116 protein-coding genes and 1 tRNA gene (2 of these 117 running past the window's edge) are annotated in these 115,343 nt (G+C 52.3%); 34 read left to right on the forward strand and 83 right to left on the reverse strand.

Features of this window, described 5'->3' with window-relative positions; all coding sequences use genetic code 11:
* A protein-coding gene (locus AUQ43_RS12175) for an NnrU family protein (protein WP_062956532.1) crosses the window boundary here: on the reverse strand, positions 1-488 show its 5' portion. The gene continues 175 nt to the left of window position 1, outside the view; the window shows 488 of its 663 coding nt (coding positions 1-488); it begins with the start codon at positions 486-488; the stop codon falls past the left edge of the window.
* A gap of 199 nt (positions 489-687) precedes the next feature.
* On the opposite strand from AUQ43_RS12175, the gene AUQ43_RS12180 reads away from it, so the two are divergent.
* Positions 688-1,128, forward strand: coding sequence for a GcrA family cell cycle regulator (locus AUQ43_RS12180; RefSeq protein ID WP_062956533.1), 441 nt, complete (start codon positions 688-690; stop codon positions 1,126-1,128).
* A gap of 92 nt (positions 1,129-1,220) precedes the next feature.
* Here the strand turns inward: AUQ43_RS12180 and AUQ43_RS12185 are convergent, their stop codons facing one another.
* Together AUQ43_RS12185 and AUQ43_RS12190 are read right to left on the reverse strand one after the other, a co-directional pair.
* Positions 1,221-3,182 (reverse strand): bifunctional 2',3'-cyclic-nucleotide 2'-phosphodiesterase/3'-nucleotidase, encoded by a 1,962-nt coding sequence (locus AUQ43_RS12185; protein WP_062956534.1) that lies wholly within the window; start codon positions 3,180-3,182, stop codon positions 1,221-1,223.
* A 153-nt stretch (positions 3,183-3,335) separates the two neighbouring features.
* Positions 3,336-4,604: an MFS transporter gene (locus AUQ43_RS12190; RefSeq protein ID WP_114129786.1), complete on the reverse strand. Its 1,269-nt coding sequence runs from the start codon at positions 4,602-4,604 to the stop codon at positions 3,336-3,338.
* A 155-nt stretch (positions 4,605-4,759) separates the two neighbouring features.
* Between AUQ43_RS12190 and AUQ43_RS12195 the strand changes: the two genes are divergently transcribed.
* The gene (locus AUQ43_RS12195) at positions 4,760-5,560 is read left to right on the forward strand and encodes a helix-turn-helix domain-containing protein (RefSeq protein WP_084272090.1); all 801 of its coding nucleotides are present in this window, start codon (positions 4,760-4,762) and stop codon (positions 5,558-5,560) included.
* Positions 5,561-5,585: 25 nt separating this feature from the next.
* Here the strand turns inward: AUQ43_RS12195 and AUQ43_RS12200 are convergent, their stop codons facing one another.
* Both AUQ43_RS12200 and AUQ43_RS12205 read right to left on the reverse strand, forming a co-directional pair.
* Positions 5,586-6,062 (reverse strand): hypothetical protein, encoded by a 477-nt coding sequence (locus tag AUQ43_RS12200; protein WP_062956535.1) that lies wholly within the window; start codon positions 6,060-6,062, stop codon positions 5,586-5,588.
* Positions 6,063-6,431: 369 nt separating this feature from the next.
* Complete coding sequence (locus AUQ43_RS12205; protein WP_062956536.1) at positions 6,432-6,914, reverse strand: hypothetical protein; 483 nt, start codon at positions 6,912-6,914, stop codon at positions 6,432-6,434.
* Positions 6,915-7,327: 413 nt separating this feature from the next.
* On the opposite strand from AUQ43_RS12205, the gene AUQ43_RS12210 reads away from it, so the two are divergent.
* Positions 7,328-8,371 carry a helix-turn-helix domain-containing protein gene (locus AUQ43_RS12210; protein WP_181838525.1) on the forward strand — a complete coding sequence of 348 codons (1,044 nt, stop codon included), beginning with the start codon at positions 7,328-7,330 and terminating at the stop codon, positions 8,369-8,371.
* Between the two features lie 134 nt (positions 8,372-8,505).
* Complete coding sequence (locus AUQ43_RS12215) at positions 8,506-9,447, forward strand: DMT family transporter (protein WP_062956538.1); 942 nt, start codon at positions 8,506-8,508, stop codon at positions 9,445-9,447.
* Positions 9,448-9,473: 26 nt separating this feature from the next.
* Here the strand turns inward: AUQ43_RS12215 and AUQ43_RS12220 are convergent, their stop codons facing one another.
* On the reverse strand, positions 9,474-10,367 hold the full coding sequence (locus tag AUQ43_RS12220) for a ketopantoate reductase family protein (RefSeq protein ID WP_062956539.1): 894 nt from the start codon (positions 10,365-10,367) through the stop codon (positions 9,474-9,476).
* Positions 10,368-10,564: 197 nt separating this feature from the next.
* Between AUQ43_RS12220 and AUQ43_RS12225 the strand changes: the two genes are divergently transcribed.
* The gene (locus AUQ43_RS12225; protein ID WP_249742023.1) at positions 10,565-11,323 is read left to right on the forward strand and encodes a nicotinamidase; all 759 of its coding nucleotides are present in this window, start codon (positions 10,565-10,567) and stop codon (positions 11,321-11,323) included.
* Positions 11,324-11,398: 75 nt separating this feature from the next.
* On the opposite strand, the gene AUQ43_RS12230 is transcribed toward AUQ43_RS12225, so the two are convergent.
* The 7 genes from AUQ43_RS12230 to AUQ43_RS12260 all read right to left on the reverse strand — a co-directional run bounded on the left by AUQ43_RS12230 (position 11,399) and on the right by AUQ43_RS12260 (position 19,093).
* Complete coding sequence (locus AUQ43_RS12230; protein WP_062956540.1) at positions 11,399-12,331, reverse strand: nitrilase-related carbon-nitrogen hydrolase; 933 nt, start codon at positions 12,329-12,331, stop codon at positions 11,399-11,401.
* Positions 12,332-12,431: 100 nt separating this feature from the next.
* Positions 12,432-13,472: an extracellular solute-binding protein gene (locus AUQ43_RS12235; protein WP_062956541.1), complete on the reverse strand. Its 1,041-nt coding sequence runs from the start codon at positions 13,470-13,472 to the stop codon at positions 12,432-12,434.
* 88 nt (positions 13,473-13,560) lie between these two features.
* Positions 13,561-14,355 (reverse strand): ABC transporter permease, encoded by a 795-nt coding sequence (locus AUQ43_RS12240; protein WP_062956542.1) that lies wholly within the window; start codon positions 14,353-14,355, stop codon positions 13,561-13,563.
* The gene (locus AUQ43_RS12245) at positions 14,352-15,242 is read right to left on the reverse strand and encodes an ABC transporter permease (RefSeq protein ID WP_062956543.1); all 891 of its coding nucleotides are present in this window, start codon (positions 15,240-15,242) and stop codon (positions 14,352-14,354) included. Before AUQ43_RS12245 ends, AUQ43_RS12240 begins: the two co-directional genes overlap by 4 nt.
* Positions 15,243-15,244: 2 nt before the next feature.
* Positions 15,245-16,339, reverse strand: coding sequence for an ABC transporter ATP-binding protein (locus AUQ43_RS12250; RefSeq protein ID WP_062956544.1), 1,095 nt, complete (start codon positions 16,337-16,339; stop codon positions 15,245-15,247).
* 248 nt (positions 16,340-16,587) lie between these two features.
* Complete coding sequence (locus tag AUQ43_RS12255) at positions 16,588-17,811, reverse strand: CaiB/BaiF CoA-transferase family protein (protein ID WP_062956545.1); 1,224 nt, start codon at positions 17,809-17,811, stop codon at positions 16,588-16,590.
* A gap of 91 nt (positions 17,812-17,902) precedes the next feature.
* Complete coding sequence (locus AUQ43_RS12260) at positions 17,903-19,093, reverse strand: acyl-CoA dehydrogenase (protein WP_062956546.1); 1,191 nt, start codon at positions 19,091-19,093, stop codon at positions 17,903-17,905.
* 200 nt (positions 19,094-19,293) lie between these two features.
* Here AUQ43_RS12260 and gcvA point away from each other — a divergent pair, with 200 nt between their 5' ends.
* Positions 19,294-20,211, forward strand: coding sequence for a transcriptional regulator GcvA (gene gcvA, locus AUQ43_RS12265; protein WP_062956547.1), 918 nt, complete (start codon positions 19,294-19,296; stop codon positions 20,209-20,211).
* Between the two features lie 15 nt (positions 20,212-20,226).
* On the opposite strand, the gene AUQ43_RS12270 is transcribed toward gcvA, so the two are convergent.
* The 3 genes from AUQ43_RS12270 to AUQ43_RS12280 form a co-directional block, all read right to left on the reverse strand.
* On the reverse strand, positions 20,227-21,678 hold the full coding sequence (locus AUQ43_RS12270) for a hypothetical protein (protein WP_062956548.1): 1,452 nt from the start codon (positions 21,676-21,678) through the stop codon (positions 20,227-20,229).
* Positions 21,675-22,841 carry a hypothetical protein gene (locus tag AUQ43_RS12275; protein WP_232310669.1) on the reverse strand — a complete coding sequence of 389 codons (1,167 nt, stop codon included), beginning with the start codon at positions 22,839-22,841 and terminating at the stop codon, positions 21,675-21,677. Before AUQ43_RS12275 ends, AUQ43_RS12270 begins: the two co-directional genes overlap by 4 nt.
* 243 nt (positions 22,842-23,084) lie before the next feature.
* On the reverse strand, positions 23,085-24,221 hold the full coding sequence (locus tag AUQ43_RS12280; protein ID WP_062956549.1) for a homogentisate 1,2-dioxygenase: 1,137 nt from the start codon (positions 24,219-24,221) through the stop codon (positions 23,085-23,087).
* A gap of 401 nt (positions 24,222-24,622) precedes the next feature.
* On the opposite strand from AUQ43_RS12280, the gene AUQ43_RS12285 reads away from it, so the two are divergent.
* A complete protein-coding gene (locus AUQ43_RS12285; protein WP_062956550.1) occupies positions 24,623-25,876 on the forward strand; it encodes a tyrosine-type recombinase/integrase in 1,254 nt (417 codons plus the stop codon).
* On the opposite strand, the gene AUQ43_RS12290 is transcribed toward AUQ43_RS12285, so the two are convergent.
* The gene (locus tag AUQ43_RS12290; RefSeq protein ID WP_147250429.1) at positions 25,873-26,373 is read right to left on the reverse strand and encodes a hypothetical protein; all 501 of its coding nucleotides are present in this window, start codon (positions 26,371-26,373) and stop codon (positions 25,873-25,875) included. The genes AUQ43_RS12285 and AUQ43_RS12290 overlap by 4 nt on opposite strands.
* Before the next feature lie 772 nt (positions 26,374-27,145).
* On the opposite strand from AUQ43_RS12290, the gene AUQ43_RS12295 reads away from it, so the two are divergent.
* On the forward strand, positions 27,146-27,409 hold the full coding sequence (locus tag AUQ43_RS12295) for a hypothetical protein (protein WP_062956552.1): 264 nt from the start codon (positions 27,146-27,148) through the stop codon (positions 27,407-27,409).
* Positions 27,410-27,440: 31 nt separating this feature from the next.
* The gene (locus AUQ43_RS12300; protein WP_084272093.1) at positions 27,441-28,202 is read left to right on the forward strand and encodes a nucleotidyl transferase AbiEii/AbiGii toxin family protein; all 762 of its coding nucleotides are present in this window, start codon (positions 27,441-27,443) and stop codon (positions 28,200-28,202) included.
* Between the two features lie 83 nt (positions 28,203-28,285).
* Here AUQ43_RS12300 and AUQ43_RS12305 read toward each other — a convergent pair whose 3' ends face one another.
* From AUQ43_RS12305 to AUQ43_RS12340, 7 genes are all read right to left on the reverse strand, one after another.
* Positions 28,286-28,498 carry a hypothetical protein gene (locus AUQ43_RS12305; RefSeq protein ID WP_062956554.1) on the reverse strand — a complete coding sequence of 71 codons (213 nt, stop codon included), beginning with the start codon at positions 28,496-28,498 and terminating at the stop codon, positions 28,286-28,288.
* A 682-nt stretch (positions 28,499-29,180) separates the two neighbouring features.
* A complete protein-coding gene (locus AUQ43_RS12315; protein ID WP_062956556.1) occupies positions 29,181-30,155 on the reverse strand; it encodes an ExeA family protein in 975 nt (324 codons plus the stop codon).
* A 12-nt stretch (positions 30,156-30,167) separates the two neighbouring features.
* Positions 30,168-31,784, reverse strand: a complete 1,617-nt coding sequence (locus AUQ43_RS12320; RefSeq protein ID WP_082923407.1) for a DDE-type integrase/transposase/recombinase — start codon at positions 31,782-31,784, stop codon at positions 30,168-30,170.
* Between the two features lie 10 nt (positions 31,785-31,794).
* Positions 31,795-32,382 carry a recombinase family protein gene (locus AUQ43_RS12325; protein WP_062956558.1) on the reverse strand — a complete coding sequence of 196 codons (588 nt, stop codon included), beginning with the start codon at positions 32,380-32,382 and terminating at the stop codon, positions 31,795-31,797.
* Positions 32,383-32,580: 198 nt separating this feature from the next.
* Positions 32,581-33,549, reverse strand: a complete 969-nt coding sequence (locus AUQ43_RS12330) for an arsenic resistance protein (protein WP_062956559.1) — start codon at positions 33,547-33,549, stop codon at positions 32,581-32,583.
* Between the two features lie 107 nt (positions 33,550-33,656).
* The gene (locus AUQ43_RS12335) at positions 33,657-34,100 is read right to left on the reverse strand and encodes a hypothetical protein (protein WP_062956560.1); all 444 of its coding nucleotides are present in this window, start codon (positions 34,098-34,100) and stop codon (positions 33,657-33,659) included.
* The gene (locus tag AUQ43_RS12340; RefSeq protein WP_062956561.1) at positions 34,097-34,369 is read right to left on the reverse strand and encodes a hypothetical protein; all 273 of its coding nucleotides are present in this window, start codon (positions 34,367-34,369) and stop codon (positions 34,097-34,099) included. Before AUQ43_RS12340 ends, AUQ43_RS12335 begins: the two co-directional genes overlap by 4 nt.
* Positions 34,370-34,460: 91 nt before the next feature.
* On the opposite strand from AUQ43_RS12340, the gene AUQ43_RS12345 reads away from it, so the two are divergent.
* A complete protein-coding gene (locus tag AUQ43_RS12345) occupies positions 34,461-34,901 on the forward strand; it encodes a helix-turn-helix domain-containing protein (protein ID WP_082923384.1) in 441 nt (146 codons plus the stop codon).
* A 99-nt stretch (positions 34,902-35,000) separates the two neighbouring features.
* On the opposite strand, the gene merA is transcribed toward AUQ43_RS12345, so the two are convergent.
* The 4 genes from merA to AUQ43_RS12365 are packed head-to-tail and all read right to left on the reverse strand — an operon-like array spanning position 35,001 to position 37,409.
* Complete coding sequence (gene merA, locus AUQ43_RS12350) at positions 35,001-36,422, reverse strand: mercury(II) reductase (RefSeq protein WP_062956563.1); 1,422 nt, start codon at positions 36,420-36,422, stop codon at positions 35,001-35,003.
* 1 nt (position 36,423) lies between these two features.
* Entirely contained in the window at positions 36,424-36,675 is a 252-nt protein-coding gene (gene merF / locus AUQ43_RS12355) for a mercury resistance system transport protein MerF (protein ID WP_062956564.1), read from the reverse strand.
* 3 nt (positions 36,676-36,678) lie between these two features.
* Positions 36,679-37,008, reverse strand: coding sequence for a heavy-metal-associated domain-containing protein (locus AUQ43_RS12360; RefSeq protein ID WP_062956565.1), 330 nt, complete (start codon positions 37,006-37,008; stop codon positions 36,679-36,681).
* Positions 37,009-37,019: 11 nt separating this feature from the next.
* Complete coding sequence (locus AUQ43_RS12365) at positions 37,020-37,409, reverse strand: mercuric transporter MerT family protein (RefSeq protein WP_062956566.1); 390 nt, start codon at positions 37,407-37,409, stop codon at positions 37,020-37,022.
* A gap of 117 nt (positions 37,410-37,526) precedes the next feature.
* Here AUQ43_RS12365 and AUQ43_RS12370 point away from each other — a divergent pair, with 117 nt between their 5' ends.
* A complete protein-coding gene (locus AUQ43_RS12370; RefSeq protein WP_369813470.1) occupies positions 37,527-37,901 on the forward strand; it encodes a helix-turn-helix domain-containing protein in 375 nt (124 codons plus the stop codon).
* A gap of 293 nt (positions 37,902-38,194) precedes the next feature.
* Here the strand turns inward: AUQ43_RS12370 and cadR are convergent, their stop codons facing one another.
* On the reverse strand, positions 38,195-38,602 hold the full coding sequence (gene cadR, locus AUQ43_RS20125) for a Cd(II)/Pb(II)-responsive transcriptional regulator (RefSeq protein ID WP_063093925.1): 408 nt from the start codon (positions 38,600-38,602) through the stop codon (positions 38,195-38,197).
* 80 nt (positions 38,603-38,682) lie between these two features.
* On the opposite strand from cadR, the gene AUQ43_RS12375 reads away from it, so the two are divergent.
* Positions 38,683-39,579 carry a cation transporter gene (locus tag AUQ43_RS12375; protein ID WP_062956568.1) on the forward strand — a complete coding sequence of 299 codons (897 nt, stop codon included), beginning with the start codon at positions 38,683-38,685 and terminating at the stop codon, positions 39,577-39,579.
* A 317-nt stretch (positions 39,580-39,896) separates the two neighbouring features.
* Here AUQ43_RS12375 and AUQ43_RS12380 read toward each other — a convergent pair whose 3' ends face one another.
* From AUQ43_RS12380 to mntR, 15 genes are all read right to left on the reverse strand, one after another.
* Positions 39,897-40,106: a hypothetical protein gene (locus AUQ43_RS12380; RefSeq protein WP_062956569.1), complete on the reverse strand. Its 210-nt coding sequence runs from the start codon at positions 40,104-40,106 to the stop codon at positions 39,897-39,899.
* Positions 40,107-40,232: 126 nt separating this feature from the next.
* Positions 40,233-42,689 carry a heavy metal translocating P-type ATPase gene (locus AUQ43_RS12385; RefSeq protein ID WP_062956570.1) on the reverse strand — a complete coding sequence of 819 codons (2,457 nt, stop codon included), beginning with the start codon at positions 42,687-42,689 and terminating at the stop codon, positions 40,233-40,235.
* A gap of 188 nt (positions 42,690-42,877) precedes the next feature.
* A complete protein-coding gene (locus tag AUQ43_RS12390; RefSeq protein ID WP_062956571.1) occupies positions 42,878-43,618 on the reverse strand; it encodes a cytochrome c biogenesis CcdA family protein in 741 nt (246 codons plus the stop codon).
* An 84-nt stretch (positions 43,619-43,702) separates the two neighbouring features.
* Positions 43,703-44,350, reverse strand: coding sequence for a hypothetical protein (locus AUQ43_RS12395; RefSeq protein ID WP_062956572.1), 648 nt, complete (start codon positions 44,348-44,350; stop codon positions 43,703-43,705).
* A complete protein-coding gene (locus AUQ43_RS12400; protein WP_062956573.1) occupies positions 44,347-44,796 on the reverse strand; it encodes a copper chaperone PCu(A)C in 450 nt (149 codons plus the stop codon). Before AUQ43_RS12400 ends, AUQ43_RS12395 begins: the two co-directional genes overlap by 4 nt.
* Entirely contained in the window at positions 44,793-45,443 is a 651-nt protein-coding gene (locus tag AUQ43_RS12405) for an SCO family protein (RefSeq protein WP_062956574.1), read from the reverse strand. The genes AUQ43_RS12400 and AUQ43_RS12405 overlap by 4 nt, the downstream gene beginning before the upstream one ends.
* Before the next feature lie 62 nt (positions 45,444-45,505).
* A complete protein-coding gene (locus AUQ43_RS12410) occupies positions 45,506-45,766 on the reverse strand; it encodes a hypothetical protein (RefSeq protein WP_062959163.1) in 261 nt (86 codons plus the stop codon).
* Entirely contained in the window at positions 45,759-46,175 is a 417-nt protein-coding gene (locus AUQ43_RS20445; protein ID WP_197482551.1) for a hypothetical protein, read from the reverse strand. Before AUQ43_RS20445 ends, AUQ43_RS12410 begins: the two co-directional genes overlap by 8 nt.
* A 13-nt stretch (positions 46,176-46,188) precedes the next feature.
* On the reverse strand, positions 46,189-46,791 hold the full coding sequence (locus AUQ43_RS12415; RefSeq protein ID WP_062956576.1) for a TlpA disulfide reductase family protein: 603 nt from the start codon (positions 46,789-46,791) through the stop codon (positions 46,189-46,191).
* A complete protein-coding gene (locus AUQ43_RS12420; RefSeq protein WP_062956577.1) occupies positions 46,788-47,393 on the reverse strand; it encodes a DsbE family thiol:disulfide interchange protein in 606 nt (201 codons plus the stop codon). The genes AUQ43_RS12415 and AUQ43_RS12420 overlap by 4 nt, the downstream gene beginning before the upstream one ends.
* Positions 47,390-47,875 (reverse strand): cytochrome c, encoded by a 486-nt coding sequence (locus AUQ43_RS12425; RefSeq protein WP_062956578.1) that lies wholly within the window; start codon positions 47,873-47,875, stop codon positions 47,390-47,392. Before AUQ43_RS12425 ends, AUQ43_RS12420 begins: the two co-directional genes overlap by 4 nt.
* Positions 47,872-48,009, reverse strand: a complete 138-nt coding sequence (locus AUQ43_RS20310; RefSeq protein WP_156518939.1) for a hypothetical protein — start codon at positions 48,007-48,009, stop codon at positions 47,872-47,874. Before AUQ43_RS20310 ends, AUQ43_RS12425 begins: the two co-directional genes overlap by 4 nt.
* A gap of 13 nt (positions 48,010-48,022) precedes the next feature.
* Positions 48,023-48,511, reverse strand: coding sequence for a DUF411 domain-containing protein (locus AUQ43_RS12430; RefSeq protein ID WP_196871077.1), 489 nt, complete (start codon positions 48,509-48,511; stop codon positions 48,023-48,025).
* 14 nt (positions 48,512-48,525) lie between these two features.
* Positions 48,526-49,467, reverse strand: a complete 942-nt coding sequence (locus AUQ43_RS12435) for a hypothetical protein (protein ID WP_197482552.1) — start codon at positions 49,465-49,467, stop codon at positions 48,526-48,528.
* 915 nt (positions 49,468-50,382) lie between these two features.
* Positions 50,383-50,838 carry a manganese-binding transcriptional regulator MntR gene (mntR, locus tag AUQ43_RS12445; RefSeq protein WP_062956581.1) on the reverse strand — a complete coding sequence of 152 codons (456 nt, stop codon included), beginning with the start codon at positions 50,836-50,838 and terminating at the stop codon, positions 50,383-50,385.
* A 179-nt stretch (positions 50,839-51,017) separates the two neighbouring features.
* Between mntR and AUQ43_RS12450 the strand changes: the two genes are divergently transcribed.
* Together AUQ43_RS12450 and AUQ43_RS12455 are read left to right on the forward strand one after the other, a co-directional pair.
* Positions 51,018-52,157, forward strand: a complete 1,140-nt coding sequence (locus AUQ43_RS12450) for a multicopper oxidase domain-containing protein (protein WP_114129784.1) — start codon at positions 51,018-51,020, stop codon at positions 52,155-52,157.
* On the forward strand, positions 52,154-53,362 hold the full coding sequence (locus AUQ43_RS12455; protein ID WP_062956583.1) for a ZIP family metal transporter: 1,209 nt from the start codon (positions 52,154-52,156) through the stop codon (positions 53,360-53,362). Before AUQ43_RS12450 ends, AUQ43_RS12455 begins: the two co-directional genes overlap by 4 nt.
* 229 nt (positions 53,363-53,591) lie before the next feature.
* On the opposite strand, the gene AUQ43_RS20690 is transcribed toward AUQ43_RS12455, so the two are convergent.
* From AUQ43_RS20690 to AUQ43_RS12505, 9 genes are all read right to left on the reverse strand, one after another.
* Positions 53,592-54,349, reverse strand: a protein-coding gene (locus tag AUQ43_RS20690; protein ID WP_369813471.1) for an IS5 family transposase whose coding sequence is annotated in 2 segments (ribosomal slippage) — positions 53,592-54,013 and positions 54,013-54,349 — 759 coding nt in all. Because the reading frame shifts where the segments join, the coding sequence is not laid out codon by codon here.
* A 421-nt stretch (positions 54,350-54,770) separates the two neighbouring features.
* On the reverse strand, positions 54,771-55,526 hold the full coding sequence (locus AUQ43_RS12470) for a ZIP family metal transporter (RefSeq protein ID WP_197482553.1): 756 nt from the start codon (positions 55,524-55,526) through the stop codon (positions 54,771-54,773).
* A 349-nt stretch (positions 55,527-55,875) separates the two neighbouring features.
* Positions 55,876-56,439 (reverse strand): SCO family protein, encoded by a 564-nt coding sequence (locus AUQ43_RS12475; protein WP_231959657.1) that lies wholly within the window; start codon positions 56,437-56,439, stop codon positions 55,876-55,878.
* Positions 56,440-56,536: 97 nt separating this feature from the next.
* Positions 56,537-57,055, reverse strand: coding sequence for a signal peptidase II (gene lspA, locus AUQ43_RS12480; protein WP_158586145.1), 519 nt, complete (start codon positions 57,053-57,055; stop codon positions 56,537-56,539).
* Between the two features lie 4 nt (positions 57,056-57,059).
* The gene (locus AUQ43_RS12485) at positions 57,060-58,409 is read right to left on the reverse strand and encodes a M23 family metallopeptidase (protein WP_062956588.1); all 1,350 of its coding nucleotides are present in this window, start codon (positions 58,407-58,409) and stop codon (positions 57,060-57,062) included.
* Positions 58,406-58,873: a copper chaperone PCu(A)C gene (locus AUQ43_RS12490; RefSeq protein WP_062957281.1), complete on the reverse strand. Its 468-nt coding sequence runs from the start codon at positions 58,871-58,873 to the stop codon at positions 58,406-58,408. Before AUQ43_RS12490 ends, AUQ43_RS12485 begins: the two co-directional genes overlap by 4 nt.
* A gap of 8 nt (positions 58,874-58,881) precedes the next feature.
* Entirely contained in the window at positions 58,882-59,484 is a 603-nt protein-coding gene (locus AUQ43_RS12495; RefSeq protein ID WP_062956589.1) for an SCO family protein, read from the reverse strand.
* Complete coding sequence (locus tag AUQ43_RS12500) at positions 59,481-60,128, reverse strand: thioredoxin domain-containing protein (protein WP_062956590.1); 648 nt, start codon at positions 60,126-60,128, stop codon at positions 59,481-59,483. The genes AUQ43_RS12495 and AUQ43_RS12500 overlap by 4 nt, the downstream gene beginning before the upstream one ends.
* Positions 60,125-60,553, reverse strand: a complete 429-nt coding sequence (locus AUQ43_RS12505; RefSeq protein WP_062956591.1) for a disulfide bond formation protein B — start codon at positions 60,551-60,553, stop codon at positions 60,125-60,127. The genes AUQ43_RS12500 and AUQ43_RS12505 overlap by 4 nt, the downstream gene beginning before the upstream one ends.
* A gap of 350 nt (positions 60,554-60,903) precedes the next feature.
* On the opposite strand from AUQ43_RS12505, the gene AUQ43_RS12510 reads away from it, so the two are divergent.
* Complete coding sequence (locus AUQ43_RS12510; RefSeq protein WP_062957282.1) at positions 60,904-61,335, forward strand: helix-turn-helix domain-containing protein; 432 nt, start codon at positions 60,904-60,906, stop codon at positions 61,333-61,335.
* Positions 61,336-61,971: 636 nt separating this feature from the next.
* On the opposite strand, the gene AUQ43_RS12520 is transcribed toward AUQ43_RS12510, so the two are convergent.
* A complete protein-coding gene (locus AUQ43_RS12520) occupies positions 61,972-62,382 on the reverse strand; it encodes an MbcA/ParS/Xre antitoxin family protein (protein ID WP_062956593.1) in 411 nt (136 codons plus the stop codon).
* Between the two features lie 762 nt (positions 62,383-63,144).
* On the opposite strand from AUQ43_RS12520, the gene AUQ43_RS12525 reads away from it, so the two are divergent.
* Positions 63,145-63,447, forward strand: coding sequence for a hypothetical protein (locus AUQ43_RS12525; protein ID WP_147250428.1), 303 nt, complete (start codon positions 63,145-63,147; stop codon positions 63,445-63,447).
* Between the two features lie 83 nt (positions 63,448-63,530).
* Here AUQ43_RS12525 and AUQ43_RS12530 read toward each other — a convergent pair whose 3' ends face one another.
* From AUQ43_RS12530 to AUQ43_RS12585, 13 genes are all read right to left on the reverse strand, one after another.
* Positions 63,531-63,785, reverse strand: a complete 255-nt coding sequence (locus AUQ43_RS12530; RefSeq protein WP_062956595.1) for a Txe/YoeB family addiction module toxin — start codon at positions 63,783-63,785, stop codon at positions 63,531-63,533.
* On the reverse strand, positions 63,782-64,036 hold the full coding sequence (locus AUQ43_RS12535) for a type II toxin-antitoxin system Phd/YefM family antitoxin (RefSeq protein WP_114129782.1): 255 nt from the start codon (positions 64,034-64,036) through the stop codon (positions 63,782-63,784). The genes AUQ43_RS12530 and AUQ43_RS12535 overlap by 4 nt, the downstream gene beginning before the upstream one ends.
* Positions 64,037-65,039: 1,003 nt before the next feature.
* A complete protein-coding gene (locus tag AUQ43_RS12540; protein WP_062956596.1) occupies positions 65,040-65,378 on the reverse strand; it encodes a hypothetical protein in 339 nt (112 codons plus the stop codon).
* A 98-nt stretch (positions 65,379-65,476) separates the two neighbouring features.
* A complete protein-coding gene (locus tag AUQ43_RS12545) occupies positions 65,477-65,731 on the reverse strand; it encodes a hypothetical protein (RefSeq protein WP_062956597.1) in 255 nt (84 codons plus the stop codon).
* Positions 65,732-65,780: 49 nt separating this feature from the next.
* A complete protein-coding gene (locus tag AUQ43_RS12550) occupies positions 65,781-66,704 on the reverse strand; it encodes a hypothetical protein (protein WP_062956598.1) in 924 nt (307 codons plus the stop codon).
* A gap of 278 nt (positions 66,705-66,982) precedes the next feature.
* On the reverse strand, positions 66,983-71,320 hold the full coding sequence (locus AUQ43_RS12555) for an NACHT domain-containing NTPase (RefSeq protein WP_062956599.1): 4,338 nt from the start codon (positions 71,318-71,320) through the stop codon (positions 66,983-66,985).
* A 271-nt stretch (positions 71,321-71,591) separates the two neighbouring features.
* A complete protein-coding gene (locus tag AUQ43_RS12560; RefSeq protein ID WP_062956600.1) occupies positions 71,592-71,951 on the reverse strand; it encodes a hypothetical protein in 360 nt (119 codons plus the stop codon).
* A gap of 471 nt (positions 71,952-72,422) precedes the next feature.
* Positions 72,423-76,460, reverse strand: a complete 4,038-nt coding sequence (locus tag AUQ43_RS12565; RefSeq protein ID WP_114129780.1) for a helix-turn-helix transcriptional regulator — start codon at positions 76,458-76,460, stop codon at positions 72,423-72,425.
* Positions 76,461-76,652: 192 nt separating this feature from the next.
* A complete protein-coding gene (locus AUQ43_RS20315) occupies positions 76,653-76,850 on the reverse strand; it encodes a hypothetical protein (protein WP_147250427.1) in 198 nt (65 codons plus the stop codon).
* A gap of 58 nt (positions 76,851-76,908) precedes the next feature.
* The gene (locus AUQ43_RS12570; RefSeq protein ID WP_062956602.1) at positions 76,909-80,337 is read right to left on the reverse strand and encodes a YhaN family protein; all 3,429 of its coding nucleotides are present in this window, start codon (positions 80,335-80,337) and stop codon (positions 76,909-76,911) included.
* Entirely contained in the window at positions 80,337-81,566 is a 1,230-nt protein-coding gene (locus AUQ43_RS12575; protein ID WP_084272094.1) for a DNA repair exonuclease, read from the reverse strand. The genes AUQ43_RS12570 and AUQ43_RS12575 overlap by 1 nt, the downstream gene beginning before the upstream one ends.
* 60 nt (positions 81,567-81,626) lie before the next feature.
* Positions 81,627-84,185, reverse strand: a complete 2,559-nt coding sequence (locus AUQ43_RS12580; RefSeq protein WP_062956603.1) for an AAA family ATPase — start codon at positions 84,183-84,185, stop codon at positions 81,627-81,629.
* 225 nt (positions 84,186-84,410) lie between these two features.
* Positions 84,411-85,019: a recombinase family protein gene (locus AUQ43_RS12585; protein ID WP_062956604.1), complete on the reverse strand. Its 609-nt coding sequence runs from the start codon at positions 85,017-85,019 to the stop codon at positions 84,411-84,413.
* 141 nt (positions 85,020-85,160) lie between these two features.
* On the opposite strand from AUQ43_RS12585, the gene AUQ43_RS12590 reads away from it, so the two are divergent.
* The 9 genes from AUQ43_RS12590 (at position 85,161) to AUQ43_RS20325 (ending at position 92,266) form a co-directional block, all read left to right on the forward strand.
* The gene (locus AUQ43_RS12590; protein ID WP_062956605.1) at positions 85,161-86,387 is read left to right on the forward strand and encodes a hypothetical protein; all 1,227 of its coding nucleotides are present in this window, start codon (positions 85,161-85,163) and stop codon (positions 86,385-86,387) included.
* A 188-nt stretch (positions 86,388-86,575) separates the two neighbouring features.
* Positions 86,576-87,214, forward strand: a complete 639-nt coding sequence (locus AUQ43_RS12595; protein WP_062956606.1) for a hypothetical protein — start codon at positions 86,576-86,578, stop codon at positions 87,212-87,214.
* A 185-nt stretch (positions 87,215-87,399) separates the two neighbouring features.
* Complete coding sequence (locus tag AUQ43_RS12600) at positions 87,400-87,732, forward strand: helix-turn-helix transcriptional regulator (RefSeq protein ID WP_114129778.1); 333 nt, start codon at positions 87,400-87,402, stop codon at positions 87,730-87,732.
* The gene (locus AUQ43_RS12605) at positions 87,722-89,044 is read left to right on the forward strand and encodes a type II toxin-antitoxin system HipA family toxin (protein WP_062957286.1); all 1,323 of its coding nucleotides are present in this window, start codon (positions 87,722-87,724) and stop codon (positions 89,042-89,044) included. The genes AUQ43_RS12600 and AUQ43_RS12605 overlap by 11 nt, the downstream gene beginning before the upstream one ends.
* Positions 89,044-89,274, forward strand: a complete 231-nt coding sequence (locus tag AUQ43_RS12610; RefSeq protein ID WP_062956607.1) for a TIGR02391 family protein — start codon at positions 89,044-89,046, stop codon at positions 89,272-89,274. Before AUQ43_RS12605 ends, AUQ43_RS12610 begins: the two co-directional genes overlap by 1 nt.
* A gap of 125 nt (positions 89,275-89,399) precedes the next feature.
* Positions 89,400-89,570, forward strand: coding sequence for a hypothetical protein (locus AUQ43_RS12615; protein ID WP_157088458.1), 171 nt, complete (start codon positions 89,400-89,402; stop codon positions 89,568-89,570).
* Positions 89,571-89,995: 425 nt separating this feature from the next.
* Positions 89,996-90,394 carry a hypothetical protein gene (locus AUQ43_RS20320; RefSeq protein ID WP_147250426.1) on the forward strand — a complete coding sequence of 133 codons (399 nt, stop codon included), beginning with the start codon at positions 89,996-89,998 and terminating at the stop codon, positions 90,392-90,394.
* 144 nt (positions 90,395-90,538) lie between these two features.
* Positions 90,539-91,483 (forward strand): hypothetical protein, encoded by a 945-nt coding sequence (locus AUQ43_RS12625; RefSeq protein ID WP_062956610.1) that lies wholly within the window; start codon positions 90,539-90,541, stop codon positions 91,481-91,483.
* Between the two features lie 534 nt (positions 91,484-92,017).
* Positions 92,018-92,266: a hypothetical protein gene (locus AUQ43_RS20325; protein ID WP_147250425.1), complete on the forward strand. Its 249-nt coding sequence runs from the start codon at positions 92,018-92,020 to the stop codon at positions 92,264-92,266.
* 74 nt (positions 92,267-92,340) lie between these two features.
* Here the strand turns inward: AUQ43_RS20325 and AUQ43_RS12630 are convergent.
* The 4 genes from AUQ43_RS12630 to AUQ43_RS12645 all read right to left on the reverse strand — a co-directional run bounded on the left by AUQ43_RS12630 (position 92,341) and on the right by AUQ43_RS12645 (position 94,996).
* A tRNA-Arg gene (locus tag AUQ43_RS12630) sits at positions 92,341-92,417 on the reverse strand.
* Between the two features lie 159 nt (positions 92,418-92,576).
* Positions 92,577-93,101, reverse strand: a complete 525-nt coding sequence (locus AUQ43_RS12635; RefSeq protein WP_062956611.1) for an acyloxyacyl hydrolase — start codon at positions 93,099-93,101, stop codon at positions 92,577-92,579.
* Between the two features lie 87 nt (positions 93,102-93,188).
* Positions 93,189-94,145: a prolyl aminopeptidase gene (gene pip, locus AUQ43_RS12640; RefSeq protein ID WP_062957287.1), complete on the reverse strand. Its 957-nt coding sequence runs from the start codon at positions 94,143-94,145 to the stop codon at positions 93,189-93,191.
* Between the two features lie 119 nt (positions 94,146-94,264).
* Positions 94,265-94,996: a hypothetical protein gene (locus AUQ43_RS12645; RefSeq protein WP_147250424.1), complete on the reverse strand. Its 732-nt coding sequence runs from the start codon at positions 94,994-94,996 to the stop codon at positions 94,265-94,267.
* A 265-nt stretch (positions 94,997-95,261) separates the two neighbouring features.
* On the opposite strand from AUQ43_RS12645, the gene AUQ43_RS12650 reads away from it, so the two are divergent.
* The gene (locus AUQ43_RS12650) at positions 95,262-96,740 is read left to right on the forward strand and encodes a M48 family metalloprotease (protein WP_062956613.1); all 1,479 of its coding nucleotides are present in this window, start codon (positions 95,262-95,264) and stop codon (positions 96,738-96,740) included.
* Between the two features lie 100 nt (positions 96,741-96,840).
* Here the strand turns inward: AUQ43_RS12650 and AUQ43_RS12655 are convergent, their stop codons facing one another.
* From AUQ43_RS12655 to fdxA, 3 genes are all read right to left on the reverse strand, one after another.
* Positions 96,841-97,644: a hypothetical protein gene (locus AUQ43_RS12655; RefSeq protein WP_062956614.1), complete on the reverse strand. Its 804-nt coding sequence runs from the start codon at positions 97,642-97,644 to the stop codon at positions 96,841-96,843.
* Positions 97,645-97,737: 93 nt separating this feature from the next.
* Entirely contained in the window at positions 97,738-98,238 is a 501-nt protein-coding gene (locus AUQ43_RS12660; RefSeq protein WP_062956615.1) for a CarD family transcriptional regulator, read from the reverse strand.
* Between the two features lie 310 nt (positions 98,239-98,548).
* Positions 98,549-98,884, reverse strand: a complete 336-nt coding sequence (gene fdxA, locus AUQ43_RS12665) for a ferredoxin FdxA (RefSeq protein ID WP_062956616.1) — start codon at positions 98,882-98,884, stop codon at positions 98,549-98,551.
* A gap of 375 nt (positions 98,885-99,259) precedes the next feature.
* Between fdxA and AUQ43_RS12670 the strand changes: the two genes are divergently transcribed.
* Genes AUQ43_RS12670 through AUQ43_RS12690 form a run of 5 tightly spaced genes read left to right on the forward strand, consistent with a single transcriptional unit; the run spans position 99,260 to position 104,795 of the window.
* Positions 99,260-101,686, forward strand: a complete 2,427-nt coding sequence (locus tag AUQ43_RS12670; protein WP_062956617.1) for a bifunctional diguanylate cyclase/phosphodiesterase — start codon at positions 99,260-99,262, stop codon at positions 101,684-101,686.
* A 60-nt stretch (positions 101,687-101,746) separates the two neighbouring features.
* Positions 101,747-102,121 carry a response regulator transcription factor gene (locus tag AUQ43_RS12675; protein WP_062956618.1) on the forward strand — a complete coding sequence of 125 codons (375 nt, stop codon included), beginning with the start codon at positions 101,747-101,749 and terminating at the stop codon, positions 102,119-102,121.
* Positions 102,118-102,741 (forward strand): chemotaxis protein CheC, encoded by a 624-nt coding sequence (locus tag AUQ43_RS12680; protein WP_062956619.1) that lies wholly within the window; start codon positions 102,118-102,120, stop codon positions 102,739-102,741. The genes AUQ43_RS12675 and AUQ43_RS12680 overlap by 4 nt, the downstream gene beginning before the upstream one ends.
* 12 nt (positions 102,742-102,753) lie before the next feature.
* Positions 102,754-104,373, forward strand: a complete 1,620-nt coding sequence (locus AUQ43_RS12685) for an ATP-binding protein (RefSeq protein WP_062956620.1) — start codon at positions 102,754-102,756, stop codon at positions 104,371-104,373.
* A gap of 38 nt (positions 104,374-104,411) precedes the next feature.
* A complete protein-coding gene (locus AUQ43_RS12690) occupies positions 104,412-104,795 on the forward strand; it encodes a MerR family DNA-binding transcriptional regulator (protein ID WP_062956621.1) in 384 nt (127 codons plus the stop codon).
* A 21-nt stretch (positions 104,796-104,816) separates the two neighbouring features.
* On the opposite strand, the gene AUQ43_RS12695 is transcribed toward AUQ43_RS12690, so the two are convergent.
* Positions 104,817-105,221 carry a YbaN family protein gene (locus AUQ43_RS12695; RefSeq protein WP_062956622.1) on the reverse strand — a complete coding sequence of 135 codons (405 nt, stop codon included), beginning with the start codon at positions 105,219-105,221 and terminating at the stop codon, positions 104,817-104,819.
* A 148-nt stretch (positions 105,222-105,369) separates the two neighbouring features.
* Here AUQ43_RS12695 and arfB point away from each other — a divergent pair, with 148 nt between their 5' ends.
* The gene (arfB, locus tag AUQ43_RS12700) at positions 105,370-105,786 is read left to right on the forward strand and encodes an alternative ribosome rescue aminoacyl-tRNA hydrolase ArfB (RefSeq protein WP_062956623.1); all 417 of its coding nucleotides are present in this window, start codon (positions 105,370-105,372) and stop codon (positions 105,784-105,786) included.
* Positions 105,787-105,849: 63 nt separating this feature from the next.
* Positions 105,850-106,632 (forward strand): acyl-[acyl-carrier-protein] thioesterase, encoded by a 783-nt coding sequence (locus AUQ43_RS12705; protein ID WP_062956624.1) that lies wholly within the window; start codon positions 105,850-105,852, stop codon positions 106,630-106,632.
* Between the two features lie 11 nt (positions 106,633-106,643).
* On the opposite strand, the gene AUQ43_RS12710 is transcribed toward AUQ43_RS12705, so the two are convergent.
* From AUQ43_RS12710 to AUQ43_RS12745, 8 genes are all read right to left on the reverse strand, one after another.
* Positions 106,644-107,267, reverse strand: a complete 624-nt coding sequence (locus tag AUQ43_RS12710; protein ID WP_062956625.1) for a ribonuclease HII — start codon at positions 107,265-107,267, stop codon at positions 106,644-106,646.
* Between the two features lie 134 nt (positions 107,268-107,401).
* Positions 107,402-107,806: a Na+/H+ antiporter subunit G gene (locus AUQ43_RS12715; RefSeq protein ID WP_062956626.1), complete on the reverse strand. Its 405-nt coding sequence runs from the start codon at positions 107,804-107,806 to the stop codon at positions 107,402-107,404.
* A 12-nt stretch (positions 107,807-107,818) separates the two neighbouring features.
* Positions 107,819-108,088, reverse strand: coding sequence for a K+/H+ antiporter subunit F (locus tag AUQ43_RS12720; RefSeq protein WP_062956627.1), 270 nt, complete (start codon positions 108,086-108,088; stop codon positions 107,819-107,821).
* A complete protein-coding gene (locus AUQ43_RS12725) occupies positions 108,085-108,576 on the reverse strand; it encodes a Na+/H+ antiporter subunit E (RefSeq protein WP_062956628.1) in 492 nt (163 codons plus the stop codon). The genes AUQ43_RS12720 and AUQ43_RS12725 overlap by 4 nt, the downstream gene beginning before the upstream one ends.
* 18 nt (positions 108,577-108,594) lie before the next feature.
* A complete protein-coding gene (locus AUQ43_RS12730) occupies positions 108,595-110,127 on the reverse strand; it encodes a monovalent cation/H+ antiporter subunit D (protein ID WP_062956629.1) in 1,533 nt (510 codons plus the stop codon).
* A complete protein-coding gene (locus AUQ43_RS12735) occupies positions 110,127-110,483 on the reverse strand; it encodes a Na+/H+ antiporter subunit C (RefSeq protein ID WP_062956630.1) in 357 nt (118 codons plus the stop codon). The genes AUQ43_RS12730 and AUQ43_RS12735 overlap by 1 nt, the downstream gene beginning before the upstream one ends.
* 1 nt (position 110,484) lies before the next feature.
* Positions 110,485-113,358 carry a monovalent cation/H+ antiporter subunit A gene (locus AUQ43_RS12740; protein ID WP_062956631.1) on the reverse strand — a complete coding sequence of 958 codons (2,874 nt, stop codon included), beginning with the start codon at positions 113,356-113,358 and terminating at the stop codon, positions 110,485-110,487.
* A gap of 182 nt (positions 113,359-113,540) precedes the next feature.
* Positions 113,541-114,746 carry an MFS transporter gene (locus tag AUQ43_RS12745; RefSeq protein WP_084272095.1) on the reverse strand — a complete coding sequence of 402 codons (1,206 nt, stop codon included), beginning with the start codon at positions 114,744-114,746 and terminating at the stop codon, positions 113,541-113,543.
* 132 nt (positions 114,747-114,878) lie between these two features.
* On the opposite strand from AUQ43_RS12745, the gene AUQ43_RS12750 reads away from it, so the two are divergent.
* Positions 114,879-115,343: the beginning of a permease gene (locus AUQ43_RS12750; RefSeq protein WP_062956633.1), read on the forward strand. Its footprint extends 798 nt past the window's final position; 465 of the gene's 1,263 nt are visible here — the first part of the coding sequence; the start codon lies at positions 114,879-114,881; its stop codon lies beyond the right edge, outside the window.

Genomic DNA, 115,343 nt, shown 5'->3' on the forward strand with positions numbered 1-115,343 from the left:
GCGACGGCCCTCAGACGGATTTTCTCCATACGCCAGAACCCGATCAGGGCAAACGCAGCACTGCCGCCAAAGAACAGCACGGCAACCAGATCCCCATTCGCAATCATGTGCCCGATCCCCCAGATGATCATGCCCAGCAACAAGGGATGGCGGCAAAAACGGTTGATCCCGGGTCTGGCCGGGTCAAATCCGGTTTTTCGTCCGATTGACAACGGACAGGGTTGAAGAATGGCGCTGGCCCACAAAATACAGGCAGGCAGCATTACAATGACAAGAAGCTGCGCTTGCCAGGGTTGATACCCCCAAAGGAAAAACGACTCCGCGACGAGAACTTCGTGAAGCACCCAACCAAACAGGAAAAGCGACAAGACCGAAAAGCCAAAGATATAGGTACGATATCCGACCCACCGAACAAGCCTTTCGCGCAGGATGCCCGGAATAATGTGCCCCGCAAGAAAAACCGCTACGGCCACGAAAAACCAGGTCAAAACACGATCCCCTCTTTACAATACGGCCTCAACATGCAAATTGCCCTGTTCGCGCGCTCGGAGCAGGATGCGAATCTCCAAGGCCCTTGCGTTACGCGATATTAGGGGATACCTCTGTACCCCTGTTTGACATAGAACAACAAGCCCTTGCCCACGGATACTCCGACGGGCAGTTAAAGATATACGGAATATACTCGAAATGAGCTGGACGCCGGAAAAGATTGAATTGCTGACCTCGCTCTGGAATCAGGGCTGGACCACGGCACGTATCGGAGAGGAACTCGGCGTTGGCAAGAATGCCGTCGTCGGCAAGGCACATCGCCTTGGGCTGCCCAAACGCCCGTCCCCGATCCAGCGCCGTGCCGAGGAAGCAGAACAGAAAAAGGCACCGGCCCCAAAACAGCAGACCAAAGGCATTTCGATCTTTGATCTGGGCCCGGGCATGTGCCGCTGGCCGTTTGGTGATCCGGGTGATGATGACTTCCATTTCTGTGGCAAAAAAATCGTGCCTAGCAAACCGTATTGCGATGAGCATTGCGCGCAGGCCTATCTGAACGGCAAAAACCCGCGCGAAGATAATCCGCCTGCACAACAGGGGGGCCCGAACCAAAAGGGTCCTCAGGCCGCAGCAAAGAAATAAGTCCGGTCCCGGTTTCAAACCATTCGGACAAAATCCAAAAGCCGCCCTTTCATCAGGGCGGCCTTTGTTTGCTTTGGGTTTATCTGGCTGCCTTACTTGCTTTGCAGGACGTATTTCGCGAAGCCATCGGCATCTTCACCCACAAAGCTGATATTGGCCGGGGCATTGGCAGCACCGGATGCCTTGGGGCTGGTGACAAAGGTAACCTTTGACGCCTCGCCGATCGGGGCAAAGGTCCAGTTGCCATCAGCCTTGGGATCAATTGCCTTTTCCGTCAGGATGTAATTGGCCAGCACCGTACGGTTTTCGTCCGGGGCTTCGACAATGATGGTCGATCCATCAAGTGCCGGGAAATTCCCGCCACCGCCAGCACGGTAATTGTTGGTCGCAACAATGAATTGTTGATCTGCCGTGACCGCTTTGCCTTCGAATTGCAGATTGATGATCCGGTGACTTTCCGGGTTCACGACCTCGCCCGCCTTGTTATAGCGCGCAGGCTTGGTGACATCGATCTGATAGGTCACGCCATCAATCACATCAAAATTGTAGGTCGGAAAGTCGGGATTGATCAGCATCTGCTCTTCACTGCTGGTCGGATCAATCTGATTGAACTGCCCTGCCGACATTTCGAGCCATTCGCGCACCTGATCACCATCTAGCAACACGGCACGGACCGTGTTCGGATAAATGTAAAGATCAGCAACGTTCTTGAGCGCGATCTTGCCTTCGGGAATGTCAGTGAAATAGTCCGGGCCACCGCGCCCGCCGGCCTTGAACGGTGCACCGGCCGACAGGATCGGGATGCCGTCATATTCCGATCCATTCAGGATCTTCTCAAGATACCATTTCTGCGCGTTGGTTACGATCTGGATTGACGGGTCATCAGCCACCAGCGCAAAGAAGCTGTTGATCGGGGCAGATGTCGTCCCCACACCCTCGCGCATATAGGCAATGGTGGCTTCGTGCTCTTGCTTGACCGCTGCGACAATCTCGGGATCGGCTTCGACCAGCGGGGTTACCGTGCGGCCTTCGCGCTGATAAATTGCACGGGCTTCGGACAGGCTGTCGACCACGCTCCATTCACCGGAATCAGACACATTCAGCGTCAGGTCAATCACACCCAGATGGCTACCCCAAAAGCCCGGCATGACGGCAGCCACACCATTAATGGTGCCCTTGGCAAGGTCGACACCTTCGAGGTCAGAAAAGGCGTCAGACGGGAACACCGTATGCGCATGCCCAAACAGGATCGCATCAATACCGTCCACCTTTGACAGATAATAGGTGGCGTTTTCTTCCATGCCGGTGCGCGCCATGGTCGAAAGGCCGGAATGCGGAACGGCAATGACAATATCCGCGCCCTTTTCGCGCATCTCCGGGACATACCTTTCGGCCATCTCGACGATATCCTTGGAAATCACCTGACCTTCAAGATTGGCCTTGTCCCATTGCATGATTTGTGGCGGCACGAACCCGATCACGCCGACTTTGGCCTTGTGAACGTTGCCATCCTTGTCGGTAAATTCACGATCAAGGATCACGTACGGGTCGAAATAGGGTTTGTCATTCTCGGCATTGCCATCGCCATCATCGACAAAGACGTTGGCGCTGACATAAGGGAAATTTGCCCCTGCGATCGAGTTGTCGAGGAACTCCAGCCCATAATTGAATTCGTGGTTGCCGATATTGGCAGCATCGTAATCAAGCAAATTCATCGCCTTGAAAACCGGATGGATTTCACCCTTTTTCAGGCCGCGTTCCTTGGCCATGTAATCGCCAAGCGGATTGCCCTGAATGAGGTCGCCATTATCGATGAAGACAACATTTTCCGCCTCGCCGCGCGCCGTTTTCAGCAGGGTTGCAACCTTTGCCAGCCCGACCGTGTCAGACTCTCCGTCGCGGTAATAATCATAATTGACCAAATGCGTGTGAATATCGGTGGTCTCAAGAATGCGCAGCGATACGGTGCTATCGGCCAGTGCCGTGCCGCTTGCCAGTGCAAATGCCAGTGAAACTCCGGTAACCCGGATCATGTTTTTGTAAGTAAATGCCATTAATTCGTATCCCTGCTGATGCGTGAAACCATCAAACTTTAATCCCGTTCAAGTGGCGGGGTTTTGAAGATTTTGCGAAAAAGCCACGGCAAACACAAACAGAAACGCCTGCCACACAGGACAGGCGTTTACGTTCTTGAATACATATGCCAGTCAAGCAGGCTGCACTGCGGTTGACTTGTAACCGCGCAAAACCTCGTTCCCCGGTTCAGGGTCATGCGGCACATTCAGCGCCAGAACCAGCGACACGAACGCCATGCCAGCCCCCGCAAGGAACACCGCCCCCGGCGAAATCAGCCATAGCAATCCAAATGCTGCCGGAATAAAGACCGCCGCAATATGGTTGATGGTAAAGCTGACACCTGCAGTCGAAGAAATATCCGCCGGGTCGGCAATCTTCTGGAAATAGGTCTTGATGGCAATCGCCAGGGCAAAGAACAAATGGTCGATCACATACAGACCACCGGCCAGAATGTGGTTTTCGACAAAGGCGTAGGATACGAAAACAATGAACAGACCCACATATTCAAAGACCAAAGCACGTCGTTCGCCCCATTTGCCGATCATCTTGCCGATCTTTGGCGCGAGGAACATGTTGATCACGTGGTTTAGCAGATAAAGCAGCGTAATGGTTGCCGCGTCATATCCGAACTTTTCGACCATCAGAAAACCGGCAAAGACGGTAAAGATCTGACGACGTGCGCCGCTCATGAAGGTCAGGGCATAGTAAAGCCAATAACGTTTGCGCAGGATCAGCTTCTTGGTTTGCGGATGGGCATCGGAAAATTTCGGGAAAGCCCCCCAGACAAACAGGGCTGCAAGGACCGTCAATGCCCCGCCGAACAGATAGACATAGCGATATTCAACGGCAAAGACTTCGAGCATCACCCAGACCATGCCAAACATCACCAGCGACGAAATCGACTTCGCCGAGAGCTGCCGCCCCATGACCATGGCAGTTCGATCCTTGCGCACCCATTGCAGGGACAAGGCCTGCTGCATGGTTTCAAAGTAGTGAAAACCAATCGACATCAAGACTGTCGTGCAATAAAGCCCGATCACCGTCGGGAAATAGCCAGAAATCGCAACACCAATGCCAAGGACCAGCAATGACAGCACGGCAAATGTCTGTTCACGCAAAACCAGCAGGACAAAAATAGCGGTAAAGGCTAGGAAACCCGGGATTTCACGAAGCGATTGCAGGATGCCAATCTCGCGCCCGGTGAAATCGGCCATTTCGACCGAAAAGTTGTTCAAAAGCGCCATCCATGTCGAAAACGACAGTGGCATGGCAGCCGCCATCACGATCAGCAGGACTTCTGGATTGCGCCAGCCTTTATAAACCGGTGCTGCGGGCGCGTCGGTGGTATCGCCAAGTGGGGCTGCATGGTTGCTGGCTTCCGGGATGATTTCCTTGGACATTTCTTCTCCTGGGACATGACCGCATGGGTGGCGCACGTCACGTCGCGTTTTGTGAGCTTTGGAATGCGACCAAGTTAAACCTGTCCGATGCGTCTGTCTTACGGTAATCTGACAATATATATCGCAATAAAGACAGTTTTGAGCTTCACCACACCATGGTTCATATCCTCAATACCTTTGACGGACGCCCGGAACACCACAACAAGGTGCCCCGCCCACGCGAATTGCCGCGCGCGGTTTATGTCAGGGTAAGCGATATGCCCGCTGGCTATCATGTTGCCGCACACAGCCATGACTGGAACCAGCTTCTATATGCGATTGAAGGAACGATGACCGTGGTGACAGAGGCGGGCATGTGGGTTGTCCCACCACAACGCGCGGTATGGGTTCCACCCCATACCCAGCATGCCGTGACCTGCACGGGCTTTACGCGTGCGCGCCACCTTTATATCGGTCGGGACGTCGCCGCAAACCTGCCTGATCGCTGCATGGTACTGGAAGTCAGCCCGCTTTTGCGTGAACTCATTCGGGCGGCCACAGAAATTCCGGTCGAATATGATGAAAACGGTGAAGAAGGCCGCCTGATCCGTGTGTTGCTTGATCAGATCAAGGCCCCCGATCAGGACAAGCTTTATCTGCCAGCGCCCAAGGATGCCCGACTGGCCCGCATTTGCGATCATCTGCAAGGCGATCCGGCCGACAACCGCACACTTGAAGATTGGGCAAAGATTTGCGGCGCATCCAGCCGCACTCTGGCACGCCTTTTCCAACGCGAAACAGGCATGCCGTTTCGTGAATGGCGGCAAAAGCTTCGCTTGCTGCATGCGCTTGAAAAACTTGCCAATGACCGGCCCGTCACGGAAATCGCCCTTGATCTGGGGTACGAAACCCCGTCAGCTTTCATCGCGATGTTTCGCAAGGCAACAGGCCGAACGCCAGGCGGCTATTTCCGTTAAGGCTGGATTTCTTGGGGTTCGGAATCTAGTTTTTGTATCTCGTCACGGGCGATTGTGGCGGCAGAATCTCGTGATCAGGTTCAAGGTAGGTTCCGTAGCGCTCTGTTACATTGAAGTGATCAGGCCGGGGGTTCTGCCCGGTCGCACACATATTGTGGAGCTGGACCATCAATTCTGACGACCAACCGCTTTGTCGGTATGGCGAAGTTTGGTCATTCTGACCGGAAGACTTTTCATTGCAGAGACGATCAAGGCGTCTATCAGCTGTCGGTGCAATTGCCCCGTCATGACGCCTGACACGGAGCCCTTCTATAAAGGCCATCATCTCCATTACAGACTTCAGCATTCTGAAACTGTCTTCGAAGGTTCGCGTTACCGCGACTGAAGCTTCGTCAATATAATCGGAAAACACCGCGTCAATTGCCGCTTCAGAAGGCTCATCATCATCATCGGCGTCAGTTTCGACCAGATACTTCCATGCCTGATGATTAGGTTCATTCACGCGACGCCCGGGAAGAATGTGGCTATTCGGTCCCCAATCACGGCCCTTACTGCGACAATGGACTTCTCCCTTCCGGCGTGCCGGATGTGGTGCACAAGACATCATATCTAACCCCAGAGAAAAACATTAAGCTTCACTGATATTCATGCCCTTACATGAACGCAGATCTTCCCACTCTGTGAACGGACATGTGTTTTATTATTGCGAAACATACTACCCAGAGTTTCTTTGTCCCGATGCACATTTCATCCAAATAGATATGCAAATCATCCAGAAAATGGACGATTTGCACCTATCGAGCACACAAAAGATGCTTTGCGACGCCTCAGATGGCGCGCCTTGGCGCTGCTGCCACAAGGTTTCGGGATACTAGTTTCGTCGTGTTTCCGAATGATCGGCCGAAGATCCTGTATCATTCACCGGAATGATGGTCGTCCCGAACAGCTTTGCACTTTCGCGCCTGTTCGGTTCCGGGGTCCAGTCACATTCGAACATGCTTTGAATGTCCGCCATAACGCCAGGAGCCCAACCTGTTGCGGTCTCAGATTGCGTCGGGGAACTTTGGTTGTCCCCTGCCATTTCATCGCTATCGGCCTTTAGTGCTGACAATACCTTGTCATTGGCACAAGACCGCATACCCTCAAGAACGAAGATCATCCGCGCGAGCGGCGCGAGTGTCTCGCCATCAGGTCCGCCAAATTCTGTATTGGCAATTTTGGGTGAACGATCGCTATGCGCGTTCGACGCTTTGGCGTCAGGCACGTTTGACGAAACGGCCCTTTCTGTGCGGTCGTAATCACGTTTATGCGCGCACGATTTTGGTCGCGCTGACGGCATCTCAATCAAATCCATATTTTCCCCCAGAGAAAATATCACGTCACACTGATAACACCGGCCCTCGTTATTTTGTTCTGATCAGAGGCCGGTCAAATTTTTCATAAGTCTAACATGGTGATTGCAACCCCGATGCACGAGGCGTCCAAAAGAATATGCATAGCGTCCAAGATCGACAGATTGTGGCAAAACCCGCATCAGATTGACTTGTCCTTTCGGTTAGGGTGAGCAGCACTAAGTCATTGACGCGACAAGGCCCTTGTATTTTCGGACCTGTTAGCACGCGAAACTATACCTTTTGGACTTTGACGGCGGGGCAGGACTAATCATATTATACAAAACTTATGGAGATGTTCGACCATAGCATTCGATACCAGAATTGACCGGCGCAAGTAGCGTTGTTTGCTTTTATGCAAAACCGGGGATCAGGCATGACAGAGACACCACAGAACACCCACACCTTTTTTACGGTCAATGACCTTCCTATGTCAGTGCGTTATGACATTTGGAAAAGCAGCATTGACTGCATCTTCGATGTCGAAACCGTACCCGACATCCGCAAAAATCAATTCCATGCAACGCTTGATGCAGACCTTATGGGATCGATGATGTTGGCGCGCACCGTCAGCAAACATCAGTTCTGGTCGCGCAGCGAATCAGCAATCGCCAATGATGGCATGGACCACTACATGATCCAGTATTTTCATAGTGGCGGCATGTCCTCGGAAGAGGGCAAGGAGGGCCATACAATTGCCCATGGCGGATTGCTGTTTCAGGACCTGTCACAGGTCGCAACCGCTGTGACCACTGATTTTGACAATCTGGTCATGATACTTCCAAGGCAGCTTCTTGAAGATCGCCTGACCCTGCCGGAAGATCACAATATGCGGTTTTTAAGCCCGCGTGATCCCATGGTTCGAATTCTTGCCAGTATGATGCTGTCTTTTAAGGAAAACGCACATTCCTTCAGCCCGGAACAGGCCAGCGTGCTGGAAAACAGTTTTGTCGAAGTTCTGGCCGCCTGCCTGAACTCGACCCGCGGGGTGACCTCCGAGACGGCCCACAAAAGGCAAAACCTCGAAACCATGGCCCTCATCCGCCAATATTTCCGCAAGAACTTCAAGTCACCGGATCTGACACCGGACCGTGCAGCACGGGAATTGGGGATATCACGTTCCAAACTCTATCAATTGATGGAGGATTACGGCGGCGTCTATCGCTTTATCCGCGACTTGCGCCTGCGCCACGCCATGGCCCTGCTTGGATCACCGACGGACCGCAGGCGGTCTCTTTATGACATTGCACTTGAATGTGGTTTTGCCAGCGACACAAGCTTCATCCGCGCATTTCGTGAGAAGTATGACATGACGCCCGGTGACTTCAGGCGCAATGCCCAGACAGGACGCATTGACCTGCCCGATACCAGCGATGGACAACAAGATACCCGATACGAGAAGTGGCTGCATTCGCTGTAATGCGACTGACTTGTGACCGAGGGCATTGAAATTTCATGCCCTCAGACATGAAATTTTATCAGTATTGCCCTGTCCGAACTTGCGATATTCCTGAACGCAGGTCACTTGACCGGCCACCATTCAGGGTATTCACGATGAACAGTTTCTGGTCTGGAATTGGGTTACGCCTTGCCGCGACCAGTTTGTTTGGCGTGATGAACGTATTTGTCCGGCTGGCCTCGTTTGAAGCCCCAACCGGTCAGATCGTCTTTTGGCGCAGCAGTGTCGCGCTGATCCCGATTGTGCTTTACCTGATGTGGCGCAATGAATTTCCAAGAGCATTGCGCACCAAACGCCCGATCGGGCATCTCAAACGCAGCACCTATGGCTGTGTTTCGATGTTCCTTGCGTTTGTTTCGCTGGCCTATCTGCCACTGGCACTGGCCACGGCACTTGGTTTTCTCGCTCCGCTGATCCTGATCCCCATTGCAATCGCCACGCTGCGGGAAAATCCCGGCTGGCTTGTGATCGGCGCAACCATTGGCGGGTTTGCCGGTGTGTTTCTGATGCTGTGGCCAACATTGTCGACCCCGGGGCTGGATCATAACACCTTGATCGGCATCGGTGCCGGTGTCGCCTTTGCCGTGACAACAGCCTTCGCCAAAGTGCAAATCAAGGCCCTGACGACAACGGAGCCATCGGGCACAATTGCATTCTATTTTGCGGTGATTTGTTCCATTGGTGGCCTTTTAACCATCCCGTTTGGCTGGGCACCAGTTTCAGCAAATAACATTGTCTTTCTGGTGGGAGCCGGACTGACCGGCGGTCTTGCCCACATCGCCATGACCGAGGCATTGGCGCGTGCCCCTGCATCGACCCTGTCGGCCTTTGAATATACCGCCATGATCTGGGCGATCATTCTTGATATTATCGTGTTTGGCGTGCTGCCTGCGCCGATAAGCCTGATGGGCGGCGTATTTATTGTGGCCGCCGCCGCACTGGTGATGTTGAACGACCAGATCGTTGCCGCCGTTGCCCGCAAATTTGGTCGTTCACCCGAAGAGGCAACGAAACCAGCGAACTCACCGGCAGAATAAACGTCGTTGCCCGACACCCGCGACAATCAAGCTGATTTGGTTTCCTGAAGCTTGGTCAGGGCATGCAAGGCAAGGTTTGTCGGGGTTGCGATGCCAAGCTCCGTACCTTTGCGCACGATATAGCCGTTCAGAAAATCAATCTCGCTTGCTTTACCGCGTGCCAGGTCCTGGGCGGTTGAGGAAAACTGACCAGGCATGGTTTCGGCAATTTTTTCAATTGCGCCCCAGACATCACCCGGCACGGTCACACCGCACCCATTGGCAACGGCCAGACACTCATCCACGGCATTACGCATCACATCCCAGACACCGACACCTTGCACGACCTCGCCATAAGGGCGCTGTGTAATCGCTGAAAGCGCGTTATAGGCACAGTTCAAAATCATCTTGGCCCAAAGGGCGCCCTCGGCATTGTCGGAAACCTCAACCGGAATTTTGGCAGGCACCAGTGTATCGACGACGGCCTGACTTTGCGCAGATGGGCCGATGACAAGTTCACCCCGGCCATGGTGTTTGACGTGGCCCGGTCCGCCCATACTGGTCGCGACATAAACCACCACCGGAATGACTGGTTGACCAAGAACACCACCAAGCCTTTCGGCGTTATCCACACCGTTTTGCAGGCTCAGCACAATCGTGTTGGCAGAGATGAATGGCTTGATCTGTTCGCCAGCCTCAATGGTATCGGTGGACTTAACGCAAAACAGGATCATATCCGCACCGGCAACACCGGCGGCATCGGTATTCCCCGTCACGGTGACATATTCCTGCGATGAACCGAAATCGAGAAGCAAGCCATCCCGGTTCATGGCATCGACATGGCCGGGACGCCCGATCAGGGTAACGTCATGCCCCGCACGGGCCAGCATCGCCCCATAGTAACACCCAACGGCCCCGGCACCCATTACCGCAATTTTCATCTTCGGTCTTGCTCCTGATCCTGATCTTGCGTCCGATGGGGTTTCCCTGTCGGACTGGCACCCGCGAGTGCCGCTTGACTTTCATGCGTTCTCGTCCAATCCTGATCAAATCAGAGGAACGTTCAAGCCCTTATAACAAGTGGCCGCGCAAAAGAACCATAACAGACGCGCCGGTCATACATATCAGGAAGGCGATCTTGAACAATTCCTCTTATTCCCTGAATCGTCGTCGGTTCCTTACCGGACTTGGCGTCATTGGTGCAGGATCGCTTGCATCTGCATCCCTATTTGGATCTGTTCGTACAGCACTTGCTTCGGGCGTGATCGGCAAGAGCAAGGAAGATGTGCTTCTGGTGATTGATGTCCAGAACTGCTTCCTGCCGGGTGGTACCTTGCCGGTCAGTGACGGCGACCAGATTATTCCGCTGATCAACAAGCTTGGTCAGCAGTTCGAAAATGTCATTTTCACCCAGGACTGGCATACGCCGGGCCATGCATCCTTCGCATCCAGCCACGAAGGCAAGGCCCCGTTTGAGACCATCGAGCTTGATTACGGCACACAGGTCTTGTGGCCCGATCATTGTGTTCAGGGATCGGACGATGCCAAGCTTGCCGCTGGCCTTGACATCCCGCATGCGCAACTGATCATCCGCAAGGGCTATCATAGCGAAGTCGACAGCTATTCCACCTTTGTGGAAGCAGACGGCGAAACCAAAACCGGTCTCACCGGCTACATGCAGGAACGCGGGCTTAAGAACGTTTATGTTTGCGGTCTTGCCACCGATTTTTGTGTGAGCTGGTCGGCACAGGATGCGCGCAAGGCTGAACTGAATGTATCGGTGATCGAGGATGCCTGTCGGGCGATTGACCTGAACGGGTCGCTTGAAGCGGCATGGGCCGCAATGGAAACAGCGGGCGTTGCCCGCATGCAGTCATCTGACATTCTGACGTCGTAGGCATTCTGCCAAACAAAAATCCCCCCGGAAGTTCTTCATCCTCCGGGGGGATTTTTCATTCTATCAAGGCCGGGGTCAGCCGTTCCTGACGACCGAAACATGGCCTGCGGTCCAGCCACCCGGCCAGACTTCGGCTTCGCCATTTCGCAGGTTCCGGATCAGACCAACCGGCACGTCCTTGGAAATCAGAAGTTCGCCATCGGCACCGTCATCGTAGGTCGGCTCTGTTTCGGCAAAGCGACCAGTATGGCCCAATTGCGGTTCGCACGGGGTATAGACCGAACAGCCCGAATAGTTGGTCGGATTGTTGGTGGTGTTGACTGCCGCACCCGTGGTGCCGCAAGCCGCAACCACCGTCATCAGTTCGACAGCCCGCGCCTTCGCACAACCAAACACGCGGTTATAGCCCGATGGCGTCAGGGTCATCGACGGGACGAGCAACAAATCAATATCAAGCGGCGCAAGAACGCAGGACAAGGCCGGCATTTCAATATCAAGGCAGATCAGCACGGCAACATTCAGGCCGCGCCACTTGATCACATTGAATGCCTTGCCCGGTGTCAGGTTCCAGTTTTCCGGCTCTTGTTCCCCGGGGGTAAGCGACAGCTTGTCCTGAATGATGGCATCGGCTTCGGGGGTGAAGATCATCGCACTGTTGGTTTGCCCGGCTGCCGGGTTTTCCGGATCAATGTGCCAGGGCATGCTGCCCGCAACCAAAAGCATGTCATGCTTTTGGGCAAGCTTGGCGGCGTATTTACGCGCCTCGGGCGCAAGGTCCGCCATCCAGGCGATTTCCTGAGCCGTTTGCAGCCCTTCTGGTTTGAAGGCCAACCATTGTTCGCTGGCATATTCCGGCAGCACGAAAATCTTGGCACCTTGTTTGGCGGCCTCGGCCATCTTGGCATCGATATGATCGGCCCATCCGGCCAAGTCAGCCACCGGTCGACCAAGGTTTGTCGCCCAAAGGGCAAGCGTTACATATTCGGGGAAGGATGCCGGCGAAGTCATGATCAGCGTTCCTGGAAATCAAAATGGTGGTGTGCGCAAAATAGCATGATCCGGCCATCAGACGACAGCCGGATCATTTCAGTCCTGAGCGGAGCCAGACTTAGTTTTTAAGTTTGGTCCAGACACGGTTGCGAAGATCACGCGCCTTGACCGAGCAGTTCTGCGACGGAATCAGAAGGTCTGCGTATTCTTCCGGCATGTTCACGGCCGGGTCGGACGTCAGCGACGGATCCATGAATTCGCCAGTGCCCTTGATCGAGTTCATGTAACCGGCATAGTTCGACGCAGCAGCGGCGTTTTCCGGCTGCATCATCCAGTTGATGAAGGTCTTGGCGTTTTCAAGGTTCGGCGCGCCATCGGGAATGACAAAGTGGTCAGCCCAATAGGTCAGGCCTTCCTTCGGATAGACAAAGACAGCTTCCGGAATGCTTTCCTTGGTGCGGTGTGCTGCACCGTTCCACTGCATGTGCATCTGGACTTCGCGGGCCGACATACGGTCGATGGTCCCCTCGGAGCTGTAAACAGCAATGTAGGGTTTCTGTTTCAACAGAACATCAAGAACCTTCTGTGCCTGCGCCGGGTCCTCGGTGCATTTTTCAACGCCCGCATAGTAGGACGCTGCATTGAACATTTCGACTTCGTCGTTCAGCGCACCGATCTTGCCACGGAACTCTTCGCGCGGTTCGAAGAATTCTTTCCAGCTGTTTTCAAGCTCGCCATCGACAACGGCCGCGTCATAGGTAAAGCCGGTGGTCCCCCAGAGATAGGTCACGGAGTATTCGCGCTCCGGATCGTATTTCATGGTGTCGTGCGGCTTGGCAACATTGCTGAAGTTTTCAAGGCTTTTGGCATCGAACTTGGTTGCCAGACCTTCCTTGATCATCACATCGACCATGTAGTCGGACGCGACAGCAATGTCATAGCCCGATGCGCCGGCCTGAAGCTTTGCCAGCATGGTTTCGTTGGAATCATACACATCAAGGGTCACCTTGATGCCGGTTTCTTCCTCGAACTTTTCCATCAGTTCAGGCGGGAAATAGTTCGACCAGTTATAGAAGAACAGATCGCCAGCTGCCTGCGCTGAACCAGCCGACAAAAAGGCGATCGCGGATGCTCCCAGAAGTACGGAACGTAGTTTCATCGTGAGACTCCCAAATTAGGACGGTGCATTGTTTTGTTATTCGGATGGCCGGCCCGTCCGGTGAACCCGCCATCCCGTTTGGAATTTGCTAGTAGCGAATACGATCAATCATGAACGAGATGCTGACAAACACGATTGAGACAATCAACATCATGGCAGAGACAGCATTCACTTCGGGCGTGATCCCGATCCGGATCATCCCGAAAATATAGATTGGCAGGGTCGTGGCCCCGGCACCGCCAACGAAATAGGAAATAACAAAGTCATCGAGCGAGATGATGAAGGACAACATCGCGCCCGACAAAATCCCCGGCCACAACAACGGCAACGTCACCCGTCGGAAAGCTTTCCAGTCGTTGGCATACAAATCATTTGCCGCCTCGACCAATGCGGGGTCCATGCCCTCCAGCCTTGCGCGGATCGGCAGATAGGCAAAGGGAATGCAAAAGACCGTATGGGCAATGATCACGGTCAGAAGCCCAAGCTTGATCCCCAACGCGACAAAGAACAGAAGGGTGGCAATCGCGGTGACGATTTCGGGCACCAGCAATGGCAGGACCAGCATGGCTGAAACGCCTGCCTCTCCCTTGAACCGTCCGCGTGACATGCCCATCGCAGCAAGAGTGGCCGCAATGGTGGCCAGAACCGTGGCCGAAATCGCAACAACGATAGAGTTTTGCGCCGCACGCAGCATGTCATCGTTGGAAAGGGCCGTGACATACCAGTCCATGGTAAAGCCGGTCCAGATCGTCGCCAGACGGTTTTCATTAAACGAAAGCGCGATCAGAACGACAATCGGCAGGTAAAGATAGGCAAAGAAAAACATTGCCGTTGAGGTGATCCCGCGGAAACGCCACAGCGGGTTGGAAGCATCGACTTTCATCGGCTTTCCTCCGGCAATGATTTGAACTTGAACGAATAGACCATCATCGAGATCAGGACGAGTGCCAGAAGCACAAAGCCAAGCCCTGCCCCAAGCGGCCAGTTACGTGCTGCACCGAATTGGCTGCCGATCAGGTTGGCAATCATCATGAATTTGCCACCGCCAAGAAGTTCCGGCGTTACATAGGCACCAAGACACGGAATGAAGACAAGGATACTACCCGCCGCAATTCCAGGTGCCGCAAGCGGCAGGATCACACGGCTCATGGCACGACGTTTGTCCGCACCAAGGTCAAAGGCGGCCTCGACCAGTCGATGATCAAGCTTTTCAAGGCTGGCATAGATTGGCAGAACCATGAATGGCAAATAGGTGTATGTCAGGCCGATGGAAACCGCATAAGGCGTGTAAAGGACATCCAGCCCACCGGTTTCAATCCCCATCCAGTTAAGCGCCCCATCAATCAGTCCGCCATTGCGCAGCAACAGCATCCACGCATAGTTCCGCACCAGAATGTTGGTCCAGAACGGGATTGTGACCAGAAAGATCAGGAAGTTGCGGCGGCTTTGCGGTTGGGTTGAAATGTAAAACGCTGTCGGGAAGCCCAGCAAAAGGGCAAAGACCGTCGTCATTGCCGACAGACCAAAGGAACGGGCAAAAATCTCCAGGTAGTCGGTATTGACCACCAGATTGTCCATCAGGTCGCGTTCAAAGATGAAGCTGATATACGCATCCATCGAGAACACGCCCCAGTTCACCCCGCCATAATCGCCACGTTCGAGCATCGAAACATAGGCCATCTGCAACAGCGGCACGGCCATGAAGAACCCGATATAGACCACCGCGGGCGCGACCAACCAAAATCGTTTGGATCGTATCAAGTTGCCCATGATCAATCTGCCAGTACCCGAACGGCATCGGGCGACATGGTGATGGCCACACGGTCACCCTCGGCAAAGTCGGCCTTGGCGCCAGCACCGTTTTGCATGCGGACCGTCAGCCGGGCATCATTGCCAAGATCGATCTGATAGGTGGTATCCGTTCCGAAATAAATAACCGTGGAAACCGTGCCGGTCAGTTGATCTGCATTGGCATCATTTCCTGCGATCAGTCCCAGGCGTTCCGGACGGACCGATACCGTCACCGGCCCTTTGCGTTGATCCGAGACGTCCTGCGAAAGTGCGATGACGCTGCCGCCTGCAAGCTTGACGGCACGTTCGCCTGCCCCGCCATCGACAAGTTCACCGACCAGAAAGTTACTGTCGCCGATAAAGTCCGCAACAAAGCGATGGGTCGGTGCTTCGTAAATCTCGCGCGGTGCGCCGATCTGAAGAATTTCACCAGATTTCATAACGGCAATCCGGTCCGACATCGCCAGGGCTTCTTCCTGATCGTGGGTGACGAATACGAAGGTAATCCCGGTTTCCGTCTGCAGGCGCTTGAGTTCGACCTGCATTTCCTTGCGCAATTTCAAATCAAGCGCGGACAGCGGCTCATCAAGCAGCAGAACCTTTGGCGCAGGTGCAAGAGCACGCGCCAGTGCGATACGCTGTTGCTGACCACCGGAAAGCTGGCTTGGGACACGATCACCATATTCTTCCAACCGCACCAGTTCGAGCATCTCTTCTGCCCGGCCATCGGCCTGCTTGCGGCTTGTGCCCTGCATTTCCAGACCAAAGGTGATGTTCTGTTTGACCGTCAGATGCGGGAACAGGGCATAAGACTGGAACACCGTATTGATCGGGCGCTTGAATGGCGGCAGATCATTCAGTGCCTTGCCCTCAAGCAGGATCTGGCCGGAGGTCGCCTGCTCAAACCCGCCGATAAGGCGCAGCAAAGTCGTTTTGCCGCAGCCCGACGGGCCCAGCATCGTGAAAAACTCGTTCTGAAAGATATCCACCGACACTGAATCCAGTGCGGTAACCTTGTCGGCGCCCGATCCGAATGTTTTTCCAACAGATCGCGCTGAAATGACTACGTCTGACATGCAGTTCCCCGATTTTGTATTTTGTAAAATGATATAAAATCTACAGAGACTTGCAATCCAGCGGTCGCAAAAGCGGAGAGATTTACAGAAGTTCCGCAATATCCTCGTAAAAAGGGCATCCAAACTGGTGTACATTGCGTCATATAGACACATTACAAAATAATGTGCACCGCACTATGCGCGTAAAACGGGGACTTCCGGGGCAGAAAGGCAATCAAAAGAACCAAATATGATGTCACGACATCATATCAGACGATGCCCGCCTCACGCAGTTTGGCAATCTGGTCATCACTTAGATCTGCAACCTTGCGCAAGATTTCGTCGCTGTGCTGCCCCAACATCGGCGGGGCTTTTTCATCTGTAATCGGTGTTTTCGAAAACTTGATCGGATTGGCAACTGTCGGAACGGTTCCCGCAGTCGGATGATCAAGCTGTTTTACGATGCCGCGATGCTTGACCTGCGGATTTTCAAAGACACGATCAAGGGTATTTATCGGACCGCACGGCACATTGGCTTTTTCCAGCGCATCAATCCATTGATCCGTGGTTTTGCCAACCATCGCCTGACGGATCAGCGGCACCAGTTCGTCACGGTTCGCAACGCGCTTTCGATTGGTGGCATAGCGTTCATCAAGCGGCAAGGCACCCAGCCCGGCCACTGCGCAGAAACTTTTGAATTGGCTGTCATTGCCGACCGCCAGAATCAGATAACCATCGGCGGTCGGAAAGGCTTCGTAAGGCACGATATTGGGATGCGCATTGCCAAGACGGCCCGGTGCATTGCCGGTTGCAAGATAGTTCATTGCCTGATTGGCAAGTACTGCTGTTTGCACATCAAGAAGTGCCAAGTCGATATATTGCCCTTCACCCGTGGCATCGCGGTGACGCAAGGCCGCCAGAATGCCAATCGTTGCATAAAGCCCGGTAAAGATATCGGCAACCGCAACGCCAACTTTCATCGGCTGGCCACCCGGTGCACTGTCAGGCGCACCGGTGATGCTCATCAATCCACCCATGCCCTGAATCATGAAATCATAGCCCGGCCGGTCCTTATAGGGGCCGTCCTGACCAAATCCGGTGATCGAGCAATAGACAATCTTGGGATTAACCTGCGCAAGCGATGCGTAATCCAGACCGTATTTGGCAAGGCCGCCAACCTTGAAGTTTTCCAGAACCACGTCGCTTTCGGCAGCGAGATTGCGCACAATCTCCTGCCCTTCGGGTTTGGTGATATCGATGGTCAGTGACTTCTTGCCGCGGTTTGCCGTCAGGTAATAGGCCGCCTCGGTGGTGTCTTCACCATTGGCATCCTTGGCAAAGGGTGGGCCCCAGCCGCGGGTATCATCACCGGCACCCGGACGTTCGATCTTGATGACCTCTGCCCCCATATCGGCAAGGGTCTGACTGGCCCACGGGCCCGCCAGTACGCGCGAAAGGTCAAGAACACGAAGCCCGGAAAGTGCGCCAGTCATCTGAATATCCCGAAATATCGACTTTGAAAACAGCAGCTGGAATCAAATCGGGCGACAACATTTCTGCCGCCGCCCGATCAAGGTCTTTGGATCAGCCTTCAGCGGTGAAGGCCTGAAGACCCGTCTGTGCACGGCCAAGGATCAGGGCGTGAACATCATGGGTACCTTCATAGGTATTGACCGCTTCAAGGTTCATCGCATGACGAATGACATGGTATTCATCGGCGATACCGTTCCCGCCATGCATGTCACGGGCAACACGGGCAATATCAAGCGCCTTGCCGCAGTTGTTACGCTTCATCAGCGAAATCGCTTCTGGTGCGCCTTTGCCTTCGTCAAGCAAACGGCCAAGCTGAAGCGCGCCCTGCAGGCCAAGGGTGATTTCGGTCTGCATGTTGGCCAGTTTCAGCTGGATCAGCTGATTTGCCGCAAGCGGACGGCCGAACTGTTTGCGATCAAGCGTGTACTGACGTGCAGCGTGCCAGCAGAATTCAGCAGCGCCCATCGCACCCCATGCAATGCCGTAACGCGCCTTGTTCAGGCAACCGAACGGACCACCAAGGCCCTTGGCATTTGGCAGCATGTTTTCTTCGGGCACAAAGACATTGTCCATGACGATTTCACCCGTGATCGACGCACGCAGCGAGAACTTGCCTTCGATCTTCGGTGCGGTCAGACCCTTCATATCCTTTTCAAGGATGAAGCCGCGAATGACGCCTTCGTCATCTTTGGCCCAGACGACAAATACGTCTGCGATCGGGCTGTTGGTGATCCACATTTTCGCACCCGACAGGGTGAAACCACCATCGGCTTTACGAGCACGGGTTTTCATGCCGCCCGGATCGGAACCGTGGTCCGGTTCGGTCAGGCCAAAGCAGCCAACCCATTCGCCGGTTGCCAGTTTCGGCAGATATTTCTTGCGCTGTTCTTCGCTGCCATAAGCATAAATCGGATGCATGACGAGCGAGCTTTGAACCGACATCGCCGAACGATAACCGGAATCAACGCGTTCAACTTCGCGGGCCACCAGACCATAGGCGACGTGGTTCACACCCGGTCCGCCATACTCCTCGGGGATGGTCGGGCCAAGCAGACCAAGTTCACCCATCTCGGTCATGATTTCGCGATGGAAAATCTCATGACGGTTGGCTTCAAGAACACGGGTCTGAAGGTTTTCCTGACAATATGCACGGGCCGCATCGCGGATCATGCGTTCGTCTTCGCTCAACAGCTCTTCAAGCAGGAGCGGATCTTCCCAATGAAACGGTGCGCGGCTTGCCATTCGCCTGGTCCTTTTATGAATTTTTGTACAGAAAGCAGGGGCAGCGCCATAGAAGGGCGAGATGACGCCACCCCTGAAAAGCTTAGTTGCTTATGTGATTAAGCTAGGAATTGGCAGCGCAAGTTGCAAATGATAAAAGCGATATAGATTATGCATAAAACTCATAAACTTGTTTCGCCACACGACAACAGGACACCCATTTGGCCCGTCGCATTCCCAGCCTGAAGGCATTGAGTTGCTTCGAACAGACCGCACGGTTTGGCAGCGCATCTCGCGCCGCCGAAGAACTTTACCTGACCCAAAGTGCGGTCAGCCGCCAAATTCAGGGCCTTGAAACCTGGCTTGGATGCAAGCTGTTTGCCCGTGAAAAGCAACGACTGGTGCTAACCCCTGAAGGCGAAAGCTATCTGCAATCCATCCGCCCGGCCCTTGATCAGCTTGAAAGTGCAACATTGACCCTTTTGTCTGGCGGATCGGAAAGCGGGGTTCTCACGCTTGCCGCACCGCCAACATTCGGGTCACGCTGCCTTATTCCATTATTGCCTGACTTCCGGGCCAAGCATCCCGATATTGCGATCAATTTCATTTCGCGGATCGGGATGCCCGATTTTGATCGCGAACAAATTGATATCGCGGTTCTGTTTGGCGAAGGAAAGTGGTCTGAACTTGATGCCCACATCCTGCATGGTGAGGAAATGGTCCCGATCTGCAGCCCGCAACTGGTTGCCAATCTGGGACGGACACCACAGCCAGAAGACTTGCGAAATTTCCCGTTGCTCCATATCGCGACCCGCCCGCGCGGCTGGGCCGACTGGCTTTCTGCAAGTGGGCTCAGTGATATTGACGGGGAAAACGGCCCGAAGTTCGAGCATTTCACCATGGCGATGCAGGCCGCCGTTGCCGGACTTGGCGTGGCGTTGTTGCCGACCTTTGCAATTACCGATGAACTGGCAACCGGCCGGATCATTGCCCCGTTCGGACAACCCAAGGCCAGTCCTTTTCACTATTACGCCTGCTGCCCGAAAAGCCGCGCGCGGCTTCCGAGAATTCGGGCATTCATGAACTGGCTTGATCAACTTGATACGGTCAAGAACCTTACACGGGAAACGACCGTTTAAGGTAAACCCGCCCGGTCAGCTTACCTTCTGATCGGATGTCAGTGCACGCAGCGCATTCATCCCGCGGCGACGCAGCACGTCGGCATCATCCGGGCCGTCGACGATTTCAAGCAAGCGCACCGTTGCCATCAGGTTTCGCTGCGCGTTGGGCACCTCTTCGGGTGTCAGTCGACGCATACTGTCAACACCGGCACGCCCGATCTGATTGAGCTTTTTCTTCAGCTCTACCACCGCCTTGGCGGCCGAGCTCTGGGCAGCCAGAACGTCTGAAATGCGGGCCGTTTCGGCAATGGCCTCTGCTGACTTTTCGGCCGCAAGGATCTTTTCATCATCGAATTCCTGCGAAAAGATTGGCCGCGCGAGCCCGCCTCGGCCAGATCCCGGACCCTGCGCAGCTTCAAGCTTTGGCAGCGCATCAATCACGCGTTCAGGCGTTGCGCCAAACATCGTATCGGCAAGCGCCCGCGAAACGCGGCGTCGGGTTTCAAGCAGCTTTTCACCCCAACGGCCATCCTTGCGGATTTTGAATTCTCGCGTGATGCGAACAAACTCGGATGCATACCAGCGCGCAAGCGACAGGATATAGGCCTCATCCTTGCCCGTTCCGACACCCTGTTCGATCTCGGTCACGGTTTCGGCAAGCAGGTCAATAATAAGGTCGCCGGTCTCGGCAAGGTTGGTTTTTTCAATCGTGCGGTCATCGGCCTTGGTCGAGAGCACCCGGATCAGCTTGAACAGCTCACTTGGGCGCAACAAGCGCGCAAGAACCGCAAGCAGGAACATCGGCTCGAACCCGGGCTTGGTTTTCGAGATGGACATGAACAGGTCCCGCAACCATTTCACGTCATTTTTGTCGAGAACCCTGATCGGTGCCGACGGGAAGCGTTCGCGGAGTTGCGCGATTTCCTCACCGACATTCAGGATCTTACCAACCGCGGAAAAGGCCGTCATATGCACACGCGATCCCAACCGGGTCGCCAATGCACGTTCCTGCTTAACACCTGTGTGGGAGTCTTCAAGTTGCGCCTCAATCGTGCGCGCACCGAGCTTCCAAAGCGTGCGTTCAGCAATTGCCAGTTTGGCGGTATCACGGGTTGCCGCAGCTTTTTCGATATCCTTCATGGCCTGCTGAAAGTCAGGACCACCGGACTCAACAACCACCTTCCAGATCGGCATCAAAGAGGATCGGCTGATCCGAATGCTTTTGTCGTTCGGATCATCAGAGGTCAGCAAATCCTCAAAGGGATCGCAGAACTGGCGCATCGGGGTCGGATAGCGTTCCGGCTTAAGCGATGCCAGGCGCGGGCGCAGAACCTGCAAAATAGTCTCGTGCGGCAAGGGCAGCTTGGGATCGGCACGGTCGCTCTCGATTGCACGCGTGAAACGGGCAATCTCGTTGCTGCTGAGGGATTCAAACAGCTGACCAAGTTGCGAAGCGCCAAGTTTTCCGGCGTCTTCAATCTTCATGCCGACTGTCTCCTGAAACGTTCGAGACGATCCATCATATCGGCGTCAATTTCGCCGCTACCAAGTTTACGCAACTCACCGGCCCAGAGCATTTGGTTGACACGCACATCCACCCAGAACTGCTGCTCGGAAACGGAAATTTCCGACAACGGCAAGACCGGCGCAAAACTGGCGATTTCCTCAACCGTTTCACGCTGTTTTGCACGATCTGTCAGCGACCGCTTTTCCCAGACATCAATCAGTTCCTGCCAACCATCAAGCAGCCACCAAAGATACTCGATGGTTTTTCCAATATCCTTCTTGGCACGGTCCCAATCTGTCAGAACCTTGCCAAGCTCGCTATTCCAGCTATCGACTTCGTCAATGCGCTTCAACGCGTGATCTCTGGTGGAACGGGTTGCGCTCACCACCCGTCCGGCCATAAACCGGAAATCGGACTGCTCGGAAATCGCCCATTCATCAATGTCCTTGGCAAACTTGCCAAGCTCGTTGGCCAGAACGCGCAATTGTCCCTGACAGCCTTCCAGATCAAGCCCGACAGGGGCGATCATCTTGCTCCACTCGCCAAGGCTATCAATGATGGTATCGTTGGCGACCTTGTGCTCGGAAGCAAAACGGTTCAGGGCCTTTCTGGCGCGGATCTGGCCCTCGGTCGTCATCAGTTCTTCGCGCTTCATGTCCTTGACAGCGCTGCCGCCAAGTTGGCGCAGGGCCTGATGCAGGACCGCCATCTGGCCAAGTTCACGCGATGCCTTTTCGTTCCAGTTCCGGCGTATGCAGACCCGCGCCAGCTCAACCCCGCCAACACCGGTACTACCAACCATGCGGCCATGCTCAAGCACGGTTTGCGGACGCACATCTTCAAGTTCCAGAACACGATCAAACATCATCCGGTCATGAACAGAAAGATCAAAAACCTCGCGCAATGTATCAAGGGGCATTTCGTAGGTCCCCAGTCCCCCGGAAAGGCCTGGCAACATGATCATCTTGCGCCCACCCTTGCCTATCGAAACACGGGCATAGCGCAAGGTTTTGGTCGTAAAGGGGGTTCTGACGCCACGCGACTCAAAGGTCTGGGGCAGACACAACAGTGGGTCTTCCGAAACCTCATGCGGTTCGGGAGTCTTGTGACTGACGGATTTTACGAACTTTTGCTTATTCATTATTGGCTTTGGTTAACCGGTAACGACGCTGATGTCTAGCGGTCACCCTGATACCCACAGAGATCAGGATGTCCGGCGTTGGCAAGCAATGGGTGAAGAACACCTTGTTAAACAGTGCAAACCTGTTCGGGAAGGTTCAGATTACCCCGACAAGGTGACCACTACATTAACAATGTTCCGCGAAATTACCATCAACAACTCGCGGCACCAAATTGCCATTTTTCGCTAAATGTCATCAAGTGTTTATAGCGTCTCTTCCGCCTTTTCCCACGTTTTTACATATGCCTTCCATTCCGCACCATCGGGTATGGTCTCATCGACATTCAGGAATACCCGACTATCGATCATAATGGCCACCTCATCCGTCTCCACAGGCGCCTTGATCATTTTGTCCTGATAGGCGTTCGGATGCGGGCCATGTGGAAACCCGCTTGGATGGAAAGTCGCCATCCCGGCCTTGATATCCCCGCGGCTATAGAACTCGCCACGATGGTAAAAGATGAACTCGTCGGCATCTTCGTTGGAATGATAGAACGGCACGCGCATCACCCCGGATTCACCCTCACCAACCTTGGGGATAAAGGTGCTGACCGAAAAGGTATCAGATACGAAGGTGCAATGGGCTGCGGGCGATGACCTGAGACCATCGGTACGACGTTTGACAATATCCCGCCAATTTAGCTTCACGACGCAAAGATCGCCTTCCCACCCAAGCGCATCAAGCGGATTAAATGGATAGGTCAGCGTCGAAACATGCCCGTTGCGTTTAATGTGAATTTCCCAGAATGCCTCATCTTGCTGGGCGATAAAGGCGTCGTCAATTCGCGGCAATGTGAAAGACATGGGATCGACAACACCTTCCCCGCCTGAGGATGGGTCAGGCAGCTTGAAGGCGTCTGATGTTGCCTCGATCATCATGAATTCCGAGCTTTCCTTGGGCTCAATCCGCCATGCCGTGCCGCGTGGCAGTAAAATATAGTCCCCGTCGCCATAGGATAGATGCCCATAGTCGCAAAACAGTTCGCCCGCGCCGTCATGGACAAACATCAACGTGTCACCATCCGCATTACGTGCAAGCGCATGCATCTTGCTTTCAGTTTTCCAGTACCTTAGCTCCATCTTGTCATTGTGAAGAACCCGGCGGGCCTGAAGTGGGCAAGCTGGTCCCGGCGAAAGCTTGCCAAGGGAAAATGCACGCGGCCGCAATGGGCCTTCGAATGTCGCCCAACCTGCCGGCGGGTGGCGATGATAGATTTGCGCGGCCGGACCCTGGAAGCCGGCACGCCCGACTTCACGCTGATAGGTTTTGTGCGCACCCTGCCCGTCCGGGCGCGTCACACATTGACCTTCACTACTTGGAACCCTGATCCAGTTTGTCATTGCTTCCTCCCAGATCGGTTTATCGGGAACCAAACGACATGGATCGCAACAAGCCCCCTTACTAGCGATATGAGAAAGAAGGGATTGCGTTTCAAGCAACACGGACCAATGGCAAAGCACAACATAAGCGCCAAACCAAGGTCATTGTAATGGAAATCAAAAGAGGAAGATGGTGCGCCCGACAGGATTCGAACCTGTGGCCCCCAGATTAGGAATCTGGTGCACTTCATCCTTGGAATCTTCTACAAACATCGATAAAACACTTTAACTAACTGATTTTAATAATTTATTTTGCAAACCACAGACAATATGTTTATATAACATTCGATAGTTTGAAAGCGGTTTTTTGTAAGTTCTGCTACCTATTTGCTACCTAGAATGAAAAAGTGAGGGATGCTTGAGTGACTGGTAGAAAACAATCTCTGAGCAATCTCACATGTAAGAATGCGGCACCTGAGGGAAAGGAATACGTAGTTTGGGACACCCAGACCAAAGGGTTCTTTCTGAAGGTTAGCCCGACTGGCCGGAAAACATTTGGCCTTTACTATCGAACCAGCACTGGCAAGCAGCGTCGCCCAAAGATTGGCTCCTTCCCTGAGATTAAAACCAGTGCCGCACGAGAGATTGCGCAACGCTGGCTTTATGAAGTTGCCGTGGGTAACGATCCTAGCGCAGATCGTTCAGAAGCCAGAAATTCAGCCGAAATGACTGTTCGCGATTTGGCAAACCGGCATATGAGGGAACACGTTCAAGTCAAAAAGAAAGAAGGCGAGAGCCAGTCAAACGATGAACGCAACCTGCGCCTTCACATCCTGCCAGCCATCGGCGACAGGAAGGTCTCAGAGATCGAGCATGATGATATCTTCAAGCTACACCGACAATTGCAAGCCAAGTATACCGTCAATGGCAATCGTGTTGTCTCCCTGTTATCGAAGATGTTCAACAATGCTGAACTCTGGAAAATGCGTGACTATGGCTCAAACCCATGCCGATTCATCCAATTAGATCTAGAAGAAGAACGCGAACGCGACCTTGAAGACTGGGAATGGATAGCCCTCGCAAAGGCCCTTGATGAATATGAGAAATATCAACTCGGCAACGTTGCGATCTGCTGGCTGATCAGGTTGATTATTTTCACGGGGACCCGGCGTGGCGAAATCATGAATGCCCCCTTGTCTGCAATCGATATGAAACGTGAAGTTCTCATTCCGCTTGACCACAAAGGCAGCACGCTTGGAAGGTCGCGGAAGAAGAAGCGCAAGGAAATTGTCCTCAACAGCTTTGCACTAGACGTCATTGAGGACAGGCTCAAGCATCCGCAGTGGAAAGACAATCCTTGGCTTATCCCTGGGCGGCCCGCAACAGCTGCCGACGGATCAACTATCCATAAACATATGATCAACCCAAAGAAACCTTGGGAGAAAATAAAGAAAATGGCAGGGATCACGGATTTGCGCATTCATGACTTACGCCACGCATTCGCGACGGTCGGCATTGACGACAACATCGACATGACGATGATCCAGAAGCTGCTTGGCCATTCCAAAATTGAAACAACGATGCGCTATGCTCACCGACGACACGATGCACAGCGCAAAACACAAGACAGGATCGCCAACGCCATTTCAGCAAGGATGCGCGGGAGCGGGAGCTAAGCTGGGAATGCCCAAGCGGGCAACTTTACACTGAGCGCCTGACTAATCACTAAGAGCATCTCTCTCGCTTCGAACAGTTCATCAGGATCAAAATCATCTGGATCGAGCGTGGGGCGACCGCCTGCACGACACTCAGAAAATTGCTCCACGAATGCAGCAGCGGGCAAAAGCGCCCTATATCCGTATGTCGTGATTTCGCGGTGCTCACGTAGGCATGTGGCAGGATCGACAGACCAAGGCTCCAGTAATTGGAACCATTCCTCATGCACGCCAAACAGGTCGAAATCTCCCAATGCGCAAAAATCCCCAGCGAACCCCAGGGATTTATCTGTTTTCTTCGGGAGAACAGATAATTGAATTCTGCGGCAAGGCTGTGTGGTCCAGCCATTTCCATGCAGAACCGAGTGGCCAACAAGTACTGCCTCTGGATGCACTTCAAGTAAGGCCTGACGTGCAAAATCGTCTATAGCCAGAGAGGTTTCGGGGTACTTACTCAATCGACTGCCTACCATTGAAGTTTTCAGCGATGCGCTACTACATCAGCATTCGTTGCTGCTAAACCTTCTGACCACTGAAAACCAGAAGCCGAACAAATTAGCAATCTTAAATACTCCTGCATTTTGTTGGCTCGAGCATCTCAGAGATGCTTGAACCAACAAAACATGGGCTGGCGGTGACCATCGCAGCAAAGTTTGCCGTGAACTGGCATAAAAACCGAACCAGGGCAGGTCACAATGATCAAATACCACGCCCTGCATTCCGCTATTCACTAACGGCAAAAGAGGCAGGACTTAGCATAAACACAGCGCCATTCTGCTACCGAACACGCGTCGACATTAACGGCATTTTACAACACTCTTTTTGTTGCACCTGAATTGCTCTTGCTTCGAACACCACAATGTTTCGCGCAACTTTAACTGAAAAGACCCTTGTCGCACTTTTGAACCCAAAAACCTCGCCAAAAACCCCCTTCTCTCCATGTTAGTGCGACAAACCTGACAAGGGTGTTAGTATCCCCATAAACATGTGCAGGAATTGTATAGTAAATGGCGCCTCCCTATCCATTTGATACACAATTCCTGTACAATTCATGCACAGTTCATGCTCAGTTCATGCACAATTGGCGTCGCTCTCATCGCCAACACCCTGAGCCGGTTACGATTGATTGACAGCTTTGACATTTAGGCGAAAGCGATGCGACAATTGTTAACGATAGCAATACAACACATGTTTTGAGTTGAACTTCAGTTTTTTGAAAGAAGCGAGAGCATGTCCGCTGATGCAACTGACCACGAACAAAAAGAATATCCATTCTTGGCTGCCTTGAGATGGCAGGGTGATCGTTCTCGAGCTCTTACCGAGCAGGAAGAGATAGCTCTGTACGAGAGAAATTGGGAATTCATCGACATTCTCGCAAAACCTACATTGCAAGAGCTAGAACATATTCGCGATCTCGGAGCCAAGTACGGTTCTTGGTTGGCGACTGAATGCTCAATGAGAATTGCAGATGCCAGCAAGCGTGTTGCGGTCTGAATTCCTTCTAACACTTTCAGAAAGCTGACGAATGAGTTCCCCAAAAACTTATCGGTATGCTCGGCACAATGAAATCGCTTCCGTCTTGGCAGGAATGGATCAAGAATTTCTGTCGGAGAACAACATTTTGTTCGCTGGCGGCACACTCCTGACAATGACGATGGAAGAATACCGACTGTCAGACGACATTGATTTTCTTGTTCAAGTAAAAACACAGGGGCTCAGGAATTTACGGGCACGTGTGACTGACACTTTTGCCCCTATTTTTCGTGCACCACATGATCAGTTTGAGTTCGGCCCAGCCCGAAAAACACAATATGGCATTCGAGGAAGCGTTGCTCCAATCGGCTGCGCCCCAATCAAGCTTGAGATTTTTCTGGAAGAGCGCGTGAGCGAACTATATCCGGGAGAGTACTTTGAGGGCATTCCTGTTTTAGCGCTAAGCCGAAAGGACATGGTGCTTCAAAAGCTGTTTGCAAACTCTGACAGATATTCGGATCCCTATATTCACCATCGCGATTTATATGATCTCTCAGCGATGGCCTACCAAGGGATCGATCTCCTCACCGAGATTTCCCGTGCAGAAGAAGTATATTCCGTCAGGTTAGAACTTGAACGGGCACTTTGCGCCGTCGAGGACACTCATGTGCGAAATCAAGACCTCGCCTTACTTGAGATTGAACCCCAAGCATACCCAAGAATCATTGCAGGAATAAATAAGTTAAGAGCCACCCTCGGAATGGGTGTCATGAACCCCGACTTCACAGATAAGCCTGAATATCCCTATGAATAAGATCGCCGGTCTCCCTTAGGTAGAAACGACTTTTAAAATATAGCACCGGGCACTGACCATCTTCGCCTTCGCCCCCGAACTCATCACGAGGCCTTTGGAACAGTAAAAGACCTGCTGAATTCTGCATCGATGTCAGACGAGGACCGAGAACAGGTGTAGAGCTGCGCCGTCATTCCGCCCGCCAAACAGACATCCACCTCGGTTGTGAGGCCAAGACGCCGCTCGAGCTCCTGCATCAGCTTGAACATCGCTTTTGCCAACGGCGTTTCAACATAAAATTCTTGCGGCTCAATCATTTACCGGACTCCCTGATTCAGTTTCTCAGACAGGAAATCTCGGAACCGCGGCAGGCTTGGCACCCAGTTTCGACGCAACGCCTCTGCGGTCTCCACCAATTCATCCGGATTGATGTCAAAATAATTCTGCGATGCCACTAGTAGACGGTCGGCTTCCTTGGGAAACTTTGATCTGAGAATCATACTGGCCACACGGAAGGCATTTGCTTCCATCGGCGACGAAGGAAAGGCGCACGAAGCTGTACCGCGTCCAACCCTGGCGCAGCGTTCCAATAATTGTTCTTCGCGATCTCGCTCGTCTATTTTATCTCACATTCGGTGTTTTGTTGTCTCCAACATACAGCGCACAAGGGCGTAGGCGCCAAGTTGGGTACCTCTTACCCTTGGTGCATTCAATTGGCCCTTCAGCACACCCCATGCTTCTCAACAGTGGCGACTTCAGTGAGAGTTCGAGCTTTGCTCATTGTAAACGTTCCTAGTGTTGTGCTCGGTTAACAAAAGCCAGTGTAGCTATAGAGGATTGCACTTATAATCCGTCAAACTTGCACTTATCGCGCTTTTCCGGCTCAAATTAAGTGATTTTATCACCGGTACCCAAATCACATTAACTGCGAATGTGATCAGATTATTTGCCACCAGACCGCAATCATCACCGTGAAATCACATTATCTGCCACTGAAGATTATATCGGCAATCCGGCCTGTCGCATCATCTGCCCCAGTTCCTGGGTCCGTTCGGAATCCAGGTGTCCTTTCAGGAACTTGCGCATTTCCGGAAGCCGGGTATCGAATTGCTCCGCCAGTGTCTTGGCATTGTATCCAAGCCGTGCCAGTCGGGCATCCAGATCGTCATAGCCGATCGCAATTGTTTCTTCGACAATTTCCCGGGTGACAGGCTTGGCGCCAAGCTTGTAGGCTTCGGTGAAAGCGCGTGTCAGATGTTCGGTAAACTGAAGCGGTGTTGACAGGCGCTCGACCATCAGATCCAGCGCATCGTCCGCAATAATGTCTCCTTGCCTAGTGTTTTTGGTCCGGCACTGCTTCAGCAGCCAGTCGAGATATTTGCGACTGTCATCGCCAAGCCCCTGAAACATGATCTTGGTGGTTCTATGCCCGATCTCTTCCATTGTCGCCTTGTTCAGATCATTCCGCAGGCGGGGATGGCCAACCAGAACGACAGACAGAACCCCGTCCCCTGCCTGGACAATTTCCATCAGACGCTTGAGACCGGTCAGCGTGTTTCCATGCAGGTCATGAGCTTCGTCGATGAACAGAACGACGGTTTTTCTCATTTTCCTGATGAGGTCCTGAAGTTTGCGTTCCCGCTTTTCGGGTTGTGTCGGCACTTTGACATCCGCATCACCGGAGACATCGAGAAAGATTGCGGTCAGAAGGGCTGGCAGAACAACACGCGGTTTGTCGATCGACAGGCTGCGGGCCACGAGAATATCTTTGCTTGCGGACAACTCTGTCTGAAGCCTGTTTAGCATCATGGTTTTTCCGACACCAACTGATCCTGTGATGGCAACCAGCCGACCGGCCAGAATGGCCGCCCGCAGGTCGGCCATCATCTGGCGGTGCCATTCCGTTTCGAAAAAACCGGCCAGCGCCCAGTCCTTCTCGATGCCATAAAATGCCCTGACATCCGCTGTTAGCATGACAGCCTCCTGCTATGTTTTAGGGTTCTTGCCGAACCGTGTTTTGATCGCCGTAGAAATTTCACGTTTGTTTGTCGTGGTGGTGACAAGCTCCTCGATGAATTCAAGGTCTTCGGCACTCAACCGCGCCAGCGGTTTTTCCAACAAATCCGCAATGCCGCGACGCGCATCGAGGGTGCTGGCATAACTGAACTGGTGCCACGGGTCCGGATCTTCAAACGTTGCTTCAACGAGGGGGATAATCTCTGCGCTGGAAAACACCTGTTCCGACCCGGCAAAGGCCGAACGCGGTACCGATATTCTGGCCGCCAAGTCGGCTACTTTGTCGGCACGCTTCTCGCGGGGCGATTTGGCCTGTTTGCGATAGCGGTGCAAAGGTATCGGTCCACCGACCGGGCGATACGGGCCATAGCGTTTATTGCCAAACTCGACAAACAGTTCTTGATCGAACAATCCCCACCACAATAAAACTTCTTCACCCGCCAGATCCGGGTCTACCTCATAATAGGCTCCCTTCAGATGAATGCGGGCGTCCGCTGCAACCGTTCGACGTTCCGGTTCCCGGGCAAAAGCGCAATACCGTTCCCAGGAACACATTTCGCGCAGGCCCTGCGCGGGCAAGTTTGAACACCAGTCTTCCGTTCGGCTATGGGCTTCATGGCGATGCGGTTTGTCATTGTAGCGGTTAATAAAGTTCAACAACCAGCTATTGGCTTCGGCCTCTGTTTTGGGACGATGAAAGTGATACAGGGTTTCATGAGCTTCCTTGACGGTCAGGAACGGACGTTCAACCTTGCCCTTGGATCGCGCCGTAACCCGTCGACCGTCCGAGCCGCGAGGCATGTGAGTACGCCAATCAACACCAAGATGTCCCATGACGGTCTGGAACACGATGCTTTTGGCAACTGGTCCATTGTCGAGATACAGTCCTAACGGTCTGCCCTGAAGTGTGGTGCCTTCTTTGGCTGCCATGGCGTTGAACAGGAACCGCAAGGCAGATTCCGCATCCTCACCATACACACAGCGATATTCCTGATAGGAAACACCACTACGATCATCTACCACGCTATAGAGCATCAGGGTTGGTGCTCCGCGTCCGGGTTCAATCCATTCCGGCTGGTCAAGTTCCTTAAGGTCGGACGGACTCATGTCGAAATGCCAGAGTTCGTTGGAATATCTGGCCTGAAACCGAACCGCAGCCGGGCCGCGTATCATCCGGGGATGATCATATCCCCAGTTCCGAAGCCACCGGTTCAGGGTAGATGTCGCCAGCGTTCCTTTAGGGGCTTGCACATAACCTTCGGGCGTCTCAATACCGTGATCCTCAAGCAACCGGATGGCTTCATTCGTCGACAACTTGTGACCTTTGCCATTCTCAGTTCTGATTTTCAGGGCGGCAACGATCTCGCAATATCGCTCCATGTCTAACCGCGACATGACCCTCGGCTCGCCGCTATCAGAACGCTGCATGCCTTTCGGGCGTTGCAAGTTTCGTAACTGGCGATAGACCGATGATATACTGAGACCATATAATTCGGCTGTTCGTGCAACAGCGCTGGCCCGGCCAGGATCTCGCGCGGGCAGAGAAGACAATCTGGTCCGAAGCGCCAGAAGTGCCTCGGCCGGTATGCGTGCGGCCCTACCTTTCATTGTCGGCCTCGCCATCAATGCTATCGGCAAATTCCGCGACATAGGTATAGACGGTTGCCCGCGACACACCCATCAGATCGCAGATCTCTTTAATACTGTGCTGTCTTGATCGATACAGGTCCACGACGTGTCGACGCTTGTCTTTGGTCAGTGCCTTACGGCGACCGCCTTTCCGGCCGCGCGATCTTGCGGCTTCCAAACCGGCTTTCGTTCGCTCCCGGATCAGGTTGCGTTCGAATTCAGCCAAGGCTGCAAAGATATGAAAGACCAGCTTGCCGCCGCTGGTGGTCGTATCAATCGCTTCGGTAATTGATCGCAGACCGATTTGTCGTTCGGCCAGCATCTCGGCGTGCGCAATCAATTCCTTCAGGGACCGTCCAAGGCGATCCAGACGCCAGACAACCAGCACATCGCCCTGACGTAATTCTTCGAAGGTGCGATCAAGCCCTGGACGATCAGTTTTGGCGCCGCTCACCTTGTCCCGAAAAATGCGCTCACAACCGGCTTCCCGCAAAGCATCATTTTGCAGGTCAAGATTTTGATCGTCGGTCGAGACACGTGCATAGCCGATACGCATGGCGCACCGTCCGGAAAGCCGTTTTTGAGGAGCAGAATATTACGTTGATTTCAAGACGCGGTATACAGACAAATTAACAGTTTTCAATCGGAGATTGGCATTCGGGCTTTCACCTGTCTGGAAAACGTTCGTTTCCAAAACGGCGCCCAATCAATGTCGATATTTTCGACAGGATACATCACTTTGGACAATTCGTACTCACCCACCACGTGTTGGTCGTGAAGCCATCAGGGTCGGAACAAGCCTTATATAGGCAAGCTCGGCCAGTAGTTCGACGAGTGTTTGTGTCACGACAACACCAGCAACAAGGCTCCCGTCAAACGGGGCTGCGAGTGCCAGCGGCAATACGACCAGAGAATTTCGGGTACCAGTGCTAAACATCACAGCCCGACCAGCATCAGCATCAAGATGTGCGAACCGGGCAATAGCCCAGCCGATAAGTGGCGAAACCACAGCATAGACAATATAGATCGCTACAATGCTCAAGACGATGTCTTGCGCCTCCCTGATCCGGGGAAGCTCCGCACCGATAACCAGAAACAATGTCAATGCCATCAGGGGAACAGGACCCAACGTCATGGAGGCGGTAAACTTTTGGCTGGTTGTATGACGTCTGGCCAAAAGCTCCGTCAACCAGGCTAGGACCAGAGGCACCGCAATAAGCCACAGGAACGCTGCGAGGAAAGGACCGGGGCTTAACAGTTCTGCTGTGTTTGGCCCCAAAAAAAGCCAGAGATAAAGCGGGAGCAGCAGGATTTGCACGATAAGAAGAATGGGCGTGGCGGCAAGTATAAGACGTGCGTTTCCTCGCCCCATATGCGTAAACACAACGACATAGTCGATGCACGGCGTCAGCAGGACGAGAAGTACGCCAAGTTGCACGGCGGAATGATCCGGCACCATCTGGAACAACAACCAGACGAACACGGGTATGACGAGAAAGTTCGCCAGTAGCAATGCCGCAAGAAAGCGCCGGTTGGTCATTGCGCCGCGAAGATCGGCTAGCGGCACTTGCAAAAAGGTCGTGTAAATGAGTGTAGCCAAAACTGGCGTAATGACACCTTCGAATGCCACTGACATTTGAGGCGCCGTTATGCCGATAACCACCCCCAGACCAATTGCAACGAAGTAAACAATAATCTGACGCGATTCCAGCCAATCACGCATTGCCGTTGCCTTCACCGATCATACTCCTTTATTTAAACCGACAACTTCGTTGCATTCCGGTCGACTTTTTGATTTTTGTTGTAACTAGTCGATTACACCACACAACGCTATTTGAACATTCCCCGGCAGAGCGCCCAAAGAAAAATCGAAAATAGCAAATGAGGGATAAGTGCCGCGACGATAAGTTTGGAGCTTACCGCGAGACCAAGGAAACCCCAGCCCACAATGGGGAAAAATGCAACAAGAACAAGAAGCCAGAGCCCCATACCAAGCAACAAGGCGTTCCGAAATCGTAAATCGTTTCGAAACAACACAACAAACAAAACAGACCAAAATACCACATAGGCAATGTGGAATATTAGGCCAACCGGCAGCGGAAGTGAACGCCCCATAACCGTTTCGGCAAATGCAAGACCAAGCGGCTTGGGCAATGGCGAGATGCCGAATTTTGAGGCAGGCACCATCACCGCAGACAGCAAAATGGCAGTTACAATGCCGATACCAATAGCCTTGAACCAATCTCGTAAATCAACTTTGCCGAACTGCATCATTGGCTTTCTCCCTGTTTAACCGAGTGGCAACTTTTGCACCCGCATGCTTTTTGCATGCGCATGGTATTGCTGCGGCGCATATAAATGTATCCTCCCATACTGATAAGTACGAGCACACCAAGCCCGACCTGTCCAAACACGGTAAGTCCAACGTTACTTGCTGCAACAAGTGCAAGCAGTGGCGGAATAACAAGCGGCGCACAACAAACAGCGCAAGCAGAAATTGCGAAACCGACGGCGATCTTTTTGGAATTATTGGCTTCAACCATTGCAAATATCCTTCTTCATGACTCTATTTCTCAAAGCACTGGCGAAAGCCTAAACCTTCAAGTAACTTGAAGGACAACAGGAGATTTTGCCATGAATAGTCGTTCGGGTATGCTGAGTATCGGCACCCTTGCCAAGGCGACCGGAGTTGCTTCGCCGACGATCCGGTATTACGAGGACATAGGTCTGTTACCCAAGCCGCGTCGAACTACAAGCGACCAGCGCATCTATGACGAAAGCGACAAAGAGCGTCTGATCTTTATCAGGCGATGCCGAGACTTCGGCTTTTCCATCAACCAGGTTCGGCTTTTGGCGGGTTTGTCGATTAGCCCCGATCAGAATTGCAGAGAAGTTCGGGACATTGCTCACGCACACCTAACAGATGTCCGCGCAAAACTTAAAGAACTTCGTGCGCTGGAGAAGAGCCTGACTGGGTTTGTCGAACAGTGTGATGCGGCCTGTTCAGGTGGCCCTGGTCGGGAATGTCTGGTGTTTAAAGACATTGCGAAACCCGAGAACAATAAATGCTGTTGATTATCGACTTATCGTTCCCGTCCAGCTTCGGAAGCAAAAGATTCTCGGGCTCCGAAGAGATGAGCGTTCGCAAGGCAGGATTCTCATATCTTGATCAGACTATCCCGCGCAGCAGGATAGTTTCGACACATCCCTGTTGAATGTTTGGGCAGCCAATTTAAGCCCTTCTACTGTTGTCAGATATGGGAAGATTGTTTCCCCCAGTTCTTTGGCGGTCATCCCGAAGCGTATGGCCAGCGCCATTGTCTGAATGCTGTCACAGCCCTCGGGTGCCAGTATCTGAGCGCCCAGCAAGCGGTCAGTTGCTTCATCTGCAATGAGTTTTATCAAACCGCGTGTATCACGGGCGGCAAGTGATCTGGGCACCTGATCAAGCGGCACGACAGATGTCTTGACCACAAAGCCCCGTTTCTGTGCCTGAACCTCGGAGAGACCTACGCCAGAAACTTGTGGATCGGTGAAGACAACCCAGGGCATCGTTGTGTTGTCATATGTCTGTTCGTCACGGTTATAGGCATTTATTGCCGCAAGTTTGGCGCCATAAGCTGCCATATAAACGAACTGGTCGCGCCCGGTCACATCGCCCGCAGCATATACATCAGGACGCGTCGTCCGCATGTACGCGTCCACAACAATTCCGCCATTCGAATTTACTTCAATTCCAGCCGTTTCGAGGCCTAATCCGTTTGTATTCGGCTTACGGCCTGTCGTTACCAGGATCTGTTCAGCAAAAAGAACCTCGGCTTGGCCTTCGACATTAATGGTCAGTTCCGTTTTATCATTCTTCCGTTCAACCCTCTCGTAGGTGAGGCCCGTGCGAACGGATACCCCTTCATTCCTTAACTCCTGAGTGAGCGATGCAGCAATTTCCGGTTCTGCTTCGGGAAGAAGCCGTGACCGTGTCACCAGCGTAACCGAGCTGCCGAGCCGTGCAAACATCTGAGCCAGTTCACAACCGATATATCCTCCGCCAATCACGAGAAGTGATCGTGGCTGCTTATCAAGTTCAAGTGCCGTTGTACTGGTCAGACAGGGGACATTCTCAATGCCTGGAATATCGGGAAATGACGGGGATGTGCCGGTTGCAATGATTGTCTTTCTTGCAACAAGCTTTTTGCCGTCAAGCAGAAGACCGGTGTCATTAAATACAACATCCCCTTCGAGATAATCGATGCCATCATATTCGGGCAGCAGATCGATATATTTCTTCTGACGCAAACCGGAAACCAGATCCTCTTTAGCCTTGATCAGGGACTGCCAGTCAGCGACATGAGCGTTTCCGGAGAGGCCGGGAAAACGCGCAGCACCCGCTGCGCCATGCACGGCCTCTGCGGCACGGATCATGGTTTTGGAGGGAACACACCCGACATTGACGCATGTGCCGCCAATCATTCCCTTGCCGATAAGTGCGACCCTTGCGCCCTGTTCAGCGGCCGTAATCGCCGCCGAAAAACCGGCCGAACCCGCGCCGATGACAGCAAGGTCATATTCCTGTTTGTCGGTCGAACAACAATTGTTCATATTATTTTCCTTTCCGGGTGGTTGGTTGTGTATCGGTCTCGCAGCAAGCGCGCGCACGGGTTCGTTGTCGGTAGCCGTACAGTGCCAGGGCAATGAACAGGAGTAATCCGGGTATGAGGACATAGTCTATCCAGCCCAGCCATGCCGAGAGTCCAAGGGCCCCGAACGTGACAACAAGGATTGGTGTGAAACAGCAGATCACAGCAAAAATTGTTCCGACGATCCCGGTTTTAAAAATGGTGTTGCCACGCATTATTTAATCCCGCGCCTTGGCCGGATAACCGGCATTTGTCGAAGCGATCCCGATGGTTTCCACATTGGCGACTGACGGGTCGAAGGTGACAGTTGCGGTTTTTTTATCGAAGTTGACGTCTACGGCCTCTACGCCGGTGACGGCTTCCATCGCGGTTTTGACCGTCACCGGACACAGGGCGCAGGTCATGTTTTCGATGTCGAAAACGGTTGTTTGTTCATCCTGCGCTGTGGCGCTGGCAGCAAGCGCCGCAGTTGGGAGGTAGCCTCCCGGATATATGACAGCCAGTCCCAGGGCAAATGCCCCGGCCAGAATAATGCCTGTTCGTTTCATCTCGATTTCTCCTAATAGAACAGCGGTGCCCACCAGTTGATTGTCAGGGCCAATCCCACCAGCACGGTTGAGAACCACAGGGCGGCTTTGGTGATCAGTGCGGATTCCGGACGGGCGCAGTAAGACCCGTCGTCACAAGCTGGCTTGGTCTTGAAATAGACCTGCCAGAACCCCAGCCCGATAAATATCAGAGCCACCGTCGCGAAGAGTGGTTTGTAAGGTTCAAGAGCCGTCAGATTGCCGATCCAGGCCCCCGACACCCCCAGCATCAGAAGCAGGAGTGGTGCGACACAGCAGGCGGATGCAAGAATGGCTCCGACCACTCCACCAGTTGCAAGCAGACCTCTTTTTGTCTGCTTCCCGTCATCCGACAACAGGTCGTCCGATTTGATATCGTTCATGTGATTTACCTCGAATTCGATTCGCAGTTAAGATACAGTCTGTAGCTGCTACAGATTAAAGAAGGTTTTGATCACATGGACGATCACAATTCCGGGAGGCGACTAAAGCGAGCAGAATTGTCGAAGGTGACAGGCTGTCATCTTGAAACGATCCGCTATTATGAAAAGACCGGCATGATGCCCGATCCGCGGCGCAGCAAAACGGGTTACAGGCTGTATGACGAAACACATGTTTCCCGGTTGCGGTTTATCCTGCGCGCCCGTGATCTGGGTTTTTCGATTGAAGATATCCGGGGGTTGCTGACTCTTATAGATGGTCAGTTGCAAACATGTTCGGAGGTCAAACAGCGTACGGAAAGCCATCTTGCTGACGTGCGCACAAAAATTGATGACCTGAAACGGATCGAACAGGTTTTGGCGGAAACGGCAGCTCAATGTTCAGGAAAAGATGTGCCTGAGTGCCCTGTTCTGGAAGCCTTGTTCCACGTTTGAAGTAGTAGCTTGTGAGTTCGGCTTCATCAAAAGGACAAAGAGGCCAGTTATCAATTTTTACAACATTGTCAGCATGCCAACAAATGAAGTAAATTTCAATTATTCCCAAATCCTTGAGCTAAATATCAACAAAAACTTATGATGGAATGCCAGATTACAACAAAGGCTACGCCCCAAGTAATAGATAAAATAGGAAGTATTTAGCAAAACAAACCAAAAAAGTTTCTGTTTATATAATTAAATCGGCAAGAGTAAAATATTGGTTTTTCGGTTTGTTCCACAGGAAAACCCCTCTACCTCTTATGCGTCTCTTTATCATTGATCCCAGAAAGAACGCCACATTCCTCTACATCCCGTCCATCTTTGCAACTTTCTCTTAGTGAAACGAGTTGTATTTCTAGCGCTTGTAGAGTGGCAATCTGTGATTGCACATGAGATATGTGATCATCAAGTAAAACGTTGACCGCATTACAAGGCTGATGAGGCTCATCCTGATGCTGCTGTAGTTCGGAAATCTCCGCCAGAGATAGACCCAGAATTCTGCAGCGACGGATAAATCTCAACCGTTGACCATGCTTTTTGGTATAGACGCGGTAGCCGTTTTCTCTCCGCCCTACCGACGGCAATAGGCCCTGCTGTTCATAGAAGCGGATTGTTTGTGTGTCGATCTCTACTAACCGTGCCAACTGACCAATGCGCATTTGTCCTCTCCACCCTATTGACCTTATAGTTACTATATAGTTTTGAATGGTAACACTGTAATTTAAAGTGGAACCATGTCATGAGTATATTCTGTGATAGCCTTTCTGGTAGTGATGCACCTCCGCCATCGAATACCGATGAACCGAACGCCTTCGAAGCATCAGAGCAATGGATCAGTATTTATGCAGTGCCAAAAATGGACTGCCCGTCAGAAGAACGAATAATCCGCCTCGCCCTGAATGGCCTTAAGGAGATTCAGACCTTGTCCTTCGACTTGTCGAACCACCAGTTGGAGGTCGTACACAATGGCGAAGTTGCCGCTATCACTACAAAGTTGGAGACCTTGGGGCTAGGCGCTACGCTTCAGGAAAGCACCGCAGCCGATCCAGAGACCATCAAGACCGCCGAAGCCTCAACTACCTCTATCAAACAAGAAGCAGGCACCCTGCGCTGGTTGCTTGGCATCAATGCACTCCTATTTCTAATAGAAATGATTTCCGGCCTGGCAGCCCAGTCCACTGGCCTAATTAGTGAGTCTCTTGATAATTTCGCAGATGCGGCGGTATACGGGCTCGCCCTTTATGCTGTTGGGCATAGCATAAGAATGCAGGTGCGTGCCGCGCATCTTGCTGGTGTTCTGCAGCTAATTCTGGCTGTTGGAGCACTAGCGGAGGTGGTGAGACGCTTTGTATTTGGCAGTGAGCCTGAATCGTTGGTGATGATGGCTATCGCATTCGTCGCATTGATTGCCAATGCCAGTTGTCTGCTGCTCATATCCAAACATCGGGAGGGCGGGGCGCACATGAAGGCAAGCTGGATATTCTCGGCCAATGACGTGGTGATCAATCTGGGGGTCATCACCGCCGGCGTTTTGGTCGCGTGGACCGGGTCCAATTATCCCGACCTGATCATCGGCACCATCGCCGGGGTCATTGTACTGAACGGCGCCAAACGCATTCTGGCTATCAAGGGTTAAGAGCAGTGTCCGTTGCGGGCAAAAATCGCTCACGGCATGACCTATTGCCCATTTCTGGCGTACTTCCTGCGTCGGATCAGGCGATAAAATGTCTGGGGCAACAATCAATGGCCTATGGCGAGTCTGTTTCTGTACCCCGTTCTTTAATTGGGTGCAGACATGGAACACCTGTGCTGCATTCAGTTGCCAATTGAGAAAACCACCAACTCTTCTTCACACGAATCAAGCCGTGCCATGTGAAACTCGGTTTGCTGAAAGATGAAGGATACTTTGAAATGTTAATTCAAGTGTTCCAATTGACCTTACCACCCCAGCTATCAATTATTGTGATGCTGTGAGCTTGCCGTCAAATCACGATACGCATCCATCAATGGACGATCCACGGTGTCATGTTCCGTTCGCTCCTGATCAAGCTTTTCAAGGGCTCTTAGCATAAATTCGGCAATATCAAGCCTTTCGCAGCTGCAGGCATGTTTGAAAGCATGCAAAACTACATACTCCAATTGTTCATCACTTGAGGTCGTCATTTAATCGCTCCTTAATCCGGTATTGGGTAAGAGAGGTTCTTGCCGAGAAGAACTTCTCCTACCGGTACTTTGACGCACTCACGATCTAATAGAACTTTTCAGTTCTTTCTCAATCCAATCACGCGATCACAACATACGCATTACCGGCACAATTTTACGGAGCCGCAATGCATTTGTTAAAACAAAGACCGAAGACAACGCCATTGCGCCTGCTGCGAGAACAGGAGTGAGCAGAATTCCAGAGAAAGGATAAAGCAGACCTGCAGCAACAGGGATAAGTGCGGTGTTATAGCCAAAAGCCCAAAACAGATTTTGCTGAATGTTTCGCATCGTCCGGTTGGATACTTCAAAGGCATTGATGACGCCGCCAAGATCGCCAGACATCAGAACAATATCTGCCGACTCAATTGCCACGTCAGTGCCTGTGCCTATCGCGATCCCAACATCGGCATGAGCGAGAGCAGGTGCGTCATTAATACCGTCACCAACAAATGCAATCTTCCGCCCCTCTCCACGAAGATCATTCAAGGCCGCAACCTTGCCGTCTGGCAACACTCCAGCAACTACATGATCAATTCCAGTTTCCTCTGCAATTACCTGTGCAGTCTCAAGACTGTCACCTGTTATCATTGCGACTTTCAGGTCAAGGCTGTGAAGCGCTTTTATCACGTCCCTGCTTGAAGGCTTTACAGGATCTGACACTCCGATAACAGCAGCAACCTGTCCGTCAATTGCTGCGTACAATGCTGTTCGCCCGTTTCGTGAGAGCTTTTGAACAACTGCAGGAAAATCTTTGAGATCAATCTGTTCTCGTCGCATCAGGCGTTCAGTTCCAACTAGGACAGTTGCATCATCAACCTTTGCTCGGACGCCGTAACCAGTGAATGAGGTGAAATCTGTAACTGGTTGGTCTGCGTCAATATTCTCACGGCGCGCCGTAGATACGATTGCGTTGGCAATCGGGTGTTCCGATCTGGCTTCAACAGCAGCTACATACCTTAAAACTTCAAGTTTTGTGAAGCCTTGAGCAACCACAAAATCGGTTACCTCTGGCCGTCCTTCCGTCAAAGTACCAGTCTTGTCGAGCGCAACGATCTGAACGGAACGAAGTTCCTGAAGTGCGTCTCCCTTGCGAAACAAAATACCCATTTCAGCTGCACGACCTGTTCCAACCATGATGGAGGTTGGTGTGGCTAACCCCATTGCGCAAGGACAGGCTATTATTAGAACAGAAACACCTGCCACCAACGCCATTGTAACGGCTGGCTCAGGACCGAACAAAAACCATGCCAAGACACTTAGTGCAGCAAAAAACATGACTGCAGGTACAAACCATTGAGTTACGCGATCAACCAGACTCTGAATGGGAAGTTTGGTGGATTGGGCTTCTTCAACCATCCGAATTATTTGCGATAATGTTGTGTCTTCACCAACACGAGTTGCGCGAAAACTGAAGCCTCCTGCACCATTCACGGTTCCTCCTGTGACTTTTGAATCAGCTTGTTTGGCAACAGGAATTGGCTCGCCCGTTATCATGCTCTCGTCAATATGACTGTTTCCCTCAACAATTACACCATCAACCGGGATTCGTTCACCCGGGCGCACTATAATAACATCGCCAACTTGAAGGTCATCAACAGGAACAATGACGCTTTCGCCATCGCGTTGTACTCGTGCTTCTATAACTTGAAGTCCCAGAAGTTTTTGGATCGCCGCTCCAGTCCTCCCCTTTGCACGGGCTTCCAGAAAACGGCCAAGCAGGATGAGAACAATGATGACTGCTGCGGCTTCGAAATATACTGCGCGAACTTCCACAGGTATAAGTTCAGGAAGAAATGTGGAAACGGTAGAGAATATATAAGCCGCTCCCGTTCCGAGTGCGACCAGACTGTTCATATCTGGAGAACCTTTCAGAAGAGAAGGGACACCTCTGATGAAGAAGTATCTGCCCGGCCCGGCAAGAATTGCTGTTGTTAAGATAAATTGCAGCGTCCAGTAAGTTTGCTGCCCGATCGTGCTTTCGATAACATTAGCAAGTTCCGGGATGATATGACCGCCCATTTCGGTCAGAAAAATAGGCAGAGTTAGCAAAGCAGCCCAAAGCGTACGGTAGGCTATTTCACGCGCAACCTGTTTATTCTTGATAGAACTGTCCGTTGTTTCTTTGATCTCAGATGGATAACCGGAAGCAGTCAGTTGGGAGGACAATTCAGTCGGAGAGACAACATTCTGTAGGAATTTCACCGCTACAGTCTCAGTTGGAAGGTTGACGGCTACGTCTATTACGCCGGTGACTTGGCCAAGCGACTTTGAGATGCGATTAACACAAGAGGCGCATGACATTGAATTCACACTTAGAGTTACGTTGCCATATTGGGGGGCATAACCAAGTTTCTGAAGCGCTTGAGCAATCTCGACAAGCCTTTGCGCCTTGTCGACCTTCATTCGGGCCGTCTCATTCGCCTGATTGACCGATACTTCTCCGACACCTTTCATCGCGGATAGAGTTTGCTCGATTCTTGCTACGCAAGAGGAGCAGGTTATCCCATCAAGTTTTATTTGCACGTGATTATGGTTTTGCATCTGAACCTCTGATTGTCTGCTGTTTAAGCAAGTATGAAGGTTCCAGTCACTGGAAGGTCAAGTATTTTGTTCGAAGTGTCTCACACGACGTGTACTTTGCTGTTTTCTTCCAATTTTTCGGCAAAAAATAGCGCGCACAAGTCACTACTAAGAAAGCCATTAACTGTTGGAAGGTTCTTCCTGGCCCGTCAACCAATGCGCCCCAAAAGCGGGAATGTTTCCAGCAGCCAGAACGCAAAGGCGGACATATAACCGGTCATCATGGCAACTCCCATGGCGATCATGATCAAGGCCGCCGCTGCACGGAGATAACGCCCAAAGCGTCCTATGGATTTCAATCTGACAGACAGGCTCTCGGTAAACAGTGCTGCCAAGAGAAACGGCACTCCAAGCCCCACGGAATATACGATCAACAAAGCAATACCATCGCTGACAGTTGCCGACGAGGCGCTGACAGTCAGAATGGCACCGAGAATAGGACCGATGCAGGGTGTCCAGCCGAACGCAAAAGCAAGCCCAAGAGTATATGCCGAAACCACACGTCCACCAGGCAGATCAAGATGAAAGCGCGCTTCACGCATCATCCACGCCGGACGGAGCGTTCCCAGCATGAACAGCCCGAACAGAATGACAATGCCGCCACCAATCAGATTCATCTCGAACCGGTACCCGAGCAGGACCTGACCAAGTGCTGTTGCACTGGCCCCCAGAAGGACGAAAACCGTGGTGAAGCCCAAAACGAAACACAGGCTGAAACCAAGAGATGACAATCGACCAACTCGGATTGCCTCCGTTCTGGTCGAAAGAGAGGCACCACCCGCGATATAGGAGATATATCCGGGAACCAGAGGCAGCACGCATGGCGAGAGAAACGATATGAGGCCTGCGGCGAACGCGCTTATTATGCCGATATTGGAAAGTTCAGGCATTAATCTGTATTCCGTAAAATCAGGAACCAAGTATTCAGAGAACAGGAAGGTCAGCTAACCAAACAGTGCTAAGCCTATCTTTGTTCAGGGCTCTTTTCCTACTTTTGAGAACCAGTCTGTTAACTGATCGAGCCACCCCTTTTCAACAGGCGGCTTTGGGGGGTGGACAGCGTTTGTCAATCCGTTCACGTAAAGGATCAGATTCATCTGATTGAAACTCGTGCCGTGAAAAATACCGGCATGGCGGGTATTCCGATCGATAATATGAATCATCGGCGCAGACCCGTCACGCTGGCTCAATTTGGCGAATTTATCGGCAACAGTTACAGCACTGATATCCGAAGACGGCATAACAGGCCGCCAGTTCACCAGATCCCAAGAAGGAGTATCTGAAAAATCTTCGGAATGAACGGTAATGAACGTGACCATTTCCCGCATCGGGCTAATATTCAGCCTCGCCTGAGAGGACGCCAGTAGGGTTTGCTGTTCTGCACAGGCTGCACCACAATCCCTTGGCACAAAACTTAAAATAAGTATCTGATCATCAAGGTCGCTCAAATTAAAGCGACCTTGATTTTGGTTAAAAAGTTCTATCTCTGGAACCTTTCCGGTGTTTGTCACCTCAAAATATGGCTCTTTATCCGCCATCACCTCGTCAAGGTGTTCACCGGGATGATTCGCAAAAGCTGGTGAGGCCGTCAACGCCAGGATCAAAAACAACCACCGGATCATTCTGTTTCCCCCTGCGGCCCGGCGGCAGCTATGCCAAGAATGGCGACGTCAATGCTAATCTCGCCTGCGTTTTCAAAGCGCAATGTCATGGGAAACTTCTCACCTTCACGGAGTTTTTCATGCAATCCCGTCAACATGAGATGCATTGCCCCCGGCGCCAGAGTGACCGGGCGGTTGGCCGGAACATCCAGAGCCATGACATGTCGCATCCGGCGAACATCATCGACCGTGACGACATCATGTATCATCACATGGTCGGCCACAGCTGTGGTGATTTCCAGAAGGCGGTCGGTCGCAGCGCTTGTGATCGTAAGATATGCCACACCCGGACGGGATGTCAGAATCGTGGCACGTGCCCAGGCGTCAGATATTTCGACAAGGTTTCCGGCAGAAACCGGTAGTGCTGATAGCAAGGTCATGACGAGGGCGATGGCTGTTCTTTTCATATTGTACTCCCATTCATGATCGCGAGAATCCGGATTGCCATGTCTTCTGCCGGCTGATCTCCTTCACGAAAGACAGTCAGGTAACGCCCATCCGGTGCCATCAGATAAAGATGCCCGGAATGGGCCATCAAATAGCCGTCCGGTGCTGTATCGTCGTCCAACTTTTCGTAATAGACCCGAAAAGCCTCGGCGGCTGCAGCGACATCCTCCTTACTACCGGTCAATCCGATCAGCGCCGGATGAAAGGCCTCGACATATTCCGTCATGACGTCAGGTGTATCGCGTGCCGGATCAATTGTAATGAATATCGGTGCCACGCTGTCGGCTTCACGCCCCATGCGGTCAAGCGCATCCGCCATATAGGCAAGTGTGGTCGGACAAACATCAGGACAATGTGTGAAACCGAAAAAGACAAGCTGCCAACGCCCCGGGAAGCTTGCTTCACTCACACGGTTCCCCTGATGATCGGTCAAGGAAAAATCAGAGTGAATGGCGGCTTCTCCCGTCCCTTCGGCCCCCGACGACATTTGCTTGCGGTCGGAAGCCTGGAAGATATATGCGCCGCCAAAGAGCAGTACAGCAAGGACAACCATCCCCCACAATAGGGAACGGATGAAACGTAACCGGTTGAAATTATTCGATGTCATGAAACGATCCCGTGGAAAATCCCGCCCGGGTATTTGTCCCGGGCGGGTGTCATGTCACGATGTTATTTGTCGGAAGGCTGCGGCATGTGATCGGTCATAGCAGCCATCATTTCAGTACACTGCTCCATCATCGGCCCCATCTGGCTCATCATCTTCATCATACCCATCATGCCCTGCATATCCCCCATGCCTGAATTGCCATCATGCTCCATCATCGGGGATTGCTTGTCCGGAGTTTGGGCTTCCTGGGCATATAGGGCTGTTGTCGCCAGTCCCGCGACCATCATTGTGGCAAACGCGGTGAGTTTGATTGATTTACGCATCTCTAACATTCCTTTCGGTTGTGGACTCATGTCCCGACTGGGGTGTTACAGACGCTATATTTGCGCCTGATGCAGCCGGGGACCTTCCGGCCTCGTTGCCGGGAAGACTGTTTTTCGGGGTTTCATCGGATGAAGGGGCGATATCGCTGGCGCTCTTTTTCGACGAACAGGCCTTTTTGTTCATGCATAAACCCAGCGCACACATGGCTACGCAAGGCAGAACAGAAAGGAGCAAAGGTGCAATGCCGACCGCAACCATCCAGCTCCAGTTAAATGCAAGCCCAGCGACAAGGGCAGTTCCAGCCAGCACAAATACACCGCGACGTCCCTTCAGGTAATATCGAACGGCATGAACCACGTCATGCCCAAGCGAGGTATTACCGGATTTGGCTTGTTGTATCTCGGTCATAGGAGTTCCTTCCTCAATCGGTGTAGATGTGGGATTTAAGAAAATCTATCATCTCTGCTGTCGCCCATTCGGTCGGTCCGACAAGTCGACCAAGCTCGCGGCCGTTCCTGTCAATCAGAAGCGTCGTCGGTAAACCGGGGATGCCCAGAGCCGTCGTGGTTTTCATGGTTGGATCGATGAAGAGGTCCAGATTCCGGATGCCGATTTCGCTATAGAAATCCTGCACGACATCCGCTCCGGCCCGGTCGATCGACAAGGCAACGACTTTGAACTCCGAACTGCCGAGTTCGGCCTGCAGGGCATCCAGGGTCGGCATTTCCTCGCGGCAAGGAACACACCAGGTAGCCCAGACATTCAGCAAGACGACCGTTCCCTCGAAATCACTCAGTGTCATGGGTTGACCTTCGGCGTTTTCGAACCCGAATTCGGGAAGAGGCCGGGGAACGTCATGCATGACAAACGAGCGCTGTTGTCTCTGCCTTACATTGTCCGCTGCCTGATCGGTGACATTCTTCTCGTTGCGTAACGAAACTATGGTCAATGTGGTAACAACCACCAGTATGATGCCAGCGGCAAACCCCACTTTCAGGTTCATATGCACCAAGAGGCTCTTCATCGAGGTGCCTCCGCAGTTCCGGCACCTGAGGCCTCATTACGCAATTTTTCGACCCTTGGCAGAATGGTCTCGGCCAACACTTTTTCCGTTACCGGCCCGACATGCTTGTAAGCAATGTTCCCTTTTGCATCGACAACGAAGGTCTCAGGGACGCCATAGACGCCCCAGTCAATTGCCACACGCCCGTTAATGTCCGCACCTGTTCTCGTATAGGGATCGCCAAGGCTATCGAGCCATTCTGCAGCGTCGTCAGGCTGATCCTTATAGTTCAGACCATGCAGTGGAACGGTGCCGTCGCGGGCCAGTTTCATGAACACGGGGTGTTCTTCACGGCACGCGACACACCAGGAGGCAAAAACATTGACCAGCGACACTTCACCTTTGAGATCCGTACTCGACAAACCTTGCATCCGGCCTTTTACCGGCGGAAGGTCAAATTCGGGGACCTGTCTGCCCAACAGGGCCGAGGGGAGTGTGTTGGGATCAAGAGTCAATCCCTTCGCCAGGGCCACACCCAATATCAAGGCGATGCCAAGCGGCAGAAAATAGATCAGCCGGTTGAAGTGCTTTTGCGGGCGATGTTCTTTGGGGACTGCACTCATTTCGCCCTCCCGTCTTTAGGATTCAGATTGTGCTGGAATGCGCGTTCCTCGTCCGACCAGACACTCTTGATATAGCCAAGTACAGCGATGATCTCCTCATCACTCAGAACATCCTCGAATGCAGGCATATCGCTCTCATATCCCGGCACGACAGCGCCAATCCCGAACTTGGTCATCGCATAAAGTTCCAGGTCGCTATGGCGCCATGTATGACCACTGGCATCGTGCGGCGGCGCAGGCATCCGCCCGGTATCAAGGCGGCGCTTCCAGTTTTTCTGCCCCTCAAGATTTGCACCATGGCACGATGCGCAGAATTCAGCATAGACATCGTTGCCCAGTGCAATCTGTTCCGGAGTGATCGGCTTTTCCAGAAAAGTCAGATTCTCGGGCGTTGATCCAGCATCCGCTACCCCGGACAACAAAGCCATGCCGACGCCAGCCATTAATCCGGTGACCAATGATCCAGGCGATACAGCGATCATTTCCTGCCCCGCAGATATTTAAACAACGCGAGAACACTCATGATCAGGATCGCAAGGATCAGAAGAAACACAAGACCGCCTCCTGCCATCATCAGCATCATCATCGGGCCCCCCATCATCGAACCATCCATCATCTGTCCAAAACACTCATTCATTGGCGTAAACGGCAATGCCGTCCTCTCCGAACGCATAGGTTTTCAGCGTCCCGGTTTTTTCACGTGCCATGCCCGGCGCATTTGGTGGCATGCCGGGCAGCGTGATACCCGTTATATCCGGGCGTTCATCAAGCATCCGTTCAATGATCTCGGCGGGAACCAGCCCGCTTACGACATATCCGTCAATCTCGGCCAAATGGCAGCCCAGCCCTTGCTCCGGGACACCGGCGGCAACGGATCGCTTGTCGAAATCGCGATCATCGACACGGGTAACCTGATATCCATTGGTCTCAAGATATTCGCCATAGGCATCACAGCATCCGCAGTTCGGATCCCGATAGATTGTGATCGATTTGCTTCTCTCACCAGCTACTGTCACGTTCGTTTGCGCCTCTCCTTTTCCCGGAGCAAACATTGTAAATGCAGCACTTCCGGCAACAGCCAGAATCGCAACACCTGTCACAATCACTAATTTTCTCATCTGTTTCTCCATCATCATATGTTCGCAATGGCGGTCCACGTCCTGCCACCGTCTGGGCTTTGTAAAACCCCGTCGTTATTCACAATTACGAGATCATCAGCGCGTAGCGGATGAACCGCGAGTGCTGTTGCGATAACTTCTGAACGCTTTAACCAGGTGACACCCGCATCGTGCGATTGCCAAATTCCGGATGGCAATCCGGCATAAAGTGTGGCCGGTCGCGATACCGCACTGACCAGCGCACTCACAGGTTCACCCTCAGGTAAGGGTACTTTGGGAGTTGCCTGCTTTCCGGACGCAAGAGCATCCATGGCATCGCCCGGCTGAACATCCTGCCAACGGCAGAAACAATCCGGCACACGCGTTACACCGGTATCGGTTCCGGCATATAGCCAGATCCCACCCATTCCGGTTGCCAGATCGACTGAAGACAGTGCTGTCAGATCTCGCTCGGCATTCGCTAACCATGGCCGGTCCATGACAAACACCCATGACTGACCAGCATCATCGCTCTGCCATAAGCCGTCACCGCGAATGGCGGCATATATGGTATCTGGGTTTGTCACCGCCGTTGTGATGGCAGTGACGGCAGCTTCTGGCAGTCCTTGCCCGCGCACGTCCCAACTTTTCCCGCCATCGACAGACAGAACAATCCCGCCGGTATCCAGACCGCCAACAATGCGGCCCGGCCTTTCCGGATGTGTTGTAAAAGTGAGAATGGTGCCTTCCGACACCTTCGGCAGCGCTGTCCAGTTTTGGCTCCCATTGCGATAAAGAAGCGAGGTACCGCGCGCAACAATCAGCGAATTGCCGTCAAAAACGATTGCACTGCTTGTGCTTTTGCTAATCGCGGCAAAGGCCGTGGCTGGCAACAGGTAGAGGCCGGCACCCGCCATGAGACCGCGAAGCAGCACACGTCTGGAAACGGCGCCACCCACTATGGTGTTTCTCTTCATATGCCTGTTTCTCAAGGAGTTGGAGCTATCAGACCGTGATACGGAACCTGCTCACAATGATCCTATAAGGTTTGATCTTCAGGGGTCGGGCTCCCGTAAAAACGGGGCGCTCAAGGCAGGGGCGGATTGCCGCCTGTCCATTGAGTGAAGCCGTGCTTTTGGGCCTCGTAGATCGGAAAACATGATTTCCGACCCTGTCTGAAGAAGCTCTCAAGCCCGCAATAAAAATTGCGGGCACGAAGCAGCACGTCATGAGAAATCGCGGTGATGCCCCATGACACTGATATCCTCAAACCAAAACGGATTAAGGAGATATCAGTTCAGAGTGTTGGTTCTGGGAGGGAATGGATCGGGAGAGTTTGAGCGGCCGGTAAGGCTGCCTGTCGGCCCGAAATGCTCGACTGAGGCGAGTGCAGGTATTGCAACTTGTACAGGCGAAATTGCGATAGTTGATACCTGAGGGCACGCAATATCGCAGTCCGGCATGATGTCGCCGCTGCCAGAACAATTCTGGCAATTGTCCATTGCCATGTCCGCCATCGGCATCCCGACATCCATAACAGCAGCGTTGACCGTCTGGAGACTTGTCCCGACGGCAAAAGCAGCGATCAAAAGTATGGTCAGAAGCCTGATACAAGCTAGCATACTTATAGTCTTATCCCAAGAATGAATATCTGTCGATAATAAATTCCCGTGAACATTCCTCTGTCAATCAAGAACATGTCTCTGCGCATAGTCCAGATGGGAAAGTCAGTGGGCTGCCCGACCTTCAAGAGGAAATGACCGCACTACATTTATCGACAGATTGCCCGCAAACTACGCTGGCAGATAGAGGAACAACTCATTGTGTCTACTCATCATTGGCAGGTTCGTGGTTCGGAAGCAATAAGTGCCTTCCTTTGTTGTTAAGGCCGTTTATTTCCGATTGGCCAGATAATCCCTAAAAACCAGAAGGGTTTCTTCGCTAGCATAGTGTTCCATACCTTCAGCGTCAATTCGAGCCGTCTCCGCACTAATACCAAGGGCACAAAGAAAACTTTCGACAATCTGATGGCGCTCCCGGCTTTGTCGGGCGAGCTTGCGGCCTTGGGCTGTCAGGAAGATACCACGGTAGGGTCTCTGTTTGATATATCCGTCAGAAGCGAGGCGCTTGAGCATTTTGGCAACGGTAGGTTGCGCAACGCCGAGCCTGCGAACAATATCGACCTGACGAGCTTCTCCGCCATCAGTTATCAGGTCGGCAATCAGTTCGACATAGTCCTCAACCAATTCATTTCGGCGACTATTCCGCGTTTGCCGAAAACTCTCTACTTGTACGTTTTCATCAACAAGGGCACTCGAAGGCGCTTCTTCTGTCTGATCGGTAAGCATGCGATTTCCTTGGTAGTTATCAGCAATAAGGTATAGCTAAAGCTATACCTTATTGCAATACAGCAAACTGTTGTCTGATTTAACAGGAACTGACGTGGTGATCTGTTTTAACATAGCTATTGCTATATTATAGAGTAAGTGCTTTTATTGATTGAAACCCCTGTATTAAGGAAACTCTCATGCGTCGATGGCTACCAGTAGTTCTTAACCGTCGGAGGTTCCTCGGAGCTGGCATCATCGCAACTGCGGGGGCGACCTTGGCTGCTCGGGAGACGCTTGGCCAATCGGACACATCACAGGGCACGAAGAACCATGATGGCGACAGATTGGGTAGCGGAAATATGTCGGAAATGCCGGGCCATGCTACTAACCATGGAACGATGATGACCGTTGGAGATGTCGACGAGGTGCGCAATGGCTTCGACACCTCAAAACTTCTTACCGATTGGGATACAGGAACGATCTCGCAGCTACCTGATGGACGGCGTCTGCGTACTTTCGAAATTGATGCCATCGACAAGGAGATCGAAATTGCTCCCGGTGTCATGTTCCCCGCATGGACATATAATGGCCGGGTACCAGGTCCGGCATTGCGAGCAACTGAAGGCGAGCGACTCAGAGTCATCTTCCGCAACTATGGCTCTCACCCGCACTCGATCCACTTCCACGGGATTCATTCGGCTCGCATGGACGGTGTGCCCGGGGCCGGAGTGGTTGGCCCAGGAGAAGAGTTTATCTATGAATTCGATGCCGAACCGTTCGGCTGCCACCTCTATCACTGCCACGCACTCCCCCTAAAACGGCACATCCATAAGGGGCTTTACGGGCTCTTTATCATTGATCCTGACCCGGGACGACATCCCGAAAATACTGATATCGCCAGATCCAGACTGCTAGGGACAAAGGAGAACAATCAGTGGCAGGAATTCGCAATGGTAATGAATGCCTTCGACACCAACTTTGACGACGAGAACGAGGTCTACGCGGTCAATACTGTTGCACATGCCTACATGAAGCGACCTATCCCTGTGAGACGCGACAGACCGGTCCGCATTTACCTTGCCAATCTCGTCGAATTCGATCCGATCAACTCGTTTCACCTGCATGCGAACTTCTTCAACTATTTCGATCACGGCACCACACTAACGCCGACACAACTGACGATTGATACCGTCATGCAGTGTCAGGGGCAGCGAGGCATTATCGAGTTCTCGTTCGAGAATCACGAGCCTGGGCTCTACATGTTTCATGCGCACCAGTCCGAGTTCGCCGAACTGGGCTGGATGAGCTTTTTTGATGTTCAGGAGGCCAGAGCATGAGTGACACGGACCCTTTAGCCCCAAACATCGATGCTCGGGATGCTTCACCTCGCAACAAGCTGGCTCTGATCTGGCTGGTCCTGCCACTTGCAGCACTTGCCGCCGCTATTGCATGGCTCGTTACGAGCGATCTTTTAGGCAGTTTTGACAACGGTGTACCACCAGTAGAGAATTTAACCTTCGAGCGGACAATTCTGTCCTCGGACGGCATTGCCACTCGAGTTCGCGCCAGTGGTTCTGATCCGATGATGATTGCTCAGGTACTTGTGGATGATGCGTATTGGCAATTCGAGCAGACTCCTCCGGGACCCTTGAGCCGGGGGCAGAGCGCATGGATTCATGTGCCATATCCCTGGGTTCAGGGAGAAGCGCATGTGATCAAGACAATTACGAATACAGGGGCAACATTCGAGCATGAGATCCCAGTGGCGGTGACGTCGCCAACCCAGAGTAATGGCACGTTGCTCTTCCAAACCCTTCTTGGCGTCTTCGTCGGTATCGTGCCGGTATCTATTGGCCTCCTGTTCTATCCCGCCTTGCGCGGCGTCGGCCAGCCGGGCATGAACTTCCTGCTCGCCATGACTGTTGGCCTGCTTGCTTACCTCATGATCGACGCTGCAGGAGAAGCGTTCGAACTCGCCAGTCAGTCTGCTGCCATCTTCCAAGGGCAGATCATGGTTGTCTTCGCCTCGGCGGCAAGCTTTCTCATACTTATGGCTGTTGGTCGACGACATGGTGCGCCGACGGGTTTGGCTCTCGCCACATTTATTGCTCTCGGGATCGGGTTGCATAATCTGGGAGAAGGTTTGGCTATCGGTGCCGCCTTTGCGGCTGGCTCGGCCGGGCTTGGTACGTTCCTGATCTTGGGTTTTGCCATCCATAACATCACGGAGGGCATTGGAATTGCGGCTCCCATTCTCAAAAAGCGACCGTCGTTAATCACTTTCCCGGCTCTTACCCTTCTTGCAGGAGGACCTGCAATCATTGGTTTGTGGATCGGAAGTCTGGCAGCGGCACCGCAATGGTCGGCCCTCGCCCTGTCCATCGGAGCGGGTGCCATCTTGCAGGTTATCATCGAGGTCGGTTCCTATCTGGCCAGAAGCAACGGACGCGGCAGTGCAGCGCTTTATTCGCCTTCAGTGTTGAGCGGATTGATTTTTGGCGTTGCCTTCATGTACGCAACGGCAATGCTGGTGAAAATCTAAACCTTTCACTGTCGAATACAGCGCCTTCATGCATTCAGACGTGGCTCGAACACATGATAGAGCATTTAAAGGCAGTAGATTGACGATTGCATGCCCGGCAATCACAATCATCTTTGATGACAAGTCGCCGAATGCTTCCATAACGACTGCTATTGCACAGATGACAAAAGTCCCGGCCATTGGCAGACGTAAAAAATATACATGGAAAAAAACTAGGGCTTGTTGAGTATCACCGTCCATTGATAATGGCAGCGACAGCATAGATCATGGCGCAGAAGCTATCATCTGTCTTGTCGCTCCGCATGGCGATGCGTTTGAACTCTTTGAGTTTGCAAAAGAAGTTTTCGATCGGATGCCGCCATTTGTACACTTCAAGGTCGATTTCCACGGGTTCGAGGCGCTGCGGGCGCTGTGATATGCAAATCATGGCACCGCGTTCATTGAGTTCATCTATAATCCAGTTGCAGTCGAACGCCTTGTCGGCCAGCAAGCCGCCGAAGTCGATGCCGTGGATCAGAGGTTCAACGCCAATTGTGTCGTAGCGATTGCCGGGCAGAAGCTCAAAACGAACGAGATTGCCAAGCGCATCGGTGAGCGCCAGGGTTTTCGTCGTCCAGCCCCCTTTAGATTTGCCTACAGCCTGGCTTTGAGTCCCCCTTTTGAGCCTTGACCATGACGATGAACCTTGACGATTGTGGCATCGATCATCGCGTATTCAATGTCCGGTACACCGCTTAAGGCATTGAACATACGATAGAATACATCGCGCTTGACCCATTCGCGAAATCGCTTGAACACCGTGTTCCACTTACCAAAGCATTCTGGTAAATCCCGCCATGGGCTATCCGTGCGCGCAACCCACAAAACCGCTTCCATAAAAAGTCGACAATCACCGCCGGTACGCCCGGGATCAGTCGGCTTGTCCAAGCAATGTGGTTCCATCAACACCCATATTCGATCCGTGATCACAAACCGATCTTCATTCATCAAAACCTCCTCAAAAGGAAGCTTGAATCACATTCGAACCGATTTGTGAATCCCAATACTCAACAAGCCCTACACTGACGGGTGAAGAATCTGTCAGAGCCGCCGCTATTAAAGTAGACAGAATAGGTGGGGCAGTTTCTTGTTCAGGTTACTTGCCCCAAACCGCAATCATCTGCGGAAGATCAGATTATACGTCATTGAAGATCATATCGGTAAACCTGCCTGCCGCATCGACTTGCTCCACAAGTGCCTTGGCAAGGTTTTGCGAGTTTTCGGGCAATTAGCTTTGAACACGGGCGTCATCTTTTTTGGTATATGACAACATTTGTAGTTAGGATGCCGTTTGCTGAAGCGTAAGCTGGGGAATGCTTTTCATTTGACTGTTCCGACAGTCGCTGTGTTAGAGATGAGGCCATTGGCTTCATGGCATTACGCTTCCCAACCCCTCCGATACCAGAACGAACAGGACAAAGCCGCCGATGAAGGCCAAAGGTGAGATGTGGGTATCTTCTCCGCTTCCGTGAGCCTCGGATATCATGTCCTCGATGGCAGCGATCGTGAGAAGGCCTGCCGTGAACGTCAATGCCGCTAGTTTAAGCGCTTCTGATTGGTTCCTGAGCACGAAGTAAGCGAAGACGGTCGCCGAGAGTACAGGAATTGCAAAGGAGGCAGAGATCAACAGGCGTTTGCTGCGGGAAATCCCTTTGTCTTTCATGTTGGCGATCGTCGCGAACCCTTCAGGAACGTCCGCGAGGACTTGTCCTGTCGCAAGAACTATTGCAACCGACGGCGAGACTGCCGACCCTGCTCCGATCAGAAGACCATCACTGAACAGGTCAATGGACACTGCGATATAGATCATCCAGACACTTGTCTGACTGTTGTCTTCCTGCTTGCCTCGTCGCGTGTAGAGAGACTCCACGAACTTCTCGATACCTGTGTAGGCGATACCACCCAATGCAAAAGCAACGGCTATTACCCAGCCTGAAAGGTTATCTAGTGCACGTGGCATGATTTCAACAGCCACTACAGCAATTACAAGGCCAGCGGCCCCATGAAGAGCGTAGTTGAGATGGCGTCCTGTGACTCGAGATACCTCCGCGGCAAGACCACCACTAAAGTTCCCCAAGGCGGGAAATAGCGCTAGACCGAGGACCAGCCAGATACTATCCATCATCCTTCTCCCTTTATTAATTCCTGGGAGCGCCAATTTGAAACCGCAATCTTTCGCTACTCGTTGTTGTTCCGGTCTGACTTGGATGTTAAGGATTGTAACGATAGATAGCGAAACACAACCTTATCCATTTGTCCGGCTCACATCGATTTTCATTGCCAAAGCCAAACTCATACCATCAGCAAATGAGATAAGACAGTTGCTGCCAGATCGCTATCATCTCCGCGAAATCAGACTCTAAATTGGAGTGACTGCCGGAGACATTGATAATGGTTAGGGCGTTGCTATTCTTCTGATCTGGAAACGGTTCTTTCTGGCAAACCGTTCGGGCGTCCATATCACTTCGTCACAGTCACAGTACCTGTCTGATTTTGGGAACGGCTATGTCCCTTGACTCGTGAAAATCGATAACGCCAGCGAAAATTCCATCGGCGTCATAGACGAAAACACCTGCGGTATGATTCATCGTATAGCCGTTTTCTGTTGGAACTCGTTCGTATTTGGCCCGAAAAGCCCTTGCCGCTTTATCGATTTCATCAAGAGGACCGGTATAACCTTTGATGGAGGGATGGAAATTACGAACATATTCGGCCATTGCCTGAACGGTATCTCGTTGAGGATCGACCGTGATGAAAACCGCATGCAACCGCGAGGCATCCTCTCCGAGTTGTTCGAGCCAGCGAGTTATGTCGGATAAGGTCGTCGGGCAAATATCGGGGCAATATGTGAACCCGAAAAACACGAGTGTGGGGCTACCGATCCAATCTTCCGGGCCGACTTTCCTGCCGGAATGGTCTGTCAGTTGAAAATCCATCTCAGAAAAGGGAAGAGGCAAAGCGCTGATGCGTGTTTGACGCTGAGGGGCAGCTGGTCCATCCACCCGCCACCATCCCGTCAGCAAAGTTGCTACGAGCATGCTGACCGCTCCAGCAGCAGTCCAAACCATCTTACGCCTTGAGACAGGCATCGTTTACTCCTCTAATATGGCGTTAAAATGGGTTCTGTTTTCCAGCCTAACTGGAGTTTTTACGTGCAACATCCGTTCTTTTTCCAAGGTCGGGTAAGAGCAAGCACAATGCCCCGATCGTAATGAAAACATCTGCGCTATTGAAAACGGGCCAATGGTATTGACCAACGTAAAGATTAAGAAAGTCTGTCACTGCATCGTCATAGAGACGGTCTATGAGATTCCCTATGGCGCCGCCAATGATCAAAGTGATGCCGATGATCTCGTTCATCCGTTGCGCCCGCCAGAGCCAAATAATCAGGACACCGACGATTCCAATCGCCAGGCCAGATAGAACGATGGGGCCCCAACGACCAAGGTCATCAAGAAGACCGAAACTGACACCTCGGTTGAAGACGAGGACGAGATCGAAGAAGGGCAGGAGAGGAATACGGTGCGGCGGATCCATGATGATCGTCTCTACGGCCCACTTTATCGTCAGATCCACTACCGATAAAAAGGCGGCTCCCGCCAAGGAAAAGACGAATACAGGCAACTGCAACGGATATTTGCGGTTCTTATCCATTGCCTCATCCCTCTTCCAGGATATAGGACTCATCCTGTGCTGTATTTTTCGGAGCTTTGATTTTCAGATCCTGCAACAATCGTTTAGCGGTCCGCCGGAACCGTGCAAGCTCGTCATCTGTCAGTATCTGTCGTGAGGATAGCTCAACGGTCATCGGATTTACCTGCTTACCGTCTTGCATAACCTCGTAGTGCAAGTTAGGACCGCTGACCAGGCCGGTTGCGCCGACATATCCTATGACTTCGCCTTGCCGAACACGGCGCCCCTGCTCAACGTTGTCCTTGTACTTGCTGAGATGAGCGTAAGCTGTGGAGTATCTGTTATCATGCCGGATACTGATATATTTCCCAAAACTTCCTTTGCGTTTCAGCTGGGTAACAATACCATCTCCTGCTGCGAGCACCGGCGTCCCCCGCGGGGCAGCAAAGTCTAGACCTTTGTGCATCCGTGTGTAACCGAGCACAGGATGTTCTCGCTGGCCAAACAGCGATGAAAGTTGTCCACCATCAACCGGGGTCTTTATCAGGTTCGTTTGAACGCTGTTACCTTTAGCATCGAAGAAGCCGGTAAAGCCTTCTCTGGTTTTATATCGGAAGTAGCTCAGTTTACGGTCGGCGAGGGTAACAGAGACGTAACTTAGCTTCCCGGGATGAGCTTGCTCATAATCGCCATCATCAAATCTTTCATAGCCCAGCGCGAAGCGATCACCTTCGCGAATATCGCGTTGAAAATCGACGGCCAGCCCCATAACATCATATAATTGCAACAGAATAGACTGTGGTACTTCTTGTTTGCGTACTGCTTCGTAAAGACTGGTATCCACCACGCCTGAAACAGATATCAATCTGGCGGAATGTTTGATTTGTTGGGTTTGTGCATCAAAACTATTGGAACTGGTGCGCTGGACAAAAATCAGACGATCTGTCTCGGGTAGCAGAGTCAAATTTTCGAGGCGGCGTTCTTTCGCTTTTTCGGAGACTATACTGACAATCAAATCCAGTCTTTGCCCCACCTTTAGCGTACGGAGGTCAATCAATCCCTTCAGCCTGTTTATAGCCGCATATGCTTCGCTAGTGGGAATGCCGGCTTCGGTCAGCACGCCCAGCAGCGTATCCCCGGGGGCCAGAACCAGAGGTATGGTCATTTTGGTCGCCTCTTGCCGGATGGATGTCTGTTCTGGACTTGTATCTTCCCGCTGGGCATGATCAGTATCAAGGAACGCTGCGGCGGATGCCGACACATTCTGTTCTTTGATGTCCGGGTTTCGGGAAAAAGGCCACTCCAAAAGCATTATGATTGCCGTGATCCCCATAACTCCAAAACCGGTTAGACCATATACTTGAGTAGGCATCATTCCTCAGGCCCTGAAGCACCCAGACTGTAGATTGGAACCGACACGTTTACCCGGCCTGCCTTCTCGAAAATCAAGGTCATTGGAAACCGTTCACCTTCTACCAACGCTCTTTGCAACCCAATGAGCATTATATGCAACCCTCCAGGAGCCAGTTTAACAGCATCCTTCGCGGGTATTTCCACCGGACCAGCTGGCGACATTGTGGAAACGTTATCATTGGTCTTTATCTCATGAACTTCCGGCATGCTGGAAATTTCGGTTTCAATGCCGGTCAATACGTCGGCTGATGATCCTTCGTTTCTGATCGTGATATAAGCAGCTGATGGGCGAGATGTACCAATAGAAGCGCGGGCCCAAGGTGCTTCAACAACCAGATCTCCACCCCTAACAGACTCAGCAGTCGCCGGAAATGCAAACAGAAGGAATAACAATGACGAAAGAGTGTTGAATAAAACTCGAGACATAGTGAACCTCATAATCTCTGTTGGACGTCTGCTGCAATTTTTTCCGGAGACGTTCCGTAGCTGTAAGTACGGACAAATACACCTTCTGGCGAAATCAAATATACTGCGGAAGTGTGACCCATGGTGTAGCCATCCGGAGCAGTTTCCTGTGGCAGCTTCTCGAAAAAAGCCTTGAAAGATTTAGCCGTCGCCGTGACTTCAGTCTCGGTCCCGGTTAACCCCACGATGGACGGATGAAAAGCAGAGACGTATTCTGCCATTGTTTCTACCCGGTCTCGTTCAGGATCAATTGAAATAAACAACGGTTGGGTCTTTTGGGCGTCCGGGCCAAGCAGGTCCATCAATTGTGCAAGTTCACCAAGTGTCGTCGGACAGATATCCGGGCAGTTGGTAAACCCGAAAAAAACCAGAAGCCATTTGCCACGATAAGTTTGCTCCGTGACGGCATTTCCCTGGTGATCGGTTAGCGAAAATTCCGGACGAAGTGTGTCCGTGTTTTGCGATAACTCACTCACAAAACGTTGATTGCTACCCTGCGATGTGTACAGCCAGAGAAAGGCTGCCGATGCAACGACGACAGCTCCCCAAAGGGTAAGGCGTACAGTTTTCAATTTTTTTCCACCTCTGCCTTGACCAAATCATTCAGTTGTTGAGCACCGAACTCTGTCAGCGGCTTCCCGTTCACGAAGAATGTTGGCGTCTTGTTCACGCCGACTGCGCTGACATCCATCGCATCCATGTTCATCGTTCCCACAATATCGGGCATTTTCGCATCCGATTTTGCTTTTGGGATATCAAGACCTGTGCCATCCAGAACTGTCCACGCGCTATCCGCAGGTCTTCCATGGGGCGCCCATCGAGGTTGAGTTTCCATGAGGCGTTCAAGAACCGGTTCAAATTTACCCTGCAACCGAGCGGCTTCAAGAATACGAACGGCTTCCTCCGATGTTGGGTGAAACGCCGCATATCGAAGTATCAGGCGCACCTTGTCAGGATACGTCGACATGATTTCCTTGACGACGGGATAAAATGCCCGGCACGCTTCGCAGGCAGGGTCAAAAAATTCGACAATGGTAACTGGCGCGTCATCAGGGCCCAGCATAGGAGCGTGCGGTCGCACAAGTGGCGCGCTGTTTGCGTCCGAAGGTAAAGGGGGCGACAGGTTGTCACTGACAGGTTGATAAAACATCGCGCCGACGGCAAAAGCACCAAGAGCGACGACGGCAGTACCTGCTACAAAGGTTCGGCGGTTCATGTCGAGGCCTTTCTGAATGGAATGGTGAGCAAAAGAATAATTGCGGCAAAGGCAGCGACCGAAAGAAACGGTAACGGCAAAGCTCCGAACAAGGTCTGCTCATTTCCGGTACAGGACGGTCCTCCTCGTGAACAGGGTTGCACCGTCTCAGGTATAATTCCCAAAAACAAAAGACTGTGCCACAGAGCTACAAGGCCTCCAATCACTGCTATCGGCAATGCATAACGGCGAACTGCGTTGTCAGACAGGTAGGCAGCAATACCTAGTATAATGGTGAGGGGAAACATTGCGATGCGCTGGTACCAGCACAGAACACACGGTGTCCGTCCCATGATCTCGCCAAGGAATAGCGCGACAAGAGTAGATACAAGCGCGACTAACCAAGCCATATAGAGAGCGTTTTTTTGTGTTTGCACGGTAGGCATCTGATCATTTGTCCTAGTCGGCAGAATCAGTTTCAACGGAATATCGGCTTTCGCGAACTGCCTGCGTAATAATCTGCAACGCTGACCAAAGGAAAATCCTGGTCGTTACGCCAGCGACGACCAAGTCCGGCCATGCGGTGCCTGTAACAAAGACGCCGCTGGCTGCTAACAAAACGGCAACATTTCCAATAGCGTCGCGGAAACCTTCTGACGCACCCTAGAATTTTGGTTCGTTATCATCGCAGCTGGCAGATATGATTGTCTCAAAACTCTTTGATACATTCCCAATTCTCACGAAAGGTACTATCTCTAGTAGCTATAGGTTCAAGGAGAAAATAAGAATGATGAACTTGCTCACAATCGGCCGCGCGGCTGAAGCCGTCGGTTGCAAGGTGCAAACAATTCGGTATTACGAGCAGATTGGCCTTTTGCCATCTCCATCCCGATCCGGAGGCAATCAACGACTGTATGACGAAGAAGCAATCAGACGGCTTAGTTTCATTCGTCATGCGCGAGAGCTTGGCTTCCCATTGCAAACCATTCGGGATTTGATAAGCCTTGCTGACAATCCCGAATACTCGTGCGAGGCAGCGGATGCGATAGCAAAAAAACAGTTGGAGGATGTTGATCGGCGTCTAAAACGACTTCAGGCGCTTCGACGCGAGCTTGAGCGTATGGTGGAGCAATGCAAAGGAGGGCGGATTGCAAATTGCCGAGTGATAGAGACGCTTGGCGATCATACTCTGTGCGAAGCCAAGAATCATGACATACCTAAAGTTTGACCATGACAATTCCTTGCAAAATCACTCTTTGCGATGTCGCTATTGATTGATACAGGCTGTAAGAAGTTCTGCAGCTATTCCCTTATTGATTGGTGTGATATGACATTCGTTTTCATTAGCGAGGTTAGGTGTCAGTAATAGGAGCGTTTTCCGGTCTAATCGTCAGTGGCACATAATGTGATTTCACGGCGATGATTTCGATCTGGCGGTTATTAATCTGATCTCGTTCGCAGATAAAGTGGCTTTGGCACACGTGATAAAATCACTTAATCTGAACCAGAAATGCGCGATGAGTGCGAGTTTGGCCGCCGATAAGTGCAATCCTCTACATGTAGCCGTGCATCGCCAGCACCAAAGTCGGCGATGCCCCCTAATAAAATGAGGGCGCCACTCAACGGATGGTTAAATATCGAAGACCAGGGCAATTTTCGGGCCGTGTGTCATTTCTGGGCCCAGTGCTTCGAGATATCGCAGCAGCAGAAAATAGGAAAATCAACACATTACAAGTCTCAAATATTCTTCCATTTTGTTGGTTTCTGCATCTCGGAGATGCTCGAACCAACAAAATGGAGGTTAAAGGAGGCCATATCTGCGAAGATTGTCGTGCTCCGGCGTAAACGCTGAGCCAAGACATGCTCAAACGCCGCACTCAGCATTGAGGTACTCCCGGACGGCAAGCAGACCTTCCAATCCCCCACGTTTCATAACATTCAGGGCACTCTCTCCATCGAAGCTGGCGTTGGGCTTCTTGACCCAAGCATACCCGCGAGCCGCATCGACAAACAAATGACGTAACCCTGCATGGATACCCATCAAAACAGCCATCCGCATCTGGGTATCCTGCTCGATTTCGCTCGTATCACCGCCCTTCAGAAGGTCCCACCCTTTTTCCGATATCCCGCCAAGAATAGTGCGCGCCTCAGCATCTGAGATGCACCAGTGAGCGAACAGATTTACTGTCGCCCTTGCAAGTGCTGCGGCTTCTGCTTCAGTGAACCTAGCCTGCCCCAAACAGGCATCAACGTTATCAAGCGGGTCAAATTCCACTTCTTCTCTCCAGCTAAAATAAGTGCTTCATACTTGGAAAACTTCTACCACCTGACTGGCCCCTCTGCGCCCGAACGAACCAACGCCACAATGGCATATTGAAACACTCTGTTTGTTACACCTGAATTGTGTCCTTGTTTTTGGGCCGTATTCTTCTGGTTGATATTACCTAACAAAAACCTTTGTCGCACTTTTATGCCTGAAAACAGCGCCCCAAATTACCCTTCTCTCTATGTTAGTGCGACAAACCTAATCGGGGTGTTAGTATGCGGAGAAACTTGTGTAGCAGTTGTATAGCAATTGAATATCCCATCTCCAATTGGTGTCGAATTCCTCTCCAATTGGTGTCGATTAACTATACAATTCCTATACAACTGCTACACAATTCCTACACAATTCCTACACAGTTCCTCTCCATCTTTTCATCAATCTACCAACTCCCGGATCAACTATTCTCACTAAGTCACATCAAGTCTGCCAGAGACGTTAAGTCATTGGTGTTGCCGTCGTATATTGAATGCCATCTTTTGTCGCATGTGAGACGGATACACTGGCTTTAGTCAACCGAACACAACACCATGACCAAAGCCCGAACTCTCGCTAAAGATGCTACTATTGAGAAGTATGGGATGTGTCAAAAGCCCAATTGGGTGCACTAGAGATAGAGAGACACCACAACTTATAGAGAGACACCACAACTTGGCGACTACCCCCTTGTGCGCGATGTGTTGAAGATAACAAAACACCGACGGTCAGATAAAAATGGACGAACGAGATCGCGAAGAACAATTATTAGAGCGATGCGCAAAGGTTGGACTGGGTACCGCTTCGCGCGCCTCCCCTTCGTCGCCAATGGAAGCCAATGCCTTCCGTGTGGCCAGCATGATCCTCAGATCAAAGTTTCCCAACGAAGCCGATCGTCTACTAGTGGCATCGCAGAATTATTTTGACATCAATCCGGATGAATTGGTGGAGACCGCAGAGGCTTTACGTCGAAACTGGGTGCCAGGCCTGCCACGGTTCCGAGATTTCCTGTCTGTAAAATTCACTCAGGGAACCCGGTAAATGATAGCGCCCCCAGATCAAGCACACTGTTAATGCGTTGATCTCCCTTATTTGGACTTCGTCCCTTATTTGGAATGGCTTGGTTAGTAATGGTAACGGGCTTGGGCGATAAAAATTGCGTCGTCCGTGTGCTTATAAACCAGTCGATCCGCTTGACTGATCCGCCGTGACCAATATCCCGACCAGTTGTGACGCAAAGGTTCCGGCTTTCCGGTTCCTTTGTAGGGCGTTCGTTTAATCTCTTTGATGAGTTCGTTGATCCGCTTGACCATCTTCTTGTCGGTGTTTTGCCAGTAGATATAGTCCTGCCAAGCGTCTTCGCTCCAGACCAGCTTCATTCTTCGGCTAGCGGTCGCTCAATGCCGTTCCCTGTTTCGAGTTCGGCAATTGACCGATTGAGACGATAGGCGTTCGCGGGACTTGAAAGCAGATACATAGTTTCCTGCATGGAATCGTAATCCGCCTTGCTGATTATAACTACGTCATCACCTGATTTCTGCGTGACATGGAAAGGGGTGTGATCTGTGTTGACTGTCTTCATTAAATCCGCAAACGACTGTCTGGCGCGACTATAGGGCACAACTTGCACAATACATCTCCTGTTAAGTAGCTTGCCTTGCTTGTACAATATTCAGTACAATTGTGCAATAAATTGTTTGGAAGGAAATTCGTCCCTTATTTGGAATGATTAAATCGGTCGTTCCAAGATAGTGATGGTTGCTAGCTCTGTTTGAAGCATCCAGTCACAGGTTACATTACATCTCGCTCGCGTGATTGCTTCAATTGAACGCATATCTTCCAGCAAATCTCGCGAGAAAATGGGTTCATGGTGCGCTATTCGGTTTCGTAAACTTCGTATGTTTTCTATTCGATCATGCAAGTACAACCTTCCGAGCTTGATCTCCTTTTGTCTGGTTCGAGCAGGAAAGGTTGGTAGGTTTGGGAAGATTGAATGCAGCTGTGAGTTCCAGATACGACCGTCGTGTCTGCCTGTCAGCATTGTCTCCCAAAATACAAACTTTAGCTCCGGGATTACTTTGCCTGTTGTTTGATATCGAGCGGATGTGTTTTCTATATCTCGTCGTGGGCTGTAGACACCTCTACCAGATGGATTGGGGAGGCTTCGACGGAAAGCGCCGTCCCACGGCCAATTTTGACCGTACATGACCTCAAGTGCTTCAGATACAGCATTTCGAAGAGACACCTCACAGATATGCAAAGGTGCGAGCAATGCTGCGGAAACGTTGGCATTCCAAGCATATAGATCAAGCGCACTGCATGTGGTATGCACTACTGCGTCATCAAACGTTCCCATCCTGCTAGCGGACAGTGTTTTATAGAGCGCCGCTATGTGCGCTATTGACAATGCCGTCATTAACCCCTACGTATCTGTCAGATGCTGCCGGTAACGTTTGGCGTAAGCCTCCCCCGGCAGATATTAGAGAATAGGCAAGCCCGCTTCGCAAGAGGCGGGTTTTTGTCGTTCTGACTACTTTGCTATGTATCCATCCCTTAGTTGGAATGCTTAGTACAACCTTCATCTGATTCACGCTAAACACCCTAAAGCGATTTCTATCTAAAAATACGCTGGATCAAGGTGCCCTCTTCGTGAGGCGCGGTGACAATCCAATTTGTTTTGACCATTGATCACTGCAAATAAGATTCTGCAGGTGGTCAGCTGCATCTATTATCCCAAATGAGCGATACATCATCTCATCATAATCTTGCTCAGATGCGTTCCCCACCGTGCGACTAAGAGTATTTAGCTGGGACAATAATTCACTCGTGAAAATATCATTTTGAACACTCATAATCCCTTGGATTTCGAAAGCTAGTCGCTCTGAACGAATCTCTGAGGGTAATCTATCTATTTCGGCAAGAATGTCAGAACTCAGTTCCATTAACTGAGCTGTGGTAAGGGGATCTGCCATATTACTTCTCCCTTATTTGGAATCTGTTCGCTGATCTTCCTGAACGGTTTTGCGCTTTCCCGTCTCGATCAACATCCAACGTGACAACCCGTACTCTTTTACATCGGATCCATCGGATTTCGCTGGATATTGCTCTGTTTATGGATATCCACCAGGTCAATGCTAGAGAAATCCATTTGACCTTTCTCAATGCTATCTTGTCGCGGCGGCTTCGCAGACACATCATTTAACGACGGATAACGTGGAACAGTCTCTGCTCCTTTTCCAAGTGCCCGTTTGGCCAATATAATCAGAGCAAAGAGCAGCACAGCTGCCGCGGCCATAATCAACAGTCCAAGGTTTGTCGCACTCATGTTGTTCCCTATACTCCCTTATTTGGAAAGCCATTTCATATCGAGCTGCTCAGAGATTGCGGATCGCAAGATTGATCTTGTCCCGCTCTATCTGCCAGTTCTCGTCAACGTACTGCAGCCATCTTTCGATGACGCCATGATCTACTCTCTGGCAGATGAAATTGACTTTTGGCTCGTCATAGAATGTTTCCACACCTTCCTTAGGTGTGACGTCGAGCGCTTCCTTAATGAAACCAATTAGCCCGTACTTCGAGCCATCACTCCAAAAAACCGGTCCACCACTCATACCGCTAAGGCTAACAACGGTGGGGAGTTCCGAAAGCTCACTATGAAACTGTGCTTGGTCACTGCTCCCCGATGATTGAAGGCCTTCAGCTACGGCATAGACGCATGGCAGTGCCAATCTTTGCCTACCATCTTGATCCTTAAAGTCATGCTTTTCGACAGTAGGAAAGCCTATCGCCAAGGCATGTGAGATAGGCCAACTCGCATCATCTTGTGATCTTACTTCGAATGCAGCCTTCCCAATATGGGCTGGAAGTCTGTTGTCGACGGGGCAAATTGCGATGTCAGGTACAGGGTGCGGATACTGTGCTGGTGGAGTTATGAATGGACCTAGAATGGCGACGCCAGGGCTTTGAATGCATGAGTAGCCCTCAAACTGACGACCATCCTGCGTCGCCAAATTGTTGAACGTCTGAATTACATGCCGAGCCGTCACAGCATACGTCTTGTTGTTATGTTCAATGAAGGAAACCGTAGCCGTTTCAGATTTAGCTTCCGGCACCAACAGCCGTTCTAAACCCTGGAATTTCAACCTAGCGATTGTTGCAGCATGTTGTGCTGCATTCTTCAGCTCGTCACTCATCGGATAATCTATGCTTGGCTCCTCATTCTTCTTTTCGTTTGCCGCACTTGGTAAATTTAAAACACCGCCATTCGGTGCTTCATCATTGTCATCTCGGCTTGTCATTTGTTTTGTCCCTTATTTGGAACTGTTGATTGGAATTTGCTGGACCGACATTTCAAGTATTTCACAACGGTGCCGAACTGCTTCACTCAGCATCAATGTGATGTGCAGAAGAGCCTGCTTTACTTTACGAAAGCGCTCTGGATTTTGCCCCCGTGTCAAAAGGGCTCATGCTGATGGCGCCCAGATGCAGTGCGCCAGCGTTGTCAACGAAGCCACTTTCCACCTGATCGAACACCTAGTTGCAACGTGAAATGTTGCATTTACCAACCAAGATCAAATTAACCTACTGATGGTCTTGAACTCTTCTTTCTCCGGGGTTTTCGGGCATTCTCAAGGGGTAACCGAGGCCGCAAATCAAGAAAATGTACAGCTACTGAGACGGCACCACCCAACGCTTCTTCAATCCGTTTCGCCTCTGTGCGTAGCAGGGAGAAAAGTTCGTCCGCGTTGATTTTACGGTGTTCATCCGGATGATTCCACTTCCGATTCTTTGCAAGGGTCACCATCAAAGCTCCGGAGCGGCTATGCTCTGGTGCCATGTACTTTTTCACCAGCTGCTTCTCGATTGTATCGTGCAAGTCTCTAGCTGTTCGTCCATCCCCGAGCTTGAGTTCGATCACCGCCTCATGGTCAGAGGCTACGGAACGCAATCTGATATCAGTTTCCTTTTCGTCTGCGGTTACGGCCTCTTGGTCCACAGTGTAGATCGAGTTGGCGGCATGGCGCAGCTCTCGCGCGATTTCTCGACGCATGACCTTCTCATCTTTTATCCCTGCCCAAGCCTCTCGTGGTGAAGCATCCTGGAGAAGAAGGTCATCGAGGTCAGACAGCCTATCCTTCATAATCGCAAACATGGCTTCATTCGTTGAGGCAGGCGCTTCCCCGCTTCGATCAAGCGCTACCGCTTGAGCCTCATCAAATGCGTTAGCATCATTCTCTTGCGCCCACTTCTCTTCTGCCACAGCCAAAATGCGATCCTTGAAATGAGCGCACAAAGGATCTGCAGCCATTTCGAGCTTTGCGGCGAAGCCCTCCCCGCCCTTCGCGTTGATCAATGCCGATACAATGTTATTGCGTGCCTGCTCTGCATCGTCTCGAGTGTCTGGTGAATAGGATCCTTCGTGGTGCGCATCGTCTTTTATTCGAACGTGGCGATAGGCCAGGCGAAGCAGCCGCAGCAGTAATTGCGGTGTGAAGCGTTCGTCACGCAGCGCAATTCTGTCTTGGCTATCCCCAAAGAGCCTGGCCAGGCATGTCACAGCGTCTGATCGCTCAGATGGTTCGACTATCTCGATCTGATCCGCCAGCTTTTCGACACCCGCCTGCGGATCAATCCGCATCAAGGTCCGCAACCAAACAAGACGCAGCGCAAACGGCAATTGCTGCTCCAATCTTTGGAGTGCCCGTTCTCGAAGTCTCTCAAATTCCGAAGGATTGCCATGCTTCAAGATAACCCGTGTGACTTGCTGAACCCTTTCGGTCATCCCTGTCGTGTTATCTGGGCCATTGATCCGATCCCCACCAGCATCTAACCAAGATTGCAGCCGTGGAACAAATAGTCTTGCAACTCTTGTCGGCGTGTAACCAATTCCTTGGAGCAGGCCTGAATGTCCATGCTCACCTGGCGGCTGGCTTAGCTCCCACGACAGTTCATTGCCAAGCGTTCGGTCCACAGCGTTTGAGTGCCTCTCTCCGAGACTCTCGAACCACTGGGGAAGGCCGTTCAGTTCAATCAGAGCGTACCGCGCGGCTAGCTCAGCTTCTGCATTGCTGAGTTTAGCTGCCCAGTTCTGGTCCTCTGCTTCGGCATAGATCGCGGCGAGACCAAGTTGCCAACGTACAAGAAATGTATTGCGCTCACCTTCGGGCCTTTCGCTGGGAAAGGTTGGGTGATCATCGCGCCAGATATTCATCAGCACGCGTCTAAGTTTGTCGGCAGTTTCTTGATTGAATTGCTCCTCAATGAAACGCCTGTTCCAACCTGATGATCGGCTGTCATCGCCATCGTGTCTCATTGCGTGCCACAGGTGCCAAGCCGTGTTCCAGCTTTTCTCCGTCGAGAATGCGTTCTCAGGCTGATTGGCAACTTCTCGCCAGAACAGAATCCAACTTTCGCGAGCCATGTCCTTTTGCCGCTCTTCCTGCTTTTTTCGATCAGCCTCCTTCTTTTCCCAACTACGATGTTCTTTGTCGTGTTTCGATGGTTTTAGGCAGTCGTCAAGCCTTTGCACGAATGAGGGCTCATCCACTATGAGAGGCCTAAGTCCTTCAACGTGCTTTCTCCATGTATCACGATCCGGCGACAGGCGGATAGCTGCCTCCAGGAGTATAGCGCGCATACCGGTGTCCCTGGTCGTGTCGCCAAGCGCTTCGCTCACCCAAGTCAGATCTCGGTCCGGTCTAAGCTGGACTGGTCCATCGAAAATCGTGATCTCTGCGAGTCGCTTCGAAGGCTCTTTGGGTCGACAGAGTGACTGAATCAAAGCGTCCTCGACCCAGAAGAGACGAGCAGTGCCCTCTGCATTCAGATTGCTCAGTCTTTCGCGAAGCGACTTGATCGGCTCATCGTTGCCATGATCCCGGCGAGGCAATCGCAATGCAAGTGCGCCAGCATGCAACCATGCCTCATCTTGGCTCATATCGAGGCCGCGTTCACACGTTGCTGCGAGCGCTCCGCTGAGATGTGGCCAATCACTCGAAATATGTGGCAATCTTTTTTGCCAACTAAGCCCCTCTGAGACTAACGCTAGGAGGCCATCACGAAGTTCTTCAAGGACAGGGAGATCAAGTGGCGATCCTGCTATCAGGCGTGGAAGTTGCCAGTTAAGGTCGCCTACACTCGGCTTCTCCAGCTTTGTCCATCGAAGTGTCCGACAAAGCTGTTCAACCGACATGTACTTGGGGAAAAGGGTTGGTACGGCACCTCGAGCCACTCTGTCAGGCCAGATATCGTCAGCATCCGCTATACTGGAAGCAATATACCCTAGCCTCTCGTCATCAAGGGCTACTAACGCATCAACAGCCATTATGCGCTCAACCGCAGGCGCTGCAATGTCCTGAGTGATATCGAATACGATGTCCGCACAGTCTTCTATACGGCCTGCCTCGATGAGGTTGATGAGGACTTCTCGCACATCTGGATTCTCTACTCCTCTACGCCAGAGTCTGTCGATTCCACCTGCTAGCTCTTTCGATGCGAAACGATGGACCTGAATGTGGGGCACCTGAAGGCCTCTCCATCCACCGGGGCCATAACGCTCAGCGAAGGCACTAAGAGCTTGATTTCGCTGCGTTTGCGTTAGCGACTCTGGGTCTCCTTCGTCCAGGAGCACGGCAGGCTCATTGTCCCGCAAGAGTTCAAATATCCCATCTTCTTGCAAGGCTAACCAACCCGCCACTGGTCGCTTGGACGGGCGAACGATCATCTTGCCTTTGGTTTCCGCGAAGAGAAGCCGCTTGAGGGCCCGAAACGACATACCTTGTCTTCGAAGAGTTAATAGCCGTTCCGCAGCAAGATACTCCGCCACCGAGCGATGATGGAAGCGCACCCGGCCATATGAAGCGAAGCCAAATAGCGGACGCTCCAGCAGTGCTTTGCGTTCGTTTGGTTCCCAATCGGATAGGATGATCGTGGGATCGAGGGCTGCCTCATCGTGAACAACGTCGTACGCTGCACTATGACGGATTGTTAGACGCCGTGTCATCTGAGCTGCAAGCGCCAGCCGGCTAGCTCCTTCGATCGCCCTGTCAACGGATAACTCCGCCGTTTCAGGTCTGTCGTTGCGGGGAAGCAGCTTCACTCTAACATTTGTGGCAACCTGATCGCGATGCGTTCGGATGCGCTTGTGCTCACGCCAGTCCGCGCACAACTCAATGAGGTCCTGAGGCCTACGTGCAAACTCCAAAGCATTGCGACGTCGTAGATCCTCAAAAAGAAGATCGGGATCGCTCACACCCTGCTGCCGACAAAAAACGACGATCTGCTTGTCAGATAGCGGCATCAAGCCTACCGACCGCCATTCGGTTGATTGGTCCTTGCTTATATTGTCGTGTTGAGCCCGAGGCTCACCCATTGCGACTTTTGCAAATGCCTCTTCATTTGATTCCGAGGACGGCGCTGCTGGAATAGGCAGTACATTTCGGACTAGCTGTTCGTCGAAGGGTATTGGTCGGGTCGTGATGACGACCCGCGTCCGGTGAAGCTGATTTCCGATGCACTTCTTCAGTCGTTTGAGTGCGCGCTCAAATGAACCCAACGTCATTTTCAGCTCGTCAATCGAGTCCAGGAAAAATGTCGCCTCCTCGGACTGTGAGGCAAGCCAAGCGTCCAGCCGTGCTTCTTCATCGGCATCTAGCAGGCTGCGAAGTTCGTCAGTCGCCAGCGCGGCCAACTCAACGAAGAATGCTGTTTCTCCCGCAGACCACAGATGCTTCGCCTGAGAGCGACATTCATATGTTTTTCCTGCACCCGCTTCTGAGATTATCAGTACGCGTTTTGATCGCAGTAAATCATCCCACGTAGATCCTCTTGCCCAACCTAGACTAACCAAGAACGATTGCTGATCTGCTTCGCTGATTTTTTCGCTGGGGATGTTTTGAAAGGTGCGCTCAATCATTATTGGAAATCTTCTATACCATGGACCTCATCGAGAAATGTTCGTTCGGCCTCAGCGTTTTGGTCGTGAAGCCGGCAAGCCTGGCAAGGTCAAGATCATGTGTGAGGTCGCTGATCTGCTTTCTTGTTTGGAAATGGAGATCCGGTTTTGCCCATCTGTCCGAAAGAAGTGTCTTGGGGACTAACTATCTTGGTGATGCCGGCTGTTACTTTACTCAGTTCTAGATTTTGATCTGTCGACGACTTCGTTTCTTTGCTTATGCTCATGTCCCTTATTTGGAAAACATTTTTAGTGCACGCTGCCAAACAGATGGGCTTCTTGTTGTCGCTTGACCGTTCGGCAAATTCTTACGCGCGTCCTGCTCTTCTATTAAAGCGGTCACCATGTCGAACCGACTGATATATTCATCAAACTTGTATGTTTCGGTTTCACGGGCACCATCTGGGAAAATGTCGGAAAAGATCGTCCGCCAGGCATCGTAGTACTTCCGGCAAAATCGCTCGGTCCCGAAGATGTTGCCATGAGATCCGCACACGAGGGCATGGGTGATCCGTTTTCTGGGGCCAATTGCGTTTCGCGCTGTTTCTGCCTGCTCACCGGTCAGCCGCACTAATATCAGTTCTTCCGACATAACTTTCCCTTATTTGGAATGCTTTCGGTAAAGTGCCGGGGCTCAATAAATGAAAAATAAGGAGACGAGGTAAACCACCGAAATTAGCAACGATGTTGGTAGCAGCTTTCTACCTGCATCACTAATTTGGTCTCCTGCAAAAAGCCCCGTGCCTGCGTTGAATATGAACCACACGCCAATTATGTGCCAAATGTAGATCATCGATCATCCCTTTGTGGCTCGGTGATACCGTTCATCGTCTGTCCCTTATTTGGAATGGTTAGCCACGCGATAGCCTGAAACAGATCGGTAACAACGATTGCGTCCAGCCCCAAGTCGGGCGCGTGAACAGTGGTACGTACCCTTGGTGATCACTTACTATTCCACTTCGTCAAAATTGAATTTCTGAAAACGATCCTCCTGATCTTTTAATTCTCCCCAGTCGAAATCATACAACTCCTTGCAGAGCTGTTCTGTTGGCGGGCATTCAGGTTAGGTCCAGTCCCGTTGCTCGGCATGCTCGTCTTCCCACTTGGCACGCGCATCGTAGCTCTCCGCGATCCGTTCGAGCAACGCGCCGGTGCGCGGCCAAGTCTGCGCACAGAGGAGCGCATCGGCGCGATAACGCTCCGCGAGATCACGCTCCTGTTTTCCGCCATCGGTGGGCAGCCGGACAGTAACGCCGCGGCGGTTCGATACGCCAACCGCAAGGCCATCCTCGAGGTCTCGGCTGCGACACAGCTCGATTACCTCGCAGATCGGCTCGGGCGGCCAGACCTCGCCAGCAACGACCGGCGGTGCCGACAGAATCTGACCGATCCGCGAGTCCCCGATATCGGCGAGATCGGCCTCGGCGCACAGCTTGCGTGCCGTCTTGACCCATTTTTCCAGCTCGACACCGTCAATCACCCCGTCGTCGCGCGTCCCCGGCACGTGCGACCAGTCTTGGAGGACATGATAGGCCTGGCTGGCTATCATCCGTGTGCGCTCACGTGCACCCGCATCGTCGGATTCGAGTTCGATCTTCCCGAACTCCGCATGGAGAAGCTCGACGAAAAAGGCCGGATTCCTTGCCAATGCCTTATGTAACGTGCGCGTCGGGCGCTCGGAATGCCGCAGGGCGTGGAAATAAACCCATTCGAGCTTGAGTATCTCGTCCTCGCCGACAGCGTCGTCGGCATCAAGGCGCACGAATGCCTTGCCGACGTAGTGAGTGAACATCGTCAAGTCGTTGTGATCGGCCTGAGACTTCTCCTCGCTCACTGTTGAGGGATGGCGAAGAACGTCCAACAGATCGGCAACGTACCCTTCGCGGTCGGTCGGTCCAATCAGCATTTCGAGCGCCGAGCGGCCTCGATCCTCAGCGAGGAGCTTTTCGACCGCGATGTGTATCGCCGGACCTTCGGGCACACGGAACGTCTTGATCGTCCGCCAATAGGCAGCGTTGATCTCTGTCCCCGCCGCGGCCACCCGCTCCCAAGTGGGCGGCTCGACCGGCAACGCCATCATCAATGGCAAGATTTCGGTAGGCGGCCGACCGGCAACGATGGCAGCATCGAACCGATCCCATAGCCACGCCACACCGCGCACTTCGGCAAGCGCATACGTCATGCGCTGCACCATGTCGGTCAACGGCGGCTCGCCGCGCGCTATTGCCGCATCAAGAATCGCATCCTTGAGGTCCTCTGTGATATCGGCGGCGGCGAACGCCGCGCCAAGCTCGTTGGGCATCTGTAAGGTCAGAGCATAATCGACCAGCGCATCGACCGATAACGAGCCAGCCAGTTCTGCAACCGCGACGCGTCGCTCGTCAGCGAGCCGTTTCTCCGCTTCATTCCATGGCAGGTTACCACGGAAGTGGTGATTGCCGCGCGTGAACAGCCAGGCATGCCGCGCAGTCGGCTCGTTCGGCTCGAGCATTTCGAATACGACCTTCAATGGCGCCAGCTGCGCCGCGTCCATTGTCCAATCGGCCCCGGAATATTGCTCGTGCATTACGATTAGGCCGCGCAATTTTTCGCGAAAGTCCCCGCCACCGGCACTATCGAACCCCGATGATGCCGCCGCCAGTTGCGCTGCAGCGGTTTCTCGCCATGCCGGACTGAAATTCGCCCAATGTTGGAGCAGTTCGCCCCAACGCACGGTGTTATTCCCTACATGCGCAAGGACACGTTCGCCTATCGCGTCGTATGCCCGCGCGATGCCGGGTCGCGTGACCGGCTCGGCATAATCCACCGTATAGTCCCGCCAGCGCGGGCTCGCCGACGGCGTCGAGATGCCGTGCATGCTTGGCGCGATCCCGAGCAACAGTTCCCAGCCGACGCAATTGTAGTGCTTGAGAATGAGATCGATTACCTGCAACCGCTGCTCCGCAGTCGCATAGGTCTGCGGCACCCAAGGGAGGAATATCCTGCGCAAGGTCGCTTTCGGCCGATTGGACACGCGCCCGCCGGGATCGCGCTCAGCGAGTCGCGCCAGGAGCAGACTGACAGTCGCGAGGTGACGCGGACTCCAGGCGTGCAATTCTAGCGACCAGAGTAGGTCGGAGAGATATTCCTGAGGGTGAAACAAGCCCTCGTCGCTGCGGAAGAGCGCCGCCATCGGGCTCGGGTCGCGGTCGATCGCGGCGTCGATGCTGTTGAAAAACGCCTGCGGTGCGGCTTCGGACAGCAAGCGGAAGCTGTCCGACAACGACCACCACAAACGCTCGTCGGCTTTTTCCAGCAATCCGGAGACATTGCGATGCGCGGCGAACGTCGCGGTCGATGCCGCCTTCGCACGGTCGGGAAACACGCCGAGAGCCACCATCGCCTCGCCAAGCCCGTGCCTCAAATCGGGGGATGCGACCTTGGGCGGCTCGCGATCGATCTTCCAGCGGTCCTCGGGCTTGGCGTCGAATGCCGGGTCACGCTCGCCCATCACCGCGAGGAAAGCAACGTTTAGGCGATCGAGATGCCCATCAGTCAGGAACGGCGCGAGCTGAAACCACGCATCCCGTAGGGAGGCCAGCCGCCATGCCGTGCCGGAACGGCGCACCGGGCTATCGAACGCAGCGGCATAAGGCGCCAACGAAGCGACCAACGCATCATAGCTCTGACCCGAAAGGCGCTCGAGCACTTCTCGGTCGACGGGATAATCGTCGCGCCACCCCCCGGCAAGCATCGCCGCGAACAAGGCCGGGTCGATCGGCGATGATGCCCAACTTGGGCAGCCCGCCGAACTTGCGGACATCAGGCGCCGGAGGACGACAAGGCTGCGGCCGCTTTGCAGCGCCAGCCGGTGGGCTTCTTCACGCTCAAGGCCCATCGCCTCAAGCTCGCTCTCGACGTGATGCCGCCACGGCCGCTCTAGCCGGATAACATTGTGTGGCGCACCTACATCGGAACCCAACGCACGCAGGACGTGATGACCATCAGCCACCAGCGCCGCCGCCACCCCGGGATCGCCCCCATCGAGGATCACCGCCAACTTGGGCCCAAGCCCGACCAATTGGCGCGCGACGTCTTCTGATTGTGCCGCCAGGATGCGGCTCATCCAATACACTCGGTAGGGCTCGGGCAGCGCAGAAAGCGCACCCGAGACGAACGCCATCGCTTCTCCCGACGCTTCCGCCTGCAGCGAAATCGTCGCTGGCGGACCGTAGAGCCAAGCCAGCACTTTTGCCGCTTGATCGTCGCGATCGACCACGATCAGATTGCTCGATAGCGGCGTGACGGTCGCCAGCGACCATTCGCGCCAGATCGAATCAAGCCCGCGCAAGCCTTCGGGCCGCCGCTGGATGCGGACGGCAAGCCATTCGGCGACGCCGGGGTGAAGCTCGAGCCAATGGACGAGCATGTCGCCATCGATCACGCGAACGTCGCGCCACACCCCATCTTGCTTCTTCTTTGCAGCCCAGACGTCCTTTTGCGGCCATCGCTGTGGTGTGAGGAAGATGAAACAGGATACGGCCGGATCGATTTCCAGCGGATCGGCCGTCCGCTTGACATAGTCATCCTCAGCCTTGGCAGGCACCTTGCCGCGCTGGACCCCGATCTCCCACGCCGTGATGCCGGCGGGAACGTAGAGTAAATCTGTAGGAGTGTCGCACACGCCGTCCCAACCCGGATGCTGGATGCTGTCGTCCGAGGGGAAGCGCAACGTCGCTGCCGGGCCATGCGTCGCAAGCAACAAGCGGCTGATCAATTCGGGCATCTTAGCCTGCCCGTCACGCGTGCCCGCCCATTCCACGATGTGCTGTGCTTCGATCCAGCGCATGGGTTTGCCGGGCTTGGGCATAGTCGGCGCGGGCATCTTCTCCGTCACGACCGCCCCGCCCGGCAGGAAGCTAATGCCCTGCGCTTCGATGGCATCCTTCATGGCCTGGGCGTTGTTGGCGACCGGGGTTCGAAGGCTGCGTTCGAAATCGGCGACCGTGGAAACAGCAATGCCGGCTGCATCAGCAAGGTCGGCCTGGGACCATGCGAGCAACGCGCGTGCGGCACGGATCTGTTCAGGGCCTGGAAATGCAGGACCGGACATAGATGTCATATTAAATCACTGACCTCAGCTTCTACAACACTACCAGCTCGGTGTGCGGATACTGCGCGATCCCGCAGATGCGCCGCAAAATAAATCTCCGGCATTGGAGCTCTGACGCAGCGCCTGCCTTTCCGAAACTCTTCATCTATTTTCTGCGGCATCTATGTCCCTTATGTGGAATCAGATTTATCTGATTTGTCGTTACTCAAGTGGGAGCAACTCGAAGCGGTCATCTGGCTCTTCAGCTAAAACCTTTTCAACCCGCTCACGCCAACGACCGGCCGGAAAGACAGGTTCATCCTTGTCAGAATGATGATGATGTTCGACCAGTCTGCCTGCCTTGTTTCTCTCTACATAGAAGTACTGATTATATTTTAGATCTTTAACCTTCCACGGCACTGTGATTCTCTCCCCTAAGTTAAGGTGCAGCCCTTGTCGTTCAAACCAGTTTCTCGTCTTAAATTGTGTGGACGAGTGGCTGTGTAGTACATACTTCCTTTGCAATCTCGACTACGTGACGATGATGAGTCAGATAAATGGCTTGCCCACTTCGCCCAATCCTTTCCATCAGACGGCAGGCCGCGCGTGTGCGATCTTCGTCGAAGGTTTCAAAAACATCGTCGCAGAAGAATGGCAGTTGCACGCCTTGGGAAACCATCTGTTCATATGCTGCTGCGCGCAGGGCTAAATAAAGTTGGAACCTGGTACCCTTTGATAAATCGGCCATCTGCTTGGGTATACCATTCGCATCAACTACCAACAGGATCTCAGATGAGCCGTCCGGTTGAGTGATAAGCTTTTGATAGGCGCCATTGGTCAGCTCCGAAAACGATCGCTCGGTAGCGTTCATCATACCGCTGCGATGCTTATCACGATAACGACGGATCGCCTCTTCTGCGAGGCGCAGGCCGAAGTCGCGTTCCACATAATTGAGCAGAGCCTCTTCGATCTCAATCTGAATGGTTGCGCGTTGTTCGACCAGGTAGGCGATGTCTGCGCTACCACTTAAGGTGTCGAGGTCGCGTTCGGCATTGGCGCGGTCAGCCGTCGCTTGTGATAGCCGGGCCTCTGCGGACTCAATGTCTGCATCTATGGAGGCAAATTTGCCTTCCAAGGTGGCGGAGGTCTCCTCGCTCAACATATCTCGGGCTTCAGCTAGCGTTTGGACAGATAACTCTGTAAACACCTCTTTTTCCAAATCTGCTTTCTGCGTCCTCCATTGAACGACGTCGTTGGCTTTGCTCACTGTGATACGTAAGGCATCAAGTGTGCTGGTATCTTCGGTTTCCGGGAAGAGCGCCCCAATTTCGGCAACCTGCAAATCGATATCATCCAGTTGCGCTTCGGTCGTCTTGCGCTTCTCCTTGCTTGCGGCGACCTTCTTGAGAAGCCCGTCGTGTTTGACTTTATCAGTTTGCGCTTGGTTGGCGATGCCCTCGAGTGTCAGGAACGCTTTGAGGTGGTCACTCTCGTCGACGTCAAACTCCTCAGTTAAGGCCGTTATCGCATTTGCGAACTCATGCTGATCTCTCTCCATGGAGGACACTTGGCTGGTTGCATGTTGGAGCTTTTCATTGAGCTCTCTGGCGTCGCGCAATTGTCCGATGGCGTTTGTCAGCATATCTGGCAGGACGGCCCCATCAAAAAGCTCGTGCACCTTATCTGCCCAATTTCCCAAAGCCTTTTCGGCAGCGTCCGCAAGCTCTGCAAAATCGCTCAAACGCCCTTCGAGTTCTTTTTCCAGAGCGACCTTTTTTTCTAGTGCGCCATCCACCTTGTCGTTGTAAGCCTTCTCTTCTTCTGAAAGCTTTCGCGCTGCTGCGAGTGCGGATTCAAAGTCAGGGGTTTCAAGTGGAAGAAGAGGAACAAGAGCCTCGTGCAGCTTATCTGCTTGATCAAGAATCTTGCTGTGTTGTCTCGCAAGTTTTTCTTGGTTCCGTTTAGCACCAGCAGCGATATTTCGACGCTCAACCCAATCCCTGAAACGAGCAGGAGACATGATAGGCAGGCCAATTTTTGTTGTCAGTGCTTCCACTTGGCCCTCAATCGCTTCTGCCTGCGATTGGAGTCCTTCACGTCTTCTTTTGGTGGCCTCTAACCGCGCTTCAGCTTCGACTAGGGTTTGCTCTAGTTGTCTCAACTCTCCAAGCTCCCTGGCGTGCGAGAGCCTTGCTTCCTCTATGTCATCTACGTGCTTCATCGAAGGCAAGAATGCATCAGCGGTTTCCGGGCTCAATGCCGCACGATGCTTGCGCCAAAGTGTGTCGCGCTGAAGACGCGCTTGGCGCGCATTTTCGTCGTTCGTGACGCCGATACTCGCCTCGAGTTTGGCTATTTGCGCCGATTTGACGGCAACATCTTCCTCATGTTGCGAAATGGTTTCATCCGCGCGAGTAATATTGGCCGTATGGTTAGTATGCTGATCAGCGAGTTTGTCTGCTTCCGTTATCTCAACCGGACACTCTGGTACGTCTTGGAATTCCAGCTGTCCCATCGAAAGTGCAGCTAGTGCGTCTTGCAAGGTCTCGTTGGATGATGCGATTGCCTGCATTGCTGTTGCAGCAGCAGGTGCAAGACTATCTACATCGTACCTCTTGAACAGTGCGATCAAACCGTTTTGTGCCTGGGCATTGTCAAGCAAAGATCGGTGGTCTTCTTGTGCAGTCCTCACCAGCTCTCGAAGTCGCTTGACTTCTCCCTCTCTTGCGTCCTTCACAGTGACGGCTCTCGTCATTTCATCCTTTAGCTGTTCAAGGCTGGCAATTTCAGACGGCGTCTTAACAATTTTCTTGGGATTCGCCTCGTCCTCTGCACCGAGTTCGAGAGCAATTCTCTTTATATTGGATAGTATCTCGCTACATGAGGAGCGTAACATCGGAAGGTCATGCACAGAGATTTGCACCCGACTGCGGAGCTGATCCAACCCTTTCAAACGATCGGCCAGAAATAGACGACCTTCATCTAGAACAATTGCTTCGAGCTCCTGCTCCGCATTCGTGATTTCTGCCGTTAATCTCTTAAGTTCTGCTTGAGTGGTTACTTGCTGAGTCTTTAGCGCTACGAGGTGCTCGCTGGTGACTTCTAATTTTTCTGGATAGGCTTCAAACGGCTCTAGCTTGGGTAATAATCGGTCTATTTCACCGAGCTTGGGAAGGGTACGTCGAAGTGCTGATACTTGGGCCAGTTCAAGACGTAGCTCATCTCGAGCCTTCTTGGCTTCTATTTCTTCATTCTGAGCAGTCTGGAACGCTTCTTTTAGCCTTTTCCAAGAATTAGCGTTCACGTCAATTTTCTTGATATTATCTTCGACTTCAGCCAATTGACGCTTGAGTTCTGCAACTCGGTTCTTGCTTCCACCTTTCTTATATAGATCGTTGGCTTCGTTCCGCGCCTGCTCCAGTACGGCATTTAGATCAGGCACACCTGCAGCAGCAGAAAACAGTAGTCGACCAATGTCGCCACGAGCATTAGCAATGTCATCGCCACCTTTTTCGATCGTCTCATCGTCAAGGCAGAGCAGGTTGCGATAATCCTCTGAGGAAAGTCCCCCCAAATGAGAGGCCAAGGCTGCATCCGGTAGCACGGTCCCTGCTTTATCACGCAGGTTACCGTTTCGTAATGAGAGGCGGGTGAAGCTGCGCGTTTCCCCATCGATCTCGAGAAGTCCTGATACCTGAAGATTGGCTCGCTGATGCTGAAATCCATATGGCTCTCGCATTGAGAAGCCATAAAGAAGGCGCAGATAACCTTCCATTGTAGTAGTTTTGCCAGCCTCGTTTAGCCCGTAAATGATATGAAAATCGGCAGGACTATTGACTTTTCCAAAGTCGAGAGTTTTGTCGGTGAACTGGCCGAAGAAATCCAAGGAAAGTCGTTGAACTCGCATCAAGAACTCGCCCCCTTCATGCGGGCCAGCATGCGTTGGACACCAGCCTCAGAAAGACGCTGCGCGAGCATATCCTTTTCTTTTTCCTCTGGCACGAGCTCACCACGACGCCGTGCGGGTAGTTCTGCAAGTATTGTTTCCAGCTCAGCCCGAGATGAGGCAATAAATCCAGGTTCCTGACGAATTGCAGTCATTATTTCTGCCATTTCATCGACCGCACTGCCGCCTGCTTTCGTATTTTCCGAGAGGGAGATCTCCAGCTTTTCCAGCCAAAGGTTACCTGTTTCACGGGCATACTGAGATGCCACTTCTTCCCAGACGTCTTGGTCACGCAGGATTTGCCAGCGGCGCGTTGTTGTACCTGTGAACGAAAGACGAATAATCCCGCTGTCTGAGGTCAGGTTGTTTGCTGTTTCGCGGAACACTTCGCGAAGCAGGTCGCGCAAGCTGTCTTCGTTCCCGGCTTCGCTAACGTCGATTTTAACGTTAAGGAACTCCACTGAGGAGGTCGGAATTTCCGACACCTCAATTACCTGGTCGATAATGGTCAAGAGCGTGGCAGATTTTGGTCCGGGCTCCCCAATATCACGACCTTGTGGCGTACCGGGCATGATAATCCACGGCGTTTCGTTATGCACTTGCCTCCGATGCACGTGTCCAAGTGCCCAATAGTCGAACCCGGCCGCAACGAGATCATTCACTGCACAGGGTGCATAGGGATCGTGTCCTGTTGCCCCGGCCAGCGAAGTGTGCAGCATTGCAATATTGATCGCCCCACTAACTGGAGCGGGGAACTTGGGAAGCAGGCTTTCAGTAGCGTGGCGATTGGCGAAACTTACCCCATGAATCCAGACATCCTCTGACAATTGAACTTTACTGCCACGCCCATCAAAAATATGCACGTTGTCGGGAAGGTTCAGCTCCCCTGTCAGGGGGTTTTCCGCATCATGATTACCTTTGATGTAGAAAACACGAATACCGCTCTGGCGAAGGCGGTCCAATTGCCCCGTTAGATAAGCTGCTGTCCTCGCGCTTCGTTCTGAGCCATCAAAGAGATCGCCGGAGATAAGAAGTGCGTCGACGTTCTCCGAGATTGCAGTTTCGATAATATGAGTAAAGGCAGAACGGGTTGCGATCTGAACTTTTTCTTTTAGTTCAGGATCGCGCAAAGCCAATGACTTCAACGGTGAATCTAGATGTATGTCCGCCGTGTGAAGTATCTTGGTCATGGGCTTCCTACTAACACATAAGTTATCGATTGCTTGTCTTACTGACAATTTGGTCAGCGATCATGCACTGATAGAACGTTTTCCGTACTCTTCGCGCCAACCTTTTAATAAAGACATATCAGTTAGAAGGTCATCTGGTGTCGGCAGTTGGACAGGGCTCTCTGATGGCTGCGAGTGTTCAAATCGAGAGTATTTGGTCATAAGCGAATCAAGGAAATTGCAATCGGCGTCCGTCAATTTGGCTAAATCCTTAAGCTTTGATGTATGTACCGGTCGTTGAAACCTTTGAACCACTCCACATAGTAGGTCATTTTCAATAGAGCGCTCCACCAGCGTTCTGAAGTCGCTGCATATCGATTTCAGAACGAGTTCAGCATGTTCGAAGTCGCCGTTCTCACTAGCTTTCTTTGCATCCTGATACCGTTGGTTCATGAGTGTGTTAAGGGCGGTTTTGATATCACTCTGTGAGATTGGAATGTGAGCTGGCTCGCCGGATCCCCACTCCGCAGAGCGAATACTCACTACATCCAGCTTAGCCTTCCTTTCGGCAAAATGCCTGATCATCCCCAGCAAGGATAAGCGGTGAGTGAATACAATCACCTGCTTATCTTGGGATAACTCGATCAACCTCTGAACCACAGCCTCTTCATAGCTTTGGTCAAGAGAGGATATTGGATCGTCGAAGACAAATGGAGCCTGATTGCTCTTACCGGTTACATCGGCCAAAAATGCAGCAATGGAAACGATCCGATTTTCACCCTCGCTCAGGATATCGGTGAGCCCATTCTGAGAGGCTCCTTTGAGCTGTAGCTTATGAAGGACGCGGCCTTTGGATACTCTTGATTTAACAAGCTCTACCTTCATTTGAGATGCGCCAAGTGATGTTAGCTCGGCATTGAACCTCTTCACAAACGCATCTGTTATCAAGACCTCTGCCAGTTCACCTTTTTTGTCGGACAGGGCTTTAGTTTTTGTCGATTTCTTAGCCTTTTGAATCTGGTTCAATAGCTTCAATCGAGTGATTTCCTGATCAACGGCGGCTCGGTGCTCAGATAGCCATTTTCTGGCCTCTAAGCTATTTAGTTGCTTCTCGATCTTCTCGCGGTTGTCGCTTTTGGCATCTTCGTCATACTTTGCTGCTAATTCTTCGAGGCTATTCGACTGAGCTTTGATTTTCACAATCCATTGCGGAGCAAGCAAAGGCGTTGGGATGTCTTCTTCAGAAACAATATTCAGAATCAGGTCTCTTCTATCCTGTAATTGAACAAAGAAATCCTTTATCTGACAGGCAATTTCATCTTCAGCAATGCCAGCCGCATCGATACGTGCCTTCAACACTGCGGATGTCGGTAGTACTTCGATCGTGTTACTAGCAGCTTCGTATTCCTCAGCTGCAAGCGTTGCAGCATTTTGTAGTTCGCCTTGCACGAAGTTTTCGAAGGAGATAAATCGGCTCTTAGCCTCATCAGTCAACGTCTGGTGACAAAGGACACAACGAGAGCCATCCGAAACATTTGGGTACTCCGCTTCTTTGTATGCAGCCGACGTTGAGTAGTTTCGGGCAGTTGCCCAAAGCTCTTTCCAAACATCCGTTCCAATGCCATCCAACTCGCTGCTGGAGAAGATCTTTTCAGCCGCTGTATCTGCCGCGGCCTTCTTGACGATGCAGTTCCTCTTGAGAGCAATGATCTGCTGGAAGTTTTTGTCAGATAACTGTTCCAGATGCTTGGACGCATCCTTAACCAAAGTGTCGATATGCTCTTTCTGTTTTCTCAGTTGCTTAGCTTTCTCTGCTGGCGCTTGTTCGGCAAGTCGCTGCTGCAGAGTTTGTATTTCGGTCTCATCAGCACTGATGAATGAGCAATGCTTCTCTATATCTTCATTCGTGGTTTCAGCGTTAATAGCCTCGTACCACAATCCCTCGGGGGTTGCCTTCTTGTTGGTCGGGATATTCGGTTTTTTTGATTGGTGCCTGTTTGCTTCATCATCCAAGAGTGATGCGATCTTTTCGCATACTAAAATGAGCGAGCTGAAGAACGAAAGAACCGGTGGTTCGTAACTCACCACGTCTGCTTCATTGACAAACACCTTACCGAACGAGGTGTCAAAAATATCAACACTTTTCAGTTCATCGCAGATCCCTTGCCCTGACCAAATATGGCTTCTCTCTACGCCATCTTGCTCAAACTTAATGCAAGCTGTTTGTCCGCCAGGTGAGTCCAGCTTATAAACATTACGATGAAGGCGGCCGATTTCTCGGGCCCCACACACATGTTTGAGGAGTCTAACGTACCCAGATTTACCAGATCCATTGTTCCCGTATACGATTGTGATGTTGCTCGTACCGAACTCAAGTGGTTTTCTTGGAGCAAGAGCGTTTACTCCTTCGATGTCACTGATCGAGCACAAACGCAGGGTGCCTGCCTCGCCTTGAGGGAATGCATTTTCAGGAAAAGAATGTGTCTTCTTTGGCAATGCACCAGAAACTTCTTGCCTACATATTGTAGCAAGCTCATCAATATCTTGGTCATGAAGTACGGAGTTTTCAATCAGTTTGGTAGCCGCCACCTGAAGCCATTGTGGACGACCAGAAAACCACCTACTCAAATCTTGAGACATTTTGTCTCTCCCTACCAAGATGAAATTTTCGTTCCCATTAAAAGTGTGAAGATATCAAAAGGCGAGTATACGAAGTTCAGTTTCCAGTGCCGTTCCGCATCCTGAATCTAACTCATCAAATTACTCATATAGAACAGGATTGGTCGATACTCATTAAGGGTAGCTCACTTAAGCAAAGGTGGTGCTTTCGCTTGATCATAGAAGAGTCCAGTTTAAATCTCCTGTTTACTCTTCATCAATATCGGTCGTCATCAAGGCTTCTATCTGGCTTCGATAGTTGTAGATTGAACTCTTTGATACGCCGACCTTTTTTGCTATCTGCACCCAATTAAGACCTTTTCTATAAAGTATTGCAGCTTCTTGCATGGTAGCTTGGGAAATTGCAGGTTTTGTTGCATAAGTGCCGCGCTGTCTGGCTGCTTCCAGACCCGCTTTTGTTCTCTCAGAAATCAGGTTTCTTTCAAACTCGGCAAACATGCCAATGAGGTGAAAGAACATCTTTCCAACTGCAGTCGTCGTGTCGATATGATCCTGCAGTACGACCAGTTGCGCGCCTTTCTTCTCAATTACTTCAACAGTTTTGATTAATTCTGCAAGTGAGCGACCAAGTCTATCGAGTTTCCATACGACAAAAGTATCTCCTGCTCGAAGTGCTTTAACAGCACGTAGCAAGCCTTTTCGCTTAAAGGCGATACCGGCGCCCGAGGCGTGATCGGTAAAAAGGAACCGTTCTTCGACGCCGAACTTCTTTAACGCGTTGACTTGCAGGTCGAGATTTTGCTCAGTTGTGCTCACGCGGGCATATCCAATAGCAAAATTCTGTGACTCAGTCATTTTTCCAGCCTGTCCAAAACTTGTTTATCCGAATACGACGGAAGACTATCAGAAAGGAAAATGGAAACCTTTTTTGGAAAATTAATGATGGTGACTGTTTCGATTATGAGGATCGTAGCAGAATTTCAGGAGGCCTAAGCGATGCCAAATCAGGACTTTCCAGAAAGCGAGGCCGGACTAATTCAGATACCAGTCAAACTCGATGGTAAGATGCTTGTCGATGGCATTGTTCAGGATTTGGGTACTCCAGGCATGACGCCGGTTCTTGCTATTGAACGAGCTCTGGAAGCTCATATTTATCAAGCGTTTTCCGGCGCATTCTCCGATATGTTGATCAAACCACCGACGATCAAACTTCACTCGAATTACTTCAAGCGGCGGTTCGCGTCGCTTGCAGAGCTAGTAGAGATTGGCTACGAGACTTGGTATTTCGAAGTGACAATCGCAACAAGACCAGAGAACGGTTTTGATAAGGTTATGCTCGCCGCAACAGACCTTGAGCTGATCCCTATTAGTTACGGCTGGGGAGTATCCAGAGTTCATCAGGTCAAGGTAAAGAAGCTGAAAAAGCAAACCAACCATTTAGTGCGGATTAATCACATCCGTGTTGGCGCGGCGGTAATTCGGATTATCATGGATAGGCTGATCGAAACTCCACCGGTACAGCCAATGATTGCCAATTTTGATCCAGTCACTGGCAGTCGTGGCATGCGGATCGTATCGTTCGATCACATGGTGTCTGGCCAAAAATCACTGTGCGAATGCGCAAGAACTTTCCATTCATCTTTACCGGCACCTACAGATCGAGACGGCAGTCATTTCACAGCTTTGGGCGAGTATCTCTCACAGTGCAACTACAAACTGGACATTTGCCATATCTGCATAGCGAAATCGTTACCAGAAGATAAAAGGTATGGCAGGAGCATAGAGACAAACTTCAAAGTATACGTTGATCAAGTGATGTGCGACCGTGGTGTTGACAACCGAACTGCTCAAGCCGAAGTGATGCATGTTCTCGGGCTGAGTCGATGGCAGCGTGAGTCTGAGTTGTATGGCATAGTGCGTGACCTTTTCCCTGACTATAAGGTTTTGAGGGAAGCTTCACCGGAGTGGTTGGGAAGGATGCGCATAGATATTTACGTACCAGATTTAGGGCTGGCAGTAGAGTATCAGGGCGAGCAGCACTACCGACCAGTTACTGCTTTTGGTGGTGAGGATGCCCATAGTAAAGTCGTTGAGCGGGACAGGCTGAAGCGCCAACTGTGCGCGAGAAATAATGTTGAAGTTGTTGATTTCAGGTTTGATGCACCAATTACTAAGACAGCTGTGAAGAGCAGACTAAGGCGCTTCTTAGAATCAGATCAATAAGTACCGCCAGATGCGGGACTGATCCCGTTAATCAATTTTCCAAAAAACGAGCGGCGAGAAGAACAATCCACGGCACGACTATTTGCCCGATCACGGGCCTGATTTAGAAATCGAGTGATTTGAACACCAGCGAGTTTAGAGGTGCTAAATAGCTTGGCCACCAGTAGAAGTGGTGACATATTCAAATAATGGATTATCGACACATTTGTACTGCGGGCACCGTGGCGTATCACGATTTACTTGTTGCCCATGAAGCACTTGAAGCTGGGCCGGAGAGCATGAATATGCGGCTCGTGCTGATCCGCCACCTAATTTTAGAGATCGCAAACATCGCAGACCTCGCCTCGATATCCGGTGCCCTTTATAAAGAAAATCCCGCCTTAGGTAAGGCTTACCAAGAGATACGCAAAGGGTTGGAATTCTTCAAATATCTGCGCAATGTCTATGTTGGCCATTTCGTTCCCGATCTGACGAACAAGACTTTCGAATGGATACCGTTCACCAATGCACTCCTTGGTAGCGAAAAGCAAAATGAGCGGTTCGGCGTTAGCTGGTTTGCACTGGAAACGGCTATCAATACATATGCTGATCACGACACGGGTCACAAAGTTTTTGATTCAGATACTGACCTGAATTACCCGCCTGACCACACGCGGTTTTTGAATTTTTTGGGCTACACAGTTCTCAGCTCTATGGACTACGTCACGCAACTCGTCTCAGTGGCGCGTACGTATCTCGATGTTCCGGACCTGCATTCAGAAATGCTCCAACTGGCATTTGCCGCCGGTCAGACGGATTTTTCTGTTTTAAGGAAGGGCAAGCGATAATCGACGATGCTGGTTCATTATGGCCACCTCAAGCCAGCCACGTTCATATAACTGTACGCTAAGTAGCTCATGTCCACTTTAATGGACACTCACTTGACAAACATGTTCTTTTTCGCCATAATGTTCAATGAAATGAACATGAGATGGTATTGTGTTCATTTAAACGGACACGAGAAAGCCGAGTTATGAAGCGCAAAAGAAGCTACTCACGTGTGACACGTCATGCCTTGTCGATCCTCGGCAAGCTGATCCGTATTGGGCGGATGGAACGGGGCATGACAGCACAGGAGTTGGCCGATCGCGCCGGAATCAGCCGCACTACACTCTACAATATCGAAAAAGGTGCCCCCGGCCCTGAGATCGGAATTGTTTTCGAAGTCGCCGCTCTTGTCGGTGCCCATTTGTTTGAGTCCGACAGCCGATTGCTCTCGATGCACGATGCACGGCTTAAGGAAAAGCTGACATTGATCCCGCAAAGCGTCCGCCCCGCGAAACAGGAGGTCGATGATGACTTCTGATTTCAAAGAACCGAACGAAGCCTTTGTATGGATCTGGTTGCCCGATGAAACGGAACCCGTAGTCGCTGGTCGCCTCACAAAAGACCGAGACCGACTGCTCTTCACCTACGGAGCAAGCTACCGCCGTCGCAAGAATGCCATCCCGATCTACGAGCCGGAATTACCGCTCCGCGCGGGGGTGATTGAACCGTTAAACGGGCTTTCAATGGCTAGCTGCATTCGCGATAGCTCACCCGATGCCTGGGGGCGGCGTGTCATCATAAACAGGCTCACCGGCAAGAAGCCAAGTTCCGATGACATCCCAAATATCAGTGAACTTACGTTCCTACTGCAATCCGGCTCGGACCGTATCGGTGCGCTTGATTTTCAAGCATCTGCAACGGAATACGTCCCGCGCTTGGCGGCGGAAGCTTCGTTGGCTGAATTGCTAGCCGCAGCGGAGCGTATCGAAAAAGGCCTCCCACTCCCGCCAGCTCTGGAACAAGCTTTAAACCACGGCACCTCCATTGGCGGAGCTCGCCCCAAAGCCATGATTGAAGATGGCGAAAAGAAATTCATTGCCAAGTTCTCAGCGAGCAACGACCTCTACAGCGTCGTGAAAGCCGAATTCATCGCCATGCGGCTGGCAGAGAAATCCAGACTGAACGTCGCACCTGTGTCCTTAACTCGTGCTGCACACAAAGATGTGCTGCTTATTGAGCGTTTCGACCGCATCAAATCAGATAACGGCTGGACACGCCGCGCGATGGTATCAGCACTAACCATGCTCGGCCTTGATGAAATGATGGCGCGATACGCCTCTTACGAGGAACTCGCCGAAATCATACGCCACCGTTTCGCAAATCCCAAAGATACGCTGAAAGAGCTGTATGGCAGGATTTGTTTCAACATCCTGTGCGGCAACACGGACGATCATGCTCGCAACCATGCCGCATTCTGGAATGGTGAGATACTGAGCCTGACACCTGCCTATGACATTTGCCCGCAAGGTCGTACTGGCAATGAGGCCTCACAAGCCATGCTGGTAAAAGGAGATACCCGCTTTAGCAAGCTGGCGACCTGTCTTGCCGCAGCACCCGATTATCACCTGAGCGAAAACCAAGCAGCCTCACTCATCGAAAAGCAACTGGAGACCATCGCAAAACACTGGTCTGATACCTGCGCCGAGGCCGACTTGAGCCCAACCGACCGAACGCTATTTGCCGGACGGCAATTCCTGAACGCCTATTGCCTGGACGGGCTAGACGACAGCCTCAAAGCGCTCAAGGACGTTTTCGCGCAGGCACGCGCCGAAATCATGGCTCGCCTTTAATGCGCCAGGCTTTCGGGAAGGAAGGCTGGCGCATTAAAGGCGAGCCCAATCCAAGAGACAAAAGTGAAAAGCAAGAAAATACGGATCTCGCTAATTTATTTGCCTCCTGCTTTTCTGTGTTCCGCAACCCTGCCGCTCATGGGCGTGCGATCTACACAACTGCCGACGAGACCTTTGGGGCTCTAATGATTGCCAATCAATTGCTTAGAATGGTCGATACGTCCAAATAACGGGAGATCCGACTGACAGACACTATCGCAATAAATTTCAATGAGTTAGCAAAGTGGCGGCAGTTTACGCAATGATCCGGCCGACATCTGAGTATGCACACCACTCCACTGAGCAGCCTTTTGCGGTGCAGCTAGGTGATCCGCCTTATGATGGTGTGGTCGTATCAGGTGGTCCGGGCGGGCGCTATCGCCTTACTGATGTGTTCTTCTATGTCGACATGGGCGACGGCCGACTGCATTTGATGCCCGGCCAATACGAAACAGAAGATGCCATACAGACCTTTGGTGCCCCGTGATGAATCCGGATCGCAGAATGACGAACTCAGATTTTCCAAAAAACGAGGACTAAATTGACAATAGAATTTCTTCTCCCGCAGAATATTCCATTGGCGCAGAAACTCCGTTGCATGCTGCTTAATCAACTAGATAATTGGTCCGGAAAGATAGGTGCAAATTTCCATATTCCGGGGAAAGACCTAACCAGTGAACACGCCTATCTCCAATTCCGGAACTTCAAAGATGTTTTTGATTTAACCTTTAAAAATCCTACTGGCTACCGGTCGCTGTCGTCGAGCACTGTAGGCATATCTTACTTCGACTACATGCTGCCTGGTATCAAATTTGATATCCTGCCCAAACCGAATATCGGGCCATAGATCCAAATCAGGTTATAGGTTGTTCTTGGCGAAATTATCCAGTTTCGAACAATCCACTGGAAATCATGGAAAAACTGAACTCAGCCCCGCGAGGTGACAGCAATAGAGCCATCTATATCCAAATTGAGAACCTGCCGTGGTTTATAGCGAGTGAAGGGCAAAACCGGGTTGAATTGTTTCGTCGCCATCAACAACGGATTAATGCAGATATTAAAAAACTTACGATTACCAGATGCCCGGTGATCATGAGAAACATCTCTGGAGATCGATGGTTAGCGACTTGGCCTAACAGGTTTGGGGCCACAATGATTTCGACTGTTCCATTTCCAACTATCTCGCTTCCGATTTATCGAGCACTTGGCGTGGAAGTTCAGTCCACGAGATTACCCGCAGATGAAAATGATGTTCAAAGAAGCTATGAAAACTCTATCGAGGGACTAGCCAGCGCAGTTGGTATTCCGTGATCCGGATAAACAAGGAACACTTTCTAAATAACGAGCCCGAGCAAGGTTTGGGATAACATTGCATATTATTGCTCTATATTTAGGTATCATTCAGTATGTTCGTATGATCACATCCAGATTGCAAAACCAACAAGTGAGTAAGTTTTGACACCCAAAATCCTTGAGCAACTTGAGCTAGCTTCCCAAGCCCAAGATGATGAAGCGCTTGCGATCTTTAGGCACCTCTCAGAAAGTCTTGATAATCTGGGTTTGTCGTGGATTTCACTGGCACGTTGCGAAAGTGAACACGCGGCACCGAACCAACGCATGCTTCCTACCCCCGGAAATACACTGCGCTTTAATGACCTAATGTCAGAGAATGATTTTGGTGTTGTCTTACGTGCCACAAGAGATGCGGTTGGAGACCTCAAATGGTTCGATGATGACCGCTATCTGGCATTCGGCCTGATGTGCCAAGCTGAAGAACAATGGCTCGGAAATGGTTTTATAGACAAAAAGACTCTTGAATATCTCTCCTATTCAATTCCAGTTCTTGGGGTGGAGATGCATAATCCAGAGGCGTATTTCGGTTTTGCCCAAGATGCTTGGCTTGAAAGCCATAGAGAGTATTTAGCTGAACTAAAGAAAACCAGATTGGCCCAAGAAATGCTTGATATGATTGAACAGAACGAGATCTATTCCAAGAATGACGTGGTTGCGGGGGGATTACGTCACAAAATATTGGAATTTGCCCGTATTACACCTCAGTTTGTTGAAACTTGGCGTGAAGCGCTTTTCCTGATGCGCCCACAGGCCAATAAGTTCGACCTTGATGGACTGAAAAAGGCGCTTCACAGTGACAACACAAAAGCTGCACGAATTGCTATTGCGTTTCTCGCAGGGATCACTCCGGTTCAGTTGTGGCCGTATCGCCCGGACATCTCTGATTTACGTGATGGGAGCTTATCGATCAAGATGAACCGACATGAACTTGATCAGGATTTCGGAACATTCTCGCGGACACATGGATCGTCATTTACCGATATCGAATGCGTTAAAGAACTTAGATTGATCCTCAACCACTATCTCGGTCTAATCCCTATTAAGTAAGCCTGTTGACGCAACAATGCACCCGTGACCTGACTTCAAATGATCAGGATGCAACCACAATCTGTGGCAGAATGATCATCTGGCGTAGGTTCTAGCGTATTTTCATGAGACTGCTAATAGCTTTCCAGGCAATACAGCTGGCCTATTGCTGTTTGGAATTTCTGTTTTGCTCTACTTGGTGCGTATCGCAATCGCCTTTCGTGTCACCTGAAGCGTCTTATCGCTCCTGCCAGTTCTTAGGTGTGGCTGACTTCGCAACCTCAGCCTATTGTTCTTTGCGTCATCCGAGTCATTTATGAGCGTAAGTTGCATGATGATAGGCCATGACTGAGCAGAGAAAGCCGCTGACGTATCACTTGCAAAGCAAAGTAGTACGGGTAAAGCACATGCATAATTTTCCAAAAAAAGAAGATTCAGTTCCACGGAGCGTCGCTACCATGATGAGAGAACGTCGAGTGACCCAAATATAACGCCCAACGCGAATGGATCAAATTGACTAACGCACGGGCACAAGTTAGCGGTAGGAGACCCTGCATGAGCGCCCTCTTGTTTTTAACATCACAGCAAGTTTCTGACCGTTGGGCGCAGGCGGGTATTCTTGGAAGATGCAACAAGCCGATCTCACCCGCGACCCTGGCTTTCTGGCGGAGCGAAGGAACAGGACCCACGCCTGTAAAAGCTGCGGGAGCGATTCGATACGGCATCAAGGCTTTGCGGCAGTATGAGAGAGAAAACTTCGGTCAGGAATGTGACATCACACAAAATTCAGACACTCATGGATAGCGATATTTTTGCTACCTATTTGCTACCTAAACCAATAAAGGCTTAGAGAGAAAATCTCTAAGCCTTTGATTTTATGGTGCGCCCGACAGGATTCGAACCTGTGGCCCCCAGATTAGGAATCTGGTGCTCTATCCTGCTGAGCTACGGGCGCACTGCTTAGAAGCCGCTTTCAATTAGCAGCAAATCCGACGGCAATCAATCCGCGACGACACGCATATTACCGCCATTTCGGGTAAAACTGCGCCCCAAACGCAAATCAGCCGGGGGCGCGAACACCCCCGGCTGATCAAATTTTAGATCGATGATTGCCTTAGTCGAAAAGGCGATCAATCGGGAAGGAATAGGTCAAAGACAGGATTTCCGTACCCGGGTTCTCGTCACCGATGCTGGCGTTCGAGATGTGAGAAATACCAAGACTCAGGCGTTCATGGCTGTCAAAGCGGAAGCCAAGCTCAAGCCCCGAACGGAATTCGATCCAGTGACCAAGATCTTCGCCGTTACCCTGATGGTATGCTCCAACCGATGTATAAACACTGGAAACGAAGTGATCGCCCCACAGAACATCAACAGCAAGACCACCGTAACCGTGAGCGGCACCTTCAGAGGTCACCATCACACCGCCAATCGGACGGGCGACATCGAACATTGCGTGCTGCGCACGATAGTTTACACGAAATTCTGCTGCTTCTTCATCCTGAGTGATATCAACCATACCGGTTGAAAATTCAAGCAGTCCAGAATCGTTATCATTACCAAGAATTTGCTGCGCATGTGCCGTGTTCCAAAGCCCAAACACAACGCAAGCTGCAAGCAGCTTCCCCAAAACCAACTTCATTAACCAAGTCCCCACTAGATCAATCGGTAGGCTATACTACTCAACGGCGAATCAAACTCAACAACACATTGTTATGTGATTGCTATTTTACGCAAAATGTTTCCCATCAAACCGGTCGGTCGCGCGGACAAGCTCGCGAATTATTCCGGGCTCACTTGCTGCATGGCCAGCATCATCAACAATCACGAGCGCAGACCCCGGCCATGCCTGATGCAGCGCCAACGCCGACACCGGCGGACAAACCACATCATAGCGGCCCTGCACAATTACGATCGGCAGATGGGCGATGCGATCCACATTTGCAATCAACTGGCCTTCTTCAAAGAAGCAACGATGGACAAAATAGTGATGTTCAAGCTTGGCCAATGCCAGCGCGATCTGATCACCTTCAAAGTCCTCGACCAAGCCATCGTCGGGCAACAGTGTGCAACAAGTTGCTTCGTAGGCGGACCACACGCGCGCAGCATGAATTGCAGTTTCTTCGCCATCTTTGTTCGCAAAGATATCGGCATAGCGATCAAGAAGTGCCTGAAATCCCGGATTCTCCTTGAAACCGGCTGCGTCAAGAAAGCGCTGCTCTGCCTCCGGGAAGAAACGCCCCATGCCATCCATGAACCATTTGATTTCGGCCTCGGTGCCAAGGAATATACCGCGTAGAACAAACCCGATAATCCGTTCCGCGCAGGCCTGACCATATGCCAGAGCTAGTGTGGACCCCCATGACCCGCCAAACACCAACCATTGATCAATACCGCGGTTTTCTCGCAGGGCTTCGATATCGCCAATCAGGTGGTCGGTTGTGTTGTTTTCAAGACTGCCGAACGGGCGTGATTTTCCGGCTCCGCGTTGATCGAAGAGTATCACGCGGTACTTTTCAGGATCAAAGAACCGACGGCTGTTGGGCGAGATGCCCGCACCCGGCCCCCCGTGCAGGAAGATGACAGGGATACCCGACGGGTTTCCAACTTCTTCCCAATAGATTTCGTGACCATCGTCACGCGAAAGCCAACCTGATTGATGGGGCGAAATTTCGGGATAGAGCACGCGAAGGACCTCTTTGTTTTCGTAGCAAAATATTGCGATGACCGGTGGTGGCGTGAACAACAAGTCTCATGAACCGCGCCAAAAGAACAAGCCCTATTAGGGTATCCCTGCAATTCCGCCTATTGGGCAAGACATAGCCATGTCGGGTCGCGTAAAGCGATATAGGGACCGCCACGATTTTCGATGACGCCTCTGACCCGGACCTTTTGACCGATCCAGCCCTTTAGAACGTTTTGAAAATCTTCGCCCTGGGCAAAGGCATCGCGCATTGAGGCATCCAACGCGATGGTGAAATCTTCACGCCAGTTTGCCCCGAAATTCAGGTAGCTACGCCATTCCTGATGCTCAATGCTCTTGATCGTGCCGTCTATCACGGCAAATCTGCCAACAGCGTCGCTTGCCGTCGGGACTGCATTTTTTCGCGAACCGTTGGCAACAAAGTAAAAGGACGCATCTGGTCCAAGTTCCGACCACAGCCCAAGCTTGCCTCTGATTGCAGCATCTTCGACATTGATCAGACTATCAATTTCAGGGCCGTCATCGGGGACAAGCATCGACAAGCCTTCTGCCAGCAACACCTTGCGCCAATCGCCGTCCACGGAACTCTCAATACGGGCCGGTCGTCGGCCAAGGAAATCGGGGCGATCAGAAGCAACTGTGACCAGAACCTTTTGCCTGCTTAGTTCTTGCAGCCTTGCCTTTGCCTGATGTTCATACCCCGGCACAAAGGCAACATCTGCCAGTCGAAATAGCCCGTCCATCGCACCATTTGGTGTAAAGGCGTCGACGGCATCAATATTCAGATGCAGACCGTCCAGGATTTCGCCACGTTCGGTTTCTGCTGCTTCCATGACCTCGATGCTGCCATTTTCACATCGCCATTCACTTGCCGCTGCAGAAAGGTTTGTGGCGCAAGTCAAACAGACAAAGACAAGCATTGCAGCATGGCACCGTGCTGGCACCAAACTGGCCCGAAAATCTCCCCATTCTTGATGTTTGATCGGGGAAACTGAAAAGATTGAACGATCACAGAACACGCGCTACCAATTCCCGGTTGGTTTCGCAATTACGATGCATGGTAGCTTACGCGGCCAAACGACACGAGGAAAGATATCAATGGGCTGGCTGAATTTCGGATCACACAAACGTCTTGCTGGTGTGCTTGCCGCGATTGCACTGAGCACTGCGGTTGCCGGGTGCTCGACAAACCGGGCGACCGGCGAGGACAGCTTTACGGCCTTTATGTCACCCGAGCAGGAAAAAGAAATCGGCTCGCAGGAACATCCGAAAATGGTCCTGGAATTCGGTGGTCAATACACTGAAAAGGACCTGCAATCTTATGTAACCGAGATCGGCGAAAAGCTTGTTGCTGTTTCGGAAACTCCGAACGAGAAATTCACTTTCACCGTTCTGGATTCCCCGGTTGTCAACGCCTTTGCCCTGCCCGGTGGTTATGTCTATATCACGCGTGGTCTTGCTGCCCTTGCCACGAACGAGGCAGAACTGGCCGGTGTTCTGGCCCATGAAATCGGCCATGTCGTTGCCCGTCATTCCGCCCAGCGTTATAGCCGGGGACTCCTGACGCAAATTCTGGCTGGCGGTCTGGCGGTAGCTATCGGAAACGGTGCCGGCGAGTTGATCGGGACCGGGGCAAACGCCTATCTTAAATCCTTCTCGCGCGAGCATGAATTCGAAGCGGACATGCTTGGCATTCGATATATCACCCGGGCGGGATATGATCCCGATGCGATGGCGACCTTCCTTGAAAAGCTACGCGCCCATTCGCGCCTTCAGGCCAAGCTTGCCGGGCGATCACCCGATGATGTCGACCAGTACGATTTCATGGCGACCCACCCGCGTACGCTTGATCGCATCGAACAGGCCCATCAAAGCGCCAACGTCACCGCCGTTGCCAACCCGGAACGCGGCACCGTGCGTTACATGACCGCCATTGATGGCATTCTTTATGGTGATGGTCCGGATCAGGGCTATGTCCGGGGACAGGAATTTGTCCATGTACCGCTGGATTTCAGGTTTGAGGTTCCAGACGGTTTCAACATCACCAACCAGCCAACCGCAGTCATCGCCAAAGACGGTAAAGGTGCACAGATCATTTTCGAAGGTGCACCGGGCGCAAAAGACATTCGTCTTGATCATTATCTCGAGAATGGGTTCTCAAAGCAGGTCGACATTCGCAACATCGAGATGCTTGATATCGAAGGTCAGGAAGCCGCTACCGGAAGTGCCGACATATCACTCCGGTCCGGCCCGGCGCGCCTGCGGGTGGTTGTCATCCGTCATCGCAGTTCTGCCTATCAGTTCCTGTTTGTCACCCCGCTTGATCAGGCCGACAACTACAATCTGCCACTGCGTCGCACGACCTATAGCTTCCGCCCGCTAACAGAGCGGGAGAAACAGATCTACACGCCGCTTCGTATCAAGGTGCGCGCCGCAAACCCGGAATATGACCTGCAAACCTTTATTGACGCCATGGAAGTCGACAAGGCTCCTGCAGAGGTGTTTGCAACCATCAATGGTCTCGACACAGGCCAGCCGCCGGCCGTTGGATCACTGGTCAAAGTTGTGCGCCACTAGGCCCACAGCAAGACCAACCACCCCAAACAACAAAAGGCAGCATTTATCATGCTGCCTTTTCTGTTCCGGAACATGCTTTTGGGTCAGTTCGGATAATCGATTAGCTGCTTGTGATCTGTTCGATGATCACACCTTGGGTATCAAGCGCAACAGCAATCAATTGACCACCCCGACCAGCCCCACCATCCAGGGACAAGGTGAATTCGCGTTCCTGCAGGCCAGCGTGCCCCTGTGATGCACCACGCACAATGCGCGCGCAATCGTAGTAGCGCTCGGTAATCGCTTCGAACATTGATCCGCCCCACCAGAATGTATCGGTCTGGCTGGTCAAAGGCCGGGAGCCATCAAGCCCTGCATGAACAAAGATTAATCTGCCATCGGTGGAATAGGCCGCATGTTTAAGATCAGACAGAAGCGCATTGTGACCACCATGGCGCCGTACAGCATCGCCGAATGCTGAGGTCCACTGTGAAATCGCATGCGCCCCCTGATGCATCGTTCGTTGCACATTGGCCGGTTCAAAGCCATAGGCACGAACCACACCGGCAATTCCGCGGGTCAGCATCCATTCAAAAACTTCGCCGGGATTGGGCGCGAACTGGATCTGTTGCAGCTTGGACAGCATTTCTTCGGCAGCGCCACGCAGAAATGCGATGTCGGTGATATCAACACCGTCCTTGGCAATGAAGTAACGACGGAACAGCAAAAGCTCGTTGATGGTGGCAATGACATTTTCAGCCGAGCCATCACCCCAATAGTTCCCAAGATAGACAAGCCTGTCGCCCGGCTGAATGCGCTGCGCAAGCTTCTGATGAACATCACGCAAAGCGCCATGATCACCATTTATTGCGCCGACGACCCAGATTCTCTCTGCCGGTTTGATCGGCGCCAAGACTGTACTCATCGCTGTAACCTGCCCAAAACAAAAAATAAAACCGGCCCAAGCGTATATCGCGGGCCGGTTTTTATAAATAGTTGTCTAATGGTGCCTTCGCAATCAGGCTGCCTTTTGCAAAAGCTTTTCAAGCTTGCCAGACGCCTTGTCCTTGTCGATTTTTTCAATCGCGGCAAGTTCATCAACGAGGCGCTCGAAGGCTGCTTCGTAGATCTGACGTTCAGAGAAGGACTGTTCTGGCTGGGTCGCGCTGCGGTGCAGGTCGCGAACAACTTCTGCAATCGAAACCGGATCACCGGAATTGATCTTTGCTTCATATTCCTGCGCGCGACGCGACCACATGGTGCGTTTTACGCGCGCACGGCCCTTAAGGGTAATGAGCGCAGAATCCATCTGCTTTTTCGAGGACAGCTTGCGCAGACCAGAGTTGCCAACCTTGTTCACCGGCACGCGCAAGGTCATGCGGCTGGAATCAAAGGTAATTACATAAAGGCGTAGTTCCTGTCCCGCAATTTCCTGGGTTTCCAGGCCATCGACACAGCCAACACCGTGCGCGGGGTAAACAACATAATCGCCAACAGCAAACGGCAACTTATCCGACATCAAGCATCCTTCCGGCCAAATCAGGCCTGGTCATTCAACTGCAACATTACAGAACCAGCGACACAAAGAGCTGCACACGACCAAGCTTTTTTGGCAAAGTCGCGGTTCAGACAGGAATTTCAAATACGGAAATCCGACAATTCGGAACGAGCCTGTCGAGCCCTTAGCGCGAATTGTGAACAATAACACAACACGTCATCAGTTTACAGATATTTTCCCGGAACCGTATTCAATGCAGCCATGCACAAAACCCACTGGCAAGCACCAGTGGGTCTAAAATCTCTTGGAATTTCGGGAGTTAGCCCGAAAATCAGTCGCCTTCTCCCGGCGCTTCGGACAGCATTTCGGCCTTGCCAGATTTGCCGTTCCATTCGTCAGCGTCAGCAGGTGCATCGCCCTTGCGGGTAATATTTGGCCATACCTCTGCAAACTTACGGTTGATTTCCAACCAGTTATCCAGATTCGGCTCGGTATCGGGAATAATCGCCTCAGCGGGGCATTCCGGTTCGCAAACACCGCAATCAATGCATTCATCAGGGTGAATCACGAGGAAGTTTTCACCTTCATAAAAGCAATCGACGGGGCAAACCTCGACGCAGTCCTGATACTTACACTTGATGCAGTTTTCCGTCACCACATAGGTCATGGTGTAACTCCGTACAGGTTGCGGGGCCAGATTGCGGCTGCACCCGCTTTCAGCCATGTTCTCTCTCGGGAATTGGGTTATCACGCACAGCTGTTGTGTGCAACTCCAATAAAACCCTAATTTTTTGCGTAGTATTTTCTTCACGACGCACTGACAGGCTGCTTGGCGCCTGCTTCGAGTTCGCCCTCAACGCTGCAGTGCAGCGCAGAACATACAGATTTCTCCCGGCTTTTCCAGTTCCTAAATCCCGCCGAGAATTGCTTTTGGCCCCACAAAGCCATAATCTGCTTTGCAGGGGTTACATTACCGAGATCAACGGGGGTTGGGTTGCCAGAAAAAGCCCGGGACCAACAACGGCTTAGATGGCGCGACCGATTGTCTGTCAAACAGGCAAGAATTGCGGTCGGGCTCACCTTGCTGATTGGCCTGTTGTTCAGTGGCATCCAGATCATGTGGGACTTGCGCGAAGAACAGCACCTGATCGACAGGACCGTGAACCAGGTTCTGGCAACACTGCGCGAGTCTGCAACACAGGCCGCCTATGGGCTTGACGAAACGCTGGCGGCCCGGGTCGTTTCCGGCATATTCGAATATGATCCGGTCTACGAAGCAGAACTGCGTGACAATTTCAACAATGTGCTGGCACGCAAAGTCGAACAGCCAAGCAGCTCAAACCGTGCTTTCCTGACCCAGCTTATGTTTGGCGAGAATCAGGAATACGAGATCGCGCTTCAGACAGACGCCCCCAGCGGCCTTGTGGGGCATCTTCGTGTCAAAATTGATACCGATCTGATCGCGGATGGCTTTCTGAACCGTGCTTCGCGCGTTCTATTGTCCGGCATACTCCGCAACCTTTTGCTGGGGCTGGTTTTGGTTGCGTTTTTCTATACGACTTTAACCAAACCGCTTCTGGGCATTGCGGCCCAACTGCGCAAAATCGACCCGGAAAAGCCCGACTCCGCTGCCATTGATATTCCGACCCATCATAGCCGCAACGAACTTGGCATGATCTTGCAGACCATGCGCAGTCTGATGGAGCGCGTATCGACAAACCTCGACCGATTGCTTGAGGCGCAAAAGAAAGTGCGTGACCGCGAGAACCGCCTGAGCGCCATCGTCCAAAATGTGGCGGACGGCATTCTGACCATTACGCCGAACGGTCGCATTGTCGAACACAATGCAGCAACCAAAGAAATCCTTGGCATGTTGCGTGACGAAACAGCCAAAGGCCGCACGCTTCATGAATTTTTGATGCCCCACGCCATACCGCTTCTGGAACACAGTCTCGAAGAACTCGCCGCACATGCTCAGGGTAGCGGAACGGTGGAAAAACGCTTCACGCTGCCGATCATACGTGCGGACCAGAAAGAAATTGATGTTTCCATCGCGTTGCGGCCAATCCCCGATAGCGCGACCCCGCTGATGACTGCAGTGCTGAACGACATCACTGTGCGCAAACGCTATGAAGAACAACTGATCTATATGGCGAACCATGACACGCTGACAAACCTGCCCAATCGGAGCATGCTTGAACGCAGCCTGTCAGACGCCTTGCAAACGCACAAAGACTCCGCAGCCAAGCGCAGCGGCGCAACAGCGATCCTGTTCATCGACCTTGATCGTTTCAAAGTGATCAATGACAGCCTGGGGCATGATGTCGGTGACTTGTTGCTCAGGGCGGTCGCCCTTAGGCTGCAACGCGTGATCGGGCGACAGGAAATCGTCGGTCGCCTGGGGGGAGACGAATTTCTGATCATTATTCCAGAGCTCAAGGAAACCCAGGATGCCGCCATCCTGTCGCAAGCGGTACTTGATGCGCTTGCGCCTTCCTTTGACATCAATGGACGGGTCCTGTTTGTAACCCCTTCAATCGGGATTGCCCTTTATCCGTCTGATGGCGATGATTTCCCGGCACTTATGCGCAATGCTGATACCGCGATGTACAGCGCAAAGTCGGGCGGCGGTGGCACCTATCACTTCTTTACCAAGACGATGAACGAAAGCGCGATGGCGCGCCTCGTCATTGAAAACGATCTGCGGGAAGCGTTGGTAAAGGATCAGTTTGAACTGCATTACCAGCCAAAAGTCGATCTTCGCACCAACCGGGTTTGCGGCCTCGAAGCATTGATCCGCTGGAAGCAACCCGGCCGGGGGTATATTTCCCCCATGCAGTTTATTCCCGTCGCCGAGGAAACCGGCCTGATTGGCAAGATCGGTGAATGGGTCTTCCGGGAGGTCTGCCGACAAATTGCCGAATGGGATGCACAATCGGTTCCAGCAACCCCGATTGCCATCAATCTGTCACCACGCCAGCTGATCGAAGGGCGCATTACGGAAACCATTTCGCGCATCCTTGCCGAGGCCAACACCCCCGCAGCGCGGATCGTGCTTGAAGTCACCGAAACAGCAATGATGCAGGAGATCAAAAAGTCTGCGACGATCCTTGAAGAACTGCGACATCTGGGCCTGAAAATTGCGGTCGATGATTTTGGCACTGGCTATTCGTCGCTCGCCTATCTCAAGCGTCTGCCGATCAACACGATCAAAATTGACCGATCCTTTGTTCGCGATGTGACCATTGATGCCGATGATGCGGCAATTACACGCACCATCATCGCGATGGGCCATAATCTTGGCCTCAAGGTCGTTGCCGAAGGTGTCGAAACACATGAACAGATGCATTTTTTAAGGGAGTGCGATTGTGACGAAGTTCAGGGTTTCCTGATTGCAACGCCCCTGCCAGCAGGCGATGTTGTCGACTATATCCGACGACCATCCATCGACATCCAAACCGAACTTTAGCCCCGCTGCGTCGTCAGGCTGACATCAGCCGCACCACAGCACCATATAATTGAGAAGAAAATGCCAAACACCAAATCCGTTTTGCTCGTTGATGACAGCAAGTTCGCTCGCCTTCTGGTAAAGGCATTCATTTCCAGCAACTTTGCAGGTTGGGAAATTGACGAGGCCGAGGACGCAAACAAGGCGTTGGAAATGGTCAGTGCAAAGACCTATGACTACATGCTGGTTGATTTTAACATGCCGGGTATGAACGGGCTCGAACTTGGCGAAAAGCTGCGCGCACAGTTCCCGGATGCTGTAATTGCACTTCTGACTGCCAATATTCAGCAGGAAATCCAGAACAAGGCCGAGAACCTTGGACTTGATTTCATACCCAAACCCCCGACCGAAGAGAAAATTCGCGACTACATTGCGTCGCGGGAAGCAGCCAGATGATCGAACTTACCGAGCTTGAACATGACACCATCAGCGAGCTGATCAATATTGGCGTTGGCCGTGCGGCATCATCGCTTTCGGAAATGGTTGCACAACCTGTTGAGCTGACCGTGCCCACCATTTCCTTTGTGGAGCGGTTTTCTGACAGCGAACTGGCAAATGCCCCGACCGAAATTGTTTCCGCAGTCAGCCAGCGCTTCCATGGGCCTTTTACCGGGGAAGCCATGCTGGTCTTTCCCGAAGTGCGAAGTCTGGAGCTTGTGCGCAGCCTTTTGAAGGTCGACGTCCCGCTTGATACCCTGACAGATCTTGAACAAGAAGCCCTGATGGAGGTCGGCAATATCATCCTCAATGCCTGTCTTGGCAGTATTTCGAATGTTTTGGGCGAGCCGATCAACTGTTCCATGCCAACATTCCGCAAGCGGGAAACGCGCGCCTTGCTCGAAGACGATGCGACCGAAGCAACGGCTGGCGTCAAGCCGGTTCTGATGATTTTGCATGTACAGTTCATGCTGCGCCAAAATGATATTGATGGCTATGTCCTGTTCGTCATGGATCTCAAATCCATCCAGATGCTGCGTGAATTGGTGCGGCGTTTTCTGGCCAACTCCTTTGAATAGCCGGTGAGGTGAATGACCAAGTCGAAATCCGCAAGCACGGATCAAACCCCATCCTTTGATCTCAACCGTGACAGTGATGCTGCCGACCTTTTTGCGGCACTCCTTGATACGGCAGATACCGGTTTGATTGCGCTTGCCCCCGACGGCACGATTTGTCACTGGAATCAATGGATGCAAAGCCGGTCTGGCATGGATGCAGATCATGTGATGGGCAAATCATTGCACGATGTCTTTCCCGGCACAAAACTTGGCCGGGTCAGTTTAGCAATCGAGGATTGCCTGAAGTTCGGCATGCCGGCGGTGATTTCCCCATCCCTTAATCAGGGGGCTCTGCCGCTGCGGCCCTTGCCGCAATTTGCCGCCAGTTTCGAGCGGATGGAACAATCCATTCGCATTCATCCAATCGAAACCAAGCGGAACGGCACGCTGTGTTCGTTGATCATTCGAGATGTCACACTTGCGGTGCAACGTGACCGGCTTCTCCGCCAGCAGGCGGCAGAACTGGCTGATCTGGTCACGCAATCCAAGCGCAGCGAGGATCGTACACGCGCTATTTTGCAAAATACCGTTGATGCCATTCTGGTGGCCTCTGACGATGGCAACATTGAACCGCTTAATGCGCGCGCGCAGGAACTTTGCGGCCCAACGGGCGATCCCGAGCTTCGCAACATCATCCGTTTCTTGCTGCCCGATAGCGAGCATACGCCGCTTACACCGCCGCCGCCCAACCGGCTTCTGACCGACCTTGGGACCGGCGTAATCGAAGTTCTGGCATCCACACTCAGTGGCCGCAATATCCCGCTTGAAGTGGCTATTAGCCATTTCTCTGCCGACCAGCGCTATCACTACATCATTACCCTGCGCGATATTTCCCAACGCAAACGCCATGAAAAAGAAATTCAGCGCACGATGCAGGAACTTGAGCGGTCAAATGCCGAACTTGAACAGTTTGCGTATGCCGCCTCGCACGATTTGCAGGAACCCTTGCGCATGGTTTCAAGCTATACCCAGTTGCTTGCGCGCCGCTATGAAGGCCAACTGGATGAAACGGCCGACGAATTCATTCACTATGCCGTCGATGGTACGCAACGGATGCAGCGGATGATTGACGACCTTCTGACCCTTTCACGGGTTGGTCGCCATGGCAAACCGTTCACCCAAGTACCGCTCGACAGTCTTTTTGATGCCATCGTTACCAATTTCAAGCGCGCTGGTTCGGCCCCCGAAGGCAATATCATTCGCGAAGGATCCCTGCCGACTGTCAGGGGTGATGCCAGTCAATTGTTGTTGCTGTTCCAGAATCTGGTTTCGAACGGCCTGAAATACAGCGATCCAAAAAACGGTCAGGTCCGTATTTTTGCCTCTGAAACGCCAGACACTTGCCGAATCTTTGTTGCCGATAACGGCATTGGCATTGACCCGCAATATCACGAAACGATCTTTGAGATTTTCAAACGCCTGCATGGATACGGGGATTACGCCGGAACCGGCATTGGCCTTGCCATCTGCAAAAAGATCGTCGATCGCCATGGCGGAAGCATTCAGGTCACCAGCAAGCCCGGGGACGGCAGCACCTTCTGTGTGGAGCTTCCCAAAGAATTGCCGATTGTCGCCGCATCCGAAAGCATGTAGCTTTCAGTTTACGTAAGCGTAAAGATGATTGAGCCACAATGACCGATAGCTACACCATCACCGACCTTGCCCGTGAATTTGAAGTCACCACTCGTACGATCCGCTTCTACGAGGATCAGGAATTGATTTCGCCCGAACGGCAAGGCCAGACCAGAATCTATCGTCAGCGTGACCGCGTGCGCTTGCGGCTGATCATGCGTGGCAAACGGCTTGGGTTTTCGCTTAAGGAAATTCGTGACCTGCTGGATCTTTATGACGGCGACCGCAGCGAGATCACCCAGTTGACGACGCTGGTCGACAAGGTCAACGAACGGCGCGAAACATTACGCAAACAGCGCGAAGACATTGATGCCACGCTTGATGAACTCGATAAACTTGAAGAAACGTGTCAGGAAGAACTGTCGCGCAAGAAGGCAGGCTAGGAGCTTTGCTCTGTGTTGGCTTTATTGACCATTGACTGTCGTGTTTTGCACCTTGGCCAAGCGGGGTTCAGACGGGCGCGACAGAATAAAACAGCTAACCGGTATCGCGACCAGAAGCTGAATAAACGCCACCCAGCGGTTCTCGATCAACACCAATGATGCCGTAATCACCACAAGAAATGCCACCATGGCAAGGGTTTTGGCACGGCGATTGATCACGCCATATTCGTTCCATTGACGGATCGACAAACCAAAGCGCGGATGGTTGCAGAGCCAGTCATGCAAACGCGGCGATCCCTTGGCAAACAATGCGGCGGCCAGCAGCATAAATGGCGTGGTTGGCAGGAGCGGCAAGAATATGCCAATCACACCCAGTCCAACAGAAAGCCATCCAAGGGCAAGATAGATATGCGAAAGGCGCAGCATTGATTTCCTGTTTACAGTCGGCCCCACCCCTGACAGGTTAGGGTCTGCGTAATGTAGGCATAGAAATTCGTAAATTCAATCAATAGCCGACCATTGCACTCAGTTAATTTATCACCTTGAAACGCATCAAAAATCCTCTCGGTTTGCCATGCTTGAAATTGAAAATGGCCTCTATCTGGATGAACGGCATCTGAATTTTCAGTTTGTTCGTGCCTCTGGCCCGGGCGGGCAAAACGTCAACAAGGTCTCCAGCGCCGTTCAGATGCGTGTCCGCATTGATGACCTGACAGAGCTGCCGCAGCGGGTGCGCAATCGCCTGCGTGAACTTGCCGGCAGCAAATTGACCAATGACGGCGAAATCATCTTTGACGCCCAGCGCCACCGGACCCAGGAACGCAACAAACAGGATGCCGTCGAACGGTTTCTGGCCCTGCTGCGCAAGGCGGCCGAGCGCAAGAAATACCGGGTCAAAACCCGCCCCAGCCTGTCGGCCAAACGCAAACGTGTCGATTCCAAAAAGAAACGCGGCGACACCAAAAAGATGCGCCAGAAGCCCTCATACTGAACTGGCAGAATTCCGCGCGCGCAAGCCGCCACCGATCTGTGTGCCCCAACCATAGGCCCCGCCATGACCATTGACTGGAACCATATTTCAACGGCGGAACTCCCCGCCAATTGCGGCTGGAAGGGCAGTTATCGTGTGCGCTATTCCGAGATTGGCGACAATGGCAAGGTCATGATGTCGGCCCTCGCCGACTATATGCAGGATGCCGCGGGCTGGGGCGCACGCATTCTGAAACTGGCCTATGACGACACAGTTGATCACGGGATGGCCTGGGTGCTCGCACGGATGGTTATTCATATCCGCAACTATCCCGGCAACGGCGAGGAAATTCTGGTTGAAACCTGGCCATCGGGTGTGTCGCGCCGGGTGGCGACGCGTGATTTCCGACTGACCAACAGCAAGGGCGAGGTTATCGGCGTCGCGCAAAGTTTCTGGGTGATGTTTGACCTGACCACCCGTCGCGCGGCCCAGTGGCCGGACTGGATCGAGGAACGCCTGCCCAACCCGCCGGGCCCCAAACTGATCGCGCCACCTTTGCGCCCGCCATTCACCAAGGATCCGTTACCAACAGTCGATAACATCAAGGCGCGACCTTCTGATCTGGACCTTTACGGGCATGTCAACAATGTGCGTTTGATGCAGTGGGTCATGGGTGTTGCCGGGCCGGATAGTCAACCGGACTTTCACCCCGAAAGCCTTGATATCCAGTTCCGCACCGAATGCCGTGTGCAAGAACGCGCTTCCATCCGCCATGCCAATGGTTTTGCCGCCGTCACCCGTGAAGAAGACGGCACTGATCTGGTGCGCGCCCACATTGTGCCGTTCAGCCAGACGGCCATGGCTTAGGTCTGGTCGTCCTAGCGACCATCCATCATCGCCTCAAACAAATCGGCAATTGGCTTAAAGCTTTTGCGGTGGTGGGCGGTTGGGCCAACTTCTCCCAACCCGGCCATGTGTCTCTTCACGCCATAGCCAGCATTGCCTTCCCAGCCAAAGAACGGGTAACGCACAGCCAGGCGCGCCATGGCGCGATCACGAACCACCTTGGCAACGATGGATGCGGCCGCAATCGACAAAGATTTGCTGTCCCCCTTCACAACCGTCTCCACCGCACAGGGCAAACCCGGATCCCGGTTACCATCCACAAGCGCCTGATCAGGCACCCCATCAAGTCGATCCACGGCACGGCGCATGGCAACATAGGTCGCCTGAAGGATATTGATCTGATCAATCTCACGCACGGATGCAGCCCCAATGCCAACCTCGGCGCAGCGCATGATGATTTCATAAAGCCGTTCACGTTTTTTGACAGACAGCTTTTTGGAATCATTGAGTTCTGACACCAGCTCCACGGGCAGGCGTGCGTCGCGCGGCAGAATAACGGCAGCCGCCACTACCGGGCCTGCCAACGGCCCACGACCGACCTCGTCGATCCCGGCGATCCGACCGTGATACTGATCTTCGATGGCAAAATCCGGCATGGTGCCCCTGTCGCGTTTCTTTTGTCATATGGTCATAGCAAGCACGCACAAAGCAGGCAACAAGCCACCCGCGAAACAAAAAAACGGCACCAGTTTCCCGGTGCCGTTTTATTTCATCAGAGGTCCTGACCCTTTCAGGTTTCCTTTTCCTGATATTCCTCGCTTGGGTCATAGCCCTCTGGCCCGATGGGGTCAAAGGTGGCCCAACCTTCATCCTGCTTGCTGGGCGGAAGATCCTTGTTCGGATCAACATTCAGCAGCATGTAGGCCTTGGCAATCAGGTTGGCGGTGATCGGCGCTGTCAGGAAGATGAATAGCGTGATCAGCAATTCATGGATCGTAAAGTGACCACGTTCGACCCAGAAGAACAGCATGGAAGCGATCAACAGGCTTCCTAATCCCACCGTACTGGCCTTGGTCGGGGCATGCAGGCGTGGCAGAAGATCGCGCAGCTTGATCATCCCGAATGACCCGATCAGCAAGAAGGCACCACCGATGACGATCAGAAGCGAGATGATAAGTTCAATAACGAACGGCATTGCAACGCTCCCTTATTCGATGATGTCGCCACGCAAGACGAACTTGCAATAGGCCACGGTTGAAACAAACCCGAACATTGCAAACAGCAACGCCCCTTCGAAATACATCGCAGTTGCCTTGCCGATCCCGTACAGAACCAAAAGCGCGATGGCATTGATCGCCATGGTATCGACGGCCAGAACACGGTCTGCGGTCGTCGGACCAGCAGTCAGACGGTACAGGTTCATCAGAAGTGCCAGCGCCACACAGACAAAGCCGAAATTCAGTGCATATTCGATCATTCGAAAATCTCCTTCAGACGGCGTTCGTAGCGATGTTTGATCTCATCGACGACTTCCTGCGGGTCCGGCGCATGCAGGCAATGCACAAGCAGGCTTTTGGCATCGGCACTCAGATCAATGGTCACCGTTCCCGGCGTCATGGTGATCGTGCCGGCAAGTGTGGTAATCGCCTCGGGCGAGGTCAGATCAAGCGGCACAACAACCGATTTTGATTCCAGACTTTCGGTTTTGCGAAACAGGATCAATCCGGCCACGATCACGTTCGCGACGAGAATGTCCCACAACACAACCAGCCCGTACTCGCAAATTGCATATGCATTGCGCACGCTGGGTCGACCTGGCCAGAAATTGGCCGTGATCAACGGAATGATGATCGCCAGAATAAGGCCAAAGATCACCGCACCGGCCGAGATTTCATTAACCAGAAAGACCCAGACAATCAGCAGTGCGAGGGTCAAAAGCGGATGGGGCAGATAACGTTTCATCATCTTTTCTATCCTCTCCCCTTATTGACCGATCAGTGACAGGGCATTTTCGCCCAGCACCGCTTCGATATATTGCGACGTGTCAAAGAGCTGCACCGAGACGCCTTGCAGATAATCTGTTACCGGCCCGGCAAAGATCGTCAGCGCGACCAAAGCGCCAAGCATTCCGCAACTTGCGATAATCGGCAGGACCGGCCATTTCGCACCTTCAACCGTGATCTCACCATCGACAGAGGCACTTTTCCAGAACAGCACGCTGCCCGCCCGGCCAAAGCCGACGATGCACATAAGCGACGTCACCAGAATGATTGCCCAGATCCAGACCATGGCATCGCTGTCGCGTGCCGCATCAAGGATCTGCAACTTGCCGATAAAGCCGCTAAGCGGTGGCATCCCGGCCATGCCAATCGCCCCGACAAAGAACAGAACGGCAAGGAAACCGGACTGATGGAAACGCGGCGCGGTATGCAGGCTGTCCCCAAACTGCCCGCGGCGTGACACCACAAGATCAGCAATCAGGAACAGCGCCGCGGCCGAGAAGGTCGAGTGCAGAAGATAATAAAGACCTGCCGAAATGGCTTCGGGCGTGAACAGCCCGACGGCAATCAACAAGGTCCCCATCGATCCGATCACCGAAAAGGCAATCAGGCTGTTAAGGCGCTTGGCGGCCAGAACCCCGGTCATGCCCAGCACCAGTGTAACCAGTGCTGCAGGCAGGATATAGGGCGCTGCCAACCATGCCATATCCCCGGCCGTGTCACCAAAGGCCAGCGAATAGACACGCAGAACCGAATAGGCACCGACCTTGGTCATGATGGCAAACAGGGCCGCCACAGGGGCGGGCGCATTGGCATAGGTGCCCGGCAACCAGAAATGAACCGGAACCAGTGCGGCCTTAACGCAGAACACCAGAAGCAGGATGAGGGCCCCGGCACGCAACAAGGCCGCATCACCGGATGCGACGTTGGGGACCTGAATGGCAAGATCGGCCATGTTCAGGGTACCGGTAACCGAATAGATCATGCCAACCCCAACCAGGAACAGCGACGAGCCGGTCAGGTTGATGACGACATATTGCATGCCCGCCTTCAGGCGATCAGCCCCCGCACCATGCAGCATCAGGCCATAGGATGCGATCAGCAGAACTTCGAAGAAGACAAACAGGTTAAAGATGTCACCGGTCAGGAATGCACCATTGACCCCCATCAGCTGGAACTGGAACAGGGCATGGAAATGCTTGCCCCGCTTGTCCCACTCGCTTGAGGCAAACAGAACAACACCAAGACCCAAAAGCGATGTCAGAAACACCATCATCGCTGACAGACGATCAAGTACCAGAACAATGCCAAACGGTGCCGGCCAGTCCGACAACGCGTACATTTCCGGACCATTGCCGCTGGCAAAGATCAGAAGCGACAGCGTCACCGCCACAAGGGCAACGGTTGCGGTAATCGAAAACACGCGCTGCAAAATGATGTCGTGACGCACCGCCAAAACAATCAGGGCGGCCATCACGGCGGGCAGCACTATGGGAACAACAATCCAGTCACCCATCAGTTTTTATCTCCTGCTTCGGATGGCGCGCCAGCCGGGCGACCGTCAACATGGTCATTGCCGATCTCAAGGAAAGTCCGGATCGACAACACAACGATAAGTGCCGTCATACCAAATGAAATCACAATCGCCGTCAGGACAAGCGCCTGTGGCAACGGATCAGTGTATTCGGTAACACCATCGCGCAGGATCGGCGGCATATTGATGGTCAGGCGCCCCATGGCGAACAGGAAAACGTTCACCGCATAAGACAGCATGGCCAAGCCGACAACAACCGGGAAGGTTCGACCACGCAGCAGCAAATAGGTGCCGCACATGGTCAGAAGCCCAATACTGCTTGCTACAAGAAATTCCATATCAGGCCTCCTTTTCCGGTGATGCTGCCGGTGCCGCCGTTGCCGACGGATCATGATCCATCGGTTCGGCATTTATATCGACATGTTCGGCCATACGTTCGACCTGCGAGAGTTTGGCAAGGGCAAGCATCACGGCCCCGACCACGGTCAGGAACACGCCAAGGTCAAAGCCCATGGCTGATGCCAGCTCGAACTCGCCAACGATGGGCAGGTGGACATGAACAAACCCGCTGGTCAGGAATGGCAAACCAGCCACCCACGCCGACACACCGGTAATCGCCGCCGCAATCACACCAAGGCCGATCATGCCATGGTAATTGACCTTCATGCGGTTCTGGGTCCAGCCAAAGCCGGACGCCATATATTGCATAACCAGTGCAACCGAAACGACCAGACCGGCGATAAAGCCACCGCCCGGTTCGTTATGGCCGCGCAGGAAGATATAAACCCCCACCATCAATGACAGCGGAAGCATCACACGCGTGGCAACCACCATCATCATCGGATGACGATCGGCCGAACGGCGATGATCCACCACCCAGTTGGCAAGACGTTTTGCCGCCTCGCCCTGGGTCACGGTTTCAATCAGAGCAAAGATCGAAAGTGCGGCGATCCCCAGAACGATGATTTCGCCAAAGGTATCAAAGCCACGGAAGTCAACGAGGATCACGTTAACAACGTTGGTCCCGCCACCTTCGACCTTGGAATTCGCCAGATGATAGGACGAGATCGAGTTTGTCAGGTCACGTGTCATGATCGCCCAGATCGCCCCGCCGACACCAAGACCCGCGGCGATGGAAACAATGCCATCGCGCATTTTGCGTCCGGGCGTGCTTTCCTTTGGTGTTTCCTTGGGCAGGATATTAAGTGCCAGCAACATCAAAATGACCGTCACCACCTCAACCGAGATCTGCGTCAGGGCAAGGTCAGGTGCGGAAAGATAGATGAAGCCAAGCGACACGATCAGGCCAACCACACCAACCAGAAGCAAGGTCAGCAAACGGTTGTGATGCATGAAGACGGCGGCCACGCACGTCACGACCAACAACAGCCAGCCAATGGCTGCAGGCGGTGAAACTTCAAGAAGCTCGCGCGAGCCCGACTGGAAGTCCGGCTGGGCATAGAAGCCCGAAAGACCAATACCAATCGAGCCGATCACCATGATCGCAAGGTAACGCTGCAGCGATCCGTTATGCAGGTTGTCTGAAACCAGTCGGCTCAGTGCGACAGCCTTGGCAATCCCGCAATCAAACATTGCCTTCGCATCCGGACGCGACAGGTTCGCAGTCACTGACATCAGCCCCCCATGGCGCATCAGCAACAGCGAACCACCGATAAGGGCAATCACGCTCATGCCAAGGGCCGGTGTCAGGCCATGCCAAAGGGACAGATAATACTCCGGCAATTCGCCCCCGATAACAGCACCAGCGGTCGCCGCAACCAGCGGACCGGCAATGACGGAGGGGAACAGACCGATCAGCACAACCAGAACCGTCAACAGTGCGGGCGGTGCCCACATGCCAAAAGGCGGATCATGCGGATGGTGCGGCAGGTTTTCATCGCGCGGCTTACCAAGCCAGACATGGAAGATAAACCGGAAGGAATACGCCACCGAGAACAGGGCACCCACCGTCGCCAACAGCGGCACCACCCAGTTCTGATCCAGCCACATGGTGTGCCATGCTTCTTCGAGCATCATTTCCTTGGAAATAAAACCATTGAACGGAATGACACCGGCCATCGAAGCCGCAGTGATAATCCCGATGGTCCCGGCAATCGGCATCAGGTTAAGCAAACCGCCAAAGCGCCGAATGTCACGGGTTCCGGTTTCATGATCAATAATACCGGCCGTCATAAACAGGGCGGCCTTGAAGGTCGCGTGGTTGATGATATGGAACACGCCGGCCACAGCAGCCATCGGCGTTCCGAAACCAAGCAGCATGGTCACAAGACCAAGGTGGCTGACCGTCGAAAACGCCAGAAGCCCTTTAAGGTCATGCTTGAAGATGGCAATCCATGCGCCCAGCACCATGGTCACCAGACCAGCCGTTGCAACGATATAGAACCATTCCGGCGTGCCAGACAGAACCGGCCACATACGCGCCATCAGGAAGATGCCCGCCTTCACCATCGTGGCCGAGTGCAGATAGGCCGAAACCGGCGTTGGTGCCGCCATCGCGTGCGGCAGCCAGAAGTGGAACGGGAACTGTGCGGATTTGGTAAAGCAGCCCAACAAAATCAGGATCAAGGCCGGCAGATACATCGGCGATGCCTGGATGAGATCGGCATTCTGCAAGATGACAGTCAGGTCATAGGACCCGACAATGTCGCCAAGGATCAGCATCCCGGCAATCATCGCCAAACCACCGGCCCCGGTCACGGCAAGCGCCATACGCGCCCCCTGTCGACCGGCCGGAAGATGCTTCCAATACCCGATCAACAGGAACGAAGACAGCGATGTCAGTTCCCAGAAAATCAGCAGCAGCAGTATGTTATCAGAAAGAACGATACCGACCATGGCCCCCTGGAACAGAAGCAGGAACACATAGAACCTGCCCATCGGGTCGTCCTTGGAAAGATAGAACCGCGCATAAATGATAATCAGCAAGCCAATGCCCAGGATGAGGGTCGCGAACAGCAACCCAAGCCCATCCAGGAAGAAGGTCACATTCAGACCCAGTTCCGGCAGCCAACTATAACTGACCTGAAATACCTCGCCGGCGATGACCGCTGGGGCCTTTGCCATTAGCAAGATCAGGGCAAGCAGCGTGACAGAACCGGTCGCTGTGGCACATGCATTGCGCCCGGCCCTGATCATTATGGCGGGTAAGACCGCCCCAATGAAGGGAAGCAAAACAATGAGGGTGAGACTCATGAAGGACCCTTATTTTTGGATATTCGCCGCATCGCCCCCAACGCGAGACAGCAAGAAAATTCCGCCAGAAGTTAATATTAGTACTGATATTGGTCAAGAAAACCCAAACAGAGCAGCTTTTTACCTTGCTGCTGTCAAGTGAAGACGATCACCAAAAATTACAACCGGGCGCGGTCAAAAAGTCACTTTTTACCACCCGCAAGCTGTATTGCCTCTGGCATCATGCGCAAACGAACCATGGCAATGGTCCCCAAAACGGGACCTCCGGCCAGCATGGCAAACGCCCCCCACCAACCAGCATGATCCGCGACCACCGGCACAAGATGGATCGAAACAAGCGCGATCAGGAAACCGATGGCATTTTGCAGGGTTAATGCCGTGCCGACCTGATGGGGATCGGCCAGTTCGATCACACAGGACGAAAACTGCGCGGAATCCGCAATCACGGAGATCCCCCAAACGATGCAGACAACAATAAGAAGGATGATCGGGGCATCGGACAACCCACCGGCAACCATCGCACAGGTGCCACTCACGATCATCGCGGCTATCGTCACTGTCGTTCTGCCAATCCGGTCAGCATAATAGCCCCCGGCCAAGGACCCGAACGCACCGATGCCAACAATGGCAAAGGTCGAAAGCGCGGACCAGACACCGGGATTATCCATCACACGATCCGAAAACGCCCCATACAGGAACAGGCCGATCCAGCCCCACATGGCATAAAGTTCCCACATGTGGCCGAAATAGCCATAGCAGGCATGACGCAGCGCCTTGTTTGACCAGATCTTGCCAACCATTCTTGGATCAAAGCGGGGCGACCGTCCTGGTGTGCCGCCAAGATGTACAAACAAGACGGCAATTGCCGCGATATAAGCCGTGATACTGGCGGTAATGATCACGTACCGCCAGTCAAGCGGCACGGCGACCGCAAACAGGTGCGGCATGGCAGACCCCATGGTCAGTGCCCCGACCAGAAGCCCCACCAGAAACCCGGTATCGCCGCGTGACCAGGTTGCCACCATCTTCATGCCGATCGGATAAATCCCCGCCATGCAGACCCCGGTGATCAGGCGCAGCACAATCACCACGGCCCCGTCAATCGGGACAACAAGGATCATAAGATTGGCGGTCGCGGCAATAATCGCCGATGCCGCCCAGAAACGCCGGGGTTCGATGCGATCAGCCAGACCAAGGATCGCACTGATCACGGTTCCCAGAACAAAGCCCAGCAAGACCGCGCTGGTAAACAGCGATGACTGCAACGCACCGATGCCAAATTCGCTGCGCAATTGTGGCAGCACCGCTGTTGCGGAAAACCACAACGCAAGCGCCATCAACTGGCAGATTGTAATCATGGAAACGGCAAAACTCTTGCCCGTACGCAACGTGCTTCCCCCGCGGCTTTTTTGGTATTTCGGCCATCATACACAGATGTTGGCGAATGCCTATCTTGGAACACTTCATCTTTCCAGCCGTTCCTTCAATACTCCGACACCTGAAATCGCAGGAAGGCCACAATGGATTTGCTTGATCAATATTCAAACGGCGTCACCACCGCACTTGGTTTCTTCTGGAACGCGCTGTGGGCATTTGTGCTTGGCTACGCCATCAGTGCCGCGATTCAGGTTTTCGTCCCCAAAAACCGCCTGACTGCGCATATGGGCGACGCCGGGGTCGGTAGTGTTTCGCTTGCCGGTCTGTTTGGTGCCATATCCAGTTCCTGCTCGTTTGCGGCCCTTTCGGCAGCACGATCCCTGTTTCAGAAAGGCGCGCATTTCATTGCCACAGTCGCCTTCATGTTCGCATCGACCAACCTGGTGATTGAACTTGGCGTTTTGATCTTCCTGTTTCTTGGCTGGCAGTTTCTGGCCGCCGAAATCATCGGTGGTATCCTGATGATCGCGATTTCCGCCGTTCTGATTCGCGTGACATATCCCAAGGAGATGATTGAAGCCGCAAAGCAGCATGCCGATGAAGAAACC

The organism is Thalassospira sp. MCCC 1A01148, assembly GCF_001613795.1.
Classification (GTDB): domain Bacteria; phylum Pseudomonadota; class Alphaproteobacteria; order Rhodospirillales; family Thalassospiraceae; genus Thalassospira.

Coding starts and splice junctions, on each gene's coding strand:
- AUQ43_RS12180 (WP_062956533.1), top strand. CDS start 688: ATGAGCTGGACGCCGGAAAAGATTGAATTGCTGACCTCGCTCTGGAAT.
- AUQ43_RS12185 (WP_062956534.1), bottom strand. CDS start 3,182: ATGGCATTTACTTACAAAAACATGATCCGGGTTACCGGAGTTTCACTG.
- AUQ43_RS12190 (WP_114129786.1), bottom strand. CDS start 4,604: ATGTCCAAGGAAATCATCCCGGAAGCCAGCAACCATGCAGCCCCACTT.
- AUQ43_RS12195 (WP_084272090.1), top strand. CDS start 4,760: ATGGTTCATATCCTCAATACCTTTGACGGACGCCCGGAACACCACAAC.
- AUQ43_RS12205 (WP_062956536.1), bottom strand. CDS start 6,914: ATGGATTTGATTGAGATGCCGTCAGCGCGACCAAAATCGTGCGCGCAT.
- AUQ43_RS12210 (WP_181838525.1), top strand. CDS start 7,328: ATGACAGAGACACCACAGAACACCCACACCTTTTTTACGGTCAATGAC.
- AUQ43_RS12215 (WP_062956538.1), top strand. CDS start 8,506: ATGAACAGTTTCTGGTCTGGAATTGGGTTACGCCTTGCCGCGACCAGT.
- AUQ43_RS12220 (WP_062956539.1), bottom strand. CDS start 10,367: ATGAAAATTGCGGTAATGGGTGCCGGGGCCGTTGGGTGTTACTATGGG.
- AUQ43_RS12230 (WP_062956540.1), bottom strand. CDS start 12,331: ATGACTTCGCCGGCATCCTTCCCCGAATATGTAACGCTTGCCCTTTGG.
- AUQ43_RS12235 (WP_062956541.1), bottom strand. CDS start 13,472: ATGAAACTACGTTCCGTACTTCTGGGAGCATCCGCGATCGCCTTTTTG.
- AUQ43_RS12240 (WP_062956542.1), bottom strand. CDS start 14,355: ATGAAAGTCGATGCTTCCAACCCGCTGTGGCGTTTCCGCGGGATCACC.
- AUQ43_RS12245 (WP_062956543.1), bottom strand. CDS start 15,242: ATGGGCAACTTGATACGATCCAAACGATTTTGGTTGGTCGCGCCCGCG.
- AUQ43_RS12250 (WP_062956544.1), bottom strand. CDS start 16,339: ATGTCAGACGTAGTCATTTCAGCGCGATCTGTTGGAAAAACATTCGGA.
- AUQ43_RS12255 (WP_062956545.1), bottom strand. CDS start 17,811: ATGACTGGCGCACTTTCCGGGCTTCGTGTTCTTGACCTTTCGCGCGTA.
- AUQ43_RS12260 (WP_062956546.1), bottom strand. CDS start 19,093: ATGGCAAGCCGCGCACCGTTTCATTGGGAAGATCCGCTCCTGCTTGAA.
- AUQ43_RS12270 (WP_062956548.1), bottom strand. CDS start 21,678: ATGAAGATTGAAGACGCCGGAAAACTTGGCGCTTCGCAACTTGGTCAG.
- AUQ43_RS12275 (WP_232310669.1), bottom strand. CDS start 22,841: ATGAATAAGCAAAAGTTCGTAAAATCCGTCAGTCACAAGACTCCCGAA.
- AUQ43_RS12280 (WP_062956549.1), bottom strand. CDS start 24,221: ATGACAAACTGGATCAGGGTTCCAAGTAGTGAAGGTCAATGTGTGACG.
- AUQ43_RS12295 (WP_062956552.1), top strand. CDS start 27,146: ATGTCCGCTGATGCAACTGACCACGAACAAAAAGAATATCCATTCTTG.
- AUQ43_RS12300 (WP_084272093.1), top strand. CDS start 27,441: ATGAGTTCCCCAAAAACTTATCGGTATGCTCGGCACAATGAAATCGCT.
- AUQ43_RS12305 (WP_062956554.1), bottom strand. CDS start 28,498: ATGATTGAGCCGCAAGAATTTTATGTTGAAACGCCGTTGGCAAAAGCG.
- AUQ43_RS12315 (WP_062956556.1), bottom strand. CDS start 30,155: ATGCTAACAGCGGATGTCAGGGCATTTTATGGCATCGAGAAGGACTGG.
- AUQ43_RS12325 (WP_062956558.1), bottom strand. CDS start 32,382: ATGCGTATCGGCTATGCACGTGTCTCGACCGACGATCAAAATCTTGAC.
- AUQ43_RS12330 (WP_062956559.1), bottom strand. CDS start 33,549: ATGCGTGATTGGCTGGAATCGCGTCAGATTATTGTTTACTTCGTTGCA.
- AUQ43_RS12335 (WP_062956560.1), bottom strand. CDS start 34,100: ATGATGCAGTTCGGCAAAGTTGATTTACGAGATTGGTTCAAGGCTATT.
- AUQ43_RS12340 (WP_062956561.1), bottom strand. CDS start 34,369: ATGGTTGAAGCCAATAATTCCAAAAAGATCGCCGTCGGTTTCGCAATT.
- AUQ43_RS12345 (WP_082923384.1), top strand. CDS start 34,461: ATGAATAGTCGTTCGGGTATGCTGAGTATCGGCACCCTTGCCAAGGCG.
- merA (WP_062956563.1), bottom strand. CDS start 36,422: ATGAACAATTGTTGTTCGACCGACAAACAGGAATATGACCTTGCTGTC.
- merF (WP_062956564.1), bottom strand. CDS start 36,675: ATGCGTGGCAACACCATTTTTAAAACCGGGATCGTCGGAACAATTTTT.
- AUQ43_RS12360 (WP_062956565.1), bottom strand. CDS start 37,008: ATGAAACGAACAGGCATTATTCTGGCCGGGGCATTTGCCCTGGGACTG.
- AUQ43_RS12365 (WP_062956566.1), bottom strand. CDS start 37,409: ATGAACGATATCAAATCGGACGACCTGTTGTCGGATGACGGGAAGCAG.
- cadR (WP_063093925.1), bottom strand. CDS start 38,602: ATGCGCATTGGTCAGTTGGCACGGTTAGTAGAGATCGACACACAAACA.
- AUQ43_RS12375 (WP_062956568.1), top strand. CDS start 38,683: ATGAGTATATTCTGTGATAGCCTTTCTGGTAGTGATGCACCTCCGCCA.
- AUQ43_RS12380 (WP_062956569.1), bottom strand. CDS start 40,106: ATGACGACCTCAAGTGATGAACAATTGGAGTATGTAGTTTTGCATGCT.
- AUQ43_RS12385 (WP_062956570.1), bottom strand. CDS start 42,689: ATGCAAAACCATAATCACGTGCAAATAAAACTTGATGGGATAACCTGC.
- AUQ43_RS12390 (WP_062956571.1), bottom strand. CDS start 43,618: ATGCCTGAACTTTCCAATATCGGCATAATAAGCGCGTTCGCCGCAGGC.
- AUQ43_RS12395 (WP_062956572.1), bottom strand. CDS start 44,350: ATGATCCGGTGGTTGTTTTTGATCCTGGCGTTGACGGCCTCACCAGCT.
- AUQ43_RS12400 (WP_062956573.1), bottom strand. CDS start 44,796: ATGAAAAGAACAGCCATCGCCCTCGTCATGACCTTGCTATCAGCACTA.
- AUQ43_RS12405 (WP_062956574.1), bottom strand. CDS start 45,443: ATGACATCGAATAATTTCAACCGGTTACGTTTCATCCGTTCCCTATTG.
- AUQ43_RS12410 (WP_062959163.1), bottom strand. CDS start 45,766: ATGCGTAAATCAATCAAACTCACCGCGTTTGCCACAATGATGGTCGCG.
- AUQ43_RS20445 (WP_197482551.1), bottom strand. CDS start 46,175: ATGACCGAGATACAACAAGCCAAATCCGGTAATACCTCGCTTGGGCAT.
- AUQ43_RS12415 (WP_062956576.1), bottom strand. CDS start 46,791: ATGAAGAGCCTCTTGGTGCATATGAACCTGAAAGTGGGGTTTGCCGCT.
- AUQ43_RS12420 (WP_062956577.1), bottom strand. CDS start 47,393: ATGAGTGCAGTCCCCAAAGAACATCGCCCGCAAAAGCACTTCAACCGG.
- AUQ43_RS12425 (WP_062956578.1), bottom strand. CDS start 47,875: ATGATCGCTGTATCGCCTGGATCATTGGTCACCGGATTAATGGCTGGC.
- AUQ43_RS20310 (WP_156518939.1), bottom strand. CDS start 48,009: ATGATGGATGGTTCGATGATGGGGGGCCCGATGATGATGCTGATGATG.
- AUQ43_RS12430 (WP_196871077.1), bottom strand. CDS start 48,511: ATGAGAAAATTAGTGATTGTGACAGGTGTTGCGATTCTGGCTGTTGCC.
- AUQ43_RS12435 (WP_197482552.1), bottom strand. CDS start 49,467: ATGAAGAGAAACACCATAGTGGGTGGCGCCGTTTCCAGACGTGTGCTG.
- mntR (WP_062956581.1), bottom strand. CDS start 50,838: ATGCTTACCGATCAGACAGAAGAAGCGCCTTCGAGTGCCCTTGTTGAT.
- AUQ43_RS12450 (WP_114129784.1), top strand. CDS start 51,018: ATGCGTCGATGGCTACCAGTAGTTCTTAACCGTCGGAGGTTCCTCGGA.
- AUQ43_RS12455 (WP_062956583.1), top strand. CDS start 52,154: ATGAGTGACACGGACCCTTTAGCCCCAAACATCGATGCTCGGGATGCT.
- AUQ43_RS12470 (WP_197482553.1), bottom strand. CDS start 55,526: ATGATGGATAGTATCTGGCTGGTCCTCGGTCTAGCGCTATTTCCCGCC.
- AUQ43_RS12475 (WP_231959657.1), bottom strand. CDS start 56,439: ATGCTCGTAGCAACTTTGCTGACGGGATGGTGGCGGGTGGATGGACCA.
- lspA (WP_158586145.1), bottom strand. CDS start 57,055: ATGGATAAGAACCGCAAATATCCGTTGCAGTTGCCTGTATTCGTCTTT.
- AUQ43_RS12485 (WP_062956588.1), bottom strand. CDS start 58,409: ATGATGCCTACTCAAGTATATGGTCTAACCGGTTTTGGAGTTATGGGG.
- AUQ43_RS12490 (WP_062957281.1), bottom strand. CDS start 58,873: ATGTCTCGAGTTTTATTCAACACTCTTTCGTCATTGTTATTCCTTCTG.
- AUQ43_RS12500 (WP_062956590.1), bottom strand. CDS start 60,128: ATGAACCGCCGAACCTTTGTAGCAGGTACTGCCGTCGTCGCTCTTGGT.
- AUQ43_RS12505 (WP_062956591.1), bottom strand. CDS start 60,553: ATGCCTACCGTGCAAACACAAAAAAACGCTCTCTATATGGCTTGGTTA.
- AUQ43_RS12525 (WP_147250428.1), top strand. CDS start 63,145: ATGGACGAACGAGATCGCGAAGAACAATTATTAGAGCGATGCGCAAAG.
- AUQ43_RS12530 (WP_062956595.1), bottom strand. CDS start 63,785: ATGAAGCTGGTCTGGAGCGAAGACGCTTGGCAGGACTATATCTACTGG.
- AUQ43_RS12540 (WP_062956596.1), bottom strand. CDS start 65,378: ATGGCAGATCCCCTTACCACAGCTCAGTTAATGGAACTGAGTTCTGAC.
- AUQ43_RS12545 (WP_062956597.1), bottom strand. CDS start 65,731: ATGAGTGCGACAAACCTTGGACTGTTGATTATGGCCGCGGCAGCTGTG.
- AUQ43_RS12550 (WP_062956598.1), bottom strand. CDS start 66,704: ATGACAAGCCGAGATGACAATGATGAAGCACCGAATGGCGGTGTTTTA.
- AUQ43_RS12555 (WP_062956599.1), bottom strand. CDS start 71,320: ATGATTGAGCGCACCTTTCAAAACATCCCCAGCGAAAAAATCAGCGAA.
- AUQ43_RS12560 (WP_062956600.1), bottom strand. CDS start 71,951: ATGTCGGAAGAACTGATATTAGTGCGGCTGACCGGTGAGCAGGCAGAA.
- AUQ43_RS12565 (WP_114129780.1), bottom strand. CDS start 76,460: ATGACATCTATGTCCGGTCCTGCATTTCCAGGCCCTGAACAGATCCGT.
- AUQ43_RS12570 (WP_062956602.1), bottom strand. CDS start 80,337: ATGCGAGTTCAACGACTTTCCTTGGATTTCTTCGGCCAGTTCACCGAC.
- AUQ43_RS12575 (WP_084272094.1), bottom strand. CDS start 81,566: ATGACCAAGATACTTCACACGGCGGACATACATCTAGATTCACCGTTG.
- AUQ43_RS12580 (WP_062956603.1), bottom strand. CDS start 84,185: ATGTCTCAAGATTTGAGTAGGTGGTTTTCTGGTCGTCCACAATGGCTT.
- AUQ43_RS12585 (WP_062956604.1), bottom strand. CDS start 85,019: ATGACTGAGTCACAGAATTTTGCTATTGGATATGCCCGCGTGAGCACA.
- AUQ43_RS12590 (WP_062956605.1), top strand. CDS start 85,161: ATGCCAAATCAGGACTTTCCAGAAAGCGAGGCCGGACTAATTCAGATA.
- AUQ43_RS12595 (WP_062956606.1), top strand. CDS start 86,576: ATGGATTATCGACACATTTGTACTGCGGGCACCGTGGCGTATCACGAT.
- AUQ43_RS12600 (WP_114129778.1), top strand. CDS start 87,400: ATGAAGCGCAAAAGAAGCTACTCACGTGTGACACGTCATGCCTTGTCG.
- AUQ43_RS12605 (WP_062957286.1), top strand. CDS start 87,722: ATGACTTCTGATTTCAAAGAACCGAACGAAGCCTTTGTATGGATCTGG.
- AUQ43_RS12610 (WP_062956607.1), top strand. CDS start 89,044: ATGCGCCAGGCTTTCGGGAAGGAAGGCTGGCGCATTAAAGGCGAGCCC.
- AUQ43_RS20320 (WP_147250426.1), top strand. CDS start 89,996: ATGGAAAAACTGAACTCAGCCCCGCGAGGTGACAGCAATAGAGCCATC.
- AUQ43_RS20325 (WP_147250425.1), top strand. CDS start 92,018: ATGAGCGCCCTCTTGTTTTTAACATCACAGCAAGTTTCTGACCGTTGG.
- AUQ43_RS12635 (WP_062956611.1), bottom strand. CDS start 93,101: ATGAAGTTGGTTTTGGGGAAGCTGCTTGCAGCTTGCGTTGTGTTTGGG.
- AUQ43_RS12645 (WP_147250424.1), bottom strand. CDS start 94,996: ATGGAAGCAGCAGAAACCGAACGTGGCGAAATCCTGGACGGTCTGCAT.
- AUQ43_RS12650 (WP_062956613.1), top strand. CDS start 95,262: ATGGGCTGGCTGAATTTCGGATCACACAAACGTCTTGCTGGTGTGCTT.
- AUQ43_RS12655 (WP_062956614.1), bottom strand. CDS start 97,644: ATGAGTACAGTCTTGGCGCCGATCAAACCGGCAGAGAGAATCTGGGTC.
- AUQ43_RS12660 (WP_062956615.1), bottom strand. CDS start 98,238: ATGTCGGATAAGTTGCCGTTTGCTGTTGGCGATTATGTTGTTTACCCC.
- fdxA (WP_062956616.1), bottom strand. CDS start 98,884: ATGACCTATGTGGTGACGGAAAACTGCATCAAGTGTAAGTATCAGGAC.
- AUQ43_RS12675 (WP_062956618.1), top strand. CDS start 101,747: ATGCCAAACACCAAATCCGTTTTGCTCGTTGATGACAGCAAGTTCGCT.
- AUQ43_RS12680 (WP_062956619.1), top strand. CDS start 102,118: ATGATCGAACTTACCGAGCTTGAACATGACACCATCAGCGAGCTGATC.
- AUQ43_RS12685 (WP_062956620.1), top strand. CDS start 102,754: ATGACCAAGTCGAAATCCGCAAGCACGGATCAAACCCCATCCTTTGAT.
- AUQ43_RS12690 (WP_062956621.1), top strand. CDS start 104,412: ATGACCGATAGCTACACCATCACCGACCTTGCCCGTGAATTTGAAGTC.
- AUQ43_RS12695 (WP_062956622.1), bottom strand. CDS start 105,221: ATGCTGCGCCTTTCGCATATCTATCTTGCCCTTGGATGGCTTTCTGTT.
- arfB (WP_062956623.1), top strand. CDS start 105,370: ATGCTTGAAATTGAAAATGGCCTCTATCTGGATGAACGGCATCTGAAT.
- AUQ43_RS12705 (WP_062956624.1), top strand. CDS start 105,850: ATGACCATTGACTGGAACCATATTTCAACGGCGGAACTCCCCGCCAAT.
- AUQ43_RS12710 (WP_062956625.1), bottom strand. CDS start 107,267: ATGCCGGATTTTGCCATCGAAGATCAGTATCACGGTCGGATCGCCGGG.
- AUQ43_RS12715 (WP_062956626.1), bottom strand. CDS start 107,806: ATGCCGTTCGTTATTGAACTTATCATCTCGCTTCTGATCGTCATCGGT.
- AUQ43_RS12720 (WP_062956627.1), bottom strand. CDS start 108,088: ATGATCGAATATGCACTGAATTTCGGCTTTGTCTGTGTGGCGCTGGCA.
- AUQ43_RS12725 (WP_062956628.1), bottom strand. CDS start 108,576: ATGATGAAACGTTATCTGCCCCATCCGCTTTTGACCCTCGCACTGCTG.
- AUQ43_RS12730 (WP_062956629.1), bottom strand. CDS start 110,127: ATGGGTGACTGGATTGTTGTTCCCATAGTGCTGCCCGCCGTGATGGCC.
- AUQ43_RS12735 (WP_062956630.1), bottom strand. CDS start 110,483: ATGGAATTTCTTGTAGCAAGCAGTATTGGGCTTCTGACCATGTGCGGC.
- AUQ43_RS12740 (WP_062956631.1), bottom strand. CDS start 113,358: ATGAGTCTCACCCTCATTGTTTTGCTTCCCTTCATTGGGGCGGTCTTA.